Origin of the sequence: Kitasatospora albolonga (assembly GCF_039535905.1) — a bacterium.
Taxonomy (GTDB): domain Bacteria; phylum Actinomycetota; class Actinomycetes; order Streptomycetales; family Streptomycetaceae; genus Kitasatospora; species Kitasatospora albolonga.
This window is the reverse complement of sequence record NZ_BAAAYB010000004.1, coordinates 53,503-152,498: the sequence shown is the minus strand read 5'-3', so window position 1 is coordinate 152,498 and position 98,996 is coordinate 53,503. Positions and strand designations below refer to the sequence as shown.

General features: G+C 73.3%; 99 protein-coding genes and 7 pseudogenes. 51 read left to right on the top strand and 55 right to left on the bottom strand.

Annotated elements, in window-relative coordinates:
* Positions 1–1,855 precede the first annotated feature (1,855 nt).
* Positions 1,856–2,290 (bottom strand): DUF6426 family protein, encoded by a 435-nt coding sequence (locus ABD946_RS42370; protein ID WP_425558492.1) that lies wholly within the window; start codon positions 2,288–2,290, stop codon positions 1,856–1,858.
* 2,007 nt (positions 2,291–4,297) lie between these two features.
* Here ABD946_RS42370 and ABD946_RS42365 point away from each other — a divergent pair.
* From ABD946_RS42365 to ABD946_RS01820, 7 genes and pseudogenes are all read left to right on the top strand, one after another.
* Positions 4,298–4,699: an NADP-dependent isocitrate dehydrogenase gene (locus ABD946_RS42365; protein ID WP_425558497.1), complete on the top strand. Its 402-nt coding sequence runs from the start codon at positions 4,298–4,300 to the stop codon at positions 4,697–4,699.
* 123 nt (positions 4,700–4,822) lie between these two features.
* The gene (locus tag ABD946_RS01835) at positions 4,823–5,536 is read left to right on the top strand and encodes an NADP-dependent isocitrate dehydrogenase (RefSeq protein WP_345279357.1); all 714 of its coding nucleotides are present in this window, start codon (positions 4,823–4,825) and stop codon (positions 5,534–5,536) included.
* A gap of 27 nt (positions 5,537–5,563) precedes the next feature.
* Positions 5,564–5,668 carry an NADP-dependent isocitrate dehydrogenase gene (locus ABD946_RS42360; protein ID WP_425558496.1) on the top strand — a complete coding sequence of 35 codons (105 nt, stop codon included), beginning with the start codon at positions 5,564–5,566 and terminating at the stop codon, positions 5,666–5,668.
* 25 nt (positions 5,669–5,693) lie between these two features.
* A pseudogene (locus tag ABD946_RS42355) lies at positions 5,694–5,969 on the top strand (NADP-dependent isocitrate dehydrogenase); the annotation flags it as partial.
* 61 nt (positions 5,970–6,030) lie between these two features.
* Entirely contained in the window at positions 6,031–6,405 is a 375-nt protein-coding gene (locus ABD946_RS42350; RefSeq protein ID WP_425558495.1) for an NADP-dependent isocitrate dehydrogenase, read from the top strand.
* A 156-nt stretch (positions 6,406–6,561) separates the two neighbouring features.
* A complete protein-coding gene (locus tag ABD946_RS01825; protein WP_345279355.1) occupies positions 6,562–6,798 on the top strand; it encodes a hypothetical protein in 237 nt (78 codons plus the stop codon).
* Positions 6,795–7,259 (top strand): hypothetical protein, encoded by a 465-nt coding sequence (locus tag ABD946_RS01820; RefSeq protein WP_345279354.1) that lies wholly within the window; start codon positions 6,795–6,797, stop codon positions 7,257–7,259. The genes ABD946_RS01825 and ABD946_RS01820 overlap by 4 nt, the downstream gene beginning before the upstream one ends.
* 131 nt (positions 7,260–7,390) lie before the next feature.
* Here ABD946_RS01820 and ABD946_RS01815 read toward each other — a convergent pair whose 3' ends face one another.
* Positions 7,391–7,594, bottom strand: coding sequence for a hypothetical protein (locus ABD946_RS01815; RefSeq protein ID WP_345279353.1), 204 nt, complete (start codon positions 7,592–7,594; stop codon positions 7,391–7,393).
* Between the two features lie 350 nt (positions 7,595–7,944).
* On the opposite strand from ABD946_RS01815, the gene ABD946_RS01810 reads away from it, so the two are divergent.
* Positions 7,945–8,313: a cupin domain-containing protein gene (locus tag ABD946_RS01810; protein WP_345279351.1), complete on the top strand. Its 369-nt coding sequence runs from the start codon at positions 7,945–7,947 to the stop codon at positions 8,311–8,313.
* Positions 8,314–8,371: 58 nt separating this feature from the next.
* Here the strand turns inward: ABD946_RS01810 and ABD946_RS01805 are convergent, their stop codons facing one another.
* The 3 genes and pseudogenes from ABD946_RS01805 to ABD946_RS42345 form a co-directional block, all read right to left on the bottom strand.
* Positions 8,372–8,761 (bottom strand): hypothetical protein, encoded by a 390-nt coding sequence (locus tag ABD946_RS01805; RefSeq protein WP_345279349.1) that lies wholly within the window; start codon positions 8,759–8,761, stop codon positions 8,372–8,374.
* A 581-nt stretch (positions 8,762–9,342) separates the two neighbouring features.
* Complete coding sequence (locus ABD946_RS01800) at positions 9,343–9,816, bottom strand: hypothetical protein (protein ID WP_345279347.1); 474 nt, start codon at positions 9,814–9,816, stop codon at positions 9,343–9,345.
* Positions 9,817–10,160: 344 nt separating this feature from the next.
* Positions 10,161–11,199: pseudogene (locus ABD946_RS42345) on the bottom strand (lipase maturation factor family protein); the annotation flags it as partial.
* 4,709 nt (positions 11,200–15,908) lie between these two features.
* On the opposite strand from ABD946_RS42345, the gene ABD946_RS01795 reads away from it, so the two are divergent.
* Positions 15,909–16,742 (top strand): DMT family transporter, encoded by an 834-nt coding sequence (locus ABD946_RS01795; protein ID WP_425558493.1) that lies wholly within the window; start codon positions 15,909–15,911, stop codon positions 16,740–16,742.
* Between the two features lie 53 nt (positions 16,743–16,795).
* Positions 16,796–17,323 carry a hypothetical protein gene (locus tag ABD946_RS01790; RefSeq protein WP_345279343.1) on the top strand — a complete coding sequence of 176 codons (528 nt, stop codon included), beginning with the start codon at positions 16,796–16,798 and terminating at the stop codon, positions 17,321–17,323.
* Positions 17,324–17,403: 80 nt separating this feature from the next.
* Here the strand turns inward: ABD946_RS01790 and ABD946_RS01785 are convergent, their stop codons facing one another.
* A complete protein-coding gene (locus ABD946_RS01785; RefSeq protein WP_345279341.1) occupies positions 17,404–18,486 on the bottom strand; it encodes a sugar ABC transporter substrate-binding protein in 1,083 nt (360 codons plus the stop codon).
* A 217-nt stretch (positions 18,487–18,703) separates the two neighbouring features.
* A complete protein-coding gene (locus ABD946_RS01780) occupies positions 18,704–19,663 on the bottom strand; it encodes an EamA family transporter (protein ID WP_345279339.1) in 960 nt (319 codons plus the stop codon).
* 251 nt (positions 19,664–19,914) lie between these two features.
* On the opposite strand from ABD946_RS01780, the gene ABD946_RS01775 reads away from it, so the two are divergent.
* Both ABD946_RS01775 and ABD946_RS01770 read left to right on the top strand, forming a co-directional pair.
* Positions 19,915–21,339, top strand: coding sequence for a lipase maturation factor family protein (locus ABD946_RS01775; RefSeq protein ID WP_345279337.1), 1,425 nt, complete (start codon positions 19,915–19,917; stop codon positions 21,337–21,339).
* A gap of 928 nt (positions 21,340–22,267) precedes the next feature.
* On the top strand, positions 22,268–23,116 hold the full coding sequence (locus tag ABD946_RS01770; protein WP_345279335.1) for a hypothetical protein: 849 nt from the start codon (positions 22,268–22,270) through the stop codon (positions 23,114–23,116).
* Positions 23,117–23,174: 58 nt separating this feature from the next.
* On the opposite strand, the gene ABD946_RS01765 is transcribed toward ABD946_RS01770, so the two are convergent.
* On the bottom strand, positions 23,175–23,663 hold the full coding sequence (locus ABD946_RS01765; protein WP_345279333.1) for a cupin domain-containing protein: 489 nt from the start codon (positions 23,661–23,663) through the stop codon (positions 23,175–23,177).
* A gap of 155 nt (positions 23,664–23,818) precedes the next feature.
* Here ABD946_RS01765 and ABD946_RS01760 point away from each other — a divergent pair, with 155 nt between their 5' ends.
* Positions 23,819–24,184 (top strand): hypothetical protein, encoded by a 366-nt coding sequence (locus ABD946_RS01760; protein ID WP_345279331.1) that lies wholly within the window; start codon positions 23,819–23,821, stop codon positions 24,182–24,184.
* A gap of 30 nt (positions 24,185–24,214) precedes the next feature.
* On the opposite strand, the gene ABD946_RS01755 is transcribed toward ABD946_RS01760, so the two are convergent.
* The 3 genes from ABD946_RS01755 to ABD946_RS01745 form a co-directional block, all read right to left on the bottom strand.
* Positions 24,215–24,916, bottom strand: coding sequence for a GNAT family N-acetyltransferase (locus tag ABD946_RS01755; protein WP_345279329.1), 702 nt, complete (start codon positions 24,914–24,916; stop codon positions 24,215–24,217).
* Between the two features lie 112 nt (positions 24,917–25,028).
* A complete protein-coding gene (locus ABD946_RS01750) occupies positions 25,029–27,248 on the bottom strand; it encodes an NADP-dependent isocitrate dehydrogenase (RefSeq protein ID WP_345279327.1) in 2,220 nt (739 codons plus the stop codon).
* A 434-nt stretch (positions 27,249–27,682) separates the two neighbouring features.
* The gene (locus tag ABD946_RS01745; RefSeq protein WP_345279325.1) at positions 27,683–28,414 is read right to left on the bottom strand and encodes a maleylpyruvate isomerase family mycothiol-dependent enzyme; all 732 of its coding nucleotides are present in this window, start codon (positions 28,412–28,414) and stop codon (positions 27,683–27,685) included.
* A gap of 174 nt (positions 28,415–28,588) precedes the next feature.
* Between ABD946_RS01745 and ABD946_RS01740 the strand changes: the two genes are divergently transcribed.
* The 5 genes from ABD946_RS01740 (at position 28,589) to ABD946_RS01720 (ending at position 34,113) form a co-directional block, all read left to right on the top strand.
* Positions 28,589–29,233: a DUF6426 family protein gene (locus tag ABD946_RS01740; RefSeq protein WP_345279323.1), complete on the top strand. Its 645-nt coding sequence runs from the start codon at positions 28,589–28,591 to the stop codon at positions 29,231–29,233.
* A gap of 32 nt (positions 29,234–29,265) precedes the next feature.
* Entirely contained in the window at positions 29,266–30,303 is a 1,038-nt protein-coding gene (locus ABD946_RS01735) for a Fic family protein (protein ID WP_345279321.1), read from the top strand.
* Positions 30,304–30,672: 369 nt separating this feature from the next.
* On the top strand, positions 30,673–31,434 hold the full coding sequence (locus ABD946_RS01730) for an EI24 domain-containing protein (protein ID WP_345279319.1): 762 nt from the start codon (positions 30,673–30,675) through the stop codon (positions 31,432–31,434).
* A 62-nt stretch (positions 31,435–31,496) separates the two neighbouring features.
* Positions 31,497–32,744: a cytochrome P450 gene (locus tag ABD946_RS01725; protein WP_380150536.1), complete on the top strand. Its 1,248-nt coding sequence runs from the start codon at positions 31,497–31,499 to the stop codon at positions 32,742–32,744.
* Between the two features lie 94 nt (positions 32,745–32,838).
* Positions 32,839–34,113: an ATP-binding protein gene (locus ABD946_RS01720; RefSeq protein ID WP_345279315.1), complete on the top strand. Its 1,275-nt coding sequence runs from the start codon at positions 32,839–32,841 to the stop codon at positions 34,111–34,113.
* A 354-nt stretch (positions 34,114–34,467) separates the two neighbouring features.
* Here the strand turns inward: ABD946_RS01720 and ABD946_RS01715 are convergent, their stop codons facing one another.
* Together ABD946_RS01715 and ABD946_RS01710 are read right to left on the bottom strand one after the other, a co-directional pair.
* Positions 34,468–34,593 (bottom strand): hypothetical protein, encoded by a 126-nt coding sequence (locus ABD946_RS01715; RefSeq protein WP_345279313.1) that lies wholly within the window; start codon positions 34,591–34,593, stop codon positions 34,468–34,470.
* 100 nt (positions 34,594–34,693) lie between these two features.
* Entirely contained in the window at positions 34,694–34,951 is a 258-nt protein-coding gene (locus ABD946_RS01710) for a Prokaryotic metallothionein (protein WP_345279311.1), read from the bottom strand.
* Between the two features lie 134 nt (positions 34,952–35,085).
* Here ABD946_RS01710 and ABD946_RS01705 point away from each other — a divergent pair, with 134 nt between their 5' ends.
* On the top strand, positions 35,086–35,415 hold the full coding sequence (locus ABD946_RS01705; protein ID WP_345279309.1) for an antibiotic biosynthesis monooxygenase family protein: 330 nt from the start codon (positions 35,086–35,088) through the stop codon (positions 35,413–35,415).
* Positions 35,416–35,419: 4 nt separating this feature from the next.
* On the opposite strand, the gene ABD946_RS01700 is transcribed toward ABD946_RS01705, so the two are convergent.
* Positions 35,420–36,493: a potassium channel family protein gene (locus ABD946_RS01700; protein WP_345279307.1), complete on the bottom strand. Its 1,074-nt coding sequence runs from the start codon at positions 36,491–36,493 to the stop codon at positions 35,420–35,422.
* A 445-nt stretch (positions 36,494–36,938) separates the two neighbouring features.
* Positions 36,939–37,277, bottom strand: a pseudogene (locus ABD946_RS42340) (NAD-binding protein); the annotation flags it as partial.
* 129 nt (positions 37,278–37,406) lie between these two features.
* On the opposite strand from ABD946_RS42340, the gene ABD946_RS01690 reads away from it, so the two are divergent.
* Entirely contained in the window at positions 37,407–38,021 is a 615-nt protein-coding gene (locus ABD946_RS01690) for an HdeD family acid-resistance protein (RefSeq protein ID WP_345279303.1), read from the top strand.
* 52 nt (positions 38,022–38,073) lie between these two features.
* Here ABD946_RS01690 and ABD946_RS01685 read toward each other — a convergent pair whose 3' ends face one another.
* Both ABD946_RS01685 and ABD946_RS01680 read right to left on the bottom strand, forming a co-directional pair.
* Positions 38,074–38,850, bottom strand: coding sequence for an enoyl-CoA hydratase (locus ABD946_RS01685; protein WP_345279301.1), 777 nt, complete (start codon positions 38,848–38,850; stop codon positions 38,074–38,076).
* Between the two features lie 113 nt (positions 38,851–38,963).
* Entirely contained in the window at positions 38,964–39,314 is a 351-nt protein-coding gene (locus ABD946_RS01680; RefSeq protein ID WP_345279299.1) for a hypothetical protein, read from the bottom strand.
* Positions 39,315–39,583: 269 nt separating this feature from the next.
* Between ABD946_RS01680 and ABD946_RS01675 the strand changes: the two genes are divergently transcribed.
* The gene (locus ABD946_RS01675; RefSeq protein ID WP_345279297.1) at positions 39,584–39,784 is read left to right on the top strand and encodes a hypothetical protein; all 201 of its coding nucleotides are present in this window, start codon (positions 39,584–39,586) and stop codon (positions 39,782–39,784) included.
* Positions 39,785–39,899: 115 nt separating this feature from the next.
* On the opposite strand, the gene ABD946_RS01670 is transcribed toward ABD946_RS01675, so the two are convergent.
* The 6 genes and pseudogenes from ABD946_RS01670 to ABD946_RS01645 all read right to left on the bottom strand — a co-directional run.
* Complete coding sequence (locus tag ABD946_RS01670; RefSeq protein ID WP_345279295.1) at positions 39,900–40,943, bottom strand: enoyl-CoA hydratase/isomerase family protein; 1,044 nt, start codon at positions 40,941–40,943, stop codon at positions 39,900–39,902.
* Between the two features lie 113 nt (positions 40,944–41,056).
* On the bottom strand, positions 41,057–42,268 hold the full coding sequence (gene fahA / locus ABD946_RS01665) for a fumarylacetoacetase (RefSeq protein ID WP_345279294.1): 1,212 nt from the start codon (positions 42,266–42,268) through the stop codon (positions 41,057–41,059).
* A complete protein-coding gene (locus ABD946_RS01660) occupies positions 42,265–43,029 on the bottom strand; it encodes a hypothetical protein (RefSeq protein WP_345279293.1) in 765 nt (254 codons plus the stop codon). The genes fahA and ABD946_RS01660 overlap by 4 nt, the downstream gene beginning before the upstream one ends.
* Entirely contained in the window at positions 43,026–44,222 is a 1,197-nt protein-coding gene (locus ABD946_RS01655) for a homogentisate 1,2-dioxygenase (RefSeq protein ID WP_345279291.1), read from the bottom strand. The genes ABD946_RS01660 and ABD946_RS01655 overlap by 4 nt, the downstream gene beginning before the upstream one ends.
* 24 nt (positions 44,223–44,246) lie before the next feature.
* Positions 44,247–45,383 (bottom strand): 4-hydroxyphenylpyruvate dioxygenase, encoded by a 1,137-nt coding sequence (gene hppD / locus ABD946_RS01650; protein ID WP_380150549.1) that lies wholly within the window; start codon positions 45,381–45,383, stop codon positions 44,247–44,249.
* Positions 45,384–45,607: 224 nt separating this feature from the next.
* A pseudogene (locus tag ABD946_RS01645) lies at positions 45,608–46,231 on the bottom strand (phosphoribosyltransferase); the annotation flags it as partial.
* 188 nt (positions 46,232–46,419) lie between these two features.
* On the opposite strand from ABD946_RS01645, the gene ABD946_RS01640 reads away from it, so the two are divergent.
* The 10 genes and pseudogenes from ABD946_RS01640 to ABD946_RS01595 all read left to right on the top strand — a co-directional run bounded on the left by ABD946_RS01640 (position 46,420) and on the right by ABD946_RS01595 (position 54,415).
* The gene (locus ABD946_RS01640) at positions 46,420–47,592 is read left to right on the top strand and encodes a sedoheptulose 7-phosphate cyclase (RefSeq protein ID WP_345279287.1); all 1,173 of its coding nucleotides are present in this window, start codon (positions 46,420–46,422) and stop codon (positions 47,590–47,592) included.
* Entirely contained in the window at positions 47,577–48,326 is a 750-nt protein-coding gene (locus ABD946_RS01635) for a cupin domain-containing protein (RefSeq protein WP_345279285.1), read from the top strand. The genes ABD946_RS01640 and ABD946_RS01635 overlap by 16 nt, the downstream gene beginning before the upstream one ends.
* Entirely contained in the window at positions 48,323–48,721 is a 399-nt protein-coding gene (locus tag ABD946_RS01630; RefSeq protein ID WP_345279283.1) for a pirin family protein, read from the top strand. Before ABD946_RS01635 ends, ABD946_RS01630 begins: the two co-directional genes overlap by 4 nt.
* 114 nt (positions 48,722–48,835) lie before the next feature.
* Complete coding sequence (locus ABD946_RS01625; RefSeq protein WP_345279281.1) at positions 48,836–49,165, top strand: hypothetical protein; 330 nt, start codon at positions 48,836–48,838, stop codon at positions 49,163–49,165.
* Complete coding sequence (locus ABD946_RS01620) at positions 49,162–49,554, top strand: hypothetical protein (RefSeq protein ID WP_345279279.1); 393 nt, start codon at positions 49,162–49,164, stop codon at positions 49,552–49,554. The genes ABD946_RS01625 and ABD946_RS01620 overlap by 4 nt, the downstream gene beginning before the upstream one ends.
* A gap of 39 nt (positions 49,555–49,593) precedes the next feature.
* Positions 49,594–50,085 (top strand): annotated as a pseudogene (locus ABD946_RS01615) (VOC family protein); the annotation flags it as partial.
* Positions 50,086–50,088: 3 nt separating this feature from the next.
* A pseudogene (locus ABD946_RS42335) lies at positions 50,089–50,502 on the top strand (alcohol dehydrogenase catalytic domain-containing protein); the annotation flags it as partial.
* Between the two features lie 241 nt (positions 50,503–50,743).
* The gene (locus tag ABD946_RS01605) at positions 50,744–51,949 is read left to right on the top strand and encodes a response regulator (RefSeq protein WP_345279277.1); all 1,206 of its coding nucleotides are present in this window, start codon (positions 50,744–50,746) and stop codon (positions 51,947–51,949) included.
* Positions 51,950–52,089: 140 nt separating this feature from the next.
* The gene (locus tag ABD946_RS01600) at positions 52,090–54,102 is read left to right on the top strand and encodes a sensor histidine kinase (RefSeq protein ID WP_345279275.1); all 2,013 of its coding nucleotides are present in this window, start codon (positions 52,090–52,092) and stop codon (positions 54,100–54,102) included.
* Between the two features lie 121 nt (positions 54,103–54,223).
* Positions 54,224–54,415, top strand: coding sequence for a hypothetical protein (locus ABD946_RS01595; protein WP_345279273.1), 192 nt, complete (start codon positions 54,224–54,226; stop codon positions 54,413–54,415).
* 76 nt (positions 54,416–54,491) lie between these two features.
* Here ABD946_RS01595 and ABD946_RS01590 read toward each other — a convergent pair whose 3' ends face one another.
* Together ABD946_RS01590 and ABD946_RS01585 are read right to left on the bottom strand one after the other, a co-directional pair.
* Positions 54,492–55,298: an alpha/beta fold hydrolase gene (locus tag ABD946_RS01590; RefSeq protein ID WP_345279271.1), complete on the bottom strand. Its 807-nt coding sequence runs from the start codon at positions 55,296–55,298 to the stop codon at positions 54,492–54,494.
* Between the two features lie 81 nt (positions 55,299–55,379).
* The gene (locus ABD946_RS01585; RefSeq protein ID WP_345279269.1) at positions 55,380–57,182 is read right to left on the bottom strand and encodes a multicopper oxidase family protein; all 1,803 of its coding nucleotides are present in this window, start codon (positions 57,180–57,182) and stop codon (positions 55,380–55,382) included.
* 307 nt (positions 57,183–57,489) lie between these two features.
* On the opposite strand from ABD946_RS01585, the gene ABD946_RS01580 reads away from it, so the two are divergent.
* A complete protein-coding gene (locus tag ABD946_RS01580) occupies positions 57,490–58,848 on the top strand; it encodes a M28 family metallopeptidase (RefSeq protein ID WP_380150530.1) in 1,359 nt (452 codons plus the stop codon).
* A 107-nt stretch (positions 58,849–58,955) separates the two neighbouring features.
* Here the strand turns inward: ABD946_RS01580 and ABD946_RS01575 are convergent, their stop codons facing one another.
* From ABD946_RS01575 to ABD946_RS01555, 5 genes are all read right to left on the bottom strand, one after another.
* Positions 58,956–60,656 (bottom strand): acyl-CoA dehydrogenase family protein, encoded by a 1,701-nt coding sequence (locus ABD946_RS01575; protein WP_345279267.1) that lies wholly within the window; start codon positions 60,654–60,656, stop codon positions 58,956–58,958.
* A gap of 22 nt (positions 60,657–60,678) precedes the next feature.
* Entirely contained in the window at positions 60,679–61,224 is a 546-nt protein-coding gene (locus ABD946_RS01570; RefSeq protein ID WP_345279264.1) for a PadR family transcriptional regulator, read from the bottom strand.
* Positions 61,225–61,346: 122 nt separating this feature from the next.
* Positions 61,347–62,855 (bottom strand): DUF4246 domain-containing protein, encoded by a 1,509-nt coding sequence (locus tag ABD946_RS01565; protein WP_345279262.1) that lies wholly within the window; start codon positions 62,853–62,855, stop codon positions 61,347–61,349.
* A gap of 77 nt (positions 62,856–62,932) precedes the next feature.
* Positions 62,933–64,240 carry a cytochrome P450 gene (locus ABD946_RS01560; RefSeq protein ID WP_345279260.1) on the bottom strand — a complete coding sequence of 436 codons (1,308 nt, stop codon included), beginning with the start codon at positions 64,238–64,240 and terminating at the stop codon, positions 62,933–62,935.
* 99 nt (positions 64,241–64,339) lie between these two features.
* The gene (locus ABD946_RS01555) at positions 64,340–65,617 is read right to left on the bottom strand and encodes an ALF repeat-containing protein (RefSeq protein WP_345279258.1); all 1,278 of its coding nucleotides are present in this window, start codon (positions 65,615–65,617) and stop codon (positions 64,340–64,342) included.
* A gap of 140 nt (positions 65,618–65,757) precedes the next feature.
* Between ABD946_RS01555 and ABD946_RS01550 the strand changes: the two genes are divergently transcribed.
* Together ABD946_RS01550 and ABD946_RS01545 are read left to right on the top strand one after the other, a co-directional pair.
* On the top strand, positions 65,758–66,753 hold the full coding sequence (locus ABD946_RS01550) for a winged helix DNA-binding domain-containing protein (protein ID WP_345279256.1): 996 nt from the start codon (positions 65,758–65,760) through the stop codon (positions 66,751–66,753).
* An 83-nt stretch (positions 66,754–66,836) separates the two neighbouring features.
* A complete protein-coding gene (locus ABD946_RS01545; RefSeq protein WP_345279254.1) occupies positions 66,837–67,289 on the top strand; it encodes an SPW repeat protein in 453 nt (150 codons plus the stop codon).
* Positions 67,290–67,352: 63 nt separating this feature from the next.
* Here ABD946_RS01545 and ABD946_RS01540 read toward each other — a convergent pair whose 3' ends face one another.
* Complete coding sequence (locus ABD946_RS01540; protein ID WP_345279253.1) at positions 67,353–68,738, bottom strand: class II fumarate hydratase; 1,386 nt, start codon at positions 68,736–68,738, stop codon at positions 67,353–67,355.
* Between the two features lie 52 nt (positions 68,739–68,790).
* Complete coding sequence (locus ABD946_RS01535) at positions 68,791–68,970, bottom strand: hypothetical protein (protein ID WP_345279251.1); 180 nt, start codon at positions 68,968–68,970, stop codon at positions 68,791–68,793.
* Positions 68,971–69,092: 122 nt separating this feature from the next.
* On the opposite strand from ABD946_RS01535, the gene ABD946_RS01530 reads away from it, so the two are divergent.
* From ABD946_RS01530 to ABD946_RS01520, 3 genes are read left to right on the top strand one after another with little or no spacing between them, the layout of a single operon-like run.
* A complete protein-coding gene (locus ABD946_RS01530; protein WP_345279249.1) occupies positions 69,093–69,521 on the top strand; it encodes a hypothetical protein in 429 nt (142 codons plus the stop codon).
* Positions 69,515–69,748 (top strand): helix-turn-helix transcriptional regulator, encoded by a 234-nt coding sequence (locus ABD946_RS01525; RefSeq protein ID WP_380150529.1) that lies wholly within the window; start codon positions 69,515–69,517, stop codon positions 69,746–69,748. Before ABD946_RS01530 ends, ABD946_RS01525 begins: the two co-directional genes overlap by 7 nt.
* Positions 69,745–70,716 (top strand): NAD(P)-dependent alcohol dehydrogenase, encoded by a 972-nt coding sequence (locus ABD946_RS01520; RefSeq protein WP_345279247.1) that lies wholly within the window; start codon positions 69,745–69,747, stop codon positions 70,714–70,716. Before ABD946_RS01525 ends, ABD946_RS01520 begins: the two co-directional genes overlap by 4 nt.
* Here the strand turns inward: ABD946_RS01520 and ABD946_RS01515 are convergent.
* Both ABD946_RS01515 and ABD946_RS01510 read right to left on the bottom strand, forming a co-directional pair.
* Complete coding sequence (locus ABD946_RS01515) at positions 70,668–71,051, bottom strand: ribosomal maturation YjgA family protein (RefSeq protein WP_345279245.1); 384 nt, start codon at positions 71,049–71,051, stop codon at positions 70,668–70,670. The genes ABD946_RS01520 and ABD946_RS01515 overlap by 49 nt on opposite strands.
* A gap of 78 nt (positions 71,052–71,129) precedes the next feature.
* Complete coding sequence (locus tag ABD946_RS01510; protein WP_345279243.1) at positions 71,130–71,852, bottom strand: SDR family NAD(P)-dependent oxidoreductase; 723 nt, start codon at positions 71,850–71,852, stop codon at positions 71,130–71,132.
* A 65-nt stretch (positions 71,853–71,917) separates the two neighbouring features.
* On the opposite strand from ABD946_RS01510, the gene ABD946_RS01505 reads away from it, so the two are divergent.
* Positions 71,918–72,844, top strand: a complete 927-nt coding sequence (locus ABD946_RS01505) for a helix-turn-helix transcriptional regulator (protein ID WP_345279241.1) — start codon at positions 71,918–71,920, stop codon at positions 72,842–72,844.
* A 48-nt stretch (positions 72,845–72,892) separates the two neighbouring features.
* Complete coding sequence (locus ABD946_RS01500) at positions 72,893–73,738, top strand: NmrA family NAD(P)-binding protein (RefSeq protein ID WP_345279239.1); 846 nt, start codon at positions 72,893–72,895, stop codon at positions 73,736–73,738.
* Positions 73,739–73,760: 22 nt separating this feature from the next.
* On the opposite strand, the gene ABD946_RS01495 is transcribed toward ABD946_RS01500, so the two are convergent.
* Complete coding sequence (locus ABD946_RS01495) at positions 73,761–74,258, bottom strand: iron chaperone (RefSeq protein ID WP_345279237.1); 498 nt, start codon at positions 74,256–74,258, stop codon at positions 73,761–73,763.
* A 219-nt stretch (positions 74,259–74,477) separates the two neighbouring features.
* On the opposite strand from ABD946_RS01495, the gene ABD946_RS01490 reads away from it, so the two are divergent.
* A complete protein-coding gene (locus ABD946_RS01490; protein WP_345279235.1) occupies positions 74,478–75,785 on the top strand; it encodes an MFS transporter in 1,308 nt (435 codons plus the stop codon).
* Here ABD946_RS01490 and ABD946_RS01485 read toward each other — a convergent pair.
* Complete coding sequence (locus tag ABD946_RS01485) at positions 75,728–76,087, bottom strand: winged helix-turn-helix transcriptional regulator (protein WP_345279233.1); 360 nt, start codon at positions 76,085–76,087, stop codon at positions 75,728–75,730. The genes ABD946_RS01490 and ABD946_RS01485 overlap by 58 nt on opposite strands.
* A gap of 72 nt (positions 76,088–76,159) precedes the next feature.
* On the opposite strand from ABD946_RS01485, the gene ABD946_RS01480 reads away from it, so the two are divergent.
* Together ABD946_RS01480 and ABD946_RS01475 are read left to right on the top strand one after the other, a co-directional pair.
* Positions 76,160–76,591: a YybH family protein gene (locus tag ABD946_RS01480; protein ID WP_380150528.1), complete on the top strand. Its 432-nt coding sequence runs from the start codon at positions 76,160–76,162 to the stop codon at positions 76,589–76,591.
* 184 nt (positions 76,592–76,775) lie between these two features.
* On the top strand, positions 76,776–77,090 hold the full coding sequence (locus ABD946_RS01475; RefSeq protein WP_345279231.1) for a hypothetical protein: 315 nt from the start codon (positions 76,776–76,778) through the stop codon (positions 77,088–77,090).
* 16 nt (positions 77,091–77,106) lie between these two features.
* On the opposite strand, the gene ABD946_RS01470 is transcribed toward ABD946_RS01475, so the two are convergent.
* Positions 77,107–77,634 carry a GNAT family N-acetyltransferase gene (locus ABD946_RS01470; protein WP_345279229.1) on the bottom strand — a complete coding sequence of 176 codons (528 nt, stop codon included), beginning with the start codon at positions 77,632–77,634 and terminating at the stop codon, positions 77,107–77,109.
* Positions 77,635–77,755: 121 nt separating this feature from the next.
* On the opposite strand from ABD946_RS01470, the gene ABD946_RS01465 reads away from it, so the two are divergent.
* The 6 genes from ABD946_RS01465 to ABD946_RS01440 all read left to right on the top strand — a co-directional run bounded on the left by ABD946_RS01465 (position 77,756) and on the right by ABD946_RS01440 (position 82,258).
* Complete coding sequence (locus ABD946_RS01465; RefSeq protein ID WP_345279228.1) at positions 77,756–78,931, top strand: acyl-CoA dehydrogenase family protein; 1,176 nt, start codon at positions 77,756–77,758, stop codon at positions 78,929–78,931.
* 88 nt (positions 78,932–79,019) lie between these two features.
* Positions 79,020–79,400: a hypothetical protein gene (locus ABD946_RS01460; RefSeq protein WP_345279226.1), complete on the top strand. Its 381-nt coding sequence runs from the start codon at positions 79,020–79,022 to the stop codon at positions 79,398–79,400.
* A 177-nt stretch (positions 79,401–79,577) separates the two neighbouring features.
* Positions 79,578–80,039, top strand: a complete 462-nt coding sequence (locus ABD946_RS01455; protein WP_345279224.1) for a hypothetical protein — start codon at positions 79,578–79,580, stop codon at positions 80,037–80,039.
* Between the two features lie 119 nt (positions 80,040–80,158).
* Positions 80,159–81,406, top strand: coding sequence for a multidrug effflux MFS transporter (locus ABD946_RS01450; protein ID WP_345279222.1), 1,248 nt, complete (start codon positions 80,159–80,161; stop codon positions 81,404–81,406).
* Positions 81,407–81,521: 115 nt separating this feature from the next.
* Entirely contained in the window at positions 81,522–81,764 is a 243-nt protein-coding gene (locus ABD946_RS01445; RefSeq protein WP_345279220.1) for a hypothetical protein, read from the top strand.
* A complete protein-coding gene (locus tag ABD946_RS01440) occupies positions 81,761–82,258 on the top strand; it encodes an SsgA family sporulation/cell division regulator (RefSeq protein ID WP_380150527.1) in 498 nt (165 codons plus the stop codon). Before ABD946_RS01445 ends, ABD946_RS01440 begins: the two co-directional genes overlap by 4 nt.
* A 21-nt stretch (positions 82,259–82,279) precedes the next feature.
* On the opposite strand, the gene ABD946_RS01435 is transcribed toward ABD946_RS01440, so the two are convergent.
* Positions 82,280–83,329: a hypothetical protein gene (locus ABD946_RS01435; RefSeq protein WP_345279218.1), complete on the bottom strand. Its 1,050-nt coding sequence runs from the start codon at positions 83,327–83,329 to the stop codon at positions 82,280–82,282.
* Between the two features lie 446 nt (positions 83,330–83,775).
* Between ABD946_RS01435 and ABD946_RS01430 the strand changes: the two genes are divergently transcribed.
* Positions 83,776–84,372: an aggregation-promoting factor C-terminal-like domain-containing protein gene (locus tag ABD946_RS01430; protein ID WP_345279216.1), complete on the top strand. Its 597-nt coding sequence runs from the start codon at positions 83,776–83,778 to the stop codon at positions 84,370–84,372.
* Between the two features lie 82 nt (positions 84,373–84,454).
* Here the strand turns inward: ABD946_RS01430 and ABD946_RS01425 are convergent, their stop codons facing one another.
* The 7 genes and pseudogenes from ABD946_RS01425 to ABD946_RS01395 form a co-directional block, all read right to left on the bottom strand.
* Positions 84,455–85,393 carry an ABC transporter substrate-binding protein gene (locus ABD946_RS01425; protein WP_345279215.1) on the bottom strand — a complete coding sequence of 313 codons (939 nt, stop codon included), beginning with the start codon at positions 85,391–85,393 and terminating at the stop codon, positions 84,455–84,457.
* A gap of 77 nt (positions 85,394–85,470) precedes the next feature.
* On the bottom strand, positions 85,471–86,151 hold the full coding sequence (locus ABD946_RS01420; protein WP_345279214.1) for an ABC transporter permease: 681 nt from the start codon (positions 86,149–86,151) through the stop codon (positions 85,471–85,473).
* Positions 86,148–86,819: an ABC transporter permease gene (locus ABD946_RS01415; RefSeq protein WP_345279213.1), complete on the bottom strand. Its 672-nt coding sequence runs from the start codon at positions 86,817–86,819 to the stop codon at positions 86,148–86,150. Before ABD946_RS01415 ends, ABD946_RS01420 begins: the two co-directional genes overlap by 4 nt.
* Positions 86,809–87,885 carry an ABC transporter ATP-binding protein gene (locus ABD946_RS01410; protein ID WP_345279211.1) on the bottom strand — a complete coding sequence of 359 codons (1,077 nt, stop codon included), beginning with the start codon at positions 87,883–87,885 and terminating at the stop codon, positions 86,809–86,811. The genes ABD946_RS01415 and ABD946_RS01410 overlap by 11 nt, the downstream gene beginning before the upstream one ends.
* A 238-nt stretch (positions 87,886–88,123) precedes the next feature.
* Positions 88,124–88,510 (bottom strand): annotated as a pseudogene (locus ABD946_RS01405) (rhodanese-like domain-containing protein); the annotation flags it as partial.
* Positions 88,507–89,004, bottom strand: a complete 498-nt coding sequence (locus ABD946_RS01400; RefSeq protein WP_345279207.1) for a cysteine dioxygenase — start codon at positions 89,002–89,004, stop codon at positions 88,507–88,509. The gene ABD946_RS01400 and the pseudogene ABD946_RS01405, both read right to left, overlap by 4 nt.
* 322 nt (positions 89,005–89,326) lie before the next feature.
* Positions 89,327–90,043, bottom strand: coding sequence for a hypothetical protein (locus ABD946_RS01395; protein WP_345279205.1), 717 nt, complete (start codon positions 90,041–90,043; stop codon positions 89,327–89,329).
* Positions 90,044–90,213: 170 nt separating this feature from the next.
* On the opposite strand from ABD946_RS01395, the gene ABD946_RS01390 reads away from it, so the two are divergent.
* Complete coding sequence (locus tag ABD946_RS01390) at positions 90,214–90,480, top strand: GlsB/YeaQ/YmgE family stress response membrane protein (protein WP_345279203.1); 267 nt, start codon at positions 90,214–90,216, stop codon at positions 90,478–90,480.
* A gap of 72 nt (positions 90,481–90,552) precedes the next feature.
* Here the strand turns inward: ABD946_RS01390 and ABD946_RS01385 are convergent, their stop codons facing one another.
* From ABD946_RS01385 to ABD946_RS01365, 5 genes are all read right to left on the bottom strand, one after another.
* Positions 90,553–91,440, bottom strand: a complete 888-nt coding sequence (locus tag ABD946_RS01385) for an ADP-ribosylglycohydrolase family protein (protein ID WP_345279201.1) — start codon at positions 91,438–91,440, stop codon at positions 90,553–90,555.
* A gap of 114 nt (positions 91,441–91,554) precedes the next feature.
* Positions 91,555–92,145 carry a TetR/AcrR family transcriptional regulator gene (locus ABD946_RS01380; RefSeq protein ID WP_345279199.1) on the bottom strand — a complete coding sequence of 197 codons (591 nt, stop codon included), beginning with the start codon at positions 92,143–92,145 and terminating at the stop codon, positions 91,555–91,557.
* A 38-nt stretch (positions 92,146–92,183) separates the two neighbouring features.
* Positions 92,184–93,188, bottom strand: coding sequence for an aldo/keto reductase (locus ABD946_RS01375; protein WP_345279197.1), 1,005 nt, complete (start codon positions 93,186–93,188; stop codon positions 92,184–92,186).
* 72 nt (positions 93,189–93,260) lie between these two features.
* Positions 93,261–93,659, bottom strand: a complete 399-nt coding sequence (locus ABD946_RS01370) for a (4Fe-4S)-binding protein (protein WP_345279195.1) — start codon at positions 93,657–93,659, stop codon at positions 93,261–93,263.
* The gene (locus ABD946_RS01365) at positions 93,659–93,967 is read right to left on the bottom strand and encodes a GNAT family N-acetyltransferase (RefSeq protein WP_345279193.1); all 309 of its coding nucleotides are present in this window, start codon (positions 93,965–93,967) and stop codon (positions 93,659–93,661) included. The genes ABD946_RS01370 and ABD946_RS01365 overlap by 1 nt, the downstream gene beginning before the upstream one ends.
* A 555-nt stretch (positions 93,968–94,522) precedes the next feature.
* Here ABD946_RS01365 and ABD946_RS01360 point away from each other — a divergent pair.
* Positions 94,523–95,833 carry a M20/M25/M40 family metallo-hydrolase gene (locus ABD946_RS01360; RefSeq protein WP_345279191.1) on the top strand — a complete coding sequence of 437 codons (1,311 nt, stop codon included), beginning with the start codon at positions 94,523–94,525 and terminating at the stop codon, positions 95,831–95,833.
* Between the two features lie 208 nt (positions 95,834–96,041).
* Here ABD946_RS01360 and ABD946_RS01355 read toward each other — a convergent pair whose 3' ends face one another.
* The 5 genes from ABD946_RS01355 to ABD946_RS01335 form a co-directional block, all read right to left on the bottom strand.
* Positions 96,042–96,668: a DinB family protein gene (locus ABD946_RS01355; RefSeq protein ID WP_345279189.1), complete on the bottom strand. Its 627-nt coding sequence runs from the start codon at positions 96,666–96,668 to the stop codon at positions 96,042–96,044.
* 84 nt (positions 96,669–96,752) lie between these two features.
* Entirely contained in the window at positions 96,753–97,319 is a 567-nt protein-coding gene (locus ABD946_RS01350; protein ID WP_345279187.1) for a YdeI/OmpD-associated family protein, read from the bottom strand.
* A gap of 45 nt (positions 97,320–97,364) precedes the next feature.
* On the bottom strand, positions 97,365–97,673 hold the full coding sequence (locus ABD946_RS01345) for a hypothetical protein (protein ID WP_345279185.1): 309 nt from the start codon (positions 97,671–97,673) through the stop codon (positions 97,365–97,367).
* 178 nt (positions 97,674–97,851) lie between these two features.
* Complete coding sequence (locus tag ABD946_RS01340) at positions 97,852–98,418, bottom strand: PIN domain-containing protein (protein ID WP_345279183.1); 567 nt, start codon at positions 98,416–98,418, stop codon at positions 97,852–97,854.
* Position 98,419: 1 nt separating this feature from the next.
* The gene (locus tag ABD946_RS01335; RefSeq protein WP_345279181.1) at positions 98,420–98,884 is read right to left on the bottom strand and encodes a helix-turn-helix domain-containing protein; all 465 of its coding nucleotides are present in this window, start codon (positions 98,882–98,884) and stop codon (positions 98,420–98,422) included.
* Between the last annotated feature and the right edge of the window lie 112 nt (positions 98,885–98,996).

Here is a 98,996-nt window from a genome sequence, read left to right as displayed (position 1 = left end):
CACGCACGCACGAACCCCTGCGTGCGAACAGCAGCACCCCGAAGACCGAGCACCCGCAGGTAGCATGCAGTTTACAGGACTGTTCCCGCGCCTGGAGACCACCATACTCCCGTCCACAGCGAAAAGGTCCTGACGCGCCGGTCGCTCCCCACCTCGGTTCTCGTCCACCTTCTCGCACCATGCGAACTCGTAGAACGGCTGTGCCCGATCTCAGGGCGTGTCACCCGCCGTGAACGTCACCACCGACAGCGCGGAAACGCTCGCCCCCGGAGCACGGTCCACTGCACCGCCCGCGCACCAGCCCCTGCCACGGCGACCCCGCCCCGTCCGCGAACGGCGTCGCCCACTCTCGCGACGTCGTGTCGGCGTACACCCCAGCACCACCAGGCGCCGCCACGTGGCCACACAGGCGATCAGCGCAGGGGATCATCCCGAAACCCACCAGCGCCGTGGCCGGCACCACCCAGCTTCTGGCCCTTGACCAGATAGCCCATCCCCGCGCAGAAATCACGCATGCCGCGCAGCCTACGGGCCCGGCTTGAGCGTCTTTTCGAGTTAGGCGGAACAGGAACGCTGGTGGTCGAGCACGAACCCGTTTCCATAGTCCCCTCCAGATGCTGGCCCGGCACCACGCTTACCGCCCGCGGCCGGGGGTATGGTCGGCGGCACGTGGGCTCGCCTCTCATGACCGACGCCCACGACCCCGCCTGATGGTCACACCGGGTGCTCACCGACCACCGGACCGGTCCAAGGCCAACAGCGCCGTCTGCGAGCACCTCGACACACCGGGCCGCCGCGCTTGCTGAACGGAGCCGCAGTTTTCCCCCGCCCGGCGGCGGGGAGACGGCCGGACCCGTCGGATCCGCACCAATCGGCCGACTCCGCTCCCGCCGAGGGCGCCGCGACTCAGTGGACGCCGGCGGTGAATGGCTCGTCCAGGGATCGCGACCAGGCGTGGGTGGAACAGCGCGCCGGGCAGGCTGCGGGTGCTGGGGTCAGGACCCCGGGCCAGGGTTCAGGCGGGTCCAGGGCGGGGCCCGGGGCGCGGGTGGTGCGGCCCTTCAGCCACTGGGCCGAGACGGCGGGGGTCGGCGGAGGTGGGCCAGGACTTCCGCGGGGCCGCGGATCTCCCTTGGGCCCGGGTCCATCGCGGCGGTCGCTGAGCACCCGCCGGTACGCCTTGTTGAGTTGTGGCGATCCGGTGGGTGCGCCGTCTTCGGTGGGACCATCACGCGCGAAGTGTCGCCCCCCAGGCCATCAGGTCCGCCGTGCGACCGCGGGCTGGCGAAGGCTCGTCGTCTCGCCACATGGCGATTGCCGTGCACCAGCCGCCCAGTCCACAGCAGCCAGCAGCGCTCCGGGCATCAGCCCGGCGGCCACCAGGTCGCACTGCGCCAGCAGCCCACATGCGCCCGACCCCGTTGCCGTCGCGGCGAACGGATGGATCGTCAGCAGCGGATCGTGTGAGAGCGCCGAGGCGTCGAGCGGCGGGGATGGTGTGGGTCGCCAGGCCCCACGGTACCAGGCGCCGCATCCTGCTCGTCAAGCTCTCGCCCCGGGGGCCGGTGCCGAAGAGGACGAGCCCGGCCGTCCGGCTGCGGGTGACGGGGTGACGTTCCCCGCGGAACCCGCCCCGGCCCGGGATGCTGGGGGTCGCGGCGGCGATCAGCCGGTGCAAGGTTCGGCGAGTGCGTTGGGGGGCGAAGCACGGCCGCCGGCCCGGGTGTCGCGGCAGCTCCTCCCGGACCGAGTGGACGGCCAGCAGGCCGGCTTGTGGTCCGCTGCCTCGGCGCGTTCGAGATCGCCTCGGCCAGCTCGGCCCTCGTCCGTGGTGTGCAGGTGTGTGCCGGTGGTGCTAGTGGCCGTTCGGAACCGGGGGACGGTGGAAGTGTATAGGTCGGGTTGTCGAGCGGGAAGCGGCCTTGGTCAAACTCGGCAGCGGCCCGGCCAGCGCCCGCAGGCGGTCCCCGGCGGGGAACCGCCTCGGCGTCCAGCGGCGGGTTCGACGGGGAGCACCCGCCGACCCGGCCGTCGGAGAGAGACGGAGAAACTCACTGACAGGGAACCGAGCGGACGGACGCCGGGGGGTCTCCTTGACGGTCGCGTACTCCGGGCCGCTCCGGCGTGAGGATCTTGTAGTAGTGTTCTGGTACCCACGTACATTCGCCCAGCTCATGCCCGGCGGGATGGTGACCTCGATCGCGTGGCTCACGCTGGTTCGTCCGCCGAAGGTGACCCCGAGGCTCGCCGACAGGATCGAGTAGGCCGAGGCCGAGATGTTCCCGGTCACCTGGTTAGGTCACGTTGTACGAGGATGTTGATGGTCTCCTTCAACGGGTTGGTGCTGTGTTCTTGATGCGAGTTCTGGCCGCAATCCTCCCTTGGTGCCTCCGCACCGATCTCTTCGTCGACGGATAGTCCCTCCCCGAACCGTCGCCGCCGCCTCCGCCGCGTTGGCCCAGTCCGCGTTCCACACCGGAAGGGAGGAGGGCACCTCGGGCATCTCGGACAGGCCCTCGATGATCACCTGTTGCATGTACTCGTCGCCCAGGTCGTTGGAGCTCATGGTCCCAGTCGTCGTCGCACTGACTGGTGTACCCGTCGCAGTAGGACGCCCGAGGGGCGATGCTCGGAAAGACGACGGCGGGCACCCGCAGTGAGCACGGACGTGCCCAGTGCGACGGGTGGCGAGCATGGTCCTCAGCTTCACGGTTTCTCCTCTGGTGGCGATCGGGCACCCTGGTCGCGCCCCGCCGGCGGAGGGATGACTCCGGAACGCTGGGGCGGCCGCAACACTGACACAGCGTCAGAGCATCAGCCAGGATGAATTCAAGCAACATTGCATCAGCTCATATGAATCACCATGGTCTAAAGTCCGGCCCTGTGAAACAGATCTGACTACGTGTCCGCGCCCTCCGCCGGCACGCCGGGCTGATGGCCGGACGCCACCGCGAAACGCGCAATCACCACCCCGGGTCCCGCTGCCCCGACTGGACCCTCGACGACCTGCTGTTCCACACCGGCACCGTGCACGCCTTCTGGACCGGAGACGGCCGACGGCACCCTCACCGACCCCGACACCTGGACCGGCGCGGACGGACGTTCCCCGAGTGACCTCTGCCGAGCTGCCGGCCTGGCTGGCGGCGGGCGGGGCCCCCCGGCCGAGGCCGCCGCGTGCCACCGTGGAGGTGCTTCGATTCCGGCGGAGCCGCGGGTGGTTGTTCTGGTCCACCCCGGTAAGGATCGCCGGGTTCAATCCAGCGGCGGTTTGGGCCCAGGGAGACCGCCGTGCACACCTGGGCGCCACTCGACGCCCTCGGCCTGGCACGACGAGGCGATCGAGCGCGAGCTCTGGCCGACCGACGGCGTCGAGGGTTTCCTCCACGGTTCTGCCGCCACGAGACCCCGGCCGGCCGGACTCCCGCCGACGGCCTCACCTGCACGCCCACCTGACGGCCCCGGCGAGTTGGACCCTGCGGGGTGGCCGGGGACGGGCACCTGGCAGCTCCTCACGAACAGCCAAGGGCGCCGTCGCCGTCCGCGGCACCGCCTCCGACCTGCTCCCTCTTCCTCTGGCAACGCCGCACCCCGGCCGACCTCGAGTCTTCGGCTCCCCGGGGACCTTGACTCGCCGCCTTCACCGCCTTTCCGCGCGACTTGATCCCCCCGGGGGCCGCGGTGGTTGAGCGCCGGTGCCTCCGGCGGGCGGGAAGGCCTCGTACTTCTGCACCGCCGGGGTCCGCGCAGGAGCACGGGGAGCCTCCGGCGGGACGCGAGCGAGCAAACGGGGAGACGCCTTCGGCGGGGCTCGCGTTCGGGAGACACCGGTTCGCGCCTCCGGCAGGGCCGCGGGAGCGGCGGGGCGGGGGCGGGAAGGCCTCTTCGCTTCCTGCACGCCGGGGGCCGCGCAGGAGGCACGGGAGCCTCCGGCTGCGCCCGCCCCGTCCCGTCGGCCCGCCCCGGCCCCGCCGGCGGCGCCCACCGACCCCCGGCCGCTCCCGACCCGCCCGCCGACTGGAAGAAGTCTGGGCGGGTGTTGGTTGTCAAAAAAGGGAGCTGTCAGGGATATCTTGATGTCGAGACGTTGTAGCCGTGAAGCGGAGTACCGATGACTGACTCGACATCATCTACACCCCACACCCGACGGAGGCGCCGCCCTGGCGACGTACTTCGTTTCCTCCCGGATCGTCCAGGCCTACGCCTCGACCGCGGGCTGGCGGGTGGAGACGCGTGACATTCTCCCTGGCCGGGCCGATCATCGGCCGCCTTCCCGGAGCGTCTCGAAGAGGGCCAGCGCATCGGACGACGCCCTCGCGGAGCTGGGCGAGCTCGCCAGGACCCCGCAGGCCCAAACATAATCAGCTCCCGAAACGTCTCCGCCTCGATCCCGCAGCTCAAGGCGGCCGTGCCGAGCGCTGAGGCCCAGGGCTACGCGCTCCCGGACTACCCGGACGAGCCGCAGACCGACGAGGAGCGCGACGTGCCGGCGCCCGCGTACGACAAGGATCAAGGGCTCCGCGGTCAAACCGTCCTCCGCGAGGGCAAACTCCGACCGCCGCGCCCCGCTCCGGTGAAGAAACTACGCACGCAAGGCCCACCCGCTCACCGGCATGGGCGCCTGGACCCCGGCGAGTGCAAGACCAACGTGTCGCCACCATGGGGTCAACGACTTCGCTTCCAACCGAGAAGTCGACCGTGATCGCCGAGGCCGGCGGCGCTCAAGATCGAGGCTGGTCGCCCCGCCGAGGGGCACCACCACCGTGCTGCGCGTGAGTCCGTTCCCGGTCAGGGCCGGGCGAGGTCGGGTCGATCGCCTTCGGTCATGCGCGGTTCGCACGCGCTAGCGCGCGAGTTCCTCGCCGCCCAGGTCGCCGAGGCCAAGGGCCCAGGGCGTGCTGTTCCGGTGCACCTCAAGGCCACCATGATGAAGGTCTCCGACTGCCGCGCGTCTTCGCGGCCACGTGGTCCGCGCTTCTTCCCGAAGACCTTCGCCAAGTACGGCGTCCGACCCTGCCGCGGCCGGCCTGAACCCGAAACAACGCCTCGGGCGGCATTCCATGGACGGCCTGGACAAGCCGCCAACGGCGCCGAGGTCAAGGCCTCCTTCGAGGCCGAGCTCGCCGACGGGCCCGGCCCTGGCGATGGTCGACTCGGACAAGGGCTATTCACCAACCTGCACGTGCCGGTCGACTTCATGGTCGACGCCTCGATGCCGGGCCATGATCACCGCACTCCGGCCACAAACATGTGGGGACCCGGACGGCCAGGAAGAGCAGCGGACACGCCTCAGCCGTCCTGCCGGACAGCTGCATACGCGCGCGGCGTCTACTCAGGCCGTCATCGAGGATCTGCCGCGCTCCACGGCGCGTTCGACCCGGCCATTCCATGGGCTCGGTCCGAACGTGCGGCCCTAGATGCGGCCCAGGCCGTCCGAGGAGTAAAGTACGGCGAGCCAACGACAAGACCTTCGAGATCGCCCAACCCGCGGCACCTGTCGCTGCCTGGTCGGACGCCTCGGGCGAGGTCGTGCTGGTAGCAGAGCCGTCGAGGCCGAGACGACGACATCTTCCGCGCCTGGCCAGACCAGGACGCCCCGCTCCAGGACTGGTCCAGCGTGGCCGTCAACCGCGCCCGAGCGCACCGCTCCCCGGCCGTCTTCTGGCTGTGACGAGACCCGTGCCCACGGACGCACGGTGCTGATCGGCAAGGTCACGCGTACCTGCGACAGCGACGACACTGAGGGCTCTGACCATGCGAGATACCTCTCCCGGTCGAAGGCCCACCGCCTACTCGCTGGAGCAGGCATCCGCCGCTGGCTTGGTCGAGGACACATCGTCGAGGTCACCGGCAACGTGCTGCGCGACTACCTGACCGACCCGTGTATCCCCGCGATCACTGGAGCTGGGCACCAGCGTACCAAGATGGACATCTCGGTCGTCCCGCTGATGAACGGCGGCGGCCTGTTCGAGACCGCGCACGGCGGCTCCGCCCGAAGCCACGTCCAGCAGCTGGTCAAGGAGAACTACCTCGCTGGGACAGCCTGGCGAGTTACTCGCGCTGGCCGCCAGCTTCGAGCACCTGGCCCAGACCACCGGCAACGCCCGCGCCCAGGTCCTCGCGGACACCCTGGACCGCGCCACCGCACCTTCCTCAACGAGGACAAGTCGCCGAGCCGCCGCCTCGGTGCATCGACAACCGCGGCAGCCACTTCTACCTCGCCTGTACTGGGCCAGGAGCTGGCGCAGCAGACCGCGACGCCGAGCTCGCCGCCGCCTTCACCGGACCTCGCCAGACCCGGCGGAGCAGGAGGAGACCATCGTCGCCGAGCTGATCGCGGTGCAGGGCGCCCCGGCCGAGATCGGCGCTACTACCAGCCGTCGCCCGTCGCTGGCCGCGCGGCCGTGATGCGTCCGTCGCCACCTTCAACGAGGCGCTGGCCCAGTCTGGGCTGACGCACCGTCAGGAGCGCGTGAAGGAGGGGCCCGCGGCTGTGCGTGGGGCCCCTCCCCTTTCCGCAGGACTTGCCCAGGACTTGCCCGGGACGACGAGAACGGATCAGCGATGCCGCACACCGACACTGGCCACCCGGCCCACTCCGCGCTCCTCGCCCGCACGCCGGGCTCGCCGAGGCGGCGCGGCCGGGCCGCCCGCTACCCCGCCGACGTCTCCCCCTTCCACGGCCTCCCGGACGACCCGACCGAGGCGGACTGGGCGCCGACCTGGCGCGGGCTCACCGGCGCGGGCGGCTTCGCCCTGACTGGCCGGAACGGGATCACCCCGCCGGCCGACTGCGGGTGACCTTCTCGCTCGACGGCGTCCAGCTGGTCGCGACCGCTGGTGGCACTGCCCACGACCCGGAGGCGGTGGAGCTGGGCCCCGAGGACGTCCCGGAGATGCTGGCCCTGGTGGCGGCCACCCGTCCCGGCCCGTTCGAGGCCCGCACCATCGCCCTGGGCCGTAACCTGGGCATTCCGTCAGGACGGCGTCCTGGTCGCGATGGCGGGCGAGCGGATGCACCCGTCGGCCACACCGAGATCAGCGCCGTCTGCACCGCCGCCACCCACCGCGGCCTAGGGCCTGGACCGCCCGCCTGGTCCGCGCGGTCGCAGCGGGGCATCCGCGACCGCGACGAGGTCCCGTTCCTGCACGCCGCCGGCGAACAACGTGGACGCGATCCGCCTCTACAAGGCCCTCGGCTTAACCCAGAGCCGCCCGATGACCTTCCTGGGCGCCGTGGCCCCGGGCGGGGAGGCCGCTGACAGCCTGATCAGCGGTCAGCCGTCGAGCGGGGGAGGGGTTCAGAGCCAGAGAGGACGCAGGACGGCGAGCACGCCTCCGAGGACGGCGCGCACCCAGCGGCGGCTTCTCGCTCGCCTGCGGGCGGCCAGCATCAGGACATCTCCGGCGGGCACCAGGGTGTGTGAGCCGCTCCCGAGAAGGTGAACCCCACGCCCAGGAACGCGGCCAGGATGCCGACGATCGCTGAGAGGACGCGGAACAGCCATCGGTCGCGGCAGATCTGGGGCAGCAGGGTGAGCACCCCGAACAGGGCCGCCAGCTTGTCGAGTCGATGTCGTCCCTGGAGAGACCCCACGCACGATGCGGTCGGCGCAGGTCACGGAGGCCAGGGCGGCCAGCACGCGCGGCGACAGACGGACCGATCAGGTGGCCATGGTTCCCCCCACAGCTCTCTTGAACGCGTTCAAGTCTAGCAGTTCCCGAAATGGCCCCAAGGGATCGGATGATCGAATGGACCAGATGCTTGGGCCGCTTGCGTCCGTAGGCTGATCATCGAAGCAAGCGAGAACCGCACGAGTGGGAACCACACATGACCGAGAATCATGACGTCGTCCTGGTCCGCGCCGCCGCCGCCGAGGTGCTGACGCGACGCGCCCGGCAGTCCTGATCACCCTGTTCGCCGACTCCGCCACCACCGGCGGCAAGGTGACCAGCAACACGGGCCACCTTCGAGAAGGCGCGAACCGGCGCCCCGCCGCACTCCACACCCGGCACCGAGTTCTTCTTCGGCCTGGACGGCGAGCTGACGTGCTGCTCGACGACCGCATCGAGACCCTGCGGCAGGGCGACTTCCTCGCCGTCCGGCCGGCACCAGGCACGCCTTCGCCCCCGCCGCCGGCTCCACCGCCTGACGTGCTGGTTCCTCTCACCCCGGGCATGGACCGCTTCGACTACTACCGCCTGCTGACCGGGTCAACAGGGCGAGGCCAGCTGCAGGAGATCCGCGAGTCGGGCGAGCACTACGACAACCACTACGTCGAGAGCGAGGTCTGGCAGGCCCGTACCGGGCGCTGAACGTGCGGAACCCCCTGGACCCGTCCGGTCCAGGGGGTTCCGCACGTGTGACTGCGGGTCAGGAACGGACCTCGGCGACGGCCGGGGCCAGCGCCTCCTTCAGGCGGGGGCCGACCCGGGAGAAGCCGAGCTCCTTGACGGCGGCGCGGAGCAGCTCGTCCTCGCTGCGCTCCGTGCCGTCGGTGTCCAACCACCGGACCAGGGCGACCAGTTCGGCGGGCTCGTAAGCGGTCACGGCACGGCCGGCGGTGATCGCGGGCTTCTTCGGACGCCGCGCCTTCTTCTCCGGCGCGGGCGGCCTGCGGCTCCTCGAACGACCTCGGCCACGACGGGCTCCGGCTCGACCACCGGCGCGGCCTCCTCGACCCACGACGGCCTCAGGCTCGGGCTGGGGCTCGACCACGGCCGCGGCCACCGGCTCCTCGGCGACCGGCTCCGGCGCGACCATCGGGCTCAGCCTCCGTCAGCGCCTCGGCCACGGGCTCGAGTTCGGCCTCGACCTCAGGCTCGACCACGGGCTCGACCTCAGCCACCGGCTCCGGCTCGACGATCGGCTCGGCCTCAACCTCAGCCACCGCTCAACCTCGACCACGGGCTCGACCTCGGCCACGGGCTCCGGCTCGACGATCGGCTCGGCCTCAACCTCAGCCACCGCTCCTCCGCCACGGCCTCCACGACCGCCGAGCCGGCTCCGCCTCCCGGGGACCGGCCGCGAGGACCTGGATGGCCTCCGCCTCGGTCGCCGTGCCGTGCAGCCGGTCGTACGCCGCGAGCGCCGCGTCCCGGTCGGCCTGACGGTCCGCCAGTTCGCCCAGCAGGTCGAGCAGCGTCCGGCTCCGCCGCGAGCAGCGAGGCGCGCAGGGCGCGGAGCGCGGGCAGCCGGTAGAGGGTGCCCTCGTCGGCGGCCAACCGTCGACCAGGTCGGCGAGTTCGCCCAGCGGGAGGGCGTACCAGCGGGTAGTCGGAGGAGCAGCGCGCCGAGGGCGCGGGCGGCCTGGCGCGAGCTCCCGACGGTCTGGGCGAGGGCGGTCAGCCGGGCCGGGTCGGCGACCGGGGCCGGACGGGCCGACGGCGCCGGCCGAGGCCCACTCGCCCTGGGTGGCGGCGGCGGCCCGGACCGCGTCGAGCAGGTCGGCCCGGCGGGTGCGGCCGTCGACGGCGAGGTTCTTGGCCTGGGCGCGGAGCGCGGCGGCGGCGGCCCCAGCCGAGCTTGACGCCCTGCTCGCGGCGCTCCCGCCAGGGGGCGAGCGCGGCGGTGAGCGCGTCCAGGTCGGTGTCGTAGACCTCGGGGCGCAGGGTGGCCGAAGTGCCGTGCGCGCGCTGGAGGATGGCGGTGAGCCTGGTCAGTTCGGCCAGGTTGGCGGGGGTGGCGGCGGTGCCGAGGAGTTCGGCCAGGGGCGTCGCGGGTGGCGAGCAGGTCGTGGCTGCGCAGTTCGGCAGTGCGGTGGAGCCCGGCGCGGGCGTCCTCGGGGGTGCGGACGGTTTTCGGCGGCGGAGACCCACGGGTGGTCCTCGGCGGCGAGCGAGAGCCCGCCGAGCTCGGCGTAGCGGCCGAGGTCCTCGCGGGCCTCGCCGGAAGGCGCGGCGGGTCGCGAGGAAGAGGTGTCCACCGCCGGGTGGTGGCCGGCTGTCGTTCAGGTAGTTCACGGTCATGTGTGAAGTCCGGGTTCGTGGCTGGGCGGACAGGCGGTGGCGGCCGCGGTCTCCGCCGGCACGGACGAGAGGTGCGGGGCGTCCGGTGTGGACGCCAGGATACGGGTGAGGGCGTTCGAGGCCCGCACGCAACCCGGCCCCAACGCACGCGCGCCGGGGCGGTGTGCCCGAGCCGCGCGGGGTGTGGTGCGGGTTCAGTGCGGATCGCCGCGCACCTGCGGTGAAGTCCGCGAGGGCGACCGGTGTGGGAGGTACTCGCGCACCAGGGTGCGCTCCCACCAGGCGCCGGTGCCGCGCAGGGTGCGAGGTCGGTGAAGCGGTAACGGTACAGCCGGGCACGGACGTAGGCGGGTGGCTCGCCCGCGAACGGTCGTGGCCGAGCAGCCGCAGGGTGTCCCGGTCGGCGGTGAGCAGGCGGTGGACGAACGGGGTGAACCAGGGCCGGGCGTACGCCGGGGAGATGCCGCGAACCACATCAGCCAGTCCAGCCGCAGGTGGTAGGGCGCGAACTGACGCGGCAATCACGCCGCGGATCGCCGGGCTTGCCGCGGAGCCGTACTCCCGCCCAGTCGGCCCCCGGCCCGGGGACGGGCTCCCCGCACGTGCCCTCGACCACCACCTCGAAGCGGATCCGGTTGACGGAGCGACGCGCCGTAGGCGTTCACCAGATGGAGGCGGTCGAACGAACGGTTCATCACCTGACAACGGTGCGAGAGCAGGTCGCGCCGGTGGCGGTAGCTCAGCCACGCAGGACCAGCAGGGTGTACGCGGTCGACCAGCCCAGCACCAGTCCGGCCCGTCCGGGCGGGGGTGCGGGGCGGCCGGACGGCGGTGCAGGCGATGGCGATGGTGAGCCAGTTGAGCCAGGCGAAGTTGCCGGAGAGCCCAGCCAGAGCTGGTGACGATGAATCAGACCGCGCAGACCCCGGACAACGGCCGGGCAGTGAACAGGCGACCGGGACGGCGAGTTAGCACGACGTGGTTGGCGGCGGCCTCGACCCGGTGCAGCGGGGCGGGCAGGTGGTGGAAGAACCAGCTCAGCGGGCCCGCATCGGCTGTGGTCTCGTGGTGTAGCGCAGGCAGGTCAGGTCGCGCCAGCAGGCGTCCCCGCGCATCTTGATCAGCCCGGCCCCGACTCGAACCCGGACAGCAGCCATCGGGCCGACAGCAGCACGGGAGCGGGGTGCGACGCGATCGTTGCCCGAGGAGGGCGGCCAGGACGCCGGCCTCCAGCAGCAGGACTCCCAGCCGAAGGATACCAGGCTGCCCGACGTTGACGATCGAGAGGTAGACAGCCAGAGCACCGCCCAGTAGCAGCGCAGCGCCGCGCCGAGCGCGGGAGCCGTGTCCGCGGCTCCGGCCAGCACGGCGGCGGCGAGGGCGGCCCCGTTCCAGAGCGGCGAGTGCGAACGCGGTCCTGTAGTGGAACTGAGACAGGCTGGTGCCCGGCGCACAGCTCACGTCCGGGCCGTGAAGGGGCACGCGCGGAGCAATCGAACTCATGGCGCCTCACCGATACAGCGCGCCGGAGGCGAGGGAACTGCCAGTGTGCGGCGGTGCACACGAACTCACGCGTTTCAGGAGACGGCACTGGCGACCAGCCGTATGGAAAGCCAGCCGCCGAGCCAGTACTCCGGCCGCCGCGCCACCTTCACTCTCCTACCCCAACACTCCCGCCTACCGCCGGACTCCGCGTCCCATGACTAACCACACGTGTCTTCTCGTCCCGTCCTGGCCCACCAGCGAGCCCCACCGACACGGGCGTCAGCCACTCGTCGGACGCACGTCCTGGACCCCTCACGGCGCGCCGCGAGGCGGCGCCATCCACGAGCGCGGGGCACAGCCGGCGGCAGCAAGTCGTCGAGCATTGGCACGCAAAGCGAACTCGCGCTAGATGTGGCGCCTGAGGTGTGGTGGCCATTGTGCACACACGACACAGGCACTACACTAGGCGACACATCGTAGCAGCATACGTCGCTCGAACGCGAAGAGCATCACACTGACATTCCAGGACCACGCACACGCCCAGCGCACCCAGAGTCAACGCCGACAGCACTTCGCCAGGACTGTCCCCCACCTGTCACTCCACCACCTCACGCCTCACTATCCACGCTCCATCACCCTGCGCCGTCTGGCCGAACGCCTAAAAACGGGCTCGCGGTAGGGTCTTGACGTGGTCTGGGCGTCCACCTATCTGCATCCGCGAGTCGTGTCGAGTGTACCATAGGTGCCCATGACCCCGTCACCCTCGCGTCGACGCGCGCGCTTCATACCCGCCGACATGCTTGCTGGCATCGTCACCATATCGGTGACGACGCGAGGGCAAGCACAGTGCCACGCCGCCCGCGCGCGTGAGCGCTCCGCCGAACTGGCCTCGCGCCGCCCTGGTCCGCGCCGTGAGGCTGATCTGCTCAGGCGCGGCAACGGCATGGTGGTGCTGCCTGAGCGCGACGTGCCACCTCCGGCCTGACCGCGCTGATCATCGCCGTCGTCCCGCTCTTGCTGGTGCTGGCCCGCTGGGCACCGGAGCGCCGGCCTGGACCACCGTCGCCGGCGTGCTGCTCGCCTGATTCGCCTGGGGTGCTCTCCAGCTCCGTGTCTGAGCGGCGAGTGAAGCCGCGGGCGTCGCGCTGAATCTCTGCTGGCCACGCTCTCCTGGGCCGGCGGCTCGTTCCTTTTTCTCGCCAGGGGATCAGAGCCCGCCAACGTCTTCGCCACCAGTGCTACGAATGATCGCCGCGGACTCGGCTGCCCTGGCGGTTCTCGGCTCCTCAAGGGCGACCGCAGCGCTTCCACCCCCTCCAGGTCTCCCCGGTGAGCCTCCTGGCTGGGCTGGCCTTCCTGGTGGTCTTCGGCCTATCGTCGCCTTCCACCCCTACGCCTGCTGCTCCAGGCCGCCCGCTGTCCGCTGTTCGCCACCTATCGCTTACGTGAGACCCTTGTGGTGGCCGTGCTGCTCGCTGGCTGATCCTCTCCGAGCCGCTCACCCTGCCCTGCTGCTTGGCGCGCGATTCGTGGTGCCTGCGCGTCGTCTGGTGGTGCGCACCGAACGCTGACTGCCGCATCAGGCCTCCGTGGGGCCCTCCACCTTTCTCAAGTGTGAAGGCGGGCCCCTTGCATATACCGACCATCGGCGACTGCCTTCGAGTCCATAACATTTGAGTCGCGCTCCGTTTCGTAGGGTTTAATTATTGACGGCAGCGCTCACGGGCTTGACTCCCTCAGCAATGCCGCGACGCTGCGCAGGCGTCAGGGAGGCACACCCACCATGAACGCACACTGCGTCGCACCCTCGTCGGCATGCTCGCTCTGTCGACGGCTGTGACCTGGCAGCCTGCGGTCAGGACGGCACGCGTCGGTTCGACCGGCAACAAGACCATCGTCCTGTCTGTTGCCCGAGCGCTCCTCCTCCACCCGGTACTAGGCCTTCGACAGCCGCTCATTCGTAGTCGGCCATCGGGCCTGTTGCCCAAGTGCGCTGGTGGACACGCCAACGCGGACGGCGACGAGGCGGTGCAGAAGCAGCAGTTCGACGCCCTTCTGGCCAGGGCGTCAAGGTGGTGCTGCCGACCCGGTGAACGCCCAGGGACCGCCCCGTTGGGGCCGAGCCACCAAGCGCGGCCGTCAAGGTGGTCGCGTACGACCGGCTGGCCGCCGGCAGGTCGCCGTACGTCTCCTTCGACAACCACCGCACAGGCGAACTCCAGGGCCAGGCCCTTGGTGGCTCGCTCGGGCGCGAAGGCTGCGGCAGTCCCCCGTGTGATTGATCAACGTGCTCCGAGACCGACCCGAACGCCGCGATGTTCAAGGCCGGCCGCACAATGTGCTGGACGCAAGTGTCAAGAAGATCGGCTACGAGCAGTTCCCGGCGAGTGGAAGCCGGAGGTGGCCGCCAGAAAGACCACCGAGGCGGTCACTCCCTCGGCAGGACGGCTTCCAGGCCGTCTACTCCTCCAACTAACCGGCATGGGCACCGCCATCATCGGCCAGCTCAAAGCCGCCGCGTCAAGAACGTGCCGGTCGCGGCCAGGACGCCTCGGTCGAGCGTTCCGCCGCCTGCTGACGGGCGGAGCAGTACCTACACCATCTACAAGCCGTACAAGCCGAGGCCGACACCGCGCCTGCCTCCATCGCGGTCTACCTTCTCAATCGGCATCGCATCACCGCGGTGGCAGCTCGTGTGACCTATAGCGGCGGCGATCAGATCCCCTCGATGCGCTCACTCGCCCGGTCGTGGTCACCAAGGCCAAGATCGTCCTGAGACCGTCATCGCAGGGCGGCCTTTACATGCGCGAGGACATCTGCGGGCCCAGCACGCCCAGGCTGCGCCTGCGGCCTGCATCAACTGACGCTCGAGCCCGACTCCGCGTGCCTGACGCCCGGTCAGGGCGGGCCCGCCCTCGGCGGCGGCCCGTCCCGGCGGGCGTCCTCAGCGGCCCGTCCCTCGCCGCAGCTCCCCTGCGGCCAGCGACGAGCGCTGGCGATCACCGCGAGCGCCGCGGCCGGACCGGCCTCCATCGCCCGGTGTGTCGGACTCCGCCACCTTCCTCGTACGGGCCGCGTGATCTCCACCTCCCGCGGGTGCCCTCCGGGGTGGCGCCGTGGTCTGAGTAGTGCCCGTCCCGCGCCGGCGTCCTGCAGCGCACCGTCCATCCGGACGCTCGACCCGGTGACCACTGCTGCGGCGACGAACAGCAGCAGCAACCCGCCCAGTCGCGCGCGCACGCTCATATCGCCCAGCCCAGCTCCTGCCGGTCCGTCGGCCAAGCGGCCACTCCCATCGAACATGGCGACGGCCACCCAGCACACGTCCGAACTCCCCAGGACCAGCCAGCTGTTCCCGCCCACGGCTGAAGCCCCGGCGCCAGGTCAGCAACCGGCGGCCACAAGCACGACACCGGCGGCGGCGGTCGCACCGGCCTGACGCTCGAACGTTCCATCCCATGCGCAGCAGCGTGGCCGCCCCCCCTGGCCGCGACAGTGGTTTTCGGCCACACATCCCTTCGTACGCGCCCGTTGCGTGCCGCGATGCAGGCCGGCGCGCCGACCGCGGTGACCGGGGCGGCCAGCGGGAGCTCCTCGTGAGAAGCAGCAGCACGCCAACAGGGTCAGCAGTCGGCTGGGCGAGCTTGGAGTTGACTGGCCAGTGGGACCGCCGATCTGTGCCATGCCCCGGTACCAGAGCACGAAGCCGGCCGAACTGCGAGACGGCCGCGACGTAGGCCAGCCGCAGCGCACGGAACGTCGGGTGTACGCGGCTCGGCCGTCAAGCGCCAGCGCGGTCACCCCGGCCATCAGCGGGGCGGCCGCCACCACGGCCCATCCGATCCCTGCCAGCCCTGCATCTCCCGGCGCAGCCGGCCGCCCTCGGCGTAGCCGACGTCGCGCAGCCAGCAGTGTGCCCCGTCCAGTACAGGTCCGCCAGGCTGAACGCGCCACCTGCTCTGCTGGATGGTGAAGCCAGCACCACGTCGGCCCCGCCGATGCGGCGCCCCAGAAGGTGCGCGACAGCCGGGTGCGCGAGCGCACAGCGGCGGCGACGTGGCGGTGGCCAGCGGGAGCAGTCCGACCCACCACGGCTGGTGTGCGGGTGGAGGAGTTTGCAGCGCCAGCGTGTCAGCAGCGGGAAGCCGAGGACGCAGCCGAGCGCCACTGCGACCAGTCCGTGCCAGTGCCGCGGGCGGGCAGCGGGACCCGGCTCAGCTTGAGGCAGACGGCGGCCAGGGCGGCGGCCAGCAGGCCGCGTCAGGCCGGTGAGGTCCATGGGCCGAAGCACGTCGGAGTGCCCCAGACGTGGCCGGGTGCTGAGCGAGAATGCAGATCCACGTCCCAGGGGCGGCCCCGTACTGTGCCGCCCGCTCGCCTCGCGGTAAGGATCCTCTCAACACAACACGAGGAGGAAGTCCTCCGGCGGCGGCCGGGGCGGCACCGTCCGGGCCGCCCTGGGCGTGGTCTGCTTCTCGCTCAGCTTCCCGGCCACCGTCTGGGCACTCGACGGCTTCGGCCCCTGGACCTCCACCGGCCTGCGCGGCCTGCTGGCCGCCGCCCTGGCCGCCGTCTGCCTCAAGCTGAGCCGGGTCCCGCTGCCCGCCCGCCGGCACTGGCCCGGACTGGTCGCAGTGGCGCTCGGCTGCGTCCTCGGCTTCCCGCTGCTGACCACGCTGGCGCTGCAGACCTCCTCCACCGCGCACACCGCCGTGGTGGTCGGACTGCTCCCGCTGGCCACCGCCACCGTCGCCGCGCTGCGCTCGCGCACCCGGCTGTCGCGCACCTTCTGGGGCGCCGCGCTCGGCGGGGCCGCCGTGGTGCTGGCCTTCACCCTCCAGCAGAGCGGTGGCGCGTTCAGCCTGGCGGACCTGTACCTGGCCGGGGCACTGCTGGTCTGCGCGGTCGGCTACGCCGAGGGCGGCCGGCTGGCCCGGGAGATGGCGGGCTGGCAGGTGATCGGCTGGGCCGTGGTGGCGGCCGCCCCGCTGATGGCCGTGGTGACCGCGCTGGCGCTGCCGGCCGAGCCGGTCCACCTGACGTTCCGTGCGCTGACCGGCCTGGCCTACGTCGCGGCCGTCTCGCAGTTCGGCGGCTTCGTGCTCTGGTACCGGGGCATGGCCCAGATCGGCGTCCCCCGGGCCAGTCAACTCCAGCTCGCCCAGCCGCTGCTGACCCTGTTCTGGGCCGTGCTGCTGCTCTCCGAGGAGCTCCCGCTGGCCGCCCCGGTCACCGCGGTCGGCGTGCTGGCCTGCATCGCGGTCACGCAACGGGCGCGTACGAAGGGCTAGTTGGGGCCGAAATCCACTGTCGCGGCCGGCGGGGGCGTGCCACGCTGCTGCGCATGGGATGGACGTTCGAGCGTCAGGCCGGTGTGACCGCCGCCGCCGGTGTCGTGCTGTTGGCCGCCGCGGTGCTGACCTGGCTGCCGGGGCTTCAGCCGTGGGCCGGGAACAGCTGGCTGGTCCTGGGGGAGTTCGGAGTGGTGCTCGGGCTGGCCGTCGCCATGTTCGTGCGGGTGGCCCGCATGTGGCCGACGGACCGGCAGGAGCTGGGCTGGGCGATGCTGAGCGTGCCGCGCGCCGTACTGGGCGGGTTGCTGCTGCTGTTCGTCGCCGCAGCAGTGGTCACCGGGTCGAGCGTCCGGATGGACGGTGCGCTGCAGGACGCCGGCGCGCGGGACGGGCACTACTACGCCCACGGCGCCACCCCGGAGGGCACCCGCGGCGAGGTGGAGATCACGCGTGCCCAGTACGAGGAGGTGGCGGAGTCCGACACCCGGGCGATGGAGGCCGGTCCGGCCGCGGCGCTCGCGGTGATCGCCGCGCTCGTGCTGGCCGCAGGGGAGCTGCGGCCGAGGGCCGGCCGCTGAGGACGTCCGCCGGGACGGGCCGCCGCCGAGGGCGGGCCCGTCCCTGACCGGGCGTCAGGCACGCGGCGTCGGGCTCGGCGTCAGTTGATGCCGGCCGCGGCGCAGGCCTGGGCGTGCTCCGGGTCGCAGATGTCCTCGCGCTTGTACAGGCCGCCCGCGATGACGGTCTCGGCGATCTTGGCCTTGGTGACCACGACCGGGGTGAGCAGCATCGAGGGGATCTGCTCGCCGCCGCTCTCGGTCACCGAGCTGGCCACGCCGGTGATGTCGATGCCGTTGAGCAGGTAGACCGCGATGGAGGCGGCGGTGTCGGCCTCCGGCTTGTACGGCTTGTAGATGGTGTAGGTCTGCTCGCCCGTCAGCAGGCGGCGGATCGCCTCGACCGAGGCGTCCTGGCCGCCGACCGGCACGTTCTTGACGCCGGCGGCCTTGAGCTGGCCGATGATGGCGGTGGCCATGCCGTCGTTGGCGGAGTAGACGGCCTGGAAGCCGTCCTTGCCGAGGGAGTTGACCGCCTCGGTGGTCTTCTGGGCGGCCACCTCCGGCTTCCACTCGCCGGACTGCTCGTAGCCGATCTTCTTGACCTTGCCGTCCAGCACCTTGTGCGCGCCGGCCTTGAACATCGCGGCGTTCGGGTCGGTCTCGGAGCCGTTGATCATCACCACGGTGGACTGCGCAGCCTTCGCGCCGAGCGCGTCCACCAGGGCCTGGCCCTGGAGTTCGCCGGTGCGGTGGTTGTCGAAGGAGACGTACGCGGCGACCTTGCCGGCGGCCAGCCGGTCGTACGCGACCACCTTGACGCCGCGCTTGGTGGCCTCGGCCACCCACGGGGCGGTGCCCTGGGCGTTCACCGGGTCGAGCAGCACCACCTTGACGCCCTTGGCCAGAAGGGCGTCGAACTGCTGCTTCTGCACCGCCTCGTCGCCGTCCGCGTTGGCGTAGTCCACCACGCACTTGGTGCACAGGCCGCCGATGGCCGACTCGATGAGCGGCTTGTCGAAGGCCTCGTACCGGGTGGAGGAGGAGCGCTCGGGCAGCAGCAGGCCGATGGTCTTGTTGCCGGTCGAACCGGCCGACGTGCCGTCCTGGCCGCAGGCGGCCAGCGTCAGCGCCGTCGACAGCGCGAGCATGCCGACGAGGGTGCGACGCAGTGGTGCGTTCATGGTGGGTGGTGCCTCCCTGACTGCCTGCCGCAGCGTCGCGGCAGTGCTGAGGGAGTCAAGCCCGTGAGCCGACTTGCCGTCAATAATTAAACCCTACGAAACGGAGCGCGACTCCAATCGTTATGGACTCGAAGGCAGTCGCCCGATTGGTCGGTATATGCCAAGGGCCCGCCTTCACCTTGAGAAGGTGGGCGGGCCCCGGAGGCCTGATGCGGCGTCAGCGTTCGGTGCGCACCACCAGGACGACGGCGGCCACCACGATCGCGCCGCCCAGCAGCACGGGCAGGGTGAGCGGCTCGGAGAGGATCAGCCAGCCGAGCAGCACGGCCACCACAGGGTTCACGTAGGCGTAGGTGGCGACCAGCGGCAGCGGGGCGGCCTGGAGCAGCCAGGCGTAGGCGGTGAAGGCGACGATCGAGCCGAAGACCACCAGGAAGGCCAGGCCCAGCCAGGAGGCGGTGGAGACCTCGGAGGGGTGGAAGCGCTGCGGCTCGCCCTTGAGGAGCGAGACCGCCAGGCAGCCGAGTCCGCCGGCGATCATCTCGTAGGCACTGGTGGCGAAGACGTTGGCGGGCATCGTGATCCGCTTGGCGAGGAACGAGCCGCCGGCCCAGGAGAGCGTGGCCAGCAGGATCAGCGCGACGCCCAGCGGCTTCACCTCGCCGCTCAGACCGGAGCTGGAGAGCACCCCCAGGCCGATCAGGCCGAGCAGCACGCCGGCGACGGTGGTCCAGGCCGGGCGCTGCCCGGTGGCCCAGCGGGCCAGCACCAGCCAGAGCGGGACGACGGCGATGATCAGCGCGGTCAGGCCGGAGGGCACGTCGCGCTCGGCCAGCACCACCATGCCGTTGCCGCCGAGCAGCAGCATCAGGCCGACCAGGGCGGCGGAGGCCAGTTGGCGGGGCGTCACGCGCAGGGCGGCCGTGCCGCTCCTCGCCGCCACCAGGGCGAGCAGCAGCAGGCCGGCGGGTATGAAGCGCGCGGTCGCGGAGAGGAACGGGGGCATGGTCTCGACCACGACCCGGATGGCCAGATAGGTGGAGCCCCAGACCACGTAGACCACCGCGAGGGCGGCCCAGACGGCAGGGGTGATGGAGCGGAGGGGGGAGGCGGAGGTGGGGGTGACGGTGGGGGACGTCCTGGCGGAGTGCGCGGATTGCTGGGGCGCGGCGGTCATGAGCCTCTCCTGGATTTGGTGCTGTCGCCGCACATGGCACCACACCCCGCGCCACCTGCGCGAGTTCGTTTGCTGCCAAGCTCGGACGACTTGCTGCCAGCCGGCTGTGCCCCGCGCCCCCCGGGATGGCCGCCTTCGCGGCGCCGGAGGGTCCAGGCGTGCGCCGAGTGGCTGACGCCGTCGGTGGGGCTGGGGGCCAGGACGGGACCCGAGTGGTAGTCATGGGACCGGTCCGGCGGGAGGAGGGTGGGGTGGAGTGGGTGGCGGCGCCCGAGTACTGGCTCGGGCGGCTGGCTTTCCAACGGCTGGTCGCCGCCGTCTACCTGCTCGGGTTCGTGGCCGCCGCACGGCAGTTCCGCGCGCTGATCGGTGAGCACGGCATGCTCCCGGTGCCCCGCTTCACGGCCCGGACGGGCTGGCGCCGGGCACCCAGCCTGTTCCAGTTCCACTACACGGACCGGGCGTTCGCCCTCGCCGCCTGGACCGGGGCCGCCCTCGCCGCCGCCGTGCTGGCCGGAGCCGCGGACCGGCTCCCGCTCGGCGCGGCGCTGCTGCTCTGGGCGGTGCTCTGGCTGCTCTACCTCTCGATCGTCAACGTCGGGCAGGCCTGGTACTCCTTCGGCTGGGAGTCCCTGCTGCTGGAGGCCGGCGTCCTGGCCGCCCTCCTCGGCAACGATCGCGTCGCACCCCCGCTCCCGGTGCTGCTGCTGGCCCGATGGCTGCTGTTCCGGGTCGAGTTCGGGGCCGGGCTGATCAAGATGCGCGGGGACGCCTGCTGGCGCGACCTGACCTGCCTGCGCTACCACCACGAGACCCAGCCGATGCCGGGCCCGCTGAGCTGGTTCTTCCACCACCTGCCCGCCCCGCTGCACCGGGTCGAGGCCGCCGCCAACCACGTCGTGCAACTCGCCGTCCCGGTCGGCCTGTTCCTGCCCCGGCCGGTGTCCGGGGTCTGCGCCGGTCTGATCATCGTCACCCAGCTCTGGCTGGTGCTCTCCGGCAACTTCGCCTGGCTCAACTGGCTCACCATCGCCATCGCCTGCACCGCCGTCCCGGCCGCCCCGCACCCCCGCCCGACCGGGCCGGACTGGTGGCTGGGCCTGGTCGCCGCGTACACCCTGCTGGTCCTGGTGCTGAGCTACCGCCCCGCGCGCAACCTGCTCTCGCACCGTCAGGTGATGAACCGTTCGTTCGACCGCCTCCATCTGGTGAACGCCTACGGCGCGTTCGGCTCCGTCAACCGGATCCGCTTCGAGGTGGTGGTCGAGGGCACGCGGGAGCCCGTCCCCGGGCCGGGGGCCGACTGGCGGGAGTACGGCTTCCGCGGCAAGCCCGGCGATCCGCGGCGGATGCCGCGTCAGTTCGCGCCCTACCACCTGCGGCTGGACTGGCTGATGTGGTTCGCCGGCATCTCCCCGGCGTACGCCCGGCCCTGGTTCACCCCGTTCGTCCACCGCCTGCTCACCGCCGACCGGGACACCCTGCGGCTGCTCGGCCACGACCCGTTCGCGGGCGAGCCACCCGCCTACGTCCGTGCCCGGCTGTACCGTTACCGCTTCACCGACCTCCGCACCCTGCGCGGCACCGGCGCCTGGTGGGAGCGCACCCTGGTGCGCGAGTACCTCCCACCGGTCGCCCTCGCGGACTTCCCGCAGGTGCGCGGCGATCCGCACTGAACCCGCACCACACCCGCGCGGCTCGGGCACACCGCCCCGGCGCGCGGTGCGTTGGGGCCGGGTTGCGTGCGGGCCTCGAACGCCCACCCGTATCCTGGCGTCCACACCGGACGCCCCGCACCCTCGTCCGTGCCGGCGGAGACCGCCGCCGCCACCGCCCTGTCCGCCCAGCCACGAACCCGGACTTCACACATGACCGTGAACTACCTGAACGACGCCGACCACCCGGCGGTGGACACCTCTTCCTCCGCGACCGCCGCGCCTTCCGGCGAGGCCCGCGAGGACCTCGGCCGCTACGCCGAGCTCGGCGGGCTCTCGCTCGCCGCCGAGACCAACCCGTGGGTCTCCGCCGCCGAAACCGTCCGCACCCCCGAGGACGCCCGCGCCGGCTCCACCGCACTGGCCGAACTGCGCAGCCACGACCTGCTCGCCACCCGCGACGCCCTGGCCGAACTCCTCGGCACCGCCGCCACCCCCGCCAACCTGGCCGAACTGACCAGGCTCACCGCCATCCTCCAGCGCGCGCACGGCACTTCGGCCACCCTGCGCCCCGAGGTCTACGACACCGACCTGGACGCGCTCACCGCCGCGCTCGCCCCCCTGGCGGGAGCGCCGCGAGCAGGGCGTCAAGCTCGGCTGGGGCCGCCGCCGCGCGCTCCGCGCCCAGGCCAAGAACCTCGCCGTCGACGGCCGCACCCGCCGGGCCGACCTGCTCGACGCGGTCCGGGCCGCCGCCGCCACCCAGGGCGAGTGGGCCTCGGCCGGCGCCGTCGGCCGTCCGGCCCCGGTCGCCGACCCGGCCCGGCTGACCGCCCTCGCCCAGACCGTCGAGGAGCTCGGCCAGGCCGCCCGCGCCCTCGGCGCGCTGCTCCCCGACTACCCGCTGGACGCCCTCCCGCTGGGCGAACTCGCCGACCTGGTCGACCGGTTGGCCGCCGACGAGGGCACCCTCTACCGGCTGCCCGCGCTCCGCGCCCTGCGCGCCTCGCTGCTCGCGGCGGAGCCGGAGCTGCTCGACCTGCTGGGCGAACTGGCGGACCGTCAGGCCGACCGGGACGCGGCGCTCGCGGCGTACGACCGGCTGCACGGCACGGCGACCGAGGCGGAGGCCATCCAGGTCCTCGCGGCCGGTCCCCGGGAGGCGGAGCCGGCTCCGGCGGTCGTGGAGGCCGTGGCGGAGGAGCCGGTGGCTGAGGTTGAGGCCGAGCCGATCGTCGAGCCGGAGCCCGTGGCCGAGGTCGAGCCCGTGGTCGAGGTTGAGCCGGTGGCTGAGGTTGAGGCCGAGCCGATCGTCGAGCCGGAGCCGGTGGCTGAGGTCGAGCCCGTGGTCGAGCCTGAGGTCGAGGCCGAACTCGAGCCCGTGGCCGAGGCGCTGACGGAGGCTGAGCCCGAGGTCGCGCCGGAGCCGGTCGCCGAGGAGCCGGTGGCCGCGGCCGTGGTCGAGCCCCAGCCCGAGCCTGAGGCCGTCGTGGTCGAGGAGGCCGCGCCGGTGGTCGAGCCGGAGCCCGTCGTGGCCGAGGTCGTCGAGGAGCCGCAGGCCGCCGCGCCGGAGAAGAAGGCGCGGCGTCCGAAGAAGCCCGCGATCACCGCCGGCCGTGCCGTGACCGCTTACGAGCCCGCCGAACTGGTCGCCCTGGTCCGGTGGTTGGACACCGACGGCACGGAGCGCAGCGAGGACGAGCTGCTCCGCGCCGCCGTCAAGGAGCTCGGCTTCTCCCGGGTCGGCCCCCGCCTGAAGGAGGCGCTGGCCCCGGCCGTCGCCGAGGTCCGTTCCTGACCCGCAGTCACACGTGCGGAACCCCCTGGACCGGACGGGTCCAGGGGGTTCCGCACGTTCAGCGCCCGGTACGGGCCTGCCAGACCTCGCTCTCGACGTAGTGGTTGTCGTAGTGCTCGCCCGACTCGCGGATCTCCTGCCAGCTGGCCTCGCCCTTGTTGACCCGGTCCAGCAGGCGGTAGTAGTCGAAGCGGTCCATGCCCGGGGTGAAGAGGACCAGCACGTCGGCGGTGGAGCCGGCGGCGGGGGCGAAGGCGTGCCTGGTGCCGGCCGGGACGGCGAGGAAGTCGCCCTGCCGCAGGGTCTCGATGCGGTCGTCGAGCAGCACGTCCAGCTCGCCGTCCAGGCCGAAGAAGAACTCGGTGGCCCGGGTGTGGAAGTGCGGCGGGGCGCCGGTCGCGCCCTTCTCGAAGGTGGCCCGGTTGCTGGTCACCTTGCCGCCGGTGGTGGCGGAGTCGGCGAACAGGGTGATCAGGCTGCCGGGCGCGTCGGTCAGCACCTCGGCGGCGGCGGCGCGGACCAGGACGACGTCGTGATTCTCGGTCATGTGTGGTTCCCCCTCGTGCGGTTCTCGCTTGCTTCGATGATCAGCCTACGGCGCAAGCGGCCCAAGCATCTGGTCCATTCGATCATCCGATCCCTTGGGCCATTTCGGGAACTGCTAGACTTTGAACGCGTTCAAGAGAGCTTGTGGGGGGAACCATGGCACCTGATCCGGTCCGTCTGTCGCCGCGCGTGCTGGCCGCCCTGGCCTCCGTGACCTGCGCCGCCGCATTCGTGGAGGGTCTCTCCAGGGACGACATCGACCTCGACAAGCTGGCGGCCCTGTTCGGGGTGCTCACCCTGCTGCCCCAGATCTGCCGCGACCGATGGCTGTTCCGCGTCCTCTCAGCGATCGTCGGCATCCTGGCCGCGTTCCTGGGCGTGGGGTTCACCTTCTCGGGAGGGCTCACCCTGGTGCCCGCCGGGATGTTCCTGATGCTGGCCGCCCGGCAGGCGAGCGAGAAGCCCCGCTGGGTGCCGGCCGTCCTCGGAGGCGTGCTCGCCGTCCTGGTCCTCTGGCTCTGAACCCTCCCCCGCTCGACGGCTGACCGCTGATCAGGCGTCAGCGGCCTCCCCGCCCGGGGCCACGGCGCCCAGGAAGGTCATCGGGCGGCTCTGGGTGAAGCCGAGGGCCTTGTAGAGGCGGATCGCGTCCACGTTGTCGCCGGCGGCGTGCAGGAACGGGACCTCGTCGCGGTCGCGGATGCCCGCTGCGACCGCGCGGACCAGGCGGGCGGCCAGGCCCTGGCCGCGGTGGGTGGGGGCGGTGCAGACGGCGCTGATCTCGGTGTGGCCGACCGGGTGCATCCGCTCGCCCGCCATCGCGACCAGGACGCCGTCCTGACGGATGCCCAGGTACCGGCCCAGGGCGATGGTGCGGGCCTCGAACGGGCCGGGACGGGTGGCCGCCACCAGGGCCAGCATCTCCGGGACGTCCTCGGGGCCCAGCTCCACCGCCTCCGGGTCGTGGGCGTGCACCAGCCGGTCGCCGACCAGCTGGACGCCGTCGAGCGAGAAGGTCACCCGCCAGTCGGCCGGCGGGGTGATCCCGTTCCCGGCCAGCAGGGCGAAGCCGCCCGGCCCGGTGAGCCCGGCCAGGTCGGCCCAGTCCGCCTCGGTCGGGTCGTCCGGGAGGGCGTGGAAGGGGGAGACGTCGGCGGGGTAGCGGGCGGCCCGGCCGCGCCGCTCGGCGAGCCCGGCGTGCGGGCCGAGGAGCGCGGAGTGGGCCGGGTTGGCCAGGGGGTCGGTGTGCGGCATCGCTGATCCGTTCTCGTGGTCCCGGGCAAGTCCTGGGCAAGTCCTGCGGAAAGGGGGAGGGGCCCCACGGCACAGCCGCGGGGCCCCTCCTTCACGCGCTCCTGACGGTGCGTCAGCCCAGCTGGGCCAGCGCCTCGTTGAAGGTGGCGGACGGACGCATCACGGCCGCGGCCAGCGCGGGCGACGGCTGGTAGTAGCCGCCGATCTCGGCCGGGGCGCCCTGCACCGCGATCAGCTCGGCGACGATGGTCTCCTCCTGCTCCGCCAGGGTCTTGGCGAGGCCGGTGAAGGCGGCGGCGAGCTCGGCGTCGGCGGTCTGCTGCGCCAGCTCCTGGGCCCAGTACAGGCCGAGGTAGAAGTGGCTGCCGCGGTTGTCGATGCCACCGAGGCGGCGGCTCGGCGACTTGTCCTCGTTGAGGAAGGTGCCGGTGGCGCGGTCCAGGGTGTCCGCGAGGACCTGGGCGCGGGCGTTGCCGGTGGTCTGGGCCAGGTGCTCGAAGCTGGCGGCCAGCGCGAAGAACTCGCCCAGGCTGTCCCAGCGCAGGTAGTTCTCCTTGACCAGCTGCTGGACGTGCTTCGGGGCGGAGCCGCCGGCGCCGGTCTCGAACAGGCCGCCGCCGTTCATCAGCGGGACGACCGAGAGCATCTTGGCGCTGGTGCCCAGCTCCAGGATCGGGAACAGGTCGGTCAGGTAGTCGCGCAGCACGTTGCCGGTGACCGAGATGGTGTCCTCGCCGCGGCGGATGCGCTCCAGCGAGTAGGCGGTGGCCTTGACCGGGGAGAGGATCTCGATGGTCAGGCCCTCGGTGTCGTGCTGCGGCAGGTACGCGTTGACCTTGCCGATCAGCACCGCGTCGTGGGCACGGGTCTCGTCCAGCCAGAAGACGGCCGGGGAGCCGGTGGCGCGGGCGCGGTTGACGGCCAGCTTGACCCAGTCCTGGATCGGGGCGTCCTTGGTCTGGCAGGCGCGGAAGATGTCGCCGGCCTCGACGGCCTGCTCCAGCACGACCTCGCCCGAGGCGTCGACCAGGCGGACGGTGCCCGCGGTGGCGATCTCGAAGGTCTTGTCGTGGCTGCCGTACTCCTCGGCGGCCTGGGCCATCAGGCCGACGTTCGGGACCGAGCCCATGGTGGCCGGGTCGAACGCGCCGTGGGCGCGGCAGTCCTCGATGACGGCCTGGTAGACGCCCGCGTAGGAGCTGTCCGGCAGGACGGCGAGGGTGTCGGCCTCCTGGCCGTCCGGGCCCCACATGTGGCCGGAGGTGCGGATCATGGCCGGCATCGAGGCGTCGACGATGACGTCGGACGGCACGTGCAGGTTGGTGATGCCCTTGTCCGAGTCGACCATCGCCAGGGCCGGGCCGTCGGCGAGCTCGGCCTCGAAGGAGGCCTTGACCTCGGCGCCGTTGGCGAGCTTGTCCAGGCCGTCCAGGATGCCGCCGAGGCCGTTGTTCGGGTTCAGGCCGGCCGCGGCCAGGTCGGCGCCGTACTTGGCGAAGGTCTGCGGGAAGAAGGCGCGGACCACGTGGCCGAAGACGATCGGGTCGGAGACCTTCATCATGGTGGCCTTGAGGTGCACCGAGAACAGCACGCCCTGGGCCTTGGCCTCGGCGACCTGGGCGGCGAGGAACTCGCGCAGCGCGGCGACGCGCATGACCGAGGCGTCGACGACCTCGCCGGCCTGGACCGGGACGGACTCGCGCAGCACGGTGGTGGTGCCGTCGGCGGCGACCAGCTCGATCTTGAGCGCGCCGGCCTCGGCGATCACGGTCGACTTCTCGGTGGAGCGGAAGTCGTTGACGCCCATGGTGGCGACGTTGGTCTTGGACTCCGGGGTCCAGGCGCCCATGCGGTGCGGGTGGGCCTTGGCGTAGTTCTTCACCGAGGCGGGGGCGCGGCGGTCGGAGTTGCCCTCGCGGAGGACCGGGTTGACCGCGGAGCCCTTGATCTTGTCGTAGCGGGCGCGGACGTCGCGCTCCTCGTCGGTCTGCGGCTCGTCCGGGTAGTCCGGGAGCGCGTAGCCCTGGGCCTGCAGCTCGGCGACGGCCGCCTTGAGCTGCGGGATCGAGGCGGAGACGTTCGGGAGCTTGATGATGTTGGCCTGCGGGGTCTTGGCGAGCTCGCCCAGCTCCGCGAGGGCGTCGCCGATGCGCTGGCCCTCTTCGAGACGCTCCGGGAAGGCGGCGATGATGCGGCCGGCCAGGGAGATGTCACGCGTCTCCACCCGCACGCCCGCGGTCGAGGCGTAGGCCTGGACGATCGGGAGGAACGAGTACGTCGCCAGGGCGGGCGCCTCGTCGGTGTGGGTGTAGATGATGGTCGAGTCAGTCATCGGTACTCCGCTTCACGGCTACAACGTCTCGACATCAAGATATCCCGTGACAGCTCCTTTTTGACAACCAACCCCGCCCAGACTTCTTCCAGTCGGCGGGCGGGGTCGGGAGCGGCCGGGGGTCGGTGGGCGCCGCCGGCGGGGGCCGGGGCGGGGCCGACGGGACGGGGGCGGGCGCAGCCGGAGGCTCCCGTGCTCCTGCGCGGACCCCGGCGGTGCAGGAAGCGAGAGGCCTTCCCGCCCCCCGCCCCGCCGCTCCCGCGGCCCTGCCGGAGGCGACCGGTGTTCCCGCGGCCCCGCCGGAGGCGTCTCCCCGTTGCTGCTCGCGTCCCGCCGGAGGCTCCCGTGCTCCTGCGCGGACCCCGGCGGTGCAGGAAGTACGAGGCCTTCCCGCCCCGCCGGAGGCGACCGGCGCTCCCGCGGCCCCGGGGGGATCAGTCGCGGCGGAAGGCGGTGAAGGCGGCGGTCAGGTCCTCCGGGGAGCCGAAGACCTCGAGGTCGGCCGGGGTGCGGCGTTGCCAGAGGAAGAGGAGCAGGTCGGAGGCGGTGCCGCGGACGGCGACGGCGCCCTTGGCGTGTTCGGTGAGGAGCTGCCAGGTGCCGTCCCCGGCCACCCGCAGGGTCCACTCGCCGGGGCCGTCGGTGGCGTGCAGGTGGAGGCCGTCGGCGGGGAAGCCGGCCGGCGGGGTCTCGTGGCGGCAGACCGTGAGGAACTCCTCGACGCCGTCGGCGGCGAGCTCGCGCTCGATCGCCTCGTCGCGGCCGAGGGCGTCGAGTGCGTCCCAGGTGTGCACGGCGGTCTCCTGGGCCAACCGCCGCTGGATGAACCCGGCGTCCTTCCGGGTGGACCAGGACCACCGCGGCTCCGCCGGATCGAGCACCTCCACGGTGGCAGCGGCGGCCTCGGCGCCCGCCGCCAGCCAGGCCGGCAGCTCGGCAGGGTCCTCGGGGACGTCGTCCGCGCCGGTCCAGGTGTCGGGGTCGGTGAGGGTGCCGTCGGCGATCCGGGTCCAGAAGCGGTGCACGGTGCCGGTGTGGAACAGCAGGTCGTCGAGGGTCCAGTCGGGGCAGCTGGGGACCGGGGTGGTGAGGTCGGCGTTCGCGGTGGCGTCGGCCATCAGCCCGGCGTGCCGGCGGAGGGCGGACACGTAGTCAGATCTGTTCACAGGGCCGGACTTTAGACCATGGTGATTCATATGAGCTGATGCAATGTTGGCTTGAATTCATCCTGGCTGATGCTCTGACGCTGTGTCAGTGTTGCGGCCGCCCCCAGCGTTCGGAGGTCATCCCTCCGCCGGCGGGGCGCGCCAGAGGTGCCCGATCGCCACCGAGGAGAAACCGTGAAGCTGAGGACCATGCTCGCCACCGTCGCACTGGGCACGTCCGTGCTCACTGCGGTGCCCGCCGTCGTCTTTCCGAGCATCGCCTCGGCGTCCTACTGCGACGGGTACACCAGTCAGTGCGACGACGACTGGGACATGAGCTCCAACGACCTGGGCGACGAGTACATGCAACAGGTGATCATCGAGGGCCTGTCCGAGATGCCCGAGGTGCCCTCCTCCCTTCCGGTGTGGAACGCGGACTGGGCCAACGCCGGCGGAGGCGGCGGCGACGGTTCGGGGAGGGACTATCCGTCGACGAAGATCGCGGAGGGCACCAAGGAGGAGGTGCGGCAGAACTGCATCAAGAACAACAGCACCACCCCCGTGAAGGAGACCATCAACTCCTCGTACAACGTGACCTACCAGGTGACCGGGAACATCTCGGCCTCGGCCTACTCGATCCTGTCGGCGAGCCTCGGGGTCACCTTCGGCGAGACGACCAGCGTGAGCCACGCGATCGAGGTCACCATCCCGCCGGGCATGAGCTGGGCGATGTACGTGGAGTACCAGAACAACTACTACAAGATCCTCACGCCGAGCGGCCCGGAGTACGCGACCGTCAAGGAGCCCACCGGCGTCGTCCGCTCGGGTCCCTGTCAGTGAGTTCTCCCGTCTCTCCGACGGCGGGTCGGCGGGTGCTCCCCGTCGACCCGCCGCTGGACGCCGAGGCGGTCCCCGCCGGGGACCGCCTGCGGGCGCTGGCCGCGCTCGCCGAGTTGACCAAGGCCGCTTCCCGCCTCGACAACCCCGACCTCTTCCACCGTCCCCGGTTCCGGACGGCCCTGCACCACCGGCACCTGCACACCACGGACGAGGGCGAGCTGGCCGAGGCGATCTCGAACGCCGCCGAGCAGCGGACCAAGGCCGGCCTGCTGGCCGTCCACTCGGTCCGGGAGGAGCTGCGCGAACACCCGGGCCGGCGGCCGTGCTTCGCCCCCGACGCACTCGCCGAACTGCACCGGCTGATCGCCGCCGCCGACCCCAGCATCCCGGGCCGGGGCGGGTTCCGCCGGGGGAACGTCACCGTCACCCGCGCCGACGGCGGGCTCGTCCTCTTCGGCACCGCCCCCGGGGCGGAGCTGAACGAGCAGGTGCGGCGCTGGTACGCGTGGGGCCTGGCGACCACCTCCCCGCCGCTCGACGCCTCGGCGCTCTCCACGATCCGGCTGCTGACGATCCATCCGTTCGCCGACGGCAACGGGCGCATGGTGCGGCTGCTGGCGCAGTGCGACCTGGTGGCCGCCGGGCTGATGCCCGGGCTGCTGCTGGACCTGGAGGGCTGGGTGCACGGCAATCGCCAGGCGGACGACGACGCCTTCGCCGCCGCGGTCGACGGCGACCTGATGGCCTGGGGGGCGACCTTCGCGCGGATGGTCACCGAGACGGCGCACCACCGGATCGCCACCATCAAGGCGTACCGGCGGGTGCTCGACGCCGCGATGGACCGGGCCAAGGGAGATCCGGCGGCCCGGGAAGTCCTGGCCCACCTCCGCGCGACCCCCGCCGTCTCGGCCCAGTGGCTGAAGGGCCGCACCACCCGCGCCCCGGGCCCCGCCCTGGACCGCCTGACCCGGGCCGGGGTCCTGACCCCGCACCCGCGCCTGCCCGGCGCGCTGTTCCACCCACGCCTGGTCGCGATCCTGGACGAGCCCTTCACCGCCGGCGTCCACTGAGTCAGCGGCGCCCTCGGCGGGAGCGGGAGTCGGCGATGGTGCGGATCCGACGGGTCCGGCCGTCTCCCGCCGCCGGGCGGGGAACTGCGGCTCCGTCAGCAGCGCGGCGGCCCGGTGGTCGAGGTGCTCGCAGACGGCGCTGTTGGCCTTGGACCGGTCGGTGTCGGTGAGCACCCGGGTGACCAGCGCGGGGTCGTGGGCGTCGGTCATGAGAGGCGAGCCCACGTGCCGCACGACCATCCCCGGCCGCGGGCGGTAGCGTGGTGCCGGGCCCAGCATCTGGAGGAGACGATGAACGGGTTCGTGCTCGACACCGCGGTCCTGTTGCCCTACTGAAAGACGCTCAAGCCGGGCCCGTAGGCTGCGGGCATGCGTGATTTCGTGGCGGGGATGGGCTATCTGGTCAAGGGCCAGAAGTGGGTGGCGCGGCACGGGCGGTGGTGGGGGTTCGGGATGATCCCGGCGCTGATCGCCCTGGTGGGGTACGTGGCGGCGCTGGTGGTGCTGGGGGTGTACGCGGACGACGTCGCGGAGTGGGCGACGCCGTTCGCGGACGGGTGGGGGTCGCCGTGGCAGGGGCTGGTGCGCGGGGCGGTGCAGGTGGCGGTGCTCGGGGGCGGGTTCGCGCTGTCGGTGGTGACGTTCACGGCGGTGACGCTGCTGATCGGGCAGCCGTTCTACGAGTCGCTGTGCGAGAAGGTGGACGAGACCGAGGGTGGGGCGCCGGCGCGTCAGGACCTTTCGCTGTGGCGGGAGTTGGTGGTCTCGGCGCGGGACAGCCTGTACGTGCTGCTGCGGGTGCTGGGCTTCGGGGTGCTGCTGTTCGCCGCGGGGTTCGTGCCGGTGGTGGGGCAGACGGTGGTGCCGGTGCTCGGGATCCTCGTCTCGGGGTACTTCATGGCGGCCGAGCTCTCGGCCGTGGCGCTGCAGCGGCGCGGGGTGGACCAGCCGGAGCGGCTGCGGCTGCTGCGCGGGCGGCTGGGGCTGGCGCTGGGCTTCGGGGCGCCGTTGATGGTGCTCTTCCTGGTGCCGTTCGTGACGGTGTTGGCGATGCCCGGCGCGGTGGCCGGTGCGACCCTGCTGGCCCGGGACCTGGTGCCGGTGGAGGACGAGACGGAAGACGATGAGTAGGTAAATAGGACAAAGCTAGTGGAATTTGACATTCCGCCAGAAGCTGCACGATAACTGCCCGCATGAGGGCAACGGTGGACACCGGTCAGCGTCAGCACACCCCGGGCGGGATCGATCTCGCCGACCCGGAGTTCTGGCGGCTCCCGCTGTCCGAACGGGCCGCCGCGTTCGCCCGGCTGCGCGCGCTGGACGGCCCGCTGCACTTCACCGACCTGCGCACCGGCCGCGGCTTCCACGCCCTGGTCCGGCACGCCGACGTGGTCGCCGCCAGCCGTACCCCGGAGGTGTTCGTCAGCGGCCCAGGCGTCACCACCCCCGAGCCGGCCCGCTGGGTGCGGACGGTGTTCGGCGACTCGATGGTGAACCTGGACGACCCGCGCCACGCGGACCTGCGGCGGATCGTCTCGCGGGCCTTCACGCCGCGGCTGGTCTCCAAGGTGGAGGAGGACATCCGCGCGGTGGCGGGGGAGTTGGTGGAGGGCCTGGCGGCCGAGCGGCCCGCCGACTTCGTCGGAGCGGTGGCCGCCCAGCTCCCCTATCGGGTGATCTGCAACATGATGGGGGTGCCGGAGCGGCAGCGGAACCGCATCCTGGCGATGGTCAACGACGCCTCCGAGAACACCGGCGTGGCCCGCAGCCGGCTGCGCGTCCCGGGCCGCGGGCTGATGGCACTGGCCCGGATGCAGGGCATCATCGCCGCGCTCGGCCGGGAGCGCCGCCGCCGCCCCACCGGGGACCTGATCTCCGCCCTGGTCACCGCCGACGTGGACGGGCGGCGCCTCAACTCCCGTGAGCTGGGCGCCTTCTTCTCGCTGCTGCTGGTCGCCGGGGTGGAGACCACCCGCAACGCGTTGGCCCACGGGCTGCACCTGCTCTCCACCCACCCCGAGCAGCGCGAGCTGCTGACGGCCGACCTGGACGGGCGGATCGGCGGCGCGGTGGAGGAGATGGTCCGCCACTCCACCCCGATCATCCAGTTCCGCCGCACCGTGGCCGTCGACCACGAGCTGAACGGCACCCGGTTCGCCGCCGGCGACAAGGTGGTGCTCTTCTTCGGCTCGGCCAACCGGGACGAGGCGGTCTTCACCGACCCGGACGCCTTCGACATCACCCGCTCGCCCAACCCGCACCTGGGCTTCGGTGGCGGCGGCCCGCACTTCTGCCTCGGCGCCTACCTGGCCCGGCAGGAGATGAAGGTGCTCTTCCGCGAGCTGCTCACCCGGCTGCCCGAGATCCGCTCGGTCGGCGAGCCGACCCTGGTGCACTCCAACTTCGACAACCGGGTCAAGTCCCTGCGCCTCGCCTACTGAGACCGGGCAAGCGGCGGGACGTACGGTTCGGCGCGGCGGATTGTCCGTTCCGGCGGTCTGTCCGGACCGCCGCGCGGGCCTAGCGTTCCGGGCCATGAACGAGTGGCTGATACACGACTACCGCGAGGACGACCTGGCGGCCGTGGTGCACCTGATCGACACCACCGCGGGCCTCGGCCAGGAGTCGGTCTTCTCGCTGGCCGAGTGCATCTCGGCGCTGACCGACCGTCAGCCCGCCGTGGTGGCGGTCCGGCGCGGCGAGCCGATCGGGGCGGCGCTGGCCCACCTGGCGGGGGACCGGGCCTGGGTGATGCGGATCGCCATCGCCCCCGGCTGGCGCGGCCGGGGCCTGGCCAGCGCGCTGCTGCGGGAGCTGGAGCGGCGCCTGCTGGAGCGCCGGGTCCGCCGGATCGCCTACGTGCTCCCCGAGGAGGAGCAGCTCGGCGAGGGGCTGCACAACGCCGGGTACACCCGCCGCCCGGCGGTGGCGTACTTCGAGAAGGACGAGCCGCAGGCCGGCCCGGGCGGCGGGCTGTTGGACGAGCTCGGCGGGCGGCTGCTGCCTGGCGACCTCTGGGAGCGGGTGGCCGGGATGGGCACCGAGAAGGACCTGATCGAGCGTCGGGTGGTGCAGCCGCTGGCCGAACCGGAGCGGGCCGCCCGGCACGGGGTGCGGCCGCCGCGGGCGATCGCGCTGTTCGGCCCGCCCGGCACCGGCAAGACCACCTTCGCCCGGGCGGTGGCCTCCCGGCTCGGCTGGCCGTTCGTCGAGCTGCTGCCCTCCCGGCTGGCCGACGGCGGCAACCTGGCCGCCGCGCTGCGCACCGCCTTCGGGCGGATCGCCGAACTGGAGCGGGTGCTGGTCTTCGTCGACGAGGTGGAGGAGATCGCGCCGGTCCGGGGCGAGGCGGTGGACTCCGCACTGCACGGGGTCACCAACGAGCTGCTCAAGCTGATCCCGGGCTTCCGCGAGGGCGAGGAGCGTTTGCTGGTCTGCGCCACCAACTCGATCCGCTCGATCGACCCGGCCTTCCTGCGGCACGGCCGGTTCGACTACCTCATCCCGATCGGCACGCCGGACGCGGTGGCCCGGCACGCCATCTGGTCGCGCTACACGGCCGGCCGCGAGGGCGTCGACCTGGACCTGCTGGTCGAGCGGAGCGCGCTCTTCACCCCGGCCGACATCGAGCACGCCGCCCGGGCGGCGGCCCAGGCGGCGTTCGAGCGGGACACCGGCGAGGACCCCTCGGCGACGGCCGGCGCGACCACCGCCGACTACCTGGCGGCGATCGCCCAGTGCCGCCCGACCGTCACACCGGAGCTGGTCGCCGACTTCGAGGCGGACATCACCACCCACGCCCGGCTCTAGGCCCGTGGATGCGCCGGGGCTCCGGGCCGCCGGCGCATCCGGTTCGGCTAGGAGCAGGCGAGGACCTGCCAGTCGCGGTCGGCGTAGTTGAACAGGAAGTAGGTGTACCCGCCAGGGGTCGCGCTCTGGCACTGGCTGGTTCGGCCGGTTGCCGGCAGGTGGACCTTGAAGCTGTGTGTGGAACGGCAGCGGTTCTGTAGATGATGTCCGCCGGGCCGCTGCCCGTGCTCACCCCGGCGCGGACGCCGCAGAAACCCGGGTCCGCGGAGGCCGTGGTGGCCGGGCCGGCCACGGCGAGGGAGAGGGCGAGTGCCGCGGTGCTCATGCCCGCGGCGGCGAACCTGCGGCTGGTGTTCAGCACGAGCGGACCTCCCACGAGGTGCTGTCACCCGGGTAGACGTAGGTGCGGTCCCCGTACGGGTCGATGCTTTCGCAGAACGTCGACCGGCCGCTCTCCGGGATGTACACCTTCATGTTCACTGGTGACCGAGGGTGATGCTTCGTGTGCGATGCGGGAATCCTTGCACGGCCGAATGCCGGAGAGCACTCGTCGTTCGGCGGGGGTCGGGGGTGCCGGCCGTCAGGCCGGGTGGGCGCCCACCGCGTCGCGGATCTGCTCGCCGAGGCCGCCGTCGCGGCGGGCGCAGTTGGCGCAGCAGAAGAACTTGCCGGAGACCTCGACGCCGTGGCCGACGATCCGCACCTGGCAGTACTCGCAGCGGGGCGCCAGCTTCTCCATCGCGCACTCGAAGCTGTCGAAGGTGTAGCTGTCTCCGGTGATCGTCCTGATCTCGAAGGCCAGCCAGTAGTCGTTGCCGCAGACCACGCAGACTGCCATGGGATTGCTCCGTCTCCGATGGGGAAGGCGCCCGGCCGGGCTCGGCCGCGCGCTTCCACTGTCGAACCGGGCACCAGGGGCGGCAAGCTCGGGCGGCCGAACGGAGAATGGAGGGGTTACCGGAGGTGGTGGCGATGATCGTCCGGATCTGGGAGGCGCAGGTGGTCCCGCGCCGCAGGGACGAGTTCTGCACCAGGCTGACCGAGGTGGTGATCCCGGCGCTGGACGGGACCGACGGATTCGAGGGGGCCGAGCTGATGAGGTCGGTCTCCGAGCTGGACCACCGGGTGCTGGTGGTGACGCGCTGGCGGGACGAGGCGGCGCTGCGGGCCTACGCGGGGACGATGTGGCGGATCAGGCCGGTCTGGGCGGAGGGGGAGTTCGGTTTCCTGGAGCACCCGCCGTCCGTGTCGCACTTCGAACACCTGCCGCTGGCCGCCGAGTTGACGGCCCAGCAGCGGTGAGGAGCTAAGCAGTCGGCCCCTCGGACAGTTCCTCGGGCGGCCCCTCGGGCGGGACGGGCGGCGGCGGGCTGAGCCGGGCCAGGCCGCTGCGGGTCGCGGCGACCAGCACCCGGTCGCCGGCCTGCAACCGGTGGCCGCGGTCGGCGAAGTTCCAGAACACCACTCCGGGCCGGCGGGCCAGCCGGACCGCGACCACCCGGACCCCGCCGGCCTCCTCCAGCTCCCAGACCGTCCGCCCGAGCAGGCTGGAGCCCACCCCGTTCTCGCCGCTCTCGGCGGTCAGCTCGGCGAGCAGCAGCACGTGCCGGAAGACCGAGAGGGTGCCGACCACCTCACGCCCCATCAGGGCGGCGGCGAAGCCGGGGGCGGAGAGGTAGGAGACGGAGCGGGAGACCACGTTCCCGAGGGTGGCGTAGACGTGGTGGGCGAACTCGTCGTCGAAGAGCCGGACCACGATGCGGATCTCGGGGTGGATCGCCCGGGCCTCCAGGGCCGCCTCCAGGTTGGCGGCGTCGTCCCTGGTCACCGAGACCACCGCCCGGGCGTGCTGGACCCGGGCCCGGCGCAGCTGCCCGTCCAAGGGGGCGTCACCGAGCAGCACCGGCACGCCGAGCGCCCGCATCGCGGCCACGCCCTGGGACTGCGGGTCGCGCTCCACGCAGACCACCGGCACCCCGGTCTCCCGGAGCATCCCGGCCACCCGGGTGCCCAGGTTGTTCAGCCCGACCACCACCACGTGGTCGCGCAGCCCGGCTCCGGGGCTGCGGGGCAGGCCGCGCCGGCCGGTGGCCAGGGCCTCCACCGCGATGGCGGTGGCCAGGGGTGCGAAGGTGATGCCGCAGAAGGTGACGATCACCTGGGCGGCCCGGGCCCAGGGGCCGCTGCCGTCGCCGGGGGAGTCGCCCGGCCGGTCGGGGTTGGCGGCCCCGGCCACGTCCAGCAGGGTGTAGTAGAGGGCCCAGCCGAGGTGGCCGGTGGACCACCAGATCACCGCCCCGCCGAGCAGTACCGCCCCCAGCGCCACGGTGAGCAGCAGCCGCAGCCGGGCGCTGGTGAAGAACCGCAGGGCGTCCAGCACCCGCCAGCGCAGCCTGCGCCACCAGGGGGGTGCGCTGCCGGGGCGGGGCGTTCAGCGCCTGGAGCGCGGCGATCCCGCCGGGCTCGCGCTCGGCCCGCTCGGGCGGCGGCCCGCCCTGGCCCTCGTCGCCGAAGCGGCGGGCCAGCTCGATGAACTCGGCGGCCCGTCCGGCGGTGTCGGGCAGCAGCCGCAGCCGGCTCAGGTCCTGCGGGTCGATCCGGTCGGCGACCACGGTGAGCTGGTTCTCGTGGATCTCCTCGTCGTACGCGACGTAGAGGTAACGGCCGTTGACCTGGACCGAGTTGGGCCGCTCCAGGGCGCCGTCGGCGAAGGCCGGGGCGGCGGTGGCGGAGCCGGAGAGCGAGGTGCAGTTGGGCAGCAGCCGTTCGATGTGCTGGCCGAGCCGCTGGTTGTACATCCGCAGCACGATCCGGATCCCGGGGTTGAGACCCTCGGCGGCCATCGCGGCGTGGATGTTGCCCTGGTCGGTGCCGTCCACCAGGGCGATCCCGTTGGCGTCCGCCACCCCGCAGGCGCGCAGGGTCTCGGCCGAGATGGCGGCGTACTCGTGCACCGCGGCCAGCCCGGGGATCTGGCTGATCCGCGGTCCGTGGTCCTTCGTCAGGTCCGGTACCAGTGCGACCACCGGGACGTCGTAGTGCTCGATCAGCTCGCGGATCAGACGGTGGGCGAGCGCGTTGCCGCCGCACACCAGGTAGTGACTCAACCGGCCCCCCGACCTCGTCCCGCTCCGGCCCAGTGGTGCGGCCCCCGACCCGATCATAACCAGCGAGGTGTCCACCGGATGGCGGTCCGATGGCCGTCCCCCGAACGGCCGTTCCCGTACGGCGCACCGCCCCGGGGAGCGGCAGAGTGGGGATGATCGACACCACTGCCCGTCAGGAGCCGCGCCGTGAACGAGGTCTACCGCCCCACCCCGATCCCCGACGAGGAGCACCCCGGCTTCGAGGGCCCGATCCAGCGGCTGGCCAAGATGGCCTGGCAGGTGCTGCTCGCAGCCGGCGTCGTCTCGCTGGCGCTCGGTGTGATCGTCTTCGTCTGGCCCAAGCAGACCCTGTGGGTGGTGGGGGTGCTGTTCGGGCTCTACCTGGTGGTGATCGGCGTGGTGCAGCTGGTCGCCGCCTTCGGCACGCACGCCACCACGGCGCTGCGGGTGCTGGCGTTCGTCAGCGGGGCGCTCTGCCTGCTGCTGGGGCTGCTCTGCTTCCGCAGCGCGGTGCAGTCGCTGGCGCTGCTGGGGATCTGGATCGGGATCGGCTGGCTGTTCCGCGGCATCACCCAGCTCGCGGCCACCGCCTCCGACCCCCGGATGCCGGCCCGCGGCTGGCAGGTCTTCGGCGGCGTGCTCAACACCCTGGCGGGCGTGCTGCTGATGGTCTGGCCGGTGCACTCGGTGGCGGCCCTGACCGTGCTGGCGGGGGTGTGGCTGCTGGTGCTCGGTGTGATGGAGATCGTCACCGCGCTCCAGGTCCGCCGCCGCTCCAAGGAGATCCCGGCGGGCGTCTGAGGGCGTCGGACCAACGGGACCCCCGGCCGCGGTGGCCGGGGGTCCCGTGCGGTCAGCGGTTCTCGAAGGACGGCTTGCGCTTCTCGGCGAAGGCGGCCATCCCCTCCTTCTGGTCCGCGGTGGCGAACAGGGCGTGGAACAGGCGGCGTTCGAAGCGCACGCCCTCGGCGAGGGTGGTCTCGAAGACCCGGTTCACGCTCTCCTTCATCATCACGGAGGCGGTGGTGGACATCGCCGCGATCGTCTCGGCGGTGGCCAGCGCCTCGGTGAGCAGGTCGGCGGCCGGAACGATCCGGGCCACCAGCCCGGCCCGCTCGGCCTCTTCGGCGCCCATCATCCGGCCGGTGAGGCAGAGGTCCATCGCCTTGGCCTTGCCGATCGCCCGGGTGAGCCGCTGCGAGCCGCCGATGCCGGGGATGACACCGAGCTTGATCTCCGGCTGGCCGAACTTCGCGGTGTCGGCCGCGATCAGCACGTCGCAGAGCATCGCCAACTCGCAGCCGCCGCCCAGCGCGTAGCCCGCGACGGCGGCGATCACCGGCTTGCGCAGCCGGCCCAGCTCGTCCCAGGGGCCCAGCCAGTCCTCCAGGTAGACCGCGGGGAACGCGTTGCCCTGCATCTCCTTGATGTCCGCCCCGGCGGCGAAGGCCTTCTCCGAGCCGGTGATCACGGTGCAGCCGATCTCCGGGTCCCGGTCGAAGGCGGTGGCGGCGGCCACCACCTCCCGCATCAGCTGGTTGTTCAGCGCGTTCAGCGCCTCCGGGCGGTTGAGCGTGATCAGCCCGACCCGCCCCTTCTGCTCCACCAGGATCGTCTGGTACTCGGTCATCCTCGTTGACTCCCTCGGTACGCCTGCGGGTCTCCGGGGACAACCATCCCGAAGAAGGGCGCCGCACACCAGTCTCGCGATCCGAGACGATGATCACGTGTCAGGCGGGCGGTTCAGCGCAGCAGGGTGGCCAGCGGACGGGCCGTCACCTGCGCGGCCGGCCGGGAGACGTACAGCGCCGCGTGGTACCAGCCCTCCTCCTCCAGCCCGGCCGGGTCCAGGCCCGCCTCCACCGCCGCCCGCAGCGCCCCCGCCCGCTCCTCGGGCCCGGTGAAGCGGCGCTGCGGGAAGGTCCCGGCGGCCCGCTCGGTGACCAGGCCGTACTCCGCCAGCACCTCGGCCACCGGCCCGTACGGCACCGCCCGCAGCGCGAAGGCCGCCACCCAGGGCGGGGAGGCGGTGCAGGCCAGCAGGTGGTCGAAGCTGCGCTCGGAGACGTAGCCGACGCCGCCGGTCACCGTCACCAGACCGACGTCGGCCAGCAGCGCGCGCAGCGCGGGGGGAGGGCGCGGCCCGCTCCAGGTTCTCCGCGAAGGCGGCGTCCAGCAGCCCGGCCCGCCGGGCGTGGTCGACCGGGCCGGTGGCCACGTCCACGCCGATCACCGGCACCGCCTCGGGCCGCCGCCGGGCGGCGTAGAACTGCCGGTCCCGCAGGGTGAGTTCCTCGGCCGAGAGGGAGTCCAGGGCCGGGTCGGTGTAGCGGTGGTAGAGCTCGGCCAGGGTCAGCTGGTGGTTGAGCAGCGCCGCGTTCACCCCGTACGAGCAGCACAGGTCCACCACCGCCCGGGGCGCCCGGGCGGCGGTCAGCAGCCGGAAGACCCGCTGGGCGTGGTGCGGCGTCAGGTACTCGTACGGGGCCAGCGCCCGGAAGTACCCGCGCGGGTCAGGCCCCGCGTACGCGGCGGCGAAGTCGGCCTTGCCCGGCATCGCGTGACCCGAACTCATGCGGCGGCCTCCCCGGCGGGACGGGACGTGTACACACCCCCAGTCAAGACCGGGCCGCCGCCCGGCGCAACGCACCGCTGCGCCGGGCGGGCGCGCCGGTTCCGTCAGCCGGCCAGGCCGAGCTCGTCGCCGGGGCGCGGGGCGAAGAAGGCGTCGACCTGAGCGTCCGTCACCCCGTCGAGGGTGGCGGGGCTCCACCGCGGGTTGCGGTCCTTGTCGACCACCTGGGCGCGGATGCCCTCGACCAGGTCGGGGGTGGTGAGGGCGGTGCAGGAGATCCGGTACTCCTGGTCGAGGGTCTCGGCCAGCGAGCGGTGGGCGCGGGCGCGGCGCAGCGCGGCCAGGGTGACCTTGAGCATGGTGGGGGACTTGGCCCGGATCTGCTCGGCCGCCTCCTTGGCCTCGGCGGTGCCCTCGGCGTCCAGGCGCTCCAGCACCTCCTCCACCGTGCCGGCGGCGTAGCAGCGGTCGATCCACTCGCGCTGGGCGGCCAGTTCTGCGGCGGGGGCCTCGGCGGCGTGGGCGGCCAGCGCCTCGGCGGGGGTGACCTCGGCGAGGGCGGCGGTGAAGGAGGAGAGCGCCGCGCCCGGCACGAAGTGGTCGGCGAAGCCGCAGAGCAGGGCGTCGCCGGGGGCCATCGAGGCGGCGGTGAGGGCCAGGTGGGTGCCGAGCTCGCCGGGGGCGCGGGCCAGCAGCAGGCTGCCGCCGACGTCCGGCACCAGGCCGATCCTGGTCTCCGGCATGGCCACCGTGGTGCGCTCGCTGACCACCCGGACGCTGCCGTGCACGGAGAGGCCGACCCCACCGCCCATGGTGATCCCGTCCATCACCGCCACGTAGGGCTTGGGGTAACGGGAGATCAGGTGGTTGGTCAGGTACTCGTCCCGGAAGAAGGCCCGGGCCCCGGCACCGCCGAGCTTGGCGTCGTCGTGCAGCGCGCGGATGTCCGCCCCGGCGCACAGCCCGCGGTCGCCCGCCCCGGTCAGCACCACGGTCTCCACCGCGTCGTCCTCGGCCCACTCGGTCAGCCTGTCGCGGACCGCGAGCAGCATCCCGTGCGTGAGCGCGTTGAGCGCTCGGGGCCGGTTCAGCATGATCCGCCCGGCCCGGCCGTCCCGGGCCATCAGCACATCCGTCGTCGTCGCCATGTGGAGCGCACTCTCCGTTCGTCGTCGTTCCGGTCGCCCCATGGATCATCGCAGGCCCGTGCACATGCCACGGCCCCCGCCCGGAAGACCGGACGGGGGCCGTGGCGGAGGTGCTACGGGACGATGCGGCCGGTGACCTCGCCGAAGGAGATCACGGTGCCGTCCGGGCCCGGGGCGGTGGCGGTGATGGTGACGGTGTCGCCGTCCTCCAGGTAGCTGCGGGTGGTGCCGTCGTCGAGCTTGACGGGCTCCTGGCCGTTCCAGGTGAGCTCGATCAGGGCGCCGCGGGTCTCCGGCTCCGGGCCGGAGACGGTGCCGGAGGCGAACAGGTCGCCGGGGCGGACGGAGGCGCCGTTGACGGTCATGTGGGCCAGCATCTGGGCGGCGGTCCAGTACATCCCGGCGAACGGCGGGCGCGAGATCACCTGGCCGTTCAGACGGACCGTCAGGGAGATGTCCAGGCCCCAGGGCTCGTCCTCCCGGTCGGCGAGGTAGGGCAGCAGCTCGAAGGTCCGGGCCGGCGGGGCGACCCGGGCCGCCTCCAGGGCGTCCAGCGGGACCACCCACGGGGAGAGCGAGGTGGCGAAGGACTTGCCGAGGAAGGGGCCGAGCGGCACGTACTCCCAGGCCTGGAGGTCGCGCGAGGACCAGTCGTTGAGCAGGCAGACGCCGAAGACGTGCTCGCGGAAGTCGGCCTGGGAGACCGGCTTGCCGAGCTCGGAGCCGGCGCCGACCACGAAGGCCACCTCGGCCTCGATGTCCAGGCGGCGGCTCGGGCCGAAGGACGGCAGCTCGTCGGTGGGGGCCTTGCGCTGGCCGTGCGGGCGGACCACCTCGGTGCCGGAGACCACGATCGAGCCGGAGCGGCCGTGGTAACCGATCGGCAGGTGCTTCCAGTTGGGGGTGAGCGGCTCGGTGCCGGGGCGGAAGATCTTGCCCAGGTTGGTGGCGTGGTGCTCGGAGGCGTAGAAGTCGACGTAGTCGGCCACCTCGAACGGCAGGTGCAGGGTCACCTCCGCCGCCGGGTACAGGTGCGGGGAGAGCGCCGCGCGGTAGGACTCCTCGCCCAGCCAGCGGGTGAGCGCGGCCCGGACCTCGGTCCAGGCCGGACGCCCGGCCGCCAGCAGCGGGTTGAGCGTGTCGGCGTCCAGCAGCACCGACGGGTCCCCGGCGGCCCGGGCGGCGGCGCCGGCGTCCAGCACGAAGTCGCCGACGGCCACGCCGATCCGGCGGCGGCCGGGCTCCTCGGCGGTCGAGAAGACGCCGTAGGGCAGGTTGTGCAGGCCGAACGGCGAGTCCTGCGCGGAGGCGAGCCAGCTGGTCAAGACTTCTCCCGGGTGAGCAGGCCGAGCTCGGCCAGGTCGGCGAGCGGCTCGGCGATGGAGCAGGTGCCGAAGGCGGTGAACGACCGTCGGGCGGTGGCGATCTGGGTGTCCGTCAACTGCCGTACCACCTCGGCGAGGCGGCCCCCCGACCGCTCGGCGAGGTGGTCGGCGGCATGGTCCGGGTCGGCGGCGGCGAGCAGCACGTTGAGGAAGCCGTGGTGCTCGAAGCCGGTCTCCGGGTCGGTGTGCCGGACGGCGTTGTGCAGCCCGGCGGTGAGCTTGTACGGGATGCCGCGCTCGGCGCAGCCGGTCAGGAAGGCGGCCAGCTGGGCCTCGGTCGGGAAGGCCTCGGCGGCCAGCCCGCCGGTGCGGAACTTGGCCCGGTGCCGGGTGCCCACCAGCTGGTCGAGCTGCTTGAACAGCAGGTCTCCGTAGGGGAGTTCGAGCGCGGCGACGACGCCCTCGGGCAGCCCCGAGGGCAGCTCGGCGGCGGCCACCTCGACGCCGACGACGTCGAGCCCGGGCACCGGGGTGAAGCGCTCGGTGCCCGGCGCCAGCACCAGGGCGACGGGGAAGTCCGGCCGCAGCGCGGCCAGTTCGCCGGCCCGGCCCGCCCCGCACAGGAACGGGCCGACGGCCTCGGCGTACCAGGCCAGGCGGTGCCCGTGGTGTGCGGGCACCGCCTCGCCCAGCGGAAGGTCTCCCGGCGGGAAGACCGACGCGTCGTCGAAGAGTCCTCGGAACAGCGCGGGCACCGTCACTTGCGGCCCCCCGACCAGCTCCAGGCGTACTTGCCGTCGTCGGTCGCGGTACCGCCCTCGCCGAGCTCCAGCGGGCGGAAGGTGTCCACCATGACCGCCAGCTCGTCGAAGAACTCCGCGCCGATCGAGCGCTCGTACGCGCCCGGCTGCGGGCCGTGGGTGTGGCCGCCCGGGTGCAGCGAGATCGAGCCCTGGCCGATCCCCGAGCCCTTGCGGGCCTCGTAGTTGCCGCCGCAGTAGAACATCACCTCGTCGCTGTCCACGTTGGCGTGGTAGTACGGCACCGGGATGGAGAGCGGGTGGTAGTCCACCTTGCGCGGCACGAAGTTGCAGATCACGAAGTTGTTGCCCTCGAAGACCTGGTGGGACGGCGGCGGCTGGTGGATCCGGCCGGTGATCGGCTCGTAGTCCCTGATGTTCAGCGCGTACGGGTAGAGGCAGCCGTCCCAGCCGACCACGTCGAAGGGGTGGTGCGGCACGGTGTAGCGGGTGCCCACCACGCCCTGCGGGCCGCGGTGCTTGACCAGCACGTCCACCGGGCCGTCGTGCTCGGCCAGCAGCGGGCCGACCGGGCCGCGCAGGTCGCGCTCGCAGTACGGGGCGTGCTCCAGCAGCTGGCCGAAGCGCGAGAGGTAGCGCTTGGGCGGGGTGATGTGGCTGTTCGCCTCGATGCAGTAGGCGCGCAGCGGGGCGTCCCCGGTGGGGACCCAACGGTGCGTGGTGGCACGGGGGATGATGACGTAGTCCCCCTCGCCGACCTCCAGCGAGCCGAACACCGTCTCCAGCACGCCGGTGCCCGACTCCACGTAGACGCACTCGTCGCCGAGCCCGTTGCGGTACAGCTCGCTCGGCGCGCCGGCCGCCACGTAGGAGAGGCGGACGTCGCCGTTGCCGAGCACCAGGCGGCGCCCGGCGACGGCGTCGACGTCCTTCCACTCCTCGCCCGGGAAGAGCTCGTGGAGCTTCAGGTGCCGGGGCAGGAGGGGCAGGTTGGGCACGGTCGACTGGCTCGGCAGGTCCCACGGGGCGGCGTCCAGGATCGCGGACGGGATGCCCTTGTGGTACAGCAGCGAGGAGTCCGAGGAGAACCCCTCCTCACCCATCAACTCCTCGTAGTAGAGCGCCCCTTCGGGTGTGCGGTGCTGGGTGTGCCGCTTCGGCGGGATGCTGCCGAGCTGCCGGTAGTGCGCCATCGTCCTGCTCCTCCTGGGCCGGTCTCAGAGGTTTCCGCGCTTGTCCTGCTCGCGCTCCAGGGACTCGAAGAGCGCCTTGAAGTTGCCCTTCCCGAAGCCCAGCGAACCGTGCCGCTCGATGAACTCGAAGAACACCGTCGGCCGGTCGCCCTGCGGCTTGGTGAAGATCTGCAGCAGGTAGCCGTCCTCGTCACGATCGACCAGGATGCCGCGCTTCTTGAGCTCCTCGACCGGGACGCGCACCTTGCCGATGCGCTCGCGCAGCTCCGGGTCGTCGTAGTACGAGTCCGGGGTGGAGAGGAACTCGACGCCGTTGGCACGCAGGATGTCCACGGTGGTCAGGATGTCGTTGGTGGCCAGCGCCAGGTGCTGGCAGCCCGGGCCGCCGTAGAACTCCAGGTACTCGTCGATCTGGGACTTCTTCTTGGCGATGGCCGGCTCGTTCAGCGGGAACTTCACCCGGTGGTTGCCGCTGGCGACCACCTTGCTCATCAGGGCGGAGTACTCGGTGGCGATGTCGTCGCCGACGAACTCGGCCATGTTCTCGAAGCCCATGACCCGGTTGTAGAACGCCACCCACTCGTCCATCTTGCCGAGCTCGACGTTGCCCACCGCGTGGTCCAGGGCCTGGAACAGGCGCTTGGGGTGCCCCTCCGGGCGCTGCACCCGGGTCTGCGCGGCGACGAAGCCGGGCAGGTACGGGCCCTGGTAGCGGGAGCGGTCGATCAGGGTGTGCCGGGTCTCGCCGTAGGTGGCGATGGCGGCGCGGCGCACGGTGCCGTTCTCGTCCGAGACGTCGTTCGGCTCCTCCAGCACGGTGGCGCCGGTGGCGCGGGCGTGCGCGATGCACTTGTCCACGTCCGGGACCTCGAGGGCCAGGTCGACCACGCCGTCGCCGTGGCGGCGGTGGTGGTCCAGCAGCGGGCTCTCCGGGGAGACGCCGCCCTTGATGACGAAGCGGCAGGAGCCGGAGCGCAGCACGTAGGCCTTGCGGTCGCGGCGGCCGGTCTCCGGGCCGGAGTAGGCGACCAGCTCCATGCCGAACACGGCCTGGTAGAACTGCGCCGTCTGGGTGGCGTTGCCCACCACGAAGACGACCGCGTCCTGGGCGGTCACCGGGAAGGGGTCACCGGCGGCGTCGTGCTCGACCAGACCCACCAGGCGGCGCAGCTGCTCCGCGTCGAGCCCGGCCTCCAGCTCCTCGGGGGTCAGTTCAACGGCGTTGGTGGTCATGGGTGGTTCCTCCACGTCGAGGCATGCGGTGCGCTGAGCTTGCTCCCGTCCGGTCGGTTGGGCAACAGGTCGCCCGTGGGCTGCGCAGTGTGTACAAGGTGGGCAGGGGTCGGCCGGTGCGGCTGGACAGATTGCCCAGTGGTGGTCGGTCAGGCTCCCCTTGCCAGGATCTCCAGCACCTCCCGGTCCGAGGTCTGGCCGAAGTCCGCGTAGAACGCGCCGACGGCCCCGAAGCGCTCCGGTTCGTACGGGCAGACCAGTTCGTCCGCCTCCCCGGCCAGCTCGGCCCGCCAGCCGGCCGGGGCCACCGGGACGGCCAACACCAGGTGGGCGGCGCCGCGCTGACGGAGCGTCCGGCAGGCCGCCCGGGCGGTGGAGCCGGTGGCCAGGCCGTCGTCCACCACGACCACGGTGCGTCCGGCCAGCGGCAGCGGCGGGCGGCCGCCCCGGTAGCGGGCGGCCCGGCGGGCCAGCTCGGCGCGCTCGGCCCGCTCCACGGCGGCGAGCTGATCCGGCGTCACCCGGGTGGCGCGGAGCACCTGTTGGTCCAGCACCAGGGCGCCGTCCTCGCCGACCGCGCCCATCGCCAGCTCCGGCTGCCAGGGCACCCCGAGCTTGCGCACCACGCAGACGTCCAGCGCGGCCCCCAACGCGGCGGCCACCTCGGCGGCCACCGGCACCCCGCCGCGCGGCAGCCCGGCCACCACCGCACCCGGGCGCGGCCCCAGCGCGGCGGCCAGCCGGCGCCCGGCGTCCCTGCGGTCGGTGAAGTGCACGGTCCCGCCTCCTCCTCCCACCGTACGTCCGCCGGTCCCGGGCACCGGCCGGGACAACGGGGGCCGGATTCCGGGACGACGGGGGCCGGGCTCCGGGACAGGGTGGAGGCGCAGCGCCCGTGCGTCCGGGACGGCAGGCCGGAGACCTTGGAGCTCCGAATCCAGTACGCACCGAGGGAGGCCCACCCGTGGCCGCCAAGACCAACACCCCCGCGCACGGCCTGTTCACCACCGGCGAGCCGATCAGCGCCTGGACGGTCAGCACCGCGCTCCCCGTCACCTACCAGGTGGCCTTCACCCCGCAGATCCTCGGCCCGGCCAACCCCGCGCTGGCCCATGCCGGGGCGCCCGCCGGACGGCGTCTGGTGGTGGTGGAGGAGACCGTGCACCGGCTGTACGGGGACCGGATCCGCGCCTACTTCGAGGCCCGGGGCCTGACGACCGCGCTCTGCGTGCTGCCGGCCCACGAGCAGGTGAAGACCATGGACTCGGTCTTCCTGGTCGCGGAGCAGATGGACCGCTTCGGCGTCTCCCGCCGGCACGAGCCGGTGATCGCGATGGGCGGCGGCGTGCTGATGGACGTGGTCGGCCTGGCCTGCAGCCTCTACCGGCGCTCCACCCCCTTCGTCCGGGTGCCCACCACCCTGATCGGCCTGGTGGACGCCGGCGTCGGCGCCAAGACCGGGGTCAACTTCGGCCCGCACAAGAACCGGCTCGGCACCTACCACCCGGCGGCGGTCACCCTGCTCGACCCGGCCTTCCTGGCCACCCTGGACCAGCGGCACCTGAGCAACGGGCTGGCCGAGGTGCTCAAGGTCGCGCTGATCAAGGACAAGCGGCTCTTCGAGCTGCTGGACCGCACCGGCGAGCAGCTGATCGAGCAGCGCTTCCAGGGCCCGACCCCCGGCGGGGAGGTGCTGGTGCGGGCGGTGCACGGGATGCTCCAGGAGCTCCAGCCCAACCTCTGGGAGCACCGCCTGGAGCGCTCGATGGACTACGGGCACTCGTTCAGCCCCACCGTCGAGATGCGCGCGCTGCCCGAGCTGCTGCACGGCGAGGCGGTCTGCCTCGACATGGCGCTCACCACCGTGCTCGCCCAGCGGAGGGGACTGGTCGAACGGACCGAGCGGGACCGGGTGCTGACGGTCATGCGCAAGCTGCGGCTGCCGCTCTGGCACCGGCTGCTGGACGCCGCGACGCTGGCCGACGCGCTGGCCGACACCGTCCGGCACCGCGACGGCCGGCAGCGCTTCCCGCTCCCGGTCGGCATCGGGGCCGGTTGCTTCGCCGACGACGTCACGGCCGACGAGATCGCCGCGGCCGCCGCCGAGTTGGAGGAGCTGGCATGCGCAGCGCGGTGATCGTGGCCGACACCCGGGGGCCGGCCGACGTGCACGGTGTGCACGGCACCCACGGCCTCACCCACTGGACCTGCCTGGCCCGCCGGCCCGGCCTGCACGGCGGCTGGGAGGCCGTCGAGTGGGCCAGCCTGCCGCCGGGCGGGGTCAGCGGGGAGCACCTGCACACCAGGACCGAGGAGGTCTACGTCCTCCTCACCGGCCGCGGCGAAGTCACGCTCGACGGCCACCCCCATCCCGTCGAGGCCGGTGACGTCATCCTCACCGGGCTCGGCACCACGCACGGCCTGCGCAACACCGGGGCCGAAGCGCTGGACTGGCTGGTGATCGAAATGCCCGCACCGCACCCCGGCCGACTGCCCGACCGGCACCCCGCCCACCTGCCCCGCCCCCGCACGCCGATCATGCGGCACGCGGTGGTCACCAACCTCCGCCGGGTCGGCCCGATCGACCCCGGGGTGGTGCTCACCGGGCCGCTGGTCCGCCTGGAGGTGGTCCGGCTCGCGCCGGGCGCCCGGGCCGAGCTGGTGGCCGACGGCGTCGAGCACACCGTCTTCGTGACGGCCGGCCGCGGCCGGGCCGCCGCCGGGGACGTCCGGGTCCCGATGGAGCCCGGACGCTCCGTCACCCTCCCGCTCGGCAGCTCGGCGGCCCTCACCGCCGGGCCGGACGGGCTGGAGTACGTCCACGCGGTGCTGCTCGTGGCACCGCCCGCCACCGGAGGCGAACCCGAATGATCGTCAGCGACACCGCGCACGCCGCCGTGCACCTGGGCCCCGGCACCCAGCGGGTCCGCACCCGCTGCCTGGCCCGCCGGGGCATGCTGCACAGCGAGACCGAGGCCGTCGACCACGTCCGGCTCAGCCCCGGCGCCTGCTTCGACCTCACCGGCCGGGGCGGCACCGAGGCCGCCTGGTACGTGCTGCGCGGCCCGGTCGCGCTGCTGGACTGCCCCGAGCAGCCGCTGCGCACCCTGACCGAGGGGGACCTGCTGCTCGCCCCCGAGGGCGGCCGGGTCCACCTGCACGGCGGCCCACTGGGCGCCGAGCTGCTCTGCCTGACCCTCACCCCGGCCGCCGTGAGCAGCCAACTCCCGGCCCGCAAGCCCGACTTGCTGGTCCGCGAGGGCTGACCGACACCGCCTCCCGGGGCCACGGCAGGGCCGGAACGGGACCCCGCGCCCTGCCGCCCGGGACAGCGGGCGGGACATCGTCGAAGCATCGAGACCGAGCAAGGAGCGTCCGAGATGACCAGCACCGCGATCACCGCCCTCCGCCGGGGCCGCGCCGTCGACCCCGGCCGGGTGCTCACCGGACCGCTGCGCGGCGTCGGGCTCTCCTGGCTCGACCCCGGCGAGAGCGTCGAGCTCACCTCCGACGGGGTCGAGCACACGCTCTACGTCACCGCCGGCGGTGGTGAGGCCGCCACCGAGGAGACCGAGGTGCCGCTCGCCGAGGGCACCGCCGTCACGCTGCCGCTGGGCGGCCGGCTCGCCCTCACCGCCGGCGAGTCCGGCCTGGAGTACTTCCACGCCGTGCTCGCGGTCCCCACCGACTCGGGAGATGAACCCCGATGATCGTCACCACCGCCTCCGCCTCGGCGATGACCGTGGTCGGCCCCGGCAGCGAGCGCACCCGGGTCTCCACCCTGGCCCGCCGCGACCTGGTCCGGGCCGACTGCGAGTCCTTCGAGCACCTGCGGCTCAGCCCCGGCGCCACCCACGCGCGGACCGGCCGCCGGGAGACCGAGACCGCCTGGTTCGTACTGCGCGGCCCGGTCCTCGCGGACCAGCACCCGGGCGAGGCCCACCACCTGGCCGACGCCGGTGACCTGCTGCTGGTCCCGGCCGGCCAGGACCTCACCCTGCGGGCCGGCCCGCTCGGCGCCGAGCTGCTCTGCCTGACGCTCGGCGCGGCCCGGCGGCCCCGGCGCCACCCGCGGCTGCGGAAGGCCGTCCGGCCGTGACCGCTCTCCCCGGCGCCCGCGCCGTCCCACCACGTCGCCTACACCGTCCCCGACCTGGAGGAGGCCGTGACCTTCTTCACCGGGCTGCTCGGCGCCGAGCTGGTCTACCGCACCGGCCCGGTCCAGGACCCGGACGGGGACTGGATGGAGCGTCAACTCGGCGTCCATCCGAGGGCGGTGGCGCACATCGCGATGCTGCGCCTGGGCCCGGTCGGCAACCTCGAACTCTTCCAGTACGAGGCCCCGGGCCAGCGTCGCGAGCTCCCGCGCAACAGCGACTGGGGCGGCCACCACCTGGCCATCGCGGTGGCCGACGTGGACGCCGCCGCCGCGTACCTCCGGGCCAACGGCGTGGAGGTGCTCGGCGAACCGGAGACGGTCGCCGAGGGCGGCCCGATCGACGGCGACCGCTGGGTCTACTTCCGCGCCCCCTGGGGCCTCCAGCTGGAGCTGATCGACCTGCCGCGCGGCCTGCCGTACGAGCGGACCACCACCGCCCGGCTCTACCACCCCGACACCGACTGGAGTTGACCGATGATCAGCGCCACCGCCGCGGTGGTCCGCGGCCCCGGGGAGCCCTTCCGGCTCGAACCCGTCCTGCTGGACGAGCCGCGGCCGGACGAGGTGCTGGTCGAGGTGGCCGCCGCCGGGATCTGCCACACCGACCTGAGCGTCCGGGCCGGGCACACCCCCGGCCCGCTGCCGGCCGTGCTCGGCCACGAAGGGGCCGGCACCGTGCGGCGGGTCGGGAGCGCGGTGACGGGCCTGCGGCCCGGCCAGCCGGTGGTGCTGACCTTCACCTCCTGCGGGCGGTGCCCCGACTGCCGCACGGGGCGGCCGGTCCGCTGCGAGCACTGGCCCCGGCTCAACCTGTTCGGCGGGGCCCGCGCGGACGGCAGCCCGACCCTGCGGGCGGCCGACGGCTCGCCGCTGCACGGGCACTTCTTCGGCCAGTCCTCCTTCGCCACCCACTCGCTGGTGACGGAGCGGAACGCGATCCCGGTGCCCGGCGGCCTGCCGCCGGAGCTGCTGGCGCCGTTCGGCTGCGGGGTGCAGACCGGGGCCGGGGCGGTGCTCAACGTGCTGCGCCCGGAGCCGGGTTCGACCCTGGTGGTGTTCGGCGCCGGGGCGGTCGGGCTGGCCGCCCTGCTGGCGGCCCGGCTCACCCCCGGCCACCGGGCTGGTCGCGGTGGACGTCCGGCCGGAGCGGCTGGCGCTGGCCCGCGAGCTGGGCGCCACCGCCGTGGTGGACGCCACCGCCGGGGACCCGGTGGCGGCCGTGCGCGAGCTGACCGGCGGCCGGGGCGCCGGGTACGCCCTGGAGACCAGCGGGCAGCCGGCCGTGCTCGGGCAGGCGGTCGGCGCGCTGGCGGCCGGCGGCACCTGCGCGGTGGTGGGCGCCGCGCCCCGGGGGAGCGAGCTGGCCCTGGACGCGGCGGTCCTGCTGGACCGCACCCCGAGGATCGTCGGCGTCAACCAGGGCGCCAGCCTGCCCGGGCGATTCCTGCCCGCGCTGGTGGAGCTGTTCCGGGCCGGCCGGCTGCCGGTGGACCGGCTGGTGCGGGCCTTCCCGTTCGCGGAGGGTCGAGCGGGCCGCGGCCGCCGCGGCGGGCGGCGAGGTGGTCAAGCCGGTGCTGGTGATGGGCTGACGCGCCGTCAACCCGGGCCGGCCCGCCAGCATGTCACGCTAAGTCATACATTCACCACTGGTAGTGTCGGCCGGGTGGATGAGCAGCAGAGGGACACCGGTGCCGTGCGTGTACTGATCGTCGATGACCACCCCCTCTTCCGGGAGGGGCTGAAGGCCGCCCTGCAGAGCGCCGAGGGCATCGAGGTGGTGGGCGAGGCCGAGACGGTGGCCGCCGTCCCCGGGGCGGTGGCCGACCTGCTGCCCGACGTGGTGGTGCTCGACCTCTCGCTGCCGGACGGCTCCGGCCTGGAGGCGGCCCGGCTGCTGGCCGCCCAGACCCCGACCGCTCCGGTGCTGATGCTGACCATGGCCGACGACGACGGCAGCCTGCTGGCCGCCCTCCAGGCCGGAGCCCGGGGCTACCTGGTCAAGGGCGCGGGGCGGGACGAGGTGCTGCACGCGGTGCGCACCGTCGCGGCGGGCGGCGCGGTCTTCGGCTCCGACATCGCCGCCCGGATCACCGCCCTGCTGGCCGGCACCAAGCTGCGCGAGGCCGGGAAGCTCTTCCCGACCCTGACCGCCCGCGAGGCCGAGGTGCTCAACCTGGTCGCCAAGGGCCTGGACAACCGCCGGATCGCGCGCGAGCTGGTGGTGGCCGAGAAGACCGTGCGCAACCACGTCACCCACATCTTCGAGAAGCTCCACGTGGCCACCCGGGCCGAGGCCGTGGCCCGGGCCCGGGACATGGGCCTGGGCGACGACTGAGCCCGATCAGCAGAGCCTCGCGCCCCCGGTGTGACCACCGGATGTCGGGGCCGGGACGGGACCAGCGGCCCGTGCGACCGGGACAGCGGACGGGGGAGCATGGGCAGCCCCACGTGGGTCACGGGCGAGGAGCACAGCCGATGAGCGAACCTCAGAGCACCAGCACCGCCCGGGCCCTCGCGGTGTCCGGGCTCGCCCTCCTGGCGGCCCTGCTCTGGGCGGGGCTGGCCATCGCCAACCCCGGGCTGGGCTTCGACCAGCAGTACTTCTACGACGGCGGCTGGGTCGCCTTCGGGCTCACCCTGGCGCTCTGCGGCGTGGCGCTGGTGCTCAACCGCAACGCCGTCGGCCTCGGCGTCATGCTGCTGCTCTCCGGGCTGCTGATCCCGGCCGGGGCGGCCGCCGAGCTGGTGACCGGGCTGGCCGAGGCCGGGCCGGCCGCCGTGTGGGCCTCGACCTCGGTGGCCTTCGCCTCCCAGGTCTGCTTCATGGCACTGCTGATCGCGCTGCCGCTCTGGCTGCCGGGCATGCGCCTGCCCGCCCGCGCGCGGTGGGCGCTGCCGGGCGTGCTGCTGCTGGCCCTGCCGATCGGGATGGTCAACGTCTGCCTGAACCCCACCGTCTACGGCCGGACCAACCCGTACGCCGAGAGCTCCCTGTACGCCTGGCTGGACTCCTGGTTCACCCTGGCGGTCTCGTACCACGTGCTGCTCGGCGCCACCTGCCTGACGCTGCTGGTCGCGGCCGTCCGCTGGTACCGCTCGCCCGGGCCGCAGCCCTTCCAGCGCGAGCTGGTCGCCGCCTACCTGCTGTGGAACGTGCTGGTCACCGTCCCGTACTACGTCGACTTCCAGGCCGACTGGCTGGTGTACGCCACCTTCCTGGCCGGGGTGGTGGCCTTCGCCCTGGTGCCGGCCGCCGCCTTCCGGCGGGACCACTCGCTCGCCCTGGACCGGGCCACCCGCCGCTACCTGGTCGGGTACGCCTTCGGCACGCTGCTCTTCGTGGTGGTCACGGCCGCCGCCGTGCTGGCCCAGCTGCTGCTGCCCGGCGGCTCGGCCGGTGCCCGCTGGGCCCTGCTGATCAGCGTCGGCGCGCTCGGCGCCCTGCTCCAGCCGGCGGCCCACTCCATGACCCGGCTGGTCGACCGCTACTACTACGGCGAGCGGGCCCAGCCCTACCAGCTGGCGCGCGGTCTGGCCGAGCGGATGAGCCACACCGTCAGCCCCGCCGAGGCGCCGCCGCTGCTCTGCCGGACGGTGGTGGAGGCGCTCGGCCTGCCCGGGGCCCTGGTCCAGGTGGAGACCAGGGCCGGGGCGCGCGAGCTGGCCCGGCTGGGGAGCCCGGGCCCGTCCGCCGAGAGCTTCCCGCTGAGCTACGAGGGCGCGGTGATCGGGCAGTTGACGGTCTCTCCGCGCTCGGGCCAGCGCGAGCTGGACCGGCAGGACCGCGAGGTGCTCCGGCTGCTGGCCGACCAGGCCTCGCCCTCGATCGCCGCGATCGGCCTGTACGAGGACCTCCAGGACAGCCGCAAGCGGATCGTGCTGGCCCGGGAGGAGGAGCGGCGGCGGCTGCGGCACGACCTGCACGACGGCCTCGGCCCGGCGCTCTCCGGCCTGCGGCTCCAGGTGGACGCGGCGCAGACCGGTCTGCCGCCCGGCTCGACGGTGGCCGACTCGCTCACCGCCGCCTCGGCCGGGATCGGCGGTGCGATCACCGAACTGCGCCGGATCACCGACGGGTTGGCGCCCGCCGCGCTGGACGGCGAGGGCCTGTCCGGGGCGCTGCGCGGGCTGGCCGACGGGCTGGGCCACCGCGCCCTGCGGGTCACCCTGGACCTGGATCCGGACCCGCTGCCACCGCTGCCGGCCGCCGTCGAGGTGGCGCTCTACCGGATCAGCGGTGAGGCGCTGAACAACGTGGTGCGCCACTCCGGGGCCTCCTCGGTCCGGCTCAGCCTGCGGGTCGGCCCCGAGGAGGTCACCGTCGAGGCGGCGGACGACGGCGCGGGATTCCCGGCCCACCACTCGATCGCCGGGGTCGGCCTGCGGTCGATGGCCGAGCGGGCCGAGGAGCTGGGCGGCACCTTCACGGCCGTGAACGACTCCGGCGGCGCCCGGGTCCGCGCGGTCTTCCCGCGGGCCCAGGTCTGAGCGCTCCCGGCGGGCTTCCGGGACCTCGCGGGGACCAGCGGCCCATGCGGACGGGACCGTTCCGGGCGCAGGGTGGTGGAGGACCCGCTCCCCGGCGGGCCGCCACACCGGAGGCGATCGCATGACCACCGTGAAGACCCTGCCGATCCCCGGGCCGCGTCCCGTGCCGGGCACGTACGCGCCGGGCAGCGACGCGCCGCTGCGGATCACCTGCCGGCCGGGCATCCCGCGCCGCCCGCACAAGCCCAAGCCGGAGGGGGAGCCCAAGCCGGACGACGAGCCCAAGCCGGACGAGGAACCCGAAGTGCGCTGAGCGCGCGCTCCGGGACCCACTGGGAGCAGTACCGAGCGGCCCGGCCGGGCACCCCCGGCCGGGCCCTTCCGCGCGCTCATGGCGCGCGCAGCACCAGCTCGGCGAAGCGGTCCGGCCGGGAGAGGTTGAGGAGGTGGTCGGCCCCGGCCACCGTGACCAGCTCCGCGCCGGGCACGCCGGCGGCGATCCGGGCGGCACAGCGGTGGGTGTACGGGAGGTCGTGCTCGCCGACCGCGGCCAGGGTCGGAGCCGTCACCTCGGCCAGGTGGGCGATGCCGGGGCGGGCGGGCTCCAGCGGCTCGGCGGGGGTGCCGAGCAGGAAGTCGGGGGAGTCGGCGTAGAGCCGGGCCAGCCGCAGCCGCTGGGCCGGGGTCGCCCGCGGTGCCCAGACGTCGAGGTCGGCCAGCGCGGCCGCCTGCTGGTCGCCCCGCCGCACCGCCTCCGCGCGCGGCGCCAGGGCGGTCAACACGGCCTCCAGGTCGGCCTGTTCGGCCGGGTCGGGGTCGGGCAGGTGCAGCGCGCAGCCGACCAGCACCAGGCGCTCGACCCGCTCGGGGTGGGCGAGGGCGAAGTCCAGCGCCTTGCGGCCGCCGTCGGAGGAGCCGGCCAGGGTGGCCCGCTCGATCCCGTGGGCGTCCAGGACCGCCAGCAGGTCGGCGGTGAAGGACCAGGGCACGGTGGCCCGGGCGGAGCGGGGCCCGACCGAGCGGTCGTCGTACCTGGTCACCCGGCGGTGCGGGAGGAGTGCGGGGAGGTTGCCCTCCCACATCCGCAGGTCCACCGAGCCGGCGTTGAGCAGCACCAGGTCCGGGCCCGTCCCGGCCCGGGTGCTGAAGAGCTGGCCGCCGGGGACCGGGACCACCAGGTCCTGAGGGGTCGTCAAAGGGGGCTCCGTTCGGAAGGGTCGGCCGTGGGCCGGACCAGCTGAACAGAGCCCCCGGGGCGGGTGCCAGTGAATTGGCGGTCAGTGGTGGTGGCCGCCCATGTCGCCCATGCTCGGGTCGAGCGCCATCACGGCCATCGGGGAGACGGTGAAGGGCCGCATCATGCCGTCGTCCTCGTGGTCGAGGATGTGGCAGTGGTACATGTACTTGCCGGTGGCGCCGGTGAACTGCCCGGCGATCCGGACGAGTTCGCCGGGGGCGACGGTGACGGTGTCCTTCCAGCCCTGCTCGGCGGGCTCGATCACCGAGGGCGTGCCCCAGGTGACCGGCTTGCCGACCGGGGTGCCGCCGGCCGCCCGGTCCATGGTGGTGATGTCGCAGGCGGCCCGGGTGAGGATCTGGAACTGGATCAGGTGGACGTGCACCGGGTGGAGCGCCCTCGGCCCCAGGTTGACGACGGTCCACTGCTCCCAGGCGTCCTCCATGATCCGCCAGTTCAGCCGGTCGTTGAACTCCCGTGCGACGCGCCGGTACGTCCGCTCCGCCTGGCCGTCCTGGCGCAGCTGGACCAGGCCGTCCACGACGGTGCCGGGCGGCGGCACCTCGGCGGCGGGCACCTCCTCCATCTCCCAGAACTCGAACATGTTCTGCGGGGTCTGGTGGATCATCAGCATCCGGTGCCCGTGGTCGTGCGGGATGTCGTCGTGGCTGAGCCGCCGGAACGTGGGCGAGAGCACCGCCGGCAGGGCGAACGGCTCCTCGCAGTCGGCCCGTTCGGCGACCCGGAACTCCATCACCTCGGGGTCGGGCAGCCGGTTCGCCGGGTCCGGCACGCCGACCGGGTCGTCCTCGCCGATCCGCTCGCCCTCGGCGGGCGCCGGGGCGGAGTTGACCAGCCGCAGGGTGCGGCCGCCCAGGGCGGTGAAGTCGACCAGCAGGTCGGCCCGTTCGGCCGGGGCCAGGCTCAGGCCGGTGCCGCCGACCGGCACCGGCGTGCCGAACAGGCCCGCGTCGCTGCCGATCTGCCAGACCACCCCCGGCACCCGCCGGTTCTCCTGGTCCACCAGGTGCAGCCGGAAGGGGCGGGAGTTGGCGGCGTTCAGCACCCGGAAGCGGTACCAGCGCGGCTGCACCGCGTGGTGCGGCCAGATCACGCCGTTGACCAGGGTGTAGCGGCCGCAGAAGGGCAGCGGGCCGACGGTCTTGTGCAGCAGGTGCCCGGTCGGGGCGCCGTCGGGGCCGGTGGCGAAGTTGCGGTCGCAGAGCACCAGCGGCACCTCGAACTCGCCGGAGGGGAGCCGCAGCCGCTCCTCCTCCTCGTCCCGCACCAGGTACATCCCGGCCAGGCCGGCCAGCACGTTGAGCCGGGTGACGCCCATCGCGTGGTCGTGGTACCAGAGCGTCATCGAGGCCTGGTCGTTCGGGTACTCGGAGAGCTGGGAGCGGCCGGTGTGCACCGCGTTGTCCGTCCAGCCGTCGTGGCCGCCGTCGGTGACGGCGCCGTGCAGGTGGACCACCAGCCAGGGCGGCAGCTCCGGGCCGGCGGGGTTCAGCAGCGCCGGGTCGATGCCGGGCTCGTTCTCGGCCGGGGGCAGGGTGACCTCGGGCAGGTGGCCGACCAGGGCCGGGTAGCGGGTGCTGACCCGGTTCTGCCAGTCCACCCGGAGCCGCTCGCCGCGCCGGACCTCGATGGTCGGGCCGGGGAAGGTGCCCTCGTAGGTCCACATCGGGGTGGGCGGCAGCTGGGAGTGCAGCCGCACCTCGGCGGAGACCTGGCGGACGGTCAGCTCCCCGTCGGGGCCCGGGCGGAGCACCTCGGGGATGCGCAGCGGGTCGAGGAACTTGGTCAGGTCGGCGGTCGGGGGAGGGGTGGTCTCGGGCACGGGTGGCCTCCGCGTCGGTCGGTGTACGTCCCAGCCTGGCGGCCCGACGGTCCCGGTCGCATGAGGCAGCGGTCCCGGGCCGTCCCGTGTCACCGGTGTTGCCGACCCGTGTCAACTCGCGGCGCTCCGTGGGCGGACGGCCCTTGGGCCGTCAGGAACCGTTCCGGGAGCGGTGGTTGAACCCCTTGACGCGCTCTTGCCCTTCACCCAATCATCATGGGCACGTCAGCACACCCTCGCCGACCGGACACCCGGCCCGGCGGGCCCCGTACGTTCCGTTCTGCCCCACCAGAATCTGGAGCTCCCCTTGTCCCAGCATGCCGAGCAGCGTGCCCAGCGGCGATCCCGCCCGCACCGCTCCGCCCTCGTGACCGCCGCCGCCCTCGCCCTCACCGCGGGCTTCGCGGCACCCGCCGCCCTGGCAGAGGCCGCCCCGGCGCCCGCGCCGGCCGCGGCCGCCCTGGCCGCGGCGCCGGACATCCCGGTGGCCAACGTCAAGGCGCACATCAACCAGCTCCAGTCCATCGCCACCGCCAACGGCGGCAACCGCGCCCACGGGCGGCCCGGGTTCAAGGCCTCGCTCGACTACGTGAAGGGCAAGCTGGACGCGGCCGGCTTCACCACCACCGTGCAGACCTTCACCAGCAGCGGCGCCACCGGCTACAACCTGATCGCCGACTGGCCGGGCGGCGACGCCAACCACGTGGTGATGACCGGCGCCCACCTGGACTCGGTGACGGCCGGCCCCGGCATCAACGACAACGGCTCCGGCACGGCCGGCGTCCTGGAGGCCGCGCTGGCCGTCTCCCGGGCCGGCCTGCAGCCCACCAAGCACCTGCGGTTCGGCTGGTGGGGGGCGGAGGAGCTCGGCATGATCGGCTCCAAGTACTACGTCAACAACCTGCCCACCGCCGAGCGGGCGAAGATCGACGCCTACATGAACTTCGACATGATCGGCTCGCCGAACCCGGGCTACTTCGTCTACGACGACGACCCCAAGCTCGAAGGCGTGCTGAAGAACTACTTCGCGAGCGTCAACGTCCCCACCGAGATCGAGACCAACGGCGACGGCCGCTCCGACCACGCCCCGTTCAAGAACGTCGGCATCAAGGTCGGCGGTCTCTACACCGGCGGCGACGAGATCAAGACGGCCGCCCAGGCGACCAAGTGGGGCGGCACCTCGGGCCGGGCCTTCGACGCCTGCTACCACGCCTCCTGCGACACCAGCGCCAACATCAGCGACACCTCGCTGGACCGCGGCGCCGACTCCATCGCCTACGCCGTCTGGGCCCTGGGCACCGAGGCCCCGCCGCTGCCCGGCACCGTCTTCGAGAACACCGCCGACGTGCAGATCCCCGACAACGGCGCGGCGGTCACCTCCTCGGTCACCGTCAGCGGCATCACCGGCAACGCCCCCGCCACCCTCAAGGTCAGCGTGGACATCAAGCACACCTACCGCGGTGACCTGGTGCTCGACCTGGTCGCCCCGGACGGCTCCGCCTACCGCCTGAAGAACTCCAGCACCAGCGACTCGGCCGACAACGTGATCGCCGACTACACCGTGAACGCCTCCAGCGAGGTCGCCAACGGCGTCTGGAAGCTCAAGGTCCAGGACGTGGCCGCGCAGGACACCGGCTACATCAACAGCTGGAAGCTGACCTTCTGAGCGGACCCGACGGTCCCTGAGGCCGTGGAGGACAGGTGAGAGGTGCGGGCCCCGGGGCGTGAAAGCCGGGGCCCGCACCCGCAGTTGGGGCGCTGGTCGGTGCGCCGTTACGGCCGCATCTCGTACGCGCCGGAGAGCGCCTCGACCCGGGCCCAGACCTTGGCGTCGCGGTCGGCGTCCGCCACCGGACGGCGCACCTGGGTGAGCGCCCAGGCGGCCTGCTCCTCGCTGGTGGAGGTCTTGCCGTGCAGCTCGGTGGCGTGCGCGGAGAAGTCCCGGACCAGGAAGTCGAAGATCCCGTCCAGCACGTCCGCCTCGGTGCCGGTCAACTCGGCCTGCTCCAGCACCAGGTGGCCGTAGACCACCAGCGCGAAGAGCTGGCCGATCTCCAGCAGGAAGTCCAGGTCCTGCGCCTGCTCGGCGGTCGGCGCGTGCTGCAGCAGCAGCGCGCACAGGCCGTCGGCCTGCTCGCGGAAGCGGGCCACGTTCGGCAGGTGGGCGTGCGCGTCGTAGGCGGTCCGCCAGTCGTGGAAGCGGATCGCGCCCAGGCCGCGGGCCGGGCCCTGGCGGAACAGGAACTCGTCGTCCGCCGCGTCCAGCCGGCTCGGCACCGGGGCGTAGTCGGTGGGCGCGAACAGGTAGTTGGCCATGAACTTGAGGATCAGCGCCAGGTTGACGTGGACCGTGCCCTCCAGCTTCGGCAGGCCGCGGATGTCCTTCGCGGCCTTGTCGAAGTAGGTGTCCGCCTCGAAGCCCTTGGCCGCGATGACGTCCCACATCAGGTCGATGACCTTCTCGCCCTCGGTGGTGACCTTCATCTTGGTCATCGGGTTGAAGAGCAGGTAACGGCGGTCGTCGGGGGAGGCGGTGCGGAAGTAGTCCACCGCGCGGGCGCTGAACAGCTTCATCGCGTTCAGGCGCAGGAAGGCGTCGGCCAACTCCCGGCGCACGTGCGGGAAGTCGGTCACCTTGCGGCCGTAGAGCACCCGGTTGTGGGCGTGCGTGACGGCCTCGTACATCGCGTGCTCGCAGATGCCGACCGAGGCGGTGCAGAGGTTGAACTTGCCGACGTTCACCGTGTTCAGCGCGGCGTCGAAGGCGGCCTTGCCGGTGTGCAGCACGTCCTCGGCCCGGACGGGGTACTCCTCCAGGCGGAACTCGGAGACGTACATCTGCGCGTTCACCACGTTCTTGACGAGGTGGTAGGAGGGGTGGCGGCTGTCGACCGCGAAGAAGACGTAGCCCTCCGGGCCCTCCACGTCCGAGCGGCGGCCGAAGACCGAGACCAGGCCGGCCACGTTGCCGTTGCCGATGTAGTACTTCGGGCCGGTTGCGGTGAAGCCGCCGTCCTCGGTGGGGGTGAGGATCATGTCGGTGGAGTAGATGTCCGCGCCGTGGCTGCGCTCGGACAGCCCGAAGGCCATCACGTGACCCTCCGTCAGCAGCTGCGCGGCGCGGGCCCGGACGGCCTCGTTCTCGCTCTGCCAGACCGGCCCGAGGCCGAGGATGGTGACCTGCCAGGTGTACCAGTAGCCGAGGCCGTAGAAGCCGAGGATCTCGTTCAGCTCGGCGATCCGCGCGGTGTCCCAGCGCTTGTCGGCGTCGGCGCTGCTCGGGGTCAGGAACTCCGCGAACAGGCCCTCCTTGGCCGCGAACTCCAGGAAGTCCCCGTACCAGGCGCGGTCGATGTAGGTGTCGATCAGCGCCTTCTTGCCGCGCGACTCGAACCAGTCCACGGTGGCGCGCAGCAGCCGGCGGGTGGTGTCGTCGAACTGCTTCGGGTCGTACGTGCTCGGGTTGAACAGCATGTGAAGTCCTGTGGGGTGAGGGTCAGTTGGCAAGGCGGTTCAGGGTGGCCAGCACGTCGTCCAGCCAGGCGAGGGTCATCCGCTCGAACTCGATGCCGCCGCGCAGCACCACGTGCTGCAGCTGCTGCTGCGGGCTCTGCTCCGCCGGGTCGCTCGGGAAGTCGCGCTGCTCACCCGTCAGGTACCGCTCCAGCAGGGCGGCGTGGGCGGTGCGGTGCCGCTCCACCTCGGAGATCAGCGCGCCCGGGTCGTCGAAGGCCGCGGCCCGGATCTTCACCGCCAGCTCGTGCCGCACGGTCTCGGCCTCCACCGGCTCGCGCAGCCAGTCCCCGAGGACCGACCGCCCGTCGGCGGCCACGGCGTACACCTTCTTGTCCGGCCGGCCGTCCTGCGGCACCTCCTGGGCGGTGATCCAGCCGTCCGCCTCCATCCGGCGCAGCACCCGGTAGATCTGCTGGTGCGTCGCGGTCCAGAACCGCCCGATCGAACGGTCGAACCGCCGGGCCAGCTCGTACCCGGAGCCGGGCTGCTCCAGCAGAGAGACGAGGATCGCGTGCTCCAGTGCCATGAGGGCATCCTGCTATGCAACGAGTTGCATAGGCAACGCCGCCGCGCCGCGGTGAGACGCGGATCACGCCGACGGCGGGGAGGGGAACCGGGACCCGGCTCCCCTCCCCGCCGTCGGGGGGCTCAGTGCTCGCAGAGGGAGAACTCGCGCTCGTAGAGCTGCTCGTTGTGCTCGTCCACGAAGAACTTCCGCTCCTTCATGAGCTCCTCGCGGTACGCCTCGGCCTGCTCCAGGGTCATGGTCGTGGTGGCGGACCAGGGCTGCTGCGGCGGTACGTCCGAGGTCGAGACGATCCGCTGCGAAGGGTCGACGAGGAAGAACGCGAGGATCTTGCGGTGGCCCGGGCGGGTCGGGTCCGCCAGGCGGAAGGCGTCCACGCGGTGCTGGAGGACGTTGGGGAAGGCCAGGCAGCGGCCTTCCGGGGTCGGTACCGCGCCCAGCGGCTGGTTCAGGGCGTCCTCGTCCCGGAGGCCGTAGACCTCGCGCACCCCGGCGTCGTCGTTCTGCTCGTAGTACGGGTCGTCGAGGGCGGTGCGGAAGCCCAGCCGGCTCTCGGTGACGTTCTCGCTGTCCCAGTAGTAGATGCCGGTCGAGACGATCCGCTCGTTCAGCATGCCCTCGACGTGCCAGGAGCCGCCGGCGTACTCGGGCTGCTCCGGGGTCAGGTGGACGGTGGCCAGCTTGACGATGACCTGGAGGCCGCGGCCCCGCAGGTCGACGCGGGCGGGGGTGTCGGGCAGGGCGGGCGGGCTGAACTCCGGGGCATCCGGGACGATCGGGCGGCGGTTCTCGGACCACTCGTCGTACGCCTCGCTCCAGGCGGAGCGGGCCTTCGCGTAGGTGTCGTCGTCGGGGTAGGACGACCTGTGCGGGTACTCCGGCTCGGAGTCGTACCAGCCGTAGGGGTCGGCCTCGATCCGCAGCGGCCGCGGGTGCCGCAGATCGGTGAGCACGTTCTCGAACAGCGGGAGCAGGCGCGCGAAGAGGTCCGGCAGGACGGACTCCAGCGCGCGGTGCTCCTCGGGGTGGACGTTGTTGACGTACGAGCGGAAGGCGACGGCTCCGTCCTCGCCGACCTCGACGTCCGTGGGCAGCCACTGGAACCGCTCCGAGAACTCGTACTTCGCGTAGTGCTTCGCCGGGTTCTGCCACGCCTGCTCGGGACCTCCGCTCACCTCCCGCACCAGACAGAACAGGGAGGGGTGGACGAGGTCCAGCACCTGGCCGTCGGACCCGGGGTGCCAGTCGCGCTCCGCTTCGGGGACCTCCTCCAGGACCCGGACCGCGTCGCGCAGCCGGGTCCTGAGCCGCTCGTCGACGAGGGTGTCCGACTGCCAGACGCCGTCGACCGCGGAGACCTCGATGCCGGTGCGCGCGTCCCGCAGGGCGGCGTAGTGCCCCAACTCGGCCAGGACGTAGCGCACCTGAGCCTCGGTCATGCCCTGTGCCAGCGCCTCCCGCGTCCACCGGGCGGCGATGTCGGCGTCGTTCCTCTTGTCGAACCACGCGGGCTTGGCGCGCAACTGCGCACTGCACTGCATCATCTGCAGCTCCCGCAGTGTCCGGGGCGTCGCGAACGCCGAGGAGGTGGTGCTCTGGAAGGGAAGCGGGAAGGCGGACAGGCCGGTCACTGCTGATGGGTCCTCACGGTCGGTGTGCGTAGCCGGGAAGAATAGTCCGGCGCGCGGACACCCCCGCCACGGGCCGGTCAGGGGCGGCGGAGGGTGGCCAGGACCGGGGTGGCCGGGTGGGCGACCAGGCTGGGGAGTGGGGGAGGGGTGTCGCCCTCCAGCTCCAGGTGGAAGTGCTGGGCCAGGGTGGCCAGCAGGAGGACCAGTTCGACCTGGGCGAAGCGGGCGCCGAGGCAGGCCCGCCGGCCGGCGCCGAAGGGGAAGTGGGCGCGTTCGTCGGCGGCCGGGGTGCCCCAGCGTTCCGGGCGGAAGGCCAGCGGGTCGGGGAACCAGCGGGCGTCCCGCTGGGTCACCCACGGGCTGCACCAGACCGCCGTCCCGACCGGCACCGGCCGCCCGCCCACGGTGGTGCCCGGCACCGCGACCCGGGGCGGCACCAGCCAGACCGGTGGGTGGAGGCGGAGCGTCTCGCTGACGATCCGTCGGGTCCACGGCAGCCGCTCGTGGTCCGCGTACTCCGGTGCCCGCCCGTCCAGGACCTCCGCCAGCTCCCGGTCCAGTTGCGCCCGCGCGGCCGGGGAGCCGGCCAGCAGGCACCAGGACCAGGTCAGCGCCGTCGCCGTGGTCTCGTGGCCACCGGCCCAGAGCGTGACCGCCTCGTCCCGCACCTCACGCGCGGTCAGCGCCCGCCCCTGCGCGTCCCGCGCCGCCAACAGCCGCCCGACCAGGTCCTCCCCCTGCTGCCCGCTCGCCGCCCGGGCCGCCACCAGTGCCCCCAGCTCGGTGTCGATCACCCCGACCGCCCGCCGCATCCGCCGTCGTGCGGGCGTCGGCACCCACCCCGGCAGCAGCACCCCCGGGCCGCGCAGCTCCACCCCGATCTCGTGCGCGGCCTCCGTCATCGCCCCGGCCAGGGCCCCGGCCCGCGCCCCCAGCTCGGACCCGAAGAGCGTGCGCACCGCGATCCGCTGCGTCAGCAGCGTCATCTCCCGCAGCACGTCCACCCGTTGGCCGTCCGCCCACCCCGCCAGGTGCTCCGCCGCGCACTCCGCCATCGCGGGCGCGAACGCCCGCACCTGACGCGGCCGCACGGCCGGCTGCACCAGCGCCCGCTTGCGCCGCCACCCCGCGCCCTCGCTGCGGATCACGCTGTCCCCGACCAACTGCCGGAACATCCACCCGATGTCCAGCACCCCGTGGTCCAGCTCCGACCCGAGCACCTCGGCGATCGCGGCCGGATCGGCCAGCGACAGGATCCGCAGCGGCCCCAACCGCCAGCTCACCGCGTCCCCGTACTCCCGGTGCAGCCGCTCCAGGAACCCCAGCGGATCCCGCCCGAACCTCGCCAGACACCCCACCAACGGCAGCCCACGCGGCCCGGACACGAACGGAGAGTCGCCCACACCCCACCCAACGAGCCCGGCCCGCCCCGGAAACGCAGCACGGCCCGGCCCCTCCCGGGACCGGGCCGTGCGGAGCGTGAATCAGGACTGGTTGGTGCGGCGGCGGGTGGCGATGAGGGCGCCTGCGCCGAGGGCGACGGCGGCGGCGCCGGCGGCGCCGATCTGGCCGAGGGGGGCGTCGGTGCCGGTGTAGGCGAGGCGTCCGCCGGCGACGGGCTGGCCGTCGGTCACAGCGGTGGTGGTGACCGTGCGGGTGTTGTCGGTGACGGGGGTCACGACGGTGGTGGGCTTGTTCTTCGCGGCCTCGGCTTCGGCGGCGGCCTTGGCGTTGGCCTCGTCCTTGGCCCGGGCCACGTACTGACCCTCCTTCAGGAAGGCACGCACGTCCTCGATGCTGCCGAGCATCGCCTTGCCCGCGGCCGCCTTCACCTCCGGGCCACCACGGGACATGATCTGGGTGAGCAGCAGCCGGTCGTCGGCCTCCGCGGCCGAGGCCAGGTCCTTGGTGAGGAACTTCTGAACGTCGGCGGCGGAGCCGGCGAGCGCCTTCGCCGCACCCGCGCGCACCGTGGGCCCGGTCTTCGGGTCCTCCAGCAGGCGGCGGAGCTCGGCGCGGCCCTCGTCCTCGGCCCGGGCGGCGTACTGACCGGTCTTCAGGAAGTCGCGGATGTCCTCGGCGGTGCCGTTGAGGGCGTCGCTGCCGGCCTTCTTCACGGCCGGTCCGCCCGAGTGCATGATCGTCAGGACGGCGACGCGGTCGTCCTCCAGCTGGGCGGCCTTGATGCCGTCCTTGAGGAAGTTCGCGACGTCGGCGCCGGTGCCCGCGAGGGCCGCCTTGGCGCCGTCCCGCACGCCGCGGCCGGTGTTCGGGTCGTCGACGATCTTCTGGAGCTTGGCGCGGTTCTCGTCCTCGGCGCGAGCGACGTGCTGCCCGGTGTTCAGGTAGGCGCGGTACACCTCGATGTCGTCCGACTCGAACGCGGCCACGGCGGCCTTGTAGAGGACGGGGCCGGCGCCGGTGAAGGTCCGCGAGATCGCGACGTGCGCGTCGCTCCTGCGGATGTCCGCCATGTCCTTGGCGACGAACTTCGCCCGGTCCTCCGGGGTGCCGGCGAGGGCCGCGGCGACGTGCTCGCGCAGGTAGCGGCTCGGCTCGACGATCAGGTAGTCGTTCGGCCAGACGAGCAGGGCCTTGATGGTGGCGATGTTCTCCTCGTCGGCCACCTGTGCGCCGGCCCGGTCCGTCTGCTCCTGCCCGGCCGGGGCGCTCTCGGCGAAGGCCGGGGTGGCGGCGGTGGCCACGGGTGCGGCGGCGGTCGCCAGGAAAACGGCAGCGGCGAGCGAACGACGGATGTTCAAGGGTCCCCCGGAACGTGCAAAAGAATGGTCAAGTCGTACCCGGTAGATCGTACTGGCACCAAACCTCCCCGGCGAACACGTATTCGTCACATGCGGCCGGGCCGCGCTCCAGGCCGCACTCCGGCCCGCAGAATGGGGGCGTGATCGGTGAGGGTGAGCTGCTTCGGTGGCGGATGAACAGTCAGTTCGGCGGTGGGGGCACGGTGTCCGGGATCGCCGGCCGCGCCGCGGGCATCCAGGCCCAGGACGCGTCCGCGGCCCGGCTCGGGCTGCGGGCCCGCGGCCTGGCGGAGGCGGCGGCGGTGGAGCGGGCGTACGCGCACGGCGAGGTGGTGGCGAGCTGGCTGATGCGGGGCACCCTGCACCTGGTGCCGGCCGCTCAACTCCCTCCCCTGATCGCGCTGTTCGGGGAGCGGAACATCGCCGCCGGGGCCCGGCGGCGCCGGGAGCTGGGGCTGACGGAGGGCCTGCTGGCCAGGGCGGAGGGGGCGCTGCCCGAGGTGCTGACGGAGCCCTTGAGTCGGGCGGAGCTGGTGGCGCGGCTGAACGGGCGCGGCGTCGGCGTGGAGCCCACCGGCCAGGCGCCCGCGCACCTGACGGCGTACCTGGCCGGGCGCGGGCTGCTCTGCCGCGGCGCCGAGGTGGCTCCGCGCGAGCCGGGGTACGTCCCGCTCCCGGCGCCGGACGGGGAGGCCGACCCGGAGGCGGCGGCCGCCGAGCTGGCGGCTCGGTACGTCGCGGCCTTCGGGCCGGTCTCGGTGGCGGACTTCGCGGCGTGGTCGGGGCTGCCGCAGGTGCTCGGGAAGCGTGCCCTCGCGGGCCTGCCCGAGGTGGGGGAGGGGCTGTACGCGACGGCGGGGGCGCCGGCGGCCGGGGAGCCGCTGGTCCGGTTGCTCGGTGCGTACGACAACTTCCTGCTGGGCTACCGGGACCGCTCGCTGATGCTGGATCAGCGCTTCGCGAAGCGGGTGAACGCGGGCGGCGGGGTGGTGAGGCCGACCCTGGTGGTGGACGGCCGGGTGCGGGGGATCTGGGCGCGCGGGAAGGACGGGCGGCCGGTGGTGGAGCCGTTCGAGCCGCTGCCGGAGGAGGTCTGGGAGGCGGAGGCCAGGGCGGTCGAGGAGTTCCTCGGATGAATTACGGACAAATCCGTTAATTCCGGCACAGAATGGGTAGTGAGCAGGCGCCTGTCAAGTCGCGAGCTAAGGAGGTGGTCCCGGTGTCGACCCAGCTTCCGATGAGCATGGAGCACCATCCGGACATCTTGGAGATGCGTGACCATTACGAGCGGATCGTCTCCACTCCCCGTGCCCAGGCCGTCGAGGCCCTGGCCGTGGCGGCCGGTCTGTTCCTCGCGATCTCCCCGTGGGTGGTCGGGTTCTCCGGCTTCTCCGGCCTGACGGTCAGCAATCTGGTCCTCGGGCTGGCGTTCGCCGCGCTGATGGCGGGCTACGGCTCCGGGTACGAGCGCACCCACGCCCGCGCCTGGGCCGCGACCATGATCGGTGCCTGGACGGTCATCGCCCCGTGGGCGGCGGCCGGCACCGACGCCGTCCGGCGGACCATCCTGACCAACGTCATCACCGGCGGCCTGATGGTCTGTCTGGGTATGGCGGCCGTGTCGATGGCGGCGGGTGTGATGAGCCGCCGGGGGATGGCGAGCGGAGGCTGAACAGCCGTATCTGCAACGGGGCATGGCCGCTCACGGCCGTGCCCCGTCTGCTGCGCGGAGCAGTCAGGGGCGGGTCATCCGCAGCACGTCCAGGGCCTCGTCGAGCTGGGCCTCGGTGAGCTTCCCGGCCTCCAGGTACCCGCGCTCCACGACCACCTGACGGATCGTCTTGCGCTCGGCCACCGCCTGCTTGGCGACCTTGGCGGCCTCCTCGTAGCCGATGTAGCGGTTGAGCGGGGTGACCACGGAGGGGGAGGACTCGGCGTACTCGCGGGCCCGCTCCACGTTGGCGGTGACGCCGTCCACCGTCCGGTCGGCCAGCAGGCGGGCGCTGTTGGCCAGCAGCCGGACGGACTCCAGCACGTTGCGGGCGATCACCGGGAGCATCACGTTCAGCTCGAAGTTCCCGCTCGCGCCGGCCACCGTGACGGTCGCGTCGTTGCCGATCACCTGGGCGGACACCATCAGCACCACCTCGGGCAGCACCGGGTTCACCTTGCCCGGCATGATCGAGGAGCCGGGCTGGAGGTCCGGCAGGTTGAGCTCGCCGAGGCCGGTGCGCGGGCCGGAGCCCATCCAGCGCAGATCGTTGGCGATCTTGGTGAAGCCGACCGCGACGGTGCGCAGCTGGCCGCTCAGCTCCACCAGTCCGTCCCGGGCGCCCTGGGCCTCGAAGTGGTCGCGGGCCTCGGTCAGCGGCAGCCCGGTGGCCCGGGCCACCTCGGCGATCACGGCGGCGGAGAAGCCGGGCGGGGTGTTGATGCCGGTGCCCACCGCCGTGCCGCCGAGCGGGAGTTCGGCCACCCGGGGCAGGGTGGCGCGCAGGCGCTCGATCCCGTACCTGACCTGGGCCGCGTAGCCGCCGAACTCCTGGCCGAGGGTGACGGGCGTGGCGTCCATCAGGTGGGTGCGGCCGGACTTCACCACCTCGGCGAAGGACTTCGCCTTGCGCTCCAGCGCCTGTGCGAGGTGCTCCAGCGCCGGGATCAGCTCGCCGGTGACGGCGGCGGTGGCGGCGATGTGGATGGAGGAGGGGAACACGTCGTTGGACGACTGGCTGGCGTTGACGTGGTCATTGGGGTGGACCGGTCGGCCGAGGCGCTCGGTGGCCAGGGTGGCGATCACCTCGTTGGTGTTCATGTTGGACGAGGTGCCCGAGCCGGTCTGGAAGACGTCGACCGGGAAGTGCTCGTCCCACTTCCCCTCGGCCACCTCCTCGGCCGCCCCGGCGATCGCCGCCGCCGTCTCCGGCTCCAGCACCCCCAGCTCGCCGTTGACCTTGGCGGCGGCCGCCTTGATCCGGGCCAGCGCCGCGATGTGCGCCCGCTCCAGCCGCTGGCCCGACACCGGGAAGTTCTCCACCGCGCGCTGGGTCTGCGCCTGCCACTTGGCGGACGCGGGTACCCGCACCTCGCCCATCGAGTCGTGCTCGATCCGGTACTCCTGCATGGCCTCATGCACCTCCTGTCCCTGCCAGCTCCCGGGGTGCTCCAGGTATTTCCTACTGTCCGAGCAGGGTGGCGAAGTCGTAGCCCACGTCGGCGAGGGTGAGCACGCTGCCGAGGTCGCTGATCGCCCCGACCGGGATGCTGTGGCCGTCGGCGGACGGGACGGCCGAGGCGGGGGCGGCGATGGCGAGCAGGGTGGCGAGGGCGGTGATCAGCCGGGTCACGGTACGCATGCCAGGGACAACCGGCCGGGCCGGGGTCCGGTCACGGGTGGTGTCAAAGATTCTTGACGCGATGTCCGGTCTGCTTTACCTTCCATCGTGTCAGCTTTTCTTGACATCGGAGGTGTGGCGGGATGGCGCTGGAGGAACGACGGGCCTGGATCGCGGGGGTGGTGGCCCTGCTCGGCTACACGGGCTACCTGCTGGCGGTGCTGCTGCCCGGGAGCAGTCTCGCGCTGGCCCAGCGGCCGTACGCGGCAGCGCTGTTGTGGAGCATCGGGGCGGCGGTGGTGGTCTCCGTGCTGCTGAGCGTGGCGGCCGCGCTGGTCCGGCCGGAGGAGGGGGCGGCCAAGGACCTGAGGGACCGGCAGATCCACCGCTTCGGCGAGCACGTCGGCCAGTCCTTCGTGGTGATCGGCGCGATGGCGGCGCTGGTGCTGGCGCTGGTCGAGGCCGCGCCGTTCTGGATCGCCAACGCCGTCTACCTGGCCTTCGTGCTCTCCGCCGTGCTCGGCGCGATGGCGAAGATCGCCGCCTACCGGCGGGGGCTCCCGCAGTGGTGAAGCCCACCCGGGTGGTCAACACCATCCGCGCCCTGCGCTTCGCCCGCGGCGAGATGACCCAGGCCGAGCTGGCCCGCCGGATCGGGGTGACCCGGCAGACCGTGATCGCCATCGAACAGGGCCGCTACTCGCCCTCGTTGGAGCTCGCCTTCCAGATCGCCGAGGTCTTCGACACCCCGCTGACCGAGGTCTTCCAGTACCCGTCCGAATCCGAGGAGTCCCAGTGAGAGCGATCACCCGCCACCGGTACGGCACCACCGAGGTCTTCGAACTCCGCGAACTGGAGCTGCCCGTGCCCCGCTCCGGCGAGGTGCTGCTCCAGGTCACGGCCGCCGGGATGGACCGCGGCGTCTGGCACCTGATGGCCGGGCTCCCTTACCTGGTGCGGTTGTTCACCGGCATACGGCGGCCCCGGCAGGCGGTTCTCGGCCTGGACTGCGCCGGTGTGGTGGTCGAGGTCGGCCCGGGTGTGCACGGCCTCCGGGCCGGCGACGAGGTCTTCGGCGAGTGCGCCGGGGCCTTCGCCGAGTACGCCCGGGCCCGCGCCGACCGGCTGGCGCTCCGTCCGCCGGAGCTGACCCCGGCCGAGGCGGCCGCCGTCCCGGTCTCCGCCGTCACCGCCCTCCAGGGCCTGCGCGACGTCGGGCGGATCGCCGCCGGCCAGCGGGTCCTGGTGATCGGCGCCTCCGGCGGCGTCGGCACCTACGCCGTCCAACTCGCCAAGCTGGCCGGGGCGGAGGTCACCGCCGTCTGCGGCCCCGCCAAGGCCGAGCTGGTCCGCGGGCTCGGCGCCGATGCCGTGCTCGACCACACCCGCCAGGACTGCACCGACGGCCCGGCCGGGGCCTACGACCTGATCCTGGACCTGGCCGGCGGCCACCCGCTGGCCGGGCTGCGCCGGGTGCTCGCCCCGCGCGGCACCCTGGTGCTGGCCGGCGGGGAGGGCGGCGGACGCTGGTTCGGCGGCGTGGCACGGCAGTTGCACGCCGCCGCGCTCGCGCCGTTCGCCCGGCAGCGGCTGCGCAGCCTGCTGGCCCGCACCAGGCAGGAGGACCTGGTCCACCTGCGCGAGCTGCTGACCACCGGGCAGCTGCGGGTGGTGCTGGACCGGACCTTCACCCTGGAGGAAGTCCCGGACGCCGTCCGCTACTTGGAGGAGGGCAAGGTCCGGGGCAAGGTGGCGGTCCTGGTCTGAGCCGCCCGGTGCACGGCCAGGCAGGCGGCCGCGCCGAGGGCGTACCAGAGCAGGTCCGCCGCGTTGAAGCCGGTGCCGAGCAGCAGCCGCCAGCCGGGGTGGGCGGCCGGGATCCCGGTGAGCTGGAAGAGCTCCACCGCCCAGCTGATCCCGGCGGCGGCCGAGGCCGCGACGGCGGGCCGGGTGCGGGGCGCGGCGAGCAGCACGGCCAGGTACCAGGCGACGGTGTAGAGCGCGTCGCGCAGCGCGTCCCCCGCCACCCCGGGCACGGCGACCGTCACCACCAGCCCGGCCGCCACGGTCGCCCCGATCAGCCCCAGCGCCTTCAGCCGCACCGCACGCTCCCCGTTCCGTCGTTCCCGTCGAGGACTCCGGCGCGGGGCCGCGCGGTTCCCGCAGCCGGGCCGCGGCACTCAGCCGTCGCGCAGGAGCCGGCGGGCCAGCGGCGGGCAGAGGCGCAGCAGGACCAACAGGGCGCGGGAGGCGCCGACCGGGAGGACGGCCGACCCGCGTTCCACCCCGCGGGCGATCGAGCGGGCCGCCGCCTCCGGGCTGAGCTTGCGCACCGGCCCGGAGCGGCCCGCCGTCATCGGCGTGTCCACCAGCGGCAGCACCACCTCCTGCACCCGCACGTGCGGAGTGTCCGCGCGGGCCTGGTAGCGCAGCGCCTCGCAGAGCACGTGCACCCCCGCCTTGGTCGCGCAGTACAGCGGCGCGCTCCGCTTGGGCGCGTACGCCAGTCCGGAGGTGACCGCCACGAAGGCCGCCTCCGGCGAGGCCGCCAGCCACGGCCAGGCGGCCGCCGCCAGCTCCGCCACCGACCGCAGGTTGACCGCCACCTCCTGCTCCGTCCGCTCCAGCAAGCCGGGGGTGACCCCCGCCGTCAGCCGCTCGTGGTGCTGGACGCCCGCGTTGGCCACCACCAGGTCCAGCCCACCGAGGCGTTCGGCCGCCTCCCGCACCAGCCGCTCCGCCTGGCCGGCCACCGCGAGGTCGGCCGCCACCTGGCCCTCGCCCGCCGCCGTGCGTCCGCAGACCACCACCCGGGCCCCGCGCTCCGTCAACTCCGCCGCCAGCGCCCGGCCGACGCCCGAGGTGCCGCCGGTGACCAGTACCCGCCTGCCCTTGATCTCCATGCCCGCCATGCTGGCCCGCCGCCCGGACTCCCACTTGTACCGGTGCGCCACTACGATCGGTCGCCATGACCGGTCCGGCCCGCAGCGTCCACCCCGTGCTGGTACGCGCCGCCGTCCGGGCGCTGCGCCGCTCGCCCGGCGTGCTGCCGGTCGCCGACCGGGCCGAGGCGCTGCTCGACGCGGGCGATCCGGTGCCCGAACTCCTCCACGCCGAGCTGCTGTTGGCGCTGCGGCGGCGCGGCTGGCCGACCGTACGGGCCGCCGCGGGGCACCTGCTGGACCGGCCGCGCCACCCCTTGGTCTCCGCACTCGCGGCGAGCAGCGGCCCGGCCGACTTCCTGGCGCGCTCGCGGCTGCTGGAGCGCTGGTTCCACGTCGGGCACACCACGGCCGCGGCGTACGACGGGCCCGGACGCCTGACCGTCCGTCACCTCCCGCACCTGGGCGGTCCGCCGTCGAGCGCCGAGACGCTCTTCGTGGCGGCGGCGTACCAGGTGGCGACCGGGCTGGTGGCCGGACGCGAGCCGGCACTGACCCTGCTCACCGCTTCGGGCTCCACCACACCGGAGGCCGCGTGCGCCGACTCCGGTCCGGTGCTCGCCGGTTGGCGGCTGTGCTGGCCCGAACCGGGGCCGCCCGCGGCGACCCTCCCGGAACTGCGCGCCCGGATCGCCCTCGACCCGGCCCGTCCCTGGCGCCTGCCGGACGCGGCGGCGGCCCTCGGGCTCTCCTCCCGCACCCTCCAGCGCCTGCTGACCTCCCAGGGGACCGCCTTCCGGGACGAACTGCTCGCCGTACGGCTGGAGTCGGCGGCCCAGCTGATCCGCCGCAGCACGCTCCCGCTGGCCGACATCGCCGCCGCGGCCGGCTTCACCGACCACCCGCACCTGACGCGGCGCTTCGGCGAACGGTACGGCCTCCCGCCGGCGGCCTACCGGCTGGCGGGGGAGCGGAGTGGGTGGACGGGGTTGGACGCTCGGACATCCCGGTGAGCGTGTGGACCATTCTCCCGGATGGTCCCGCGCCGGTGTACTGAACACATGACGACGACGAAGCAGAACCACCCGTTCCTGGTCCTCGGCGGCACCGGCAAGACCGGCCGCCGTGTGGTCTCCCGCCTGCGGCAGCGCGGCCACGAGGTGCGCGTGGCCTCGCGCAACGGCACCACCCGCTTCGACTGGAGCGACCGCTCCACCTGGGAGCCCGCGCTCGACGGCGCCCGCGCCGCGTACCTGGTCGACTCCCAACTCCCGGACGCCGGGGCCTCGATGACGGACTTCGCGAAGCTGGCCGCGGCCAGTGGGGTGGAGCGGCTGGTGCTGCTCTCGCACCGCGACTGGGTGGCGGCCGAGGGGGAGGAGAAGCTGCCCTGCGAGCGGGCGGTGCGCGAGTCCGGCGCCGAGTGGACCCTGCTGAAGCCGGCCTGGTTCGCGCAGAACTTCGACGAGGAGGCCTTCTGGCTGGAGCAGGTGCTGGACGGCGCACTGGTGATGTCGACCGGCACCGGGCTGGAGCCCTTCGTGGACGCGGACGACATCGCCGACGTGGCGGTCGCCGCGCTCACCGAGGACGGCCACGCGGGGGAGGCCTACGAGCTCTCCGGGCCGCGGCTGCTGAGCCTGGCCCAGGTGGCCGAGGAGATCAGCCGGGCCACCGGGCGCCCGCTGGTCCACCGGGCGGTCTCCCCGGCGGAGTTCATGGCCTACGCCATCGCGCAGGGCCTTCCGGCGGACTTCGCCGGGATGCTGGAGATGCTCTACGGCTGGATCGCCGACAACCGCTTCGCCACGCTGGCCGACGGCGTCCAGCGGGCCCTCGGTCGCGAGCCGCGCGACTTCGCCGCGTACGCCCGGGCCACCGCCGCGACCGGGATCTGGGAGGGCTGATCCCCCTGACGGGGCGTCACCGTCAGGCGGCGTCGGCGTTCGAGGTGTCCGCGGCCCGGCGGACCAGCTCGGCCAGCTTGGCCTCGACGGCGGGGCTCAGGGTGGTGAGGGCGTAGGTGACCGGCCACAGCTCGCCCTCGTCGAGGAAGGCCTGGTCGCTGAACCCGAGGGTGGCGTAACGGGTCTTGAACTTCTGGGCGCTCTGGAAGAAGCAGACCACCTTGCCGTCCCGGGCGTAGGCGGGCATCCCGTACCAGGTCTTGGGCGCCAACCCGGGGGCGTTGGCCGCGACGATCGCGTGCACCCGCTCGGCGAGCAGGCGGTCCGCCTCCTCCATCTCGGCGATCTTCGCCAGCACGTCGGCCTCGCCGTCCGCCTTGGTGGCCTTCCCACCCCGGCGGGCGGCGGCCTTGAGGTCCTTCGAGTGCTCGCGCATCGCGGCCCGCTCCTCCTCGGAGAATCCGTCGAAGGACTTGGCGGCGGCGGTGGTGGCGGCGGTCTTGCGGGCGGTGGCGGTCATGGTGTGCTCCTCGGTCTCGCGGTCCCCGGCTGGGCTGTCACCAACCTTAGGAAGGAGCACCCCCTCCGCGCTTCTCCGAAACTGACCGACCCTCGACGGAGGCCACCACCATGAGGGCCACCTGTCGGCAGGGCGGGTCTGTCGATATCAAGTATCTTGACGTCGAGATAAATGTACGCCAGGCTGCTTCCGTACGGACCGGATGACAGGGGCGTGAGCATGCGCGGAGGACGGGGCGGCGGAGGGCTGGTGGCGCAGCTGCGGCGGCCGCCGGGTGGGCGGGACGGGCGGATCATGCTGCTCGTGCAGTTCCTGGACCGGCTCGGGACGGGGGTGTGGGCGGCGGCCTCGGTGCTCTACTTCACCTTCGTCTCCCACCTGGACGCCGGGCAGGTCGGCCTGCTGCTCGGGGTCGCGGCCGTGGCCGGTATCGCCGGCTCGCCGATCGCCGGGCAGCTCGCCGAGCGGTACTCGGCCCGCACCCTGTTGATGTGGTGTCACCTGCTCCGGCTCGGCACCATGCTCCTGCTGCTGGTCTCCCGCGACTTCGCCGTGCTGCTCGCGGTGATGGCCGTGACCTGCCTGGCGGAGCGGGGCGCCAAGACCCTGGAGATCCTGTTCGCCACCCGGGCCACGGACGGGCAGCGCTCCACCTACCGGGCGCTCGCCCGCACCGCGATGAACGCGGGCTACGCGGTCGGAGCCGGCCTCGCCGCGATCGGCCTGGCGATCGGCACGGTGCCCGCCTACCAGGCCCTGGTGCTGGCCAACGCGCTGTCCTTCGCGGTGACGGCCGCACTGGTCCGCCGCACCGGCGAGCACCGGGCCGTCGAGGTGCCCGTCAAGGCGGCAACGGAGGAGCCGGTGCCCGGCCCGAGCCCGTGGCGGGACCGGGGCTACCTGCGCTTCGTGCTGCTCGACATCCCGATGAGCCTGGACGACTCCGTGCTCTGCGTCGGCCTGCCGCTCTGGCTGATCACCCGCACCGAGGCCCCGCCCGCCCTCGCCCCGGCCTTCCTGGTGCTCAACACCCTGCTCGTGGTGCTGCTCCAACTCCGCGTCTCCGCCTGGGCCGAGGGCCCCCGCCGGGCGGCGGCCGCGGTCACCCTGAACGGCCTGGCGATGCTGGCCGGCTGCGCACTGCTGGCCTTCGGCACCGGAGGCGGAGCCTGGAGCGCCTCGATCGTGCTGCTGCTCTCCGCCCTGCTGGTCTCCGGGGCCGAGCTGATGCGCTCCGTCAGCTCCTGGGAGCTGGCCGTCGCCCTCGCGCCCGAGCGCTCCCGGGCCTCCTACCTCGGGGTGGCCGGCATCGCCCAGTCCGCGCAGAAGGCGCTCGGCCCGCTGCTGCTCACCGGAGCGGTGATCACCACCGGCCCGCTCGGCTGGCTCGCCCTGGGCGGCGGTGTCCTCGGGCTCTCGGTGCTCCAACGGCGCGGCTGCGAAAGGCGGTTGACCGAACTTCGGCAGCCTCAGGGCGTCGCCGCAGTGCCGGGCGATCCGGCCCGGAGCACCTCGCCCGTGCGGTAGAGCTCGATCAGCAGCGGGCGCAGGGCCCGGCCGGTGTCGGTGAGGGCGTAGCGGGTGCGCACCGGGAAGCCGGGGAGGCGCTCCCGTTCGACCAGGCCGCGGCCGCGGAGCTCGTCCAGCCGCTCGGTGAGCACCTTGGGGCTGATCTCGGGGAGGCGCTCCCGCAGGGTGCCGAAGGAGTGGTCCGCGTGCAGGAGTTCGCGCAGGACCAGGGTGGTCCAACGGCCGGAGACCGCCGCCAGCGCCGTCTCCACCGGGCAGTCGGCCTCCGGCCGCAGCGTGCGGCCGGTCGGTGAGGGCACCAGTTCGGCGTCCCAACTCCCGCCGTCGCTTTCCGTTTGGTGACCCACTCCGGCGCCGGATTGACTGCCGCCGTGAACACCACCATGGATCTCGCGCATGACCACGACCCTATCCCCGCCGGCCTGGTCACCGACCCGGCGCAGCACCCCGCGGCCTTCGCGGCCGCCTTCAACTCCGGCAGCCCCCGAGCGCTCGCCGCCGTCTACGAACCGGGAGCCGTCTTCGTGCCCAGCCCCGGCCGGGCCGTGACCGGTGACGAACTGCTGGCCGCCGGTGCCGAGTTCCAGTCGCTGGGCGTGCCGATCACGGTGAGCCTGCGGCACTGCTACGCGGTGGGGGAGCTCGCCCTGCTGATCGTGGACTGGGTCATCGTCGGGGCGGGCCCGGACGGTGCCCACGTCCACATCGAGGGCACCGCCACCGACGTGGCGCGCCGCGGCCCGGACGGCTTCTGGCGGTACGTCATCGACAACCCGTTCGGTGCGGTCGGCGGAGCATCCTGACTCCGTCGGGGGTCGACGCGGAACCGCCGGAGGGCCGGCTGCCGCCGCCCCGGGCGCCGCTAGGTCGCCCAGTGCTGGCCGCAAGGTGACGTACCCACATGCTGCCAGCCGTCCGGCCTTCCACCGGAGGCCCGTGAACGGCAGGCTCGGTACCAAGCTGCCATCGGCCCGTCGGGAGATTCACATGCGCATGGTCACGGTCGTCCTGCTCCGCCGCGGCGGTGGTGCCGGCACCGATGGCGAGGCACACCTGGTGGACGAACTGCTGCGCTCGCACGCCGTGCCCGAGCACGGGGTCGAGCGGCTGCGGGTGCGGCCGGCGCCCGAGGGCATCGGGGCGGTGGTCTTCGTCCGCGCCGCGACCGAGGTGCGCGCCCTGATCAGCGTCCGGGCCCTGCTCGCCGTGGCGCACGCCCCGCTGCACGCCTTCGGCTACACGGTGGCCGCCGTCCGCACCGGCAGTCCGCTCTCCGGCTCGCTGGCGCAGCAGGCTTCCTGAGCCGCCCTCAACGGGCTCATCCGGCGAGCGTCTTGAAGTAGAAGGTGGTCGGGCGCAGCTCCCCGGCCGGGTTGGTGGCGTGGCCGGGGACGGTGCCGAGGGCGGTCCAGCCGGCCGAGCGGTAGAGGTGCTCGGCGGGGCTGTCGGTCTCCGTGTCGAGCAGCAGCAGGGTCAGCCCGCGTGCGGTGGCCGCTGCCTCGGCGTGGGCCAGCAGCCGCCGCCCGGCGCCCCGGCCCCGGGCGGCGCGGTGTACCAGGAGCTTGGCCAGCTCGGCCCGGTGCCGCCCGTTGGGGTAGGAGGTCAGCCGGAGCTGGACGGTCCCGAGCGGTCGGCCCCCGTCCTCCTCCTCGAAGGCGGCCCAGAGCAGGAGTTGACCGTCCGCCAGCGGCCCGGCCAGCCCGCGCCACCACTCGGCCGCCGCGTCCGCGCCGAGCCCGGCCTCGAAACCGACCGAGGCGCCGCCCTCGACCGCGTCGGCCAGCAGCCCGCCCAGGGCCTGGGCGTGATCGGTGAGCTGCTCGGCGGTCAGGGCGGTGATGTGCACGGTGCGGCGGCCTTCCGGGGGTGTGGTCAGTGTCTCGCACCCTGCCAGGTCCCTGTTGCGCCGGTGTTACGCGATACTGCGTGCGCACCCTGACGCCCTGACGCGTACGCGAGGAGACACCATGGCAGGCACCCCCCTCGACCCGGCCGACCTGCTCGCGGTCGGCGAGCTGCTCACCGACGAGGAGCGGCTGATCCGCGACACCGTACGGAAGTTCGCGGACGACCGCATCCGCCCGTACGTCGGCCAGTGGTTCGACCAAGGGGTGTTCCCCGCCAAGGAGTTGGCGCCCGAACTGGGGAAGCTCGGGGTGCTCGGCATGCACCTGGAGGGCTACGGCTGCACCGGCTCGACGGCCGTCGAGTACGGCGTCGCCTGTATGGAGCTGGAGGCGGCCGACTCCGGTCTGCGCAGCTTCGTCTCGGTCCAGGGCTCGCTGGCCATGCGCTCGATCCACGCCTTCGGCTCGGAGGAGCAGAAGCAGCGCTGGCTGCCCGAGATGGCGGCCGGCCGGGCGATCGGCTGCTTCGGCCTGACCGAGCCGGACTTCGGCTCCGACCCGGCCAACATGCGCACCCGGGCCAGCCGCAAGGGCACGGACTGGGTGCTCAACGGCAGCAAGATGTGGATCACCAACGGCTCCATCTCGGACGTCGCCGTGGTGTGGGCGCAGACCGAGGAGGGCGTGCGCGGCTTCCTGGTGGAGCGCGGCACCCCCGGCTTCACCGCCAACGACGTGCACGGCAAGCTCTCGCTGCGCGCCTCCGTCACCAGCGAGCTGGTCTTCGACGAGGTGGTCCTTCCGGCCGACGCGGTGCTGCCCGGCGTGACCGGTCTGCGCGGCCCGCTCTCCTCGCTCGGCGAGGCGCGCTACGGCATCCTCTGGGGCACCGTCGGCGCGGCCCGGGACTGCTACACCACCGCGCTGGAGTACGCCAAGACCCGGATCCAGTTCGACCGGCCCATCGCCGCCTTCCAGCTGACGCAGCAGAAGCTGGTGGAGATGATGCTGGAGGTGGAGAAGGCCTACCTGGTGGCCCACCGGATCGGGCGGCTGAAGGACGCCGGCCAGTGCCGCCCGGCCCACATCAGCTTCGGCAAGCTCAACAACGTCCGCACCGCCATCGAGGTGGCCCGCTCGGCCCGCACGGTCCTGGCGGCCAACGGCATCACGGTGGAGTACCCGGTGCTGCGGCACGCCAACAACCTGGAGTCGGTGCTCACCTACGAGGGCACCTCCGAGATCCACACCCTCGTCCTCGGCGAGACCATCACGGGCGAGGCCGCCTACCGCTGACGGCCCCTCGGAAATCGCTGGCGACCGCGGTGACCCGCGCCTACGGTGGGGGCCGCACACGGACCCCGAGCAGGAGAGGAGCGGAACGATGACCGGGACCACCACGCCCACCACCACGCTGTGGCGCCCCACCGGACCCGAGGAGCTGGCGCTCGTCGAGGCCGCCGGCCGGCGTGCCTGGCCTCCCCGCCTGCCGGACCAGCCGATCTTCTACCCGGTGATGAACGAGGACTACGCCGTCCGGATCGCCCGGGACTGGAACGTGCCCGCCTCCGGAGTCGGATACGTGACCCGCTTCGAGGTGGAGACGGACTTCCTGGCCCGCTACCCCGTCCAGCAGGCCGGCGGCCGGACCATCCTGGAGCTCTGGGTCCCCGCCGAGGACCTGGACGAGTTCAACCGCCACATCGTCGGGCGGATCGAGGTGGTGCGGGAGTTCCGCCCCGGAGGTGAGGTCCCGCGCGGCTGAACGAGCGCTGACGCGGGACCTTCGTCCCGTACGTGACCCCGTCGACCCCTGAGGGTCGGCGGGGTCACGTACGTCCCGGGGTGGAGGCGGGAGCGGTACCTCGTGCCGACGGTCCGGCGGATGCGGCCGGACAGGATGGAGAGCGCAGACGGACGGACGAGCGTGAGGAGCGGCGGCATGGGTGGCGCGGGCAAGGTGACGGCCGGGATCGTGGCGGCGGGAGCGGTGGTGACCGCCGGAGTGGTGGTCGCGGCGCCGATGGCGCGGGACTGGGCCGAGGGCCGGCACCAGCAGCAGGCCGCGTACGACAGCGGGACGGCCGCCAAGCAGGACCGCGCCTCGGTCCCGCGCTGGCTGCCGGACGGGGCGACGGGGGTCTCGTACCTGATGTCCACCACCGGCGGCGACCGGCTGATCCGGGCCACCGTGCCGGGCGGGGCCGCGCCGGCGGAGTGTCAGAAGGGACTGCCGGACGGCCCGGTCAAGCTGCGGGCCTCCTGGTTCCCGGACGAGGCGGTGGCCCGGGCCGACTGGCGGTGCGGGCTCTACAACGTCGCGCTGATCGGCGATCAGCTCTACGGCTGGCAGGACGACGCCGTGGTGGTCGCCGCCCGCAAGGCCGGGACCACCACCGAGTGAGGGCCGGTCGGGACGGGCGCCGCGGGGAGCGATCGGGAGTAGTCGGTGGGGGCGGGTACCGGTCGAGGGTTCGGGTGCGATAGGACAGGTGGCACCCGCTCACCTCGCAAGGAGCCCCATTGACCACCGGCACCGGTTCCATACCCGGGACCACGACCGACGACGCCACACCCACGGCGGCGCCCGGCAAGGCCACCATCGTCGTGCTCGGCAGCCTGAGCGCGCTCGGTCCGCTGACCACTGACCTCTACCTGCCCGCCCTCCCGTCGTTGCGGGAGGACCTCGGCACCACCTTCCCGGCTGTCCAACTCACCATGACCGCCTCGCTGTTCGGCCTGGCGCTCGGTCAGCTGCTGTTCGGCACGCTGAGCGACCGGCACGGGCGCCGCCGCCCGCTGCTGACCGGGATGGCGCTCTACACGGTGGCCACCGTGATCTGCGCGCTGGCCCCGTCGATCCCCGTCCTGGTGGCCGGACGCTTCCTCCAGGGGATGGCCGGTGCGGCCGGCCTGGTGATCGCCCGCGCCATCGCCCGGGACCGCTACGAGGGCGTGGCGATGGTCCGCTTCATGGCCTCGCTCGGACTGATCAGCGGACTGGCCCCGATCTTCGCCCCCGCTCTGGGCGCCCTGCTGCTGAAGCTCACCGACTGGCGGGGCACCTTCGCCGTCCTGGTGGTCTACGGCACCGTCGGCACGCTCGCCGCGATGTTCCTGCTCGCCGAGTCGCTGCCGCCCGAGCGCCGGCACCGGGACGGCCTCGGCAGCACCTTCCGGGCGATCGGCGGCCTGCTCCGCGACGCGCGCTTCGTCGGCTACGTGCTGACGAGCACCTTCAGCTTCGGCGCGCTGTTCGCCTACGTCGGCGGCTCCTCGGTGGTGATCCAGGACGTCTACCAGGTCTCCCCGCAGACCTACAGCCTGATCTTCGCGGTCAACTCCCTGGCGGTGGTGGGCGCCGGGCAGCTCAACGGGCGGGTGCTGGTGCACCGGGTGTCGATGAACCTCCTGCTGGTGACCGGCATGGCGGCGGCGGCGCTGGCCGGCACCGCCTTGATCCTCTTCACCACGGTCTGGCACCTCGGCCTGCCGGCGGTCTGGCCCGCGCTGTTCGTGCTGATGGCGGGCATGGGCATCGCGCTCCCGAACTCCTCGGTCCAGGCGCTCACCCTGGCTCCGCACGCGGCGGGTTCGGCCTCGGCCCTGCTCGGGGTCGGGACGTTCACCTGCGGTGCGGTGGTCGCTCCGCTCAGCAGCCTGGGCGAGCGGCCGTCGGTGGCGCTGCTGGGCGTGGTCGTGCTCGGCTGCGGGGTGGCGGGCCTGCTGTCCTTCGCGCTGCTGTGCCGGCCCTGGCGGCAGGCTGTGTGACGGTCTGTCAGGAAGCCACGATCGAGTGAGTGTCCTGGGGTAGGCGGAGATCGTTGTTCCGGTTGTGAGTGTGAACCGGGGTGTGGGCGGCAGCAGTGAAGAAACGATTCTGCTGGTGGAGTGCCCGATCTTCGCCGACCTGGTGGGTCGGTGGCGGCGGGCCGGACGGGCGGTGCCGGGCGAACTCGACCGCGAGTGGGACTCCCTGACCGCCCCTCCGGCCGCCCGCGCCCGCCCGCCCCGCCCACCGGGCCAGGACCCGTCGGTCCTCCCGGTCGGCCCGGTCCTCCCGGTCGGCCCGGGGCCGTGGGCGGTCGGGCCGGGCGGTCCCGGCTACGCGGGAGCGGTACGGCGATGACCCACCGCAGCGCACCGCGCGTCCCCGCCCAGCGCACCAGTGCCGGCGGCTGCGTCATGCCGCTCGACCTCTCCCTGGTCGCCGGACCCGGCCTGCGCGTCCCCGTCGCCGCCTGCCTGCGCTACTCGGCCCTCGACCCGTACGCGGTCCACCTCGACTTCCACCTCGGGCAGGGCATGCCCGTCCGCTGGACCTTCGCCCGCGAGCTGCTCGCCACCGGCCTGCACGGCTGGGCCGGCACCGGCGACGTCTCGGTCTTCCCGGGCACCGACCAGGACGTCCGGCACACCTGCCTCTCCCTCGAAGGCGACACCGGCACCGTCCTCCTCCTCGCCCCCACCCCCGCCGTCACCACCTTCCTCGCCCACACCGACCGCCTCGTCCCGCCCGGCACCGAGGCCCGCCACGTCGACCTCGACACCCTCCTCACCCGCCTGCTCGACGGGCCTGATCCCGGCTTCGGCTGGCGCGAGGGGTTCACCGACCTGGACTGACGCGCCGTCGGGCCGGGTGCCTCAGCGGGTGCCGCGGGCGAGGAGGCGGGCGCGGGCGTGGGCGGCGAAGTCGGGGCCGGCGGCGGTGGCGGCGGGGTCGGCGGCGGTGCCGCCGGGCTTCACGGTGCCGGAGACCGTGTAGTAGGTGTAGCGGCCCACGGCGGCGTGGGTGTTGGTACAGCCGGCGGAGGTGCAGAAGGAGGTGGCGCCGGCGGGCACGAGGCCCTGGATCTGGCCGGTGTGAGCGGCCGTGGCGGCGTCGGCCTTGGCGCGTTCGGCGAAGACGGCGACGCCGATGGTGACGGCGCTGTTGCCGGAGGTGTAGGTGGCGCGCAGGAGGGTCTGGCAGCCCTGGGGGGAGATGACGTTGCCCAGGCCGCCGGTGGTGCCGTTCCAGCAGGGCGAGGTGGCGGCGGTGGTGAGGCGGGTCCAGGTCCTGCCGCCGATGCCGAGCGTGGTGGCGGGGAAGAGGGAGTTGGCGTCGAGCGGGGCCGTGTCGGTGGTGGCCGAGGAGATCACCGTCAGCGGGTCCGGCGGGGTGGTGCCGCTCGGCGGGGCGGGGGGAGCCGCGGCGCTCGCGGTGGCGGTGCCCTTGGCGGAAGGGGCGGCGGAGGGCTTGGCGGAGGGGGTGGCCGGTGCCGAGGTCGATGCGGATGCCGAGGGGGAGGGGGAGGCCGAAGGCGAGGGGCCCGACGGGGCCGGGGTCCCGGGTGACGGAGTGTCAGCCGGAGCGGGGGCGGAGACGGAGGGGGCGTCCGGGGCGGCGGCCGGGGGAGCGGTGGGCTCGGCGCCCCGGCCCAGGAGGAGCGCCGTGGTGGTGATGGCGCCGACCAGGAGGACGGCCCCGGCGACGGCGCCGCCGTTGCGGAGCTGCCGGCGGCGGCGCTGGCGCTGCTCGTGCCGGTCGGCGAGGGCGGACCAGTCGGGCTCGGTGGCGTCCGGCCGGGCCCACCCGTGGGTGGCGGTGCCGGTGGCCGGTGGGCCGAAGGCGGGGAGGGCGGACGGCGCCGGGGCGGACGTGTCCGGTCCCGGTGTCTGCTGCGGCTGCCGGCCCGTCACCCCGTCGCTCATGGGCCGTGATCCTAGAGCATTCGAACGTCGGTGCGCGTACCCGTCCGGGTACGGAGCGTGGCAGGGCGCGTGAGGCGGGCCACAGTGGAATCGAAGGCGGGAGGGGTGGAGGAGGACGGGTTCGCCGTGCGGTGAGGCGGTCAGCGGCCGAAGGTGCAGGTGCCACTACGACCCGGCGTCGTAGGTGGAGCCCTTGATGGCAGGTAGGGGCCGCGTTAAGACTGGTGGAGTCGCAAGGCGCTCCCGCCCGTCGCACCGGCCACCCCAGGGTCCGGGCCGGTCCGGGGGGAGCGCACCGTCCGGCGTCCGGTGCAGACCGGGGCGCTCACGGCCGGTGGCGCGGCTGCCCAGGGGAACGGCGATCGGCCGTCCGGGCGGCGGAGTGCCCCGAGTCGGTCCACACGATTGAGGTCGTCCTCTCCATGCGTAGTTCCCTCCTTGCCGTCATGCGCCGTCGTACCACCCTCGTGGTGGCCTCCGCCGGTCTGGCGACCGCCTGTGCCGCCTCCGTGGTGGCCGTGGCGCTCCCGGAGGAGAAGGCCGCCGCCGCGGCGGTCGAGGTCACGCACGTCCCGGCGCCCGAGCAGCAGGCCGCGCAGGCCCAGGTCCAGGTCGAGGTCCAGCCCCAGGCCCAGCAGGCCCGGCCCGAGGCTCAGCAGGCCGTCGGCGAGCAGCCGAAGCAGGAGCAGCAGGAGGCGGCCGCCTCCCGGTCCGAGCAGCGCTCCGACCTCTCCGCGGCCACCCGCGCCACCTCGCCGAGCGCGGTGAAGGAGCTGGCCCGCGACCTCGTCCCGGCCGCCCAGTTCGCCGCGTTCAGCAGCATCATCAGCCACGAGAGCGGCTGGAACTTCAAGGCCACCAACGCCTCCTCCGGCGCCTACGGCCTGGCCCAGGCCCTGCCGGGCTCCAAGATGGCCTCGGCCGGTGCCGACTGGAAGACCAACCCGGCCACCCAGATCAAGTGGGCCCTGGCGTACATGAACGACCGCTACGGCAGCCCGAACGCCGCCTGGGCGTTCTGGCAGAACCACCACTGGTACTGAGCAGCGCGGACGCGTCGGCCCCGCACCCCCTCGAAGGGGTGCGGGGCCGACGCATGGTCAGTGCAGTGCAGTGCAGTGCAGGTCAGACCAGGCCGTTGGCCTTCAGCCAGTCCTTCGCCACCGCCGACGGGTCCTCCTTGTCGACCGCGACGCGCTTCATCAGCGCGGTGAGGCCGGGGGTGTCGAGCTTGGCGGAGACCGCGTTGAGCGCGGCCGTCGAGGTGGCGTCCACGCCCGCCTTGTTCACCAGCGGCAGCACGTTCTGGCTGGAGAACACCGACTTGGGGTCGGCCAGCGGGACGAGCTTCAGGGTGACGACCTTGGGGTCGGTGGTGAAGACGTTGCCGATCTGGATGCTGCCGTCCTTGATGGCGTTGGCGGTGGTCTCGCCGGTCGGCTTCCACTCCTTGAACGTCAGCCCGTAGACGTCCTTGAACTGCTGCTCGCGGCGGCTCTTGAACTCCGGCGGGCCGCCGATCACGAAGTCCGCGGACTTGCCGGCCAGGTCCGCGATGGACTTGAGGCCGAGCTTGTCGGCGGTCTCCTGGCTGACCGTCAGCGAGTCGTTGTCCTGGGCGGCGGAGGAGTCGAGCACCGTCAGCTCGGCCGGCAGGGTGGTGTGCAGGGCGGCGTTGACCGCCTCGGTGCCGCCGGTGAGGGCCGTGCTCTTGGGGTCGAGGTAGCCGAGCAGCGCACCGTTGTACTCCGGCAGCACGGTCAGGCCGCCGCTCTTCAGCTGGCCGTAGAGGATCTCCCGGCTGCCGACGTTGAACTTCTCCTCCACCTTCACGCCCTTGGCCTTGAGGGCCTGCGAGTAGATGGAGGCGAGCAGCACGTTCTCCGGGAAGTTGGCCGAGCCGACCACGACGGTCTTGCCGGAGGCCGCGGAGGACGCCGCGGCGGAGCCTCCGGCGCTCGGACTGGAGGCGGCCAGCGGGTCGCTGCCGCCGGAGGAGCCGCAGGCCGCCGCGCCCAGCAGGAGCGCGGTGGCCGTGACGGTGCGGAGCAGACGGGTGGTCATCGAAGGTTCCTTCTTGGCAGGTGAGTTGGGGTTGACGTGCCGGTGGTGCGGTCGAGGGGTCCGGGGCGGCCGGGCGGTCAGCCGGCGGGGCGGCGGACGGGGCGGCTGCCGGGTGGCAGCGAGTACCGGATCAGCAGGGCGAAGAGCAGTTGGGCGGCCAGCGCCAGCGCCACCACCAGCACCGCGCCGCCGGCCACCACGTAGTACTTGCGCAGCGCCAGTCCGTCGATGACGTAGCGGCCCAGGCCGCCCAGGCCGACGTACGCGGCCACGGTGGCGGTGGCGATCACCTGGATGGTGGCGGTGCGCAGCCCGGCCAGCAGGCTGGGCAGGGCGGCGGGGATGCAGACCTGGCGCAGCACCTGGGGGTGCGTCAGGCCGATCCCCCGCGCCGCGTCCCGCAGTTGGGGGTCGGTGCCGCGCACGCCCTCGACCGCGCCGACCAGGAGCGGCGGGATGGCCAGCACCACCAGCGGGACGATGGTGGAGGCCCTGCCGACGCCGACCAGCAGGACGACCAGGGTGACCAGGCCGAGGGTGGGCAGGGCGCGGGCGGTGCCGGCCAGCACCGTCACCAGGACGGCGCCCCGGCCCAGGTAGCCGAGCAGCAGTCCGAGCGGGACGGCCAGCAGGACGGCCCAGGCCAGCGATTCGGCGGTGAAGGCGAGGTGCTCGGCGAGCCGGTGGGTGATGGCGTCCGGCCCGCTCTGCTGGGCCGGGTCGGTGAAGAAGGCGCGCAGCCAGTCGATCCAGTTCACCGCAGCCCGCCTTCCGGCCCGGTGGCCCAGGGCGCGAGCAGTCTGCGGGCCAGCAGCAGCAGGCCGTCGACCAGCAGGGCCAGCAGCACCACCAGGACGATCCCGGCCAGGATCGGGGTGGTGAAGGTCCGCTGGAAGCCGTCGATGAACAGGTAGCCCAGCGCGCCCCGGCCGATCAGCGCGCCGACCGCCGCCATCGAGATGGAGGAGACCGCGGCGACCCGCAGCCCGGCGACCAGGTACGGGACGGAGGCGGGGAGTTCGACGGCGGTCAGCCGGCGCCACGGGCCGTAGCCCATCGCGGTGGCGGCCTGCCGGACGGAGTCCGGGGTGGCCCGCAGCCCCTCGACGGTGGTGGGCAGCATCAGGGCCACCACGTAGCAGGTGAGCGGGATCGTCACCGCGCTCGTCTCGGCCGGCCCGGTGTACGCCACCAGGATCACGAAGAGTGCCAGGGCGGGCAGCGCGTACACGGCGTTCAGCACCACCGCCACCGGCTGGTAGATCCGCGGGTGGCGGGCGCAGAACAGGCCGAGCGGCACCGCCAGCAGCAGGCCGACGAGCACCGGCGGCAGCGCCAACAGGGCGTGGTCCAGGGTGAGTTGCGCCAGGTAGCCGAGGTGGTCGGCCAGCCAGCCCCAGCGGATCAGCGGTTCGTCATCGGGCACCGCCGTCACCTCCCGGCGCGGCGGGCGCCACGGTGGGCCCCACGGACGGGCCGAGCGCGTCCAGCACGGCGGCCCGGTCAGCGGTGCCGGTGGCGCGGCCCTCGGCGTCCAGCACCACGGCCAGCCCGGCGGGGGAGAGGACGGCGGCGTCCAGCGCGGTGCGCAGGGTGTCGGTGGCGGGGTGGAAGCCGAAGGCGGAGTGGGCCGCGTGCTCGGGGTGCCGCCACTGCGACGGGCGTCCGTCGGCGTCGAGTGCGAGCAGCCAGCCGTCCGCGCCGCGACGCTCGGCGAGGGGGACGGTGGCCACCTGGCCGGCCGCGCGCAGGCCCAGGCCGCGCAGGCCCCGGTCGCGGCCCAGGAAGGCGGCCACGCCCTCGTCCGCCGGGGCGGTCAACAGGGTGTGCGGGTCGGCGAGTTGGGCTATTCGGCCGTGCTCGCGCAGCACCACCACCTGGTCGCCCAGCCGGACGGCCTCCTCGATGTCGTGCGTGACGAACAGCACGGTCTTGTGCAACTCGCCCTGCAGGCGCAGCAGTTCCTCCTGCAGCCCGGCCCGCACCACCGGGTCGACCGCACTGAAGGGCTCGTCCATCAACAGGACCGGCGGGTCAGCCGCCAACGCCCGGGCCACGCCCACGCGCTGCTGCTGCCCGCCGGAGAGCTGGTGCGGGTAGCGTCTGGCGGTCTCCGGCGGGAGGCCGACCAGCTCCAGCAGCTCGGATGCCCGGGCCCGGGCCCGCTTGCGGTCCCAGCCGAGCAGGTAGGGCACGGTGGCCACGTTGTCGATCACCCGACGGTGCGGGAAGAGCCCCGCCTGCTGGATCACGTAGCCGATGCCCCGGCGCAGCTTCGCGGCGTCCAGCCCGGCCACGTCGGCGCCGTCCAGCAGCACCCGGCCGCCGGTCGGCTCGACCATCCGGTTCACCATCCGCAGGATGGTCGTCTTGCCGCAGCCGGACGGGCCCACCAGCACGGTGATCCGGCCGGCGGGCACTTCCAGGTCCAGGCCCTCGACGGCAAGGGTGCCGTCGGGGTGGCGCTTGGCCGCGCCGTCGAATCTGATCACGGGGTTGCAGTTCCTAGTCGTGGCGCCCGGTCCCCGGGCGTCGGCTGTCTGTCGATCATGAGGACACTGACCTTTGCCCTGCCCGCCCGGAGGGTAAACCCGCGGTCGGACAGAGCATGGCTGGTCAGCTGGTGTCCCGTCAGGTCGAAGGGGATCGGTCGGGTGCTACTCCGTCAGGTCCCGAGGTCTCCTCGGCGAGCAGCCGGGCCTCGTCCAGGGACGGGTTGCCGCCCCGGACGGTGGGCAGTCCGGCGGCGGCCCAGGCCCGGAAGCCGCCGTCCAGGTCGGTGGCCCGGGGCAGCCCGATCTCGCGCAGCGCGGCCGCCGCCAGGCTGGAGGTGTACCCCTCCGAGCAGAGCACGATCACCTCCAGCTCCGGCCCGGTGGCCTCCGGGATCCGGTGGCTGCCGGCCGGGTCGAGCCGCCACTCCAGCACGTTCCGCTCGATCAGCAGCACGCCCGGGATCTCGCCCTCCCGGGCCCGCTGGGCCTGCGGCCGGATGTCGACCAGCAGCGCTCCGCGCCGCTGCGCCGCCGATGCCTCGGCCGGGCCGGGGCGGTGCACGCCCTCGCGGCTGCGCGCCAGCAGGGCGTCGATGCCGCTGGTGGGGAGGTCCTCGCTCATGCCCACTCCTCCTTGCGCTCGTACGCCGTCTGCACCAGGCCGCCGGCCCGGAGCTCGTAGCGGGCCATCTCGCTCAGCGGGGGCGAGTAGGCGTGGATGGTGACCGCCGGGCCGTTGCCGGTGTTGCGCACGTCGTGCAGGAAGTCCGGGCCGAAGGAGCGCACCGTCCCAGCGCTCAGGTTCCGCACCTGGAGGTCGTGTTCGGGCCCGGAGAGGGACAGCTCGGCCAGCTCGCCGAGCGCCACGGTGAACGCCCCGCGCGAGCCGCCGTGGCCGTGGAAGCCGGTGGACTGGCCGGGCAGCCAGCTGATCAGCCAGACCTCGTGGTCCTCGGTGAGTGCGAGCCGCTCGTACCAGCGCTGCTCGGCGGAGAGCCGCACCCGGGGCAGCCAGCCGGCCGGGCGTTCGGCCAACTCGCTGACGATGGTGCGCAGTTCGGTGAGGGAGAGCGGCTTGGCGGTGCCGTGCGGGGCGTGGTCGAGCTCGACGGTCATGGCGGTCCTCGGGTAGCCGAATGCGGCCGGCCCATGCGGTGGCCGGCCGTGAAGGCGGAGCGGTGTGCGGGTGCTGCGGGGCGTGCCGCGGCCCTGGGGGTCTTCACAGGGCGGGGGAAGGGTGACGCGACGGGGCGGAACGCGTCAGCAGGCACACATGTCGCTCGCCTGGCGTCGCAGATCGACGTGCAGGCGGCAGACCAGGGTGGTGCCGGTGTCCATGGAAGTGATCCTGACGGCGGTCGGCGACGGAGTCAAGCACGTCCCGCCTGCTGAGAGCGGCGCCGGACCGCCCGGGAGGACGGTCCGGCGGCCCGGAAGCTCAGGCGGTGCCTTCCCCGTCGAGGTCGAGGTCGGCGAAGTCCACCGTCCACGCGGGCGACGGCTCGACCGGCTCGACCGGGAAGCCGTACGTGGAGAAGGTGAGCTCGTAGTACTCCGAGTTGTTTCCCGATCGGGCCAGCAGCGGCACGGGGGTGGCGGTGTCGGAGAGCTCCACCAGGGCGCCGTGCCGGTCGGTCAGCCGGATCCGGCCCTCGCTCCCGCCGTCCCGGCGCAGCTGCCCGGGATCCTCGAGGGCGCGGGCCAGCGTGGCCTGCCCGATGACGGAGCGGCAGAAGAAGCCGGCGGAGGGGTACTCGTCCGCCGTGAAGCGGACGTAGGCCTCCGCCAGGCGCAGGTCACCCGAGGGCGTGCGGCCGGTGGTGCCCTTCGTCCAGTAGTGGTCGGCGATCTGGATCAGCACCATCCGACCGCCGTCGTCCGTCTCGAGGTCGTGGGTGCACCGGCTGCCGTCCAGCTTGACCGAGACCGTGCCGGTCACCCGTCGGCCCGTCACCATGGCGTCGAGGCGGGCCGTGACGGTGCCCCGGGCCGCCGCGTTCCGTCCCGCGAGGCTCGCCAGTTCCGGGGCGGAGAGCCCGGCGGTGGCGGAGACGGTCGGAGTGGCGGGCGGCGACGGCGACGGGGCGGCCTGGGTGCAGGCGGTGGCCGCCAGGACGAGGACGGCCGGCAGTGCGCGGAGACGGAACGGTGCCACGGTGCTTCCCCCCGGAAAGCTGGGACGGTGTCAGGTCACCAGCATGACAGAGGAGTTGAACACGTTCAAACTGATCTCCGGTCAGCTCCGGGAACCCGTGCGGCGGTTGGCGCGTCCTCTTCCACGGACCGCCGCGCATGGGCGGTGACGGGGAAGGGCAGGACCACACCATGGGCATCATCAGTTGGATCATCCTCGGCCTGGTGGCCGGGGCCATCGCCAAGTTCATCCTGCCGGGGCGGGACCCGGGCGGGATCGTCGTCACCACGCTGATCGGCATCGCCGGCTCCTTCGTGGGCGGCTGGCTCTCCAGCGCCGTCCTGGACCGGCCGGTGGCCACCAGCTTCTACGACCCGGCCACCTGGATCGCCGCGATAGCGGGCTCCTTCGTGCTCCTGGTCGCCTACCGCATCCTGTTCGGCAACTCCCGGGACTGAACGCGCCCCGGCAGCACCGCGCCCCGGCACCGGATCGTTCCGGTGCCGGGGCGCGGCGTCGTTCACGGACCGTCAGAGGCCGTCCGGCAGTGCCTCGCGGGCGTCCCACCACGGCCCGGGCACCTGGTCCAGGCCGGTGCGCCCGGCCACCACCCCGGCGGTGATGGCGCAGGTGGTGTCCATGTCGCCCCAGCCCTCCAAGGTGCACCAGATCGCCTCCGGCAGCCGGTCCAGCCAGCGGGCCGCCGACCAGAGGGCGAACGGCACCGTGTCCGGCCCGGACATCTGCCGGCCCGAGCCGAGCACCACGGAGGCGTGCCGCACCGAGGTCCCGTCCGGGAGCCGGGCGGCGATCAGCAGACCGGAGCGCACGTCGCTCTCCGGCAGGTGGCCGGCCACCTCGGTGAGGAAGTCGGCCGGCTCCGGCGCCGCACCGCCGCGGGAGCGCACGGCCAGCGCCGTCGCCACCGCCACGGCGACCGCCCCGGCCACCGCCTCCGGGTGGAAGTGGGTGACCAGCGCGGAGCGCCGGGCCTGCTCGGCGGCGACCGCCAGGTCCCCGGCGAACCAGGCCCCCAGCGGGGCGACCCGCATCGCGGCGCCGTTCCCCCAGGAGCCCTGGCCCTCGAACATCCCCGAGGTGACGCTCCGCCAGTCGGCGCCCTCGTGGATCGCCCGGAGCACCTGGTGCATGGACCCGCCGTACTTCCGACCCGGGTACGCGGTGTACTCGGCGGCGAAAGCGGCCGCCAGCGCGTCCGGCTCGACCTCGCCGTACTCGACGAGGTGCCGGTACAGCACCACGGCCTGCGCGGTGTCGTCGGTCCAGTGCCAGGGCGCCGGGCGGACCCGACGGGACGTCAGTTCGGCGGCGGCCTCGTCCGCGATCACCTGGAACCAGCGGTCGCCGAAGGCGTCGCCGAGGGCCAGGGCGTGCAGGCTCTCCAGGGGTACGGACATGGTGCGGCTCTCCTTCGGGACGCGGTGGTCAGGAGCCACCATCGTCCCGGTCCGGGGCACTGCCCGGCGACCGAATATCCGCCGTGGCGGCCCGGTGCCCGCCGTGACGGCCCGTCAGGCCGCCAGACCGGAGAGCAGCAGCGCCCAGACCGACTCGAAGTCGGCCTCGCAGCGCGGGTCGGACCACTCGCCCGCGAACACCGGGTCGTGGAAGTGGGCGGTGGCCTGGAAGACCGCCCGGGCGGTGGCGTCGGTGTCCATCGGACGGAACTCGCCGGTGCGGACGCCGTCCGCCAGGATCACCGCGATCTGCGCGGCCAGCGTGTCGACGTGCTCCTCGACCGTGCTGGAGAGCTCGCCGACCAGGGTGAGGTAGGTGGCGAACAGCTCGGGGTCGTCCGTCGCCTTGTGCCGCTTGGCCGCGAAGAGCGTGGCCAGCCAGCGGCGCAGCCGCTCGGCGGCCGGGCCCGGGTCGGCGGTGACCGCGGCCAGCTCGTGGTGGGCCTGGTCCAGCCAGCGCTGGGTGACGGCCTCGCGCAGCGCGGCCTTGCTGGGGAAGTGCCGGTAGACGCTGCCGTGGCTGACGCCGAGCGCCCGGGCGATGTCCACCACCGTGGCCTTGGCGGGCCCGTACCGCCGCAGCACGTCCTCGGCGGCGCTGAGGATCTGCTCGGAGGTCAGGGCACTGTCGCTGGGCACGGTCATCCTCTGCTCGGGTGGCGGCGGCTGGGCCCGGCGGCGGGTCAGTGCTCGCTGTCGAGGTGGGCCATCTGTGCCGCAGCGTACCTGTCCCCGGCGGCGGAACCGGCCGGGACGGCGGCCTCGATCGCGGCCAGGTCGGCCGCGGTCAGCTCCAACTGCCGTGCGCCGAGCGCCTCGGCGAGCCTGTCCCGGCGGCGGGCACCGACCAGCGGCACGATGTCCGCGCCCCGGGAGGCGACCCAGGCGATGGCGACCTGCGCCACGGTGGCGTCCTTGGCCCCGGCGATGGCGCGGAGCTGCTCGACCAGCCCGAGGTTGTGGGTCAGGTTCTCGCCCTGGAAGCGCGGGCTGAAGCCGCGGAAGTCGGTGGCCGCCATCTCCTGCCGCCCGCTCCAGTGGCCGCTGAGCAGGCCGCGGGAGAGCACGCCGTAGGCGGTCACGCCGATGCCCAGCTCGCGGGCGGTCGGCAGGATCGTCTCCTCGATGCCGCGGGAGAGCAGCGAGTACTCGATCTGCAGGTCGCTGATCGGGTGGACGGCGGCGGCCCGGCGCAGGGTGTCGGCGCCGACCTCGGAGAGGCCGATGTGCCGGACGTAGCCGGCCTTGACCAGCTCGGCGATGGCGCCGACGGTCTCCTCGACCGGCACGGCCGGGTCCAGCCGGGCCGGGCGGTAGACGTCGACGTGGTCGGTGCGCAGGCGGCGCAGGGTGTAGGCGAGCGCGGTCTTCACGGCCTCCGGGCGGGCGTCGTAGCCGAGCCAGCTGCCGTCCGGGCCGCGCTGGGCGCCGAACTTGACGCTGATCTGGACGGAGTCGCGGCCGCGGCCGCGCAGGGCGTCGTGCAGCAGCAGCTCGTTGTGGCCCATGCCGTAGAAGTCGCCGGTGTCCATCAGGGTGACGCCCGCGTCGAGGGCGGCGTGGACGGTGGCGATCGACTCGGCCTCGTCGGCCGGCCCGTAGAGGTCGGACATGCCCATCAGGCCGAGGCCGAGGGCGGAGGTCTCCGGGCCGGTGGCGCCGAGGCGGGTGCGGGAGGTGGTGGTCATCAGGTGCTCCAAGGGATGGCGGGGGCAACTGACGTCAACTATGACATGAGGGATGACAGATTTCAATATCTGTCAGTCCCCCTCTGTTCCGCAGGTTCCCGAGCGGTCGCAGTACGGGGCCTCGGCGGTGCGGCCGCAGCCGCAGAGCATGGCGCGGGTCGCCGCCCGTTCCCCGATCCGCAGCTCGCCGCGGAGCAGCAGGCGGCCGTCCTCGGTCCGGGTCACGGTGGTCGGGCGGTCCGGGGGTTCGGTGCCGCCGGGTGTGAGCAGGTAGGTGAGGGCGCCGGTCGGGCAGCGCCGCACGACCGCGGCGACCACCTCGGGGGCCGCCGCGCCCGGGGTGATCCAGGGGCGCCGTCCGGTGTCGAAGACCTCGGGGAGTCCGCCCACGCACTCGGCCGCGTGGCGACAGAGTCCCGGGTCGAAACTGACGGAGACCCCTTCGGCTCGGTACTCCTTCGCGGGGGCCATCAGTCGCTCACCCGGCTCCGGTTCTCGTAGGCCAGGTCGGCGTACTCCGGGTGCCTGAGCATCCAGGCCTTGATGAAGGGGCAGGTGGCCAGCACCGGCAGCCCGCGCCGGCGCGCGTCGTCCAGGGCGGCCCGGGCCAGCATCCCGCCGATGCCCTGGCCCTCGAATCCCGGGTCCACCACGGTGTGCGGGTAGACCACCAGCCGGTCGTTGCGGATGTACTCGGCGAATCCGGCCAGCTCCCCGGCCACGGTGGCCTCGAACCGGCTGTTCATCTCCACGTCATGCACCCGGACTGCTTCTGACATTGTCGGCCCCTTGGTCGATCGTGGATGACGGAGGGTCAAATCGGGACGAAACCCACCCTACGTGCGCGGCGGCCGCCGGAAGGCGGCACTGGTTCCAAAGGCTGACCTTCCGTCACCCATCAGGCGTGGATCGGACGCTGGACGGCGCGGTTCGCGGCGCGGCCACCGTGTTCCGGGTCCACAGTGGAGGGGAGCGCGGCCCCGGCCGATCCGGGCCGGGAGCGCCCCGGAAGGCGGCTGGCCCAGGCCTGTCGCCGGTGCGGGGAGCGCCGGGCCACTCGCAGGGAAACGAACGAATCTTCTAGGCTCGCCTCGCGACTTCCCCCGTGCCGGTGCCCGTCCGCACCGGCACGCGGGAGCCGCCGTCCCACGGGCCCCGGGCCGAGCCGGGGTCACCGGACCGAGCGAGGAGGACGCAGTGTTGCCCAGCCCGAGGTCGCTCCACCTGCCCTGCCCCGAAGGCGCCCGGCGCGCCGGGGCCGCCACCCCACCACGCCGGCTGCACCCGACGGCGGGTCAGGCGTCGAGTACCGGCAGCGGTCGGGGAGGCGAGCGATGACCACCCAGTCCGCCCCCGGCCAGCTGCCCGCCCTGGAACTCGACCGCCCGGCCGAGGGCCGTTCCGCGGAGAACCGCTCCGCCGAGAACCGCTCCGCCGGGGCCGATCCCGCCGGGAGCCGCCCCGCCGAGGCCGCCGACACCGGCGCGCTGCCCGGCCTGCCGGCCGCCCTCCGCTCCCGGGCCGGCACCCTGGCCGGCCCCGTCCGCCGCCGGATCGCCGAGCTGGCCCGGATGGAGTCGCCGACCGCGGACACCGTCCGGCTCAACCAGCTGGCCGAGGAGTTGGCCGCCGGGTACGCCGCCACCGGCGCCACCGTCCGCCGGGTCCCCAACGAGGCCGGCGACCACCTGGTGCTGGACTGGGCCGGGCGGCGCGAGGACCTCGCCCCGGTGCTGATCGTCGGCCACCACGACACCGTCTGGCCGGCCGGCATCCTGGCCGACTGGCCGGTGGAGGAGCAGGACGGGGTGCTGACCGGCCCCGGCGTCCTGGACATGAAGGGCGGACTCGCCCTGGTCGAGGGCGCGTTGGCCCTGCTGGCCGACCTCGGCCAGCGCCCGCACCGGCCGGTGCGGCTGGTGGTGGTCTCCGACGAGGAGCTCGGCAGTCCGGACGGGCGCCGCCTGGTGGAGCGTCAGCTCAGCGGCGCCGCCGCCGTGCTGGGCCTGGAGCCGCCGCACCCCGACGGCCGGCTGAAGACCGCCCGCCGCGGCAGCAGCCGGGTGCGGCTGACGGTCACCGGCAAGGAGTCGCACGCGGGCAACGACGCGGCCCTCGGCGTCTCGGCCGTCGACGAACTGGTCGACCAGCTGGTCGCCGTCCGGGGCCTGATCTGCCACCCCGACGCCGAGCTCAACGCCGGCCGCATCCTCGGCGGCACCCGGGCCAACGTGGTCGCGGGCCGGGCCGAGGCCGAGCTCGGCCTGCGCTTCGCCACCCCCGAGGCGCAGAGCCGCACCCTGGACACCCTGGCCCGGCTCACCCCGCTGCGGCCCGGCGCCAAGGTCCGCGCCGAGGTGGTCTCCAGCCGCCCGACGTGGCCCGTGCGCACCGGCGACCCGCTGCTGCGCCACGTCCGTTCGCTGGCCGCCGCCCTCGGTCAGCAGCTCGACGGCGCCCCGGCCGGCGGCGCGGGCGACACCAACGCGGCCGGCGCCCGCGGCCTGCCCACCCTGGACGGCCTCGGCGCGGTCGGCGCCGGCCCGCACGCCCGCCACGAGCACATCCGCACCGACCTGCTGGCCCCCAGGATCGCCCTGCTGGCCGCCCTGCTCGCCGTACCCCTGCCCCGCCTGCGCGGCTGACCGTCCCTCAGGGCCCGCCGGGTGCCGTCCCGGCGGGCCCTGAGGGGTGCGTCAGTGCGCTCACCACTCCTGCTCCTGCTCCTCGCCGACCCGGCGGTCCCGCAGGGCGCACGAGTGCGTCAGGGCACTCGCCCCTCTCCTCGCGCCCCCGCCCCTCCCTGCTTCCGCTCCTCGCCGACATGGCGGTCCCGCAGGGCGCATCGGTGCGTCAGTGCGCGGAGTACCGGTACAGGTCGCGCAGCAGGGCGATCTCGGCGCCGTGGTGCAGCAGCTCCTGGTTCACCCACCAGACGATCTCGACGAACGGCTCCTCGGCGTCCCCGCCGTAGGGGTAGGTGCAGTACCCGACGGTGTCCAGCGCGGCGTCGCCCGCCGCGAGCAGGGTGTTCCGCCAAGCCGTCGCCGCGGCCTCGAAGTCGGCCACCGCCTCCGCCGCCGTGCCCGGCACCGGCAGGTCGTCCCGGTCCAGCGAACGGGTGCCGTCGGTGTGGTCGGAGCGCAGCCACAGCATCTCGGTGAGGTGGCACAGCCGCCAGGCCAGCGTGGTGAACGGGGTCGGCTCCGGGTGCGGCCACGGCGCCGAGTCCCGCCCCCACTCGCCCTCGCCTCCGCCGACCAGGAACCCGGCCGCTTCGCCCGGCCCCTCCGACCGCCGCCGCACCGACCAGCAGCGCGGCACCGGCTCCCAGCGGTACTCGTGGTCGGTCATGGTGACCACCGCGACGTCCAGCCCGTTCCCGCTGTTGACCGTCGGCCCGGCCATCCGGTCGGTGAGCCGCTTGCGGGCGAAGTCGAACTGGGCGAGCAGGGGCGCCAGGCGCTGAGGGGTCGTCATGGGGCGAACCCTGGCACGGCGGACGCTCCGTCCGCGACCGGGTTACGGGGCCGCGACCGGGTTACCGGGCCGGGGCCGGTTCGGTCAGCCCGCGCCGAGCTGCCGCAGCGCCCGCTCCAGCCGGCTCGCCCGGCTCTTCGGGGTGAGGGCCTGGAGCAGCGGCAGCATCAGCTGGTAGCGGGCCGTCCGGTCCAGCCCCTCGAACGCGGCGGCCGCCGCCGGATCCTCCGCCAGCGCCGCCGCCAGCTCGGGCGGGACGACGGCGGTGCTGGCCGGCGGGTACGCCCCCGCCCAGCGGCCGTCCTGCTGGGCCCGCCGCACCTCGGCCAGCCCCGGCTCGCGCATCCGCCCGGCGGCCGTGAGCTCGGCGACCTTCTCCACGTTCACCAGCGACCAGAGGCTGCGCGGCCGCCGGGGCACGTACCGCTGGAGGTACCACTGCCCGTCCAGCGACCGCCGCTGCCCCGACACCCACCCCCAGCACAGCCCGACGTCCACCAGCTCCTGCTCCGTCACGGACGGGACCCCGGCCCCCTTCTTCGCGACCTTCACCCACACCCCGTCCACCCGCCCGTGATGCTCCGTCAGCCACCCCTCGAACGCCGCCCCGTCCGCGAAAGCGATGACCTCGACCCCGTCCAGCTGCTCCATCCACCCAGGCTAGCCACCCGCCCCGACACCCCGTCAGGCCGCCGGTCACGTGTCGCCGACGGCCCGCCAGGCGTCGTCCAGCCGCCCGACCTCCTCCGGGGTGGCGGAGATGAGGCGGCGCCACGCGAGGGGGCGGCCGTGCGGGTACCCCGTGAGATTGCCCAGCACGCTCTGGACCGCCTCCTCGTCGACCTCGCCGGGCCAGGCATCGGCGATCGCCGCGATCTCCTCCCTGGTACACCCCGTCAGGGTCTGGAACTCCCAGTCCTCGAAGAACGGCCCGTGCACCGCAGCGTCCAGGCACTCCTGGACGATCCGCAGCTCCCGTTCGGTCATCCAGTCACCGGCGCGCATGCGGGCATGCTCCCACCGGCCGGGGGAGTCCTGGGGGAGGTGCGGGGGGTGGGTCGCGGTGGAGACGGAGTCCGAGCCGAAGCCGGGACTGCCCCCACCCCCCGTAGCCGCGAGCCCCGAAGGCGTTCCGTCCGGCCGATGCGCAGCACCGTAGCGCGGCCCGCTGACAGGGTGACGTTCAGTCGGTTGATTCCCTGCCGAGCCGGAGGGCGGTCACCGACTCGTTCAACCCCGATCGCTCCAACTGGGTGAGGGTGTCCTCGAAGGTCTGGGCGGGGTTGCGCCGAGAGGTGGCGATCTCCTGGATGCACGAGTAGACGATGCGGTCGTCCAGGCCGATGAGATCCATGACGAACTGGTCCGCGCTCTTCAGCTCGACCCCCCACATGGCGAGGTAGTCGGCCGGGAAGTGCTTGCGGTTGTTGCTCACGATGACCTGGGCGTTGGCCTTGATGGCGGCGGCGAGGACGTGGCGGTCGTCCGGATCGGGGAGGCGCAGTCCCTCGATGAGGTCGTCGAATCCGCTCACCAGGCTGTCGCGGACCGCCCGGTTCATCAGATCCCGACGCCTCGTCAGGGTCGCGGGAGGGATGTCGAGCTTCTTGGCAAGGTTGCGGTCGACCTCGTCCAGGATCAGGTCTGACCAGCGCGCCCGGACCAGGCCGCCGAGTGCGACCCGGATGAGCAGGTCCCGCAGGGTGTTCGGGTACAGCACGCACGCGTCGTAGAGGACGACGAAGGCCATCTCAGAGCAGTCCCAGTTCCTGGTCCAGGCGCACCAGTTCGTCGGCGGCGTCCTTGCGCCTGGCATCGTCCTCGCGCAGGTAGTCGCGCAGGTCCGCCATCCGGATGCGGCGGTGCCGGCCGACCAGACGGTGCGGGATCTTGCCGGACTCGAGGAGGCCGATCAGGTAGGGACGCGAGACGTTCAGCATGTCCGCGGCCTGCTGGGTGGTGAACTCGGCGTCGACCGGCAGAATCTGCACGCCCTGGCCGTTGGCCAGTGCCGCGAGCATGGAGGCGATCATCTCCGCCACCGGTCGGGGTAGGACCAGAGCCTCGTCCCGGGCACCCGTCTCCAGGTGGACGTGGATGTCCTCGTTGCTGTCCGCAGTGCGTGACAGGTAGTCGTTGACCCTCCGCAGCGCGCGCTGGGCCTCGGCCGCGTCGATGGCTCCGGGTTCTAGCTTCTTGCCTCCGGCTGTGCGCATCTCATAGCCCCCAATCTTGTATTCGAATTATTCGCAACAAACGAAGCAGACGCAAGTCCCAGGGGTGACGATTCACTCACTTTGCGTAGCCGTGGGGTGTGTGGCGCCATTG

What these genes read in the sequence shown, in the direction of transcription:
- ABD946_RS01600 (WP_345279275.1), top strand. Translation starts at nt 52,090, where the DNA reads ATGAGCGAACCTCAGAGCACCAGCACCGCCCGGGCCCTCGCGGTGTCC.
- ABD946_RS01805 (WP_345279349.1), bottom strand. Translation starts at nt 8,761, where the DNA reads ATGGTCGCGCCGGAGCCGGTCGCCGAGGAGCCGGTGGCCGCGGCCGTG.
- ABD946_RS01375 (WP_345279197.1), bottom strand. Translation starts at nt 93,188, where the DNA reads ATGACCACCACCTCCCGCACCCGCCTCGGCGCCACCGGCCCGGAGACC.
- ABD946_RS01570 (WP_345279264.1), bottom strand. Translation starts at nt 61,224, where the DNA reads ATGGCACTGGAGCACGCGATCCTCGTCTCTCTGCTGGAGCAGCCCGGC.
- ABD946_RS01725 (WP_380150536.1), top strand. Translation starts at nt 31,497, where the DNA reads ATGAGGGCAACGGTGGACACCGGTCAGCGTCAGCACACCCCGGGCGGG.
- ABD946_RS01350 (WP_345279187.1), bottom strand. Translation starts at nt 97,319, where the DNA reads ATGGAGCAGCTGGACGGGGTCGAGGTCATCGCTTTCGCGGACGGGGCG.
- ABD946_RS01780 (WP_345279339.1), bottom strand. Translation starts at nt 19,663, where the DNA reads ATGACCGCCGCGCCCCAGCAATCCGCGCACTCCGCCAGGACGTCCCCC.
- ABD946_RS01630 (WP_345279283.1), top strand. Translation starts at nt 48,323, where the DNA reads ATGATCGTCAGCGACACCGCGCACGCCGCCGTGCACCTGGGCCCCGGC.
- ABD946_RS01785 (WP_345279341.1), bottom strand. Translation starts at nt 18,486, where the DNA reads ATGAACGCACCACTGCGTCGCACCCTCGTCGGCATGCTCGCGCTGTCG.
- ABD946_RS01340 (WP_345279183.1), bottom strand. Translation starts at nt 98,418, where the DNA reads ATGGCCTTCGTCGTCCTCTACGACGCGTGCGTGCTGTACCCGAACACC.
- ABD946_RS01625 (WP_345279281.1), top strand. Translation starts at nt 48,836, where the DNA reads ATGACCAGCACCGCGATCACCGCCCTCCGCCGGGGCCGCGCCGTCGAC.
- ABD946_RS01720 (WP_345279315.1), top strand. Translation starts at nt 32,839, where the DNA reads ATGAACGAGTGGCTGATACACGACTACCGCGAGGACGACCTGGCGGCC.
- ABD946_RS01475 (WP_345279231.1), top strand. Translation starts at nt 76,776, where the DNA reads ATGCGCATGGTCACGGTCGTCCTGCTCCGCCGCGGCGGTGGTGCCGGC.
- ABD946_RS01385 (WP_345279201.1), bottom strand. Translation starts at nt 91,440, where the DNA reads ATGTCCGTACCCCTGGAGAGCCTGCACGCCCTGGCCCTCGGCGACGCC.
- ABD946_RS01430 (WP_345279216.1), top strand. Translation starts at nt 83,776, where the DNA reads ATGCGCCGTCGTACCACCCTCGTGGTGGCCTCCGCCGGTCTGGCGACC.
- ABD946_RS01635 (WP_345279285.1), top strand. Translation starts at nt 47,577, where the DNA reads ATGCGCAGCGCGGTGATCGTGGCCGACACCCGGGGGCCGGCCGACGTG.
- ABD946_RS01390 (WP_345279203.1), top strand. Translation starts at nt 90,214, where the DNA reads ATGGGCATCATCAGTTGGATCATCCTCGGCCTGGTGGCCGGGGCCATC.
- ABD946_RS01685 (WP_345279301.1), bottom strand. Translation starts at nt 38,850, where the DNA reads ATGACCGAGTACCAGACGATCCTGGTGGAGCAGAAGGGGCGGGTCGGG.
- ABD946_RS01825 (WP_345279355.1), top strand. Translation starts at nt 6,562, where the DNA reads ATGCCGCACACCGACACTGGCCACCCGGCCCACTCCGCGCTCCTCGCC.
- ABD946_RS01755 (WP_345279329.1), bottom strand. Translation starts at nt 24,916, where the DNA reads ATGCCGCACACCGACCCCCTGGCCAACCCGGCCCACTCCGCGCTCCTC.
- ABD946_RS01505 (WP_345279241.1), top strand. Translation starts at nt 71,918, where the DNA reads ATGACCGGTCCGGCCCGCAGCGTCCACCCCGTGCTGGTACGCGCCGCC.
- ABD946_RS01360 (WP_345279191.1), top strand. Translation starts at nt 94,523, where the DNA reads ATGACCACCCAGTCCGCCCCCGGCCAGCTGCCCGCCCTGGAACTCGAC.
- ABD946_RS01455 (WP_345279224.1), top strand. Translation starts at nt 79,578, where the DNA reads ATGGGTGGCGCGGGCAAGGTGACGGCCGGGATCGTGGCGGCGGGAGCG.
- ABD946_RS01490 (WP_345279235.1), top strand. Translation starts at nt 74,478, where the DNA reads ATGCGCGGAGGACGGGGCGGCGGAGGGCTGGTGGCGCAGCTGCGGCGG.
- ABD946_RS01535 (WP_345279251.1), bottom strand. Translation starts at nt 68,970, where the DNA reads ATGCGTACCGTGACCCGGCTGATCACCGCCCTCGCCACCCTGCTCGCC.
- ABD946_RS01540 (WP_345279253.1), bottom strand. Translation starts at nt 68,738, where the DNA reads ATGCAGGAGTACCGGATCGAGCACGACTCGATGGGCGAGGTGCGGGTA.
- ABD946_RS01670 (WP_345279295.1), bottom strand. Translation starts at nt 40,943, where the DNA reads ATGGCGACGACGACGGATGTGCTGATGGCCCGGGACGGCCGGGCCGGG.
- ABD946_RS01530 (WP_345279249.1), top strand. Translation starts at nt 69,093, where the DNA reads ATGGCGCTGGAGGAACGACGGGCCTGGATCGCGGGGGTGGTGGCCCTG.
- ABD946_RS01370 (WP_345279195.1), bottom strand. Translation starts at nt 93,659, where the DNA reads ATGGCCCCCGCGAAGGAGTACCGAGCCGAAGGGGTCTCCGTCAGTTTC.
- ABD946_RS01790 (WP_345279343.1), top strand. Translation starts at nt 16,796, where the DNA reads ATGGGATGGACGTTCGAGCGTCAGGCCGGTGTGACCGCCGCCGCCGGT.
- ABD946_RS01730 (WP_345279319.1), top strand. Translation starts at nt 30,673, where the DNA reads ATGCGTGATTTCGTGGCGGGGATGGGCTATCTGGTCAAGGGCCAGAAG.
- ABD946_RS01460 (WP_345279226.1), top strand. Translation starts at nt 79,020, where the DNA reads ATGACCGGGACCACCACGCCCACCACCACGCTGTGGCGCCCCACCGGA.
- ABD946_RS01365 (WP_345279193.1), bottom strand. Translation starts at nt 93,967, where the DNA reads ATGTCAGAAGCAGTCCGGGTGCATGACGTGGAGATGAACAGCCGGTTC.
- ABD946_RS01705 (WP_345279309.1), top strand. Translation starts at nt 35,086, where the DNA reads ATGATCGTCCGGATCTGGGAGGCGCAGGTGGTCCCGCGCCGCAGGGAC.
- ABD946_RS01510 (WP_345279243.1), bottom strand. Translation starts at nt 71,852, where the DNA reads ATGGAGATCAAGGGCAGGCGGGTACTGGTCACCGGCGGCACCTCGGGC.
- ABD946_RS01575 (WP_345279267.1), bottom strand. Translation starts at nt 60,656, where the DNA reads ATGCTGTTCAACCCGAGCACGTACGACCCGAAGCAGTTCGACGACACC.
- ABD946_RS01500 (WP_345279239.1), top strand. Translation starts at nt 72,893, where the DNA reads ATGACGACGACGAAGCAGAACCACCCGTTCCTGGTCCTCGGCGGCACC.
- ABD946_RS01440 (WP_380150527.1), top strand. Translation starts at nt 81,761, where the DNA reads ATGACCCACCGCAGCGCACCGCGCGTCCCCGCCCAGCGCACCAGTGCC.
- ABD946_RS01595 (WP_345279273.1), top strand. Translation starts at nt 54,224, where the DNA reads ATGACCACCGTGAAGACCCTGCCGATCCCCGGGCCGCGTCCCGTGCCG.
- ABD946_RS01355 (WP_345279189.1), bottom strand. Translation starts at nt 96,668, where the DNA reads ATGACGACCCCTCAGCGCCTGGCGCCCCTGCTCGCCCAGTTCGACTTC.
- ABD946_RS01620 (WP_345279279.1), top strand. Translation starts at nt 49,162, where the DNA reads ATGATCGTCACCACCGCCTCCGCCTCGGCGATGACCGTGGTCGGCCCC.
- ABD946_RS01345 (WP_345279185.1), bottom strand. Translation starts at nt 97,673, where the DNA reads ATGCGCGCCGGTGACTGGATGACCGAACGGGAGCTGCGGATCGTCCAG.
- ABD946_RS01655 (WP_345279291.1), bottom strand. Translation starts at nt 44,222, where the DNA reads ATGGCGCACTACCGGCAGCTCGGCAGCATCCCGCCGAAGCGGCACACC.
- ABD946_RS01760 (WP_345279331.1), top strand. Translation starts at nt 23,819, where the DNA reads ATGGCACCTGATCCGGTCCGTCTGTCGCCGCGCGTGCTGGCCGCCCTG.
- ABD946_RS01465 (WP_345279228.1), top strand. Translation starts at nt 77,756, where the DNA reads ATGGCAGGCACCCCCCTCGACCCGGCCGACCTGCTCGCGGTCGGCGAG.
- ABD946_RS01400 (WP_345279207.1), bottom strand. Translation starts at nt 89,004, where the DNA reads ATGACCGTCGAGCTCGACCACGCCCCGCACGGCACCGCCAAGCCGCTC.
- ABD946_RS01765 (WP_345279333.1), bottom strand. Translation starts at nt 23,663, where the DNA reads ATGACCGAGAATCACGACGTCGTCCTGGTCCGCGCCGCCGCCGCCGAG.
- ABD946_RS01710 (WP_345279311.1), bottom strand. Translation starts at nt 34,951, where the DNA reads ATGGCAGTCTGCGTGGTCTGCGGCAACGACTACTGGCTGGCCTTCGAG.
- ABD946_RS01835 (WP_345279357.1), top strand. Translation starts at nt 4,823, where the DNA reads ATGCGCGGTTCGCACGCGCTAGCGCGCGAGTTCCTCGCCGCCCAGGTC.
- ABD946_RS01380 (WP_345279199.1), bottom strand. Translation starts at nt 92,145, where the DNA reads ATGACCGTGCCCAGCGACAGTGCCCTGACCTCCGAGCAGATCCTCAGC.
- ABD946_RS01750 (WP_345279327.1), bottom strand. Translation starts at nt 27,248, where the DNA reads ATGACTGACTCGACCATCATCTACACCCACACCGACGAGGCGCCCGCC.
- ABD946_RS01335 (WP_345279181.1), bottom strand. Translation starts at nt 98,884, where the DNA reads ATGCGCACAGCCGGAGGCAAGAAGCTAGAACCCGGAGCCATCGACGCG.
- ABD946_RS01495 (WP_345279237.1), bottom strand. Translation starts at nt 74,258, where the DNA reads ATGACCGCCACCGCCCGCAAGACCGCCGCCACCACCGCCGCCGCCAAG.
- ABD946_RS01435 (WP_345279218.1), bottom strand. Translation starts at nt 83,329, where the DNA reads ATGAGCGACGGGGTGACGGGCCGGCAGCCGCAGCAGACACCGGGACCG.
- ABD946_RS01425 (WP_345279215.1), bottom strand. Translation starts at nt 85,393, where the DNA reads ATGACCACCCGTCTGCTCCGCACCGTCACGGCCACCGCGCTCCTGCTG.